Source organism: Sphingobacterium phlebotomi (assembly GCF_008180195.1).
In the GTDB taxonomy this organism is placed as follows: Bacteria; Bacteroidota; Bacteroidia; order Sphingobacteriales; family Sphingobacteriaceae; genus Sphingobacterium; species Sphingobacterium phlebotomi.
Genome location: NZ_VTAV01000002.1, coordinates 57,672 through 173,014, shown reverse-complemented (window position 1 = coordinate 173,014; position 115,343 = coordinate 57,672). Strand labels below are relative to the sequence as shown.

Annotated in this window: 85 protein-coding genes and 1 tRNA gene (2 of these 86 cut by a window edge); 38 read left to right on the top strand and 48 right to left on the bottom strand. The window is 39.9% G+C overall.

The window, feature by feature from the left end; all coding sequences use genetic code 11:
- The 13 genes from FXV77_RS04775 to dnaN all read right to left on the bottom strand — a co-directional run.
- Positions 1-137, bottom strand: the 5' portion of a protein-coding gene (locus FXV77_RS04775; RefSeq protein WP_148918070.1) for a phosphodiester glycosidase family protein. It extends 1,330 nt beyond the left edge of the window; 137 of the gene's 1,467 nt are visible here — the first part of the coding sequence; the start codon lies at positions 135-137; the stop codon falls past the left edge of the window.
- A gap of 19 nt (positions 138-156) precedes the next feature.
- On the bottom strand, positions 157-2,994 hold the full coding sequence (locus FXV77_RS04770) for a glycosyl hydrolase (RefSeq protein WP_148918069.1): 2,838 nt from the start codon (positions 2,992-2,994) through the stop codon (positions 157-159).
- Positions 2,995-3,023: 29 nt separating this feature from the next.
- Complete coding sequence (locus tag FXV77_RS04765) at positions 3,024-4,430, bottom strand: sialate O-acetylesterase (protein ID WP_148918068.1); 1,407 nt, start codon at positions 4,428-4,430, stop codon at positions 3,024-3,026.
- Positions 4,431-4,462: 32 nt separating this feature from the next.
- Entirely contained in the window at positions 4,463-6,367 is a 1,905-nt protein-coding gene (locus FXV77_RS04760; RefSeq protein ID WP_148918067.1) for a sialidase family protein, read from the bottom strand.
- Positions 6,368-6,435: 68 nt separating this feature from the next.
- Positions 6,436-7,980 carry a RagB/SusD family nutrient uptake outer membrane protein gene (locus FXV77_RS04755; protein WP_148918066.1) on the bottom strand — a complete coding sequence of 515 codons (1,545 nt, stop codon included), beginning with the start codon at positions 7,978-7,980 and terminating at the stop codon, positions 6,436-6,438.
- A gap of 15 nt (positions 7,981-7,995) precedes the next feature.
- Positions 7,996-10,752 carry a SusC/RagA family TonB-linked outer membrane protein gene (locus FXV77_RS04750; RefSeq protein WP_148918065.1) on the bottom strand — a complete coding sequence of 919 codons (2,757 nt, stop codon included), beginning with the start codon at positions 10,750-10,752 and terminating at the stop codon, positions 7,996-7,998.
- An 8-nt stretch (positions 10,753-10,760) separates the two neighbouring features.
- On the bottom strand, positions 10,761-12,236 hold the full coding sequence (locus FXV77_RS04745; RefSeq protein WP_223816279.1) for a fasciclin domain-containing protein: 1,476 nt from the start codon (positions 12,234-12,236) through the stop codon (positions 10,761-10,763).
- 26 nt (positions 12,237-12,262) lie between these two features.
- A complete protein-coding gene (locus FXV77_RS04740; RefSeq protein WP_246162274.1) occupies positions 12,263-13,798 on the bottom strand; it encodes a RagB/SusD family nutrient uptake outer membrane protein in 1,536 nt (511 codons plus the stop codon).
- Between the two features lie 7 nt (positions 13,799-13,805).
- Positions 13,806-17,060 (bottom strand): SusC/RagA family TonB-linked outer membrane protein, encoded by a 3,255-nt coding sequence (locus tag FXV77_RS04735; protein ID WP_148918062.1) that lies wholly within the window; start codon positions 17,058-17,060, stop codon positions 13,806-13,808.
- 18 nt (positions 17,061-17,078) lie between these two features.
- A complete protein-coding gene (locus FXV77_RS04730) occupies positions 17,079-19,034 on the bottom strand; it encodes a fasciclin domain-containing protein (protein WP_148918061.1) in 1,956 nt (651 codons plus the stop codon).
- Between the two features lie 461 nt (positions 19,035-19,495).
- On the bottom strand, positions 19,496-20,188 hold the full coding sequence (locus FXV77_RS04725; RefSeq protein WP_148918060.1) for a FadR/GntR family transcriptional regulator: 693 nt from the start codon (positions 20,186-20,188) through the stop codon (positions 19,496-19,498).
- Positions 20,189-20,408: 220 nt separating this feature from the next.
- Positions 20,409-21,077 carry a DedA family protein gene (locus FXV77_RS04720; protein WP_148918059.1) on the bottom strand — a complete coding sequence of 223 codons (669 nt, stop codon included), beginning with the start codon at positions 21,075-21,077 and terminating at the stop codon, positions 20,409-20,411.
- 10 nt (positions 21,078-21,087) lie between these two features.
- Complete coding sequence (gene dnaN / locus FXV77_RS04715; RefSeq protein WP_148918058.1) at positions 21,088-22,209, bottom strand: DNA polymerase III subunit beta; 1,122 nt, start codon at positions 22,207-22,209, stop codon at positions 21,088-21,090.
- Between the two features lie 123 nt (positions 22,210-22,332).
- Here dnaN and FXV77_RS04710 point away from each other — a divergent pair, with 123 nt between their 5' ends.
- The 5 genes from FXV77_RS04710 (at position 22,333) to FXV77_RS04690 (ending at position 26,977) form a co-directional block, all read left to right on the top strand.
- Positions 22,333-23,475: a DNA polymerase III subunit gene (locus tag FXV77_RS04710; protein WP_148918057.1), complete on the top strand. Its 1,143-nt coding sequence runs from the start codon at positions 22,333-22,335 to the stop codon at positions 23,473-23,475.
- An 11-nt stretch (positions 23,476-23,486) separates the two neighbouring features.
- Positions 23,487-24,821 carry a PSP1 domain-containing protein gene (locus tag FXV77_RS04705; RefSeq protein WP_187444006.1) on the top strand — a complete coding sequence of 445 codons (1,335 nt, stop codon included), beginning with the start codon at positions 23,487-23,489 and terminating at the stop codon, positions 24,819-24,821.
- A gap of 2 nt (positions 24,822-24,823) precedes the next feature.
- Positions 24,824-25,288, top strand: a complete 465-nt coding sequence (locus FXV77_RS04700) for a gliding motility lipoprotein GldH (protein ID WP_148918055.1) — start codon at positions 24,824-24,826, stop codon at positions 25,286-25,288.
- Entirely contained in the window at positions 25,288-26,319 is a 1,032-nt protein-coding gene (lpxK, locus tag FXV77_RS04695) for a tetraacyldisaccharide 4'-kinase (protein ID WP_148918054.1), read from the top strand. The genes FXV77_RS04700 and lpxK overlap by 1 nt, the downstream gene beginning before the upstream one ends.
- A gap of 241 nt (positions 26,320-26,560) precedes the next feature.
- Positions 26,561-26,977 carry a hypothetical protein gene (locus FXV77_RS04690; protein ID WP_148918053.1) on the top strand — a complete coding sequence of 139 codons (417 nt, stop codon included), beginning with the start codon at positions 26,561-26,563 and terminating at the stop codon, positions 26,975-26,977.
- A 97-nt stretch (positions 26,978-27,074) separates the two neighbouring features.
- Here FXV77_RS04690 and dnaA read toward each other — a convergent pair whose 3' ends face one another.
- Complete coding sequence (gene dnaA, locus FXV77_RS04685; RefSeq protein ID WP_148918052.1) at positions 27,075-28,502, bottom strand: chromosomal replication initiator protein DnaA; 1,428 nt, start codon at positions 28,500-28,502, stop codon at positions 27,075-27,077.
- Positions 28,503-28,876: 374 nt separating this feature from the next.
- Positions 28,877-30,805 carry a 1-deoxy-D-xylulose-5-phosphate synthase gene (gene dxs / locus FXV77_RS04680; protein WP_148918051.1) on the bottom strand — a complete coding sequence of 643 codons (1,929 nt, stop codon included), beginning with the start codon at positions 30,803-30,805 and terminating at the stop codon, positions 28,877-28,879.
- A 182-nt stretch (positions 30,806-30,987) separates the two neighbouring features.
- Here dxs and FXV77_RS04675 point away from each other — a divergent pair, with 182 nt between their 5' ends.
- Positions 30,988-31,761 carry a segregation and condensation protein A gene (locus FXV77_RS04675; protein ID WP_148918050.1) on the top strand — a complete coding sequence of 258 codons (774 nt, stop codon included), beginning with the start codon at positions 30,988-30,990 and terminating at the stop codon, positions 31,759-31,761.
- On the opposite strand, the gene FXV77_RS04670 is transcribed toward FXV77_RS04675, so the two are convergent.
- The 5 genes from FXV77_RS04670 to FXV77_RS04650 form a co-directional block, all read right to left on the bottom strand.
- Positions 31,758-32,906, bottom strand: a complete 1,149-nt coding sequence (locus tag FXV77_RS04670) for a glycerate kinase (protein ID WP_148918049.1) — start codon at positions 32,904-32,906, stop codon at positions 31,758-31,760. The two genes, FXV77_RS04675 and FXV77_RS04670, sit on opposite strands and share 4 nt — an antisense overlap.
- A 14-nt stretch (positions 32,907-32,920) precedes the next feature.
- The gene (locus FXV77_RS04665; protein ID WP_148918048.1) at positions 32,921-34,258 is read right to left on the bottom strand and encodes a GntP family permease; all 1,338 of its coding nucleotides are present in this window, start codon (positions 34,256-34,258) and stop codon (positions 32,921-32,923) included.
- Positions 34,259-34,282: 24 nt separating this feature from the next.
- Complete coding sequence (locus FXV77_RS04660; protein WP_148918047.1) at positions 34,283-35,029, bottom strand: enoyl-CoA hydratase/isomerase family protein; 747 nt, start codon at positions 35,027-35,029, stop codon at positions 34,283-34,285.
- Positions 35,030-35,142: 113 nt separating this feature from the next.
- Positions 35,143-35,997 carry a beta/alpha barrel domain-containing protein gene (locus FXV77_RS04655; RefSeq protein WP_148918046.1) on the bottom strand — a complete coding sequence of 285 codons (855 nt, stop codon included), beginning with the start codon at positions 35,995-35,997 and terminating at the stop codon, positions 35,143-35,145.
- Complete coding sequence (locus tag FXV77_RS04650) at positions 35,987-37,141, bottom strand: acyl-CoA dehydrogenase family protein (RefSeq protein WP_148918045.1); 1,155 nt, start codon at positions 37,139-37,141, stop codon at positions 35,987-35,989. Before FXV77_RS04650 ends, FXV77_RS04655 begins: the two co-directional genes overlap by 11 nt.
- A 168-nt stretch (positions 37,142-37,309) precedes the next feature.
- On the opposite strand from FXV77_RS04650, the gene FXV77_RS04645 reads away from it, so the two are divergent.
- Positions 37,310-38,917, top strand: coding sequence for an acyl-CoA carboxylase subunit beta (locus tag FXV77_RS04645; RefSeq protein ID WP_148918044.1), 1,608 nt, complete (start codon positions 37,310-37,312; stop codon positions 38,915-38,917).
- Here FXV77_RS04645 and FXV77_RS04640 read toward each other — a convergent pair.
- On the bottom strand, positions 38,914-40,827 hold the full coding sequence (locus FXV77_RS04640; RefSeq protein WP_148918043.1) for an acetoacetate--CoA ligase: 1,914 nt from the start codon (positions 40,825-40,827) through the stop codon (positions 38,914-38,916). The genes FXV77_RS04645 and FXV77_RS04640 overlap by 4 nt on opposite strands.
- 153 nt (positions 40,828-40,980) lie before the next feature.
- On the opposite strand from FXV77_RS04640, the gene FXV77_RS04635 reads away from it, so the two are divergent.
- Positions 40,981-42,744 (top strand): OmpA family protein, encoded by a 1,764-nt coding sequence (locus tag FXV77_RS04635; protein WP_148918042.1) that lies wholly within the window; start codon positions 40,981-40,983, stop codon positions 42,742-42,744.
- A 27-nt stretch (positions 42,745-42,771) separates the two neighbouring features.
- On the opposite strand, the gene thiL is transcribed toward FXV77_RS04635, so the two are convergent.
- Entirely contained in the window at positions 42,772-43,815 is a 1,044-nt protein-coding gene (gene thiL, locus FXV77_RS04630; protein ID WP_148918041.1) for a thiamine-phosphate kinase, read from the bottom strand.
- Positions 43,816-43,929: 114 nt separating this feature from the next.
- Here thiL and FXV77_RS04625 point away from each other — a divergent pair, with 114 nt between their 5' ends.
- Positions 43,930-45,105, top strand: a complete 1,176-nt coding sequence (locus FXV77_RS04625) for a retropepsin-like aspartic protease (protein WP_148918040.1) — start codon at positions 43,930-43,932, stop codon at positions 45,103-45,105.
- Here FXV77_RS04625 and nadA read toward each other — a convergent pair.
- Positions 45,100-46,098 (bottom strand): quinolinate synthase NadA, encoded by a 999-nt coding sequence (nadA, locus tag FXV77_RS04620; RefSeq protein ID WP_148918039.1) that lies wholly within the window; start codon positions 46,096-46,098, stop codon positions 45,100-45,102. The two genes, FXV77_RS04625 and nadA, sit on opposite strands and share 6 nt — an antisense overlap.
- Before the next feature lie 491 nt (positions 46,099-46,589).
- Between nadA and nadB the strand changes: the two genes are divergently transcribed.
- Together nadB and FXV77_RS04610 are read left to right on the top strand one after the other, a co-directional pair.
- Positions 46,590-48,182: an L-aspartate oxidase gene (gene nadB / locus FXV77_RS04615; RefSeq protein WP_148918038.1), complete on the top strand. Its 1,593-nt coding sequence runs from the start codon at positions 46,590-46,592 to the stop codon at positions 48,180-48,182.
- Positions 48,183-48,213: 31 nt separating this feature from the next.
- Positions 48,214-48,720, top strand: coding sequence for a gamma carbonic anhydrase family protein (locus tag FXV77_RS04610; RefSeq protein WP_148918037.1), 507 nt, complete (start codon positions 48,214-48,216; stop codon positions 48,718-48,720).
- A gap of 20 nt (positions 48,721-48,740) precedes the next feature.
- Here the strand turns inward: FXV77_RS04610 and FXV77_RS04605 are convergent, their stop codons facing one another.
- From FXV77_RS04605 to FXV77_RS04580, 6 genes are all read right to left on the bottom strand, one after another.
- On the bottom strand, positions 48,741-50,360 hold the full coding sequence (locus FXV77_RS04605) for an Ig-like domain-containing domain (protein ID WP_246162272.1): 1,620 nt from the start codon (positions 50,358-50,360) through the stop codon (positions 48,741-48,743).
- A 134-nt stretch (positions 50,361-50,494) separates the two neighbouring features.
- On the bottom strand, positions 50,495-52,354 hold the full coding sequence (gene mnmG / locus FXV77_RS04600) for a tRNA uridine-5-carboxymethylaminomethyl(34) synthesis enzyme MnmG (RefSeq protein WP_148918035.1): 1,860 nt from the start codon (positions 52,352-52,354) through the stop codon (positions 50,495-50,497).
- A 66-nt stretch (positions 52,355-52,420) separates the two neighbouring features.
- Entirely contained in the window at positions 52,421-54,286 is a 1,866-nt protein-coding gene (locus FXV77_RS04595; protein WP_148918034.1) for an ABC-F family ATP-binding cassette domain-containing protein, read from the bottom strand.
- A gap of 683 nt (positions 54,287-54,969) precedes the next feature.
- A complete protein-coding gene (gene apaG, locus FXV77_RS04590; RefSeq protein WP_148918033.1) occupies positions 54,970-55,356 on the bottom strand; it encodes a Co2+/Mg2+ efflux protein ApaG in 387 nt (128 codons plus the stop codon).
- Between the two features lie 73 nt (positions 55,357-55,429).
- A complete protein-coding gene (locus FXV77_RS04585; protein WP_148918032.1) occupies positions 55,430-56,464 on the bottom strand; it encodes an OmpA family protein in 1,035 nt (344 codons plus the stop codon).
- A gap of 50 nt (positions 56,465-56,514) precedes the next feature.
- Positions 56,515-57,459, bottom strand: coding sequence for a hypothetical protein (locus FXV77_RS04580; protein ID WP_148918031.1), 945 nt, complete (start codon positions 57,457-57,459; stop codon positions 56,515-56,517).
- Positions 57,460-57,615: 156 nt separating this feature from the next.
- Between FXV77_RS04580 and FXV77_RS04575 the strand changes: the two genes are divergently transcribed.
- The 9 genes from FXV77_RS04575 (at position 57,616) to FXV77_RS04535 (ending at position 66,711) form a co-directional block, all read left to right on the top strand.
- Positions 57,616-58,332: an SAM-dependent methyltransferase gene (locus FXV77_RS04575; protein ID WP_148918365.1), complete on the top strand. Its 717-nt coding sequence runs from the start codon at positions 57,616-57,618 to the stop codon at positions 58,330-58,332.
- Between the two features lie 23 nt (positions 58,333-58,355).
- Positions 58,356-58,832: a hypothetical protein gene (locus FXV77_RS04570; RefSeq protein WP_246162271.1), complete on the top strand. Its 477-nt coding sequence runs from the start codon at positions 58,356-58,358 to the stop codon at positions 58,830-58,832.
- The gene (locus tag FXV77_RS04565) at positions 58,822-59,919 is read left to right on the top strand and encodes a Nif3-like dinuclear metal center hexameric protein (protein WP_148918029.1); all 1,098 of its coding nucleotides are present in this window, start codon (positions 58,822-58,824) and stop codon (positions 59,917-59,919) included. The genes FXV77_RS04570 and FXV77_RS04565 overlap by 11 nt, the downstream gene beginning before the upstream one ends.
- Positions 59,920-59,921: 2 nt before the next feature.
- A complete protein-coding gene (locus tag FXV77_RS04560; protein WP_148918028.1) occupies positions 59,922-60,665 on the top strand; it encodes a zinc ribbon domain-containing protein in 744 nt (247 codons plus the stop codon).
- A gap of 151 nt (positions 60,666-60,816) precedes the next feature.
- Positions 60,817-64,113, top strand: a complete 3,297-nt coding sequence (locus FXV77_RS04555) for a S41 family peptidase (protein WP_148918027.1) — start codon at positions 60,817-60,819, stop codon at positions 64,111-64,113.
- Positions 64,114-64,134: 21 nt separating this feature from the next.
- The gene (locus tag FXV77_RS04550) at positions 64,135-65,058 is read left to right on the top strand and encodes a CPBP family intramembrane glutamic endopeptidase (protein ID WP_148918026.1); all 924 of its coding nucleotides are present in this window, start codon (positions 64,135-64,137) and stop codon (positions 65,056-65,058) included.
- Positions 65,039-65,257, top strand: coding sequence for a putative signal transducing protein (locus FXV77_RS04545; RefSeq protein ID WP_148918025.1), 219 nt, complete (start codon positions 65,039-65,041; stop codon positions 65,255-65,257). Before FXV77_RS04550 ends, FXV77_RS04545 begins: the two co-directional genes overlap by 20 nt.
- Positions 65,247-66,047: a phosphatidate cytidylyltransferase gene (locus FXV77_RS04540; protein ID WP_148918024.1), complete on the top strand. Its 801-nt coding sequence runs from the start codon at positions 65,247-65,249 to the stop codon at positions 66,045-66,047. The genes FXV77_RS04545 and FXV77_RS04540 overlap by 11 nt, the downstream gene beginning before the upstream one ends.
- A gap of 1 nt (position 66,048) precedes the next feature.
- Positions 66,049-66,711 (top strand): DUF2461 domain-containing protein, encoded by a 663-nt coding sequence (locus tag FXV77_RS04535; RefSeq protein ID WP_148918023.1) that lies wholly within the window; start codon positions 66,049-66,051, stop codon positions 66,709-66,711.
- Here the strand turns inward: FXV77_RS04535 and FXV77_RS04530 are convergent.
- Positions 66,705-67,901 (bottom strand): anhydro-N-acetylmuramic acid kinase, encoded by a 1,197-nt coding sequence (locus FXV77_RS04530; RefSeq protein WP_148918022.1) that lies wholly within the window; start codon positions 67,899-67,901, stop codon positions 66,705-66,707. The genes FXV77_RS04535 and FXV77_RS04530 overlap by 7 nt on opposite strands.
- 81 nt (positions 67,902-67,982) lie before the next feature.
- Here FXV77_RS04530 and gcvH point away from each other — a divergent pair, with 81 nt between their 5' ends.
- The gene (gcvH, locus tag FXV77_RS04525) at positions 67,983-68,363 is read left to right on the top strand and encodes a glycine cleavage system protein GcvH (RefSeq protein WP_148918021.1); all 381 of its coding nucleotides are present in this window, start codon (positions 67,983-67,985) and stop codon (positions 68,361-68,363) included.
- Positions 68,364-68,410: 47 nt separating this feature from the next.
- On the opposite strand, the gene FXV77_RS04520 is transcribed toward gcvH, so the two are convergent.
- The 3 genes from FXV77_RS04520 to FXV77_RS04510 form a co-directional block, all read right to left on the bottom strand.
- Positions 68,411-69,169, bottom strand: a complete 759-nt coding sequence (locus FXV77_RS04520; RefSeq protein WP_148918020.1) for a DUF6263 family protein — start codon at positions 69,167-69,169, stop codon at positions 68,411-68,413.
- Between the two features lie 118 nt (positions 69,170-69,287).
- Complete coding sequence (locus FXV77_RS04515; RefSeq protein ID WP_148918019.1) at positions 69,288-70,274, bottom strand: pyruvate dehydrogenase complex E1 component subunit beta; 987 nt, start codon at positions 70,272-70,274, stop codon at positions 69,288-69,290.
- Between the two features lie 130 nt (positions 70,275-70,404).
- Complete coding sequence (locus FXV77_RS04510) at positions 70,405-71,028, bottom strand: phosphorylase family protein (protein WP_148918018.1); 624 nt, start codon at positions 71,026-71,028, stop codon at positions 70,405-70,407.
- A 66-nt stretch (positions 71,029-71,094) separates the two neighbouring features.
- On the opposite strand from FXV77_RS04510, the gene FXV77_RS04505 reads away from it, so the two are divergent.
- From FXV77_RS04505 to FXV77_RS04470, 8 genes are all read left to right on the top strand, one after another.
- Positions 71,095-71,508 carry a 6-pyruvoyl trahydropterin synthase family protein gene (locus tag FXV77_RS04505; RefSeq protein WP_148918017.1) on the top strand — a complete coding sequence of 138 codons (414 nt, stop codon included), beginning with the start codon at positions 71,095-71,097 and terminating at the stop codon, positions 71,506-71,508.
- 26 nt (positions 71,509-71,534) lie between these two features.
- Positions 71,535-72,167 carry a GTP cyclohydrolase I FolE gene (gene folE, locus FXV77_RS04500; RefSeq protein ID WP_148918016.1) on the top strand — a complete coding sequence of 211 codons (633 nt, stop codon included), beginning with the start codon at positions 71,535-71,537 and terminating at the stop codon, positions 72,165-72,167.
- A gap of 133 nt (positions 72,168-72,300) precedes the next feature.
- Positions 72,301-72,936, top strand: coding sequence for an O-methyltransferase (locus tag FXV77_RS04495; protein WP_148918364.1), 636 nt, complete (start codon positions 72,301-72,303; stop codon positions 72,934-72,936).
- A gap of 22 nt (positions 72,937-72,958) precedes the next feature.
- The gene (locus FXV77_RS04490) at positions 72,959-73,705 is read left to right on the top strand and encodes a glucosaminidase domain-containing protein (protein WP_148918015.1); all 747 of its coding nucleotides are present in this window, start codon (positions 72,959-72,961) and stop codon (positions 73,703-73,705) included.
- A 6-nt stretch (positions 73,706-73,711) separates the two neighbouring features.
- Positions 73,712-74,551, top strand: a complete 840-nt coding sequence (locus FXV77_RS04485; protein WP_148918014.1) for a glucosaminidase domain-containing protein — start codon at positions 73,712-73,714, stop codon at positions 74,549-74,551.
- Between the two features lie 97 nt (positions 74,552-74,648).
- Entirely contained in the window at positions 74,649-75,401 is a 753-nt protein-coding gene (locus FXV77_RS04480; protein WP_246162269.1) for a hypothetical protein, read from the top strand.
- A gap of 6 nt (positions 75,402-75,407) precedes the next feature.
- A complete protein-coding gene (locus FXV77_RS04475) occupies positions 75,408-76,403 on the top strand; it encodes a DUF3078 domain-containing protein (protein WP_148918013.1) in 996 nt (331 codons plus the stop codon).
- An 11-nt stretch (positions 76,404-76,414) separates the two neighbouring features.
- Positions 76,415-77,338 (top strand): N-acetylmuramoyl-L-alanine amidase, encoded by a 924-nt coding sequence (locus tag FXV77_RS04470; RefSeq protein ID WP_246162267.1) that lies wholly within the window; start codon positions 76,415-76,417, stop codon positions 77,336-77,338.
- On the opposite strand, the gene FXV77_RS04465 is transcribed toward FXV77_RS04470, so the two are convergent.
- The 6 genes from FXV77_RS04465 to FXV77_RS04440 all read right to left on the bottom strand — a co-directional run bounded on the left by FXV77_RS04465 (position 77,318) and on the right by FXV77_RS04440 (position 83,287).
- Positions 77,318-79,015, bottom strand: coding sequence for a sodium:solute symporter (locus FXV77_RS04465; protein WP_148918012.1), 1,698 nt, complete (start codon positions 79,013-79,015; stop codon positions 77,318-77,320). The genes FXV77_RS04470 and FXV77_RS04465 overlap by 21 nt on opposite strands.
- 105 nt (positions 79,016-79,120) lie before the next feature.
- On the bottom strand, positions 79,121-79,318 hold the full coding sequence (locus FXV77_RS04460) for a hypothetical protein (RefSeq protein WP_148918011.1): 198 nt from the start codon (positions 79,316-79,318) through the stop codon (positions 79,121-79,123).
- 15 nt (positions 79,319-79,333) lie between these two features.
- Positions 79,334-81,784 (bottom strand): PIG-L family deacetylase, encoded by a 2,451-nt coding sequence (locus FXV77_RS04455; protein ID WP_148918010.1) that lies wholly within the window; start codon positions 81,782-81,784, stop codon positions 79,334-79,336.
- A 259-nt stretch (positions 81,785-82,043) separates the two neighbouring features.
- Positions 82,044-82,301 (bottom strand): DUF6952 family protein, encoded by a 258-nt coding sequence (locus FXV77_RS04450; RefSeq protein ID WP_148918009.1) that lies wholly within the window; start codon positions 82,299-82,301, stop codon positions 82,044-82,046.
- Positions 82,282-82,596 (bottom strand): thioredoxin family protein, encoded by a 315-nt coding sequence (locus tag FXV77_RS04445; RefSeq protein WP_148918008.1) that lies wholly within the window; start codon positions 82,594-82,596, stop codon positions 82,282-82,284. Before FXV77_RS04445 ends, FXV77_RS04450 begins: the two co-directional genes overlap by 20 nt.
- 58 nt (positions 82,597-82,654) lie before the next feature.
- The gene (locus FXV77_RS04440) at positions 82,655-83,287 is read right to left on the bottom strand and encodes a peroxiredoxin (RefSeq protein WP_148918007.1); all 633 of its coding nucleotides are present in this window, start codon (positions 83,285-83,287) and stop codon (positions 82,655-82,657) included.
- Between the two features lie 179 nt (positions 83,288-83,466).
- Here FXV77_RS04440 and FXV77_RS04435 point away from each other — a divergent pair.
- Positions 83,467-83,538: transfer RNA gene (locus tag FXV77_RS04435), tRNA-Arg, on the top strand.
- A 48-nt stretch (positions 83,539-83,586) separates the two neighbouring features.
- Here the strand turns inward: FXV77_RS04435 and FXV77_RS04430 are convergent.
- The 9 genes from FXV77_RS04430 to FXV77_RS04390 form a co-directional block, all read right to left on the bottom strand.
- The gene (locus FXV77_RS04430; RefSeq protein WP_246162266.1) at positions 83,587-85,617 is read right to left on the bottom strand and encodes an arylsulfatase; all 2,031 of its coding nucleotides are present in this window, start codon (positions 85,615-85,617) and stop codon (positions 83,587-83,589) included.
- A 125-nt stretch (positions 85,618-85,742) separates the two neighbouring features.
- Positions 85,743-87,200, bottom strand: a complete 1,458-nt coding sequence (locus FXV77_RS04425; protein ID WP_246162263.1) for a sulfatase-like hydrolase/transferase — start codon at positions 87,198-87,200, stop codon at positions 85,743-85,745.
- Positions 87,201-87,297: 97 nt separating this feature from the next.
- Positions 87,298-88,461: a hypothetical protein gene (locus tag FXV77_RS04420; protein ID WP_148918005.1), complete on the bottom strand. Its 1,164-nt coding sequence runs from the start codon at positions 88,459-88,461 to the stop codon at positions 87,298-87,300.
- A gap of 9 nt (positions 88,462-88,470) precedes the next feature.
- Positions 88,471-89,679 carry a family 43 glycosylhydrolase gene (locus FXV77_RS04415; protein WP_246162262.1) on the bottom strand — a complete coding sequence of 403 codons (1,209 nt, stop codon included), beginning with the start codon at positions 89,677-89,679 and terminating at the stop codon, positions 88,471-88,473.
- On the bottom strand, positions 89,679-90,734 hold the full coding sequence (locus FXV77_RS04410) for a glycoside hydrolase family 2 TIM barrel-domain containing protein (RefSeq protein ID WP_148918004.1): 1,056 nt from the start codon (positions 90,732-90,734) through the stop codon (positions 89,679-89,681). Before FXV77_RS04410 ends, FXV77_RS04415 begins: the two co-directional genes overlap by 1 nt.
- A 24-nt stretch (positions 90,735-90,758) precedes the next feature.
- The gene (locus tag FXV77_RS04405; RefSeq protein ID WP_148918003.1) at positions 90,759-92,246 is read right to left on the bottom strand and encodes a RagB/SusD family nutrient uptake outer membrane protein; all 1,488 of its coding nucleotides are present in this window, start codon (positions 92,244-92,246) and stop codon (positions 90,759-90,761) included.
- Positions 92,247-92,264: 18 nt separating this feature from the next.
- Entirely contained in the window at positions 92,265-95,348 is a 3,084-nt protein-coding gene (locus FXV77_RS04400; protein ID WP_246162260.1) for a SusC/RagA family TonB-linked outer membrane protein, read from the bottom strand.
- A gap of 43 nt (positions 95,349-95,391) precedes the next feature.
- On the bottom strand, positions 95,392-96,618 hold the full coding sequence (locus FXV77_RS04395; protein ID WP_148918001.1) for a hypothetical protein: 1,227 nt from the start codon (positions 96,616-96,618) through the stop codon (positions 95,392-95,394).
- A gap of 29 nt (positions 96,619-96,647) precedes the next feature.
- Complete coding sequence (locus FXV77_RS04390; protein ID WP_148918000.1) at positions 96,648-98,339, bottom strand: arylsulfatase; 1,692 nt, start codon at positions 98,337-98,339, stop codon at positions 96,648-96,650.
- Between the two features lie 170 nt (positions 98,340-98,509).
- Here FXV77_RS04390 and FXV77_RS04385 point away from each other — a divergent pair, with 170 nt between their 5' ends.
- From FXV77_RS04385 to FXV77_RS04350, 8 genes are all read left to right on the top strand, one after another.
- Positions 98,510-102,508 carry a hybrid sensor histidine kinase/response regulator transcription factor gene (locus FXV77_RS04385; protein ID WP_148917999.1) on the top strand — a complete coding sequence of 1,333 codons (3,999 nt, stop codon included), beginning with the start codon at positions 98,510-98,512 and terminating at the stop codon, positions 102,506-102,508.
- 61 nt (positions 102,509-102,569) lie between these two features.
- A complete protein-coding gene (gene acnA / locus FXV77_RS04380; protein WP_187444005.1) occupies positions 102,570-105,296 on the top strand; it encodes an aconitate hydratase AcnA in 2,727 nt (908 codons plus the stop codon).
- Between the two features lie 328 nt (positions 105,297-105,624).
- On the top strand, positions 105,625-108,846 hold the full coding sequence (locus FXV77_RS04375) for a SusC/RagA family TonB-linked outer membrane protein (RefSeq protein ID WP_148917997.1): 3,222 nt from the start codon (positions 105,625-105,627) through the stop codon (positions 108,844-108,846).
- 11 nt (positions 108,847-108,857) lie between these two features.
- Positions 108,858-110,717, top strand: coding sequence for a RagB/SusD family nutrient uptake outer membrane protein (locus FXV77_RS04370; RefSeq protein WP_148917996.1), 1,860 nt, complete (start codon positions 108,858-108,860; stop codon positions 110,715-110,717).
- Between the two features lie 30 nt (positions 110,718-110,747).
- The gene (locus FXV77_RS04365) at positions 110,748-112,421 is read left to right on the top strand and encodes a DUF4957 domain-containing protein (RefSeq protein ID WP_148917995.1); all 1,674 of its coding nucleotides are present in this window, start codon (positions 110,748-110,750) and stop codon (positions 112,419-112,421) included.
- Positions 112,422-112,490: 69 nt separating this feature from the next.
- Positions 112,491-114,197 carry a fibronectin type III domain-containing protein gene (locus FXV77_RS04360; RefSeq protein ID WP_148917994.1) on the top strand — a complete coding sequence of 569 codons (1,707 nt, stop codon included), beginning with the start codon at positions 112,491-112,493 and terminating at the stop codon, positions 114,195-114,197.
- A gap of 67 nt (positions 114,198-114,264) precedes the next feature.
- On the top strand, positions 114,265-114,711 hold the full coding sequence (locus FXV77_RS04355) for a PA2169 family four-helix-bundle protein (protein WP_148917993.1): 447 nt from the start codon (positions 114,265-114,267) through the stop codon (positions 114,709-114,711).
- Positions 114,712-114,875: 164 nt separating this feature from the next.
- A protein-coding gene (locus FXV77_RS04350; protein ID WP_148917992.1) for a glycoside hydrolase family 88/105 protein crosses the window boundary here: on the top strand, positions 114,876-115,343 show its start. It continues 693 nt past the right edge of the window; the window shows 468 of its 1,161 coding nt (coding positions 1-468); the start codon lies at positions 114,876-114,878; the stop codon falls past the right edge of the window.

Sequence of the window (115,343 nt, the reverse complement as noted above, 5' to 3'; positions counted from 1 at the left end):
TCAACGTCATTGCTTTTACAAGAGACTGCTAAAAACAAGATCGCTATACAAACCGGTAGCATACGAAAATAGTTTAATTTTATCCCCATAACATGGTTATTTCGTTTTAACATATAATTGATTTTAATTAATCTCATTGTTTTAAGCACATCGTATTTACATCAGATTGACAGGTCCAACAAGTCCCAGAGAATACAGTGGCTGTGGCTTGATATTCGTCCATTGTTGAGCAATAGCATTCTCTTTCAACGATTTAGCGTAATTTCCCAAGACCGTAGTAACCTTTATTTTAATTGTATTGTTGCCTGATTTTAACACCTCTTTTAAATCGTAAAAATGCTTTCCATACCATCTGAATCCGAGCGGCTGGCCATTTACCTCCAGTTCCGATATGCCAAATACCTTTCCAAGGTCGAGCGACTTGTAATTCTCCGGGTTATCAATATGGATTTGTTTTTCATAAAAAATAACACCGCCGAACGACTGGAGCTTCGGCTCTTCTTTAAAATCGATTAACTTCTGGAACTCTGTTTTAACGGGCTGTTCATACACTTTTTCGAGCGTTACATACCAAGGCCCTTCAATGGTGTAGGCTTGCATGTCTGCAACTCGTGGGAGAGAATACTCCTCGCCCGTGGTATCATTGGAAAAAACGATTAAAATGGACTGTGCAGGATCAAGACTGATTTCAAGGACATTCTTCGCGTCATTATACGGATATAGATATTTTTCACCTGTCTCAGGATTCCAAAGCCAGGCCGTTTTATTTCTAACATTAAAGGTCGCGGTAAATTTATGTGCCTTTTCCAGGTGATAGTTACAAATAAAAAAAATATCTACCTCATCGGTTTTATAGTGTACCTGACTTACATGAGAAACAGGTCTGTCGAATTTAACAAAAGGTATGAGATTATATTTAGCCTGAAGCTTTGCATACCAGTCTATGATTTTTTCATTTGGAGCCGGATAGAACGTAACATGACGAGGGAAATCTTTTTTCAAAGACTGAATTTCGAGATACACCTTTTGATCTCTATCTTTGGCATTCAGCTTCCCGAATGACTTAACAGGCTCTTTTCCGATAAAAATTAATTGCCCTCCTGCCGCTACAAATTTCCTAAGCAATGTCGGGGTTTCTGGGGCTATCGATTCCATCTCAGCCATTAATAGCGTTTTATAGCTTCTTGTATTGTAATGAAGTCCGCCGCCCGAAAAGCTGCACTTTTGCAAAATGTTTTCGTTTATGTAGTCACACCCACTCCCATTTTGATGGATAGATTCCCATATGTTGTTCGCATATTCTGGGTATACCATTTGAGGAACTTGCTGGTATTGAAGACCGACTTCCGACCACATGTCTGCTAATGGAAACATGATGGCTATATCTGATTGCATTTCCGAGTTTTGAAAAACGGCAGATAACCTAGCTTTGTAGTTGAGCCATGTCTTCAAGTATGGCCACCAGGTATTCTTTTCGCTAAAAAATGACCCATAACGTACCCAGCCCGGGAAAGGAGCTTCCGGAGGGCTATAATTGAACCCGTGCAAAATGGAATGCGTAACTCCCGAAAGATTGCTTTGATCGCCCACTATTTTTATCCTTTCCAATGTGTCGTTAAAAACGAGATCCGTATTGGTAATCTCCTCGCAACTTATCACACGTTTTCCGGTTAGTCTTGCCGCAGAAGAAACGAACTTATTAACAGGACGATATGCTCTCCCGGTTTTAAAGGTGTTCTCTGGCATATCGGCACCTACATCATCACGAATCCAAGTCTCACATTCGGGTATATCGACCAGCATAGCTGATTCTAACGTGTAATATTCGCGGCCATATGCCTGCACTCTTGATTTAACCTTATTTTTCTTGCACCAGTCTATAAAGGTCTGAAAAAACCGTTCATTAAAGAGTTCTAGACGTGTTGTTTCGAAATCGTATCTCACCCGGTTAATTTCGTCCTGTGCTGGAGAAGAAAGGGAGAGGATGTCCTCCATAGATTGCGTGCCGGTATGCGTGTTTTTTGTGCTTAATTTAAATAGAATAAAAGGCAAATAAGGCTCCAGCGAATATCCTCTTCGTTGCTTAAATTGCTCCAGCATATCATCACACCAATTTGAACCACGCAGTTCCAGACTATCTACAAATATGGATCGGAAGTGATCGCCTATATTACCAATTCTGGTGGTGATCGCATCAGACATTCTATCCAGGTAACGTTGGACGGCCGCTTTATTGTAGTGATTAAGAACAGGTCCCGATGCTCCAGGTGCTCCGTATTGTACAGATGAATAACCTGTTAATTTTGCAACAGCGTAAAGTATATGATCTCCAGCCGGTACATCAATAATGATATCCGAGTTCTTTATTTGCGAATTGAGGTTAATTCCCGGACTAAAAGAGTCGAGATGTGCCGCTGAAAGCCTCAATCCAAAAAGTTCCATGGATCCGGTTTTACGTTTCATTAGAAAAGCTGTTTCAGCTAATAGCTCTTCTTTCTTTATTATAAGTTGCTGCGGTCCCTTTAAATGCTTTGTTCCGAGAGCAAGTAACTGTAACTGCTCATCCTCTTTAAGGAATTCGCCACCAAAAGGCCAGCCCGAACCTACGATAATATCACAGGCTATTCCGCGGTCTTTAGCAGCAATTAATGTTGTCCTTAATGCTTCCAGCCATTCTTCTGTCAGCCAATGAAGGGCCTTATAATCCATCGGACTATTCCATTTAGGAAAAGCAATGGTATTAATTTCAACACCGGAAATTCCCATTTCTTTAAGGACATCCAGTTCACGTATCAGTTCCTTTTCCACAACTCTTCCACCATTCCACCACCAGCGGACAAAGGGTCTCGCTGCATCGGGTGGATTTTGAAAATTTTTATATAAGTCGGATACAGAATCTTCCGCAGCATTCCGTCTTTTTGTTGAAAAAGGAAAGCCGTACACTAAAGGTGTTAAGGCACCAATTCTGACAAAATTTCTTCTGGATATCTTCATTCTTTAATTATCTAATTCCGGTCACCAAATCACCAATTATCTGTTCTAAAGGAAGATACGGGCAATCCTTCATTATTAAACAAATCTCCCACCACCCAATCTTTAAATGCGTAGCGAACCGCAACAGGCATTTTTACGTTTTCGCTTTGTACAACAACGCCTGCTCCGGTAATCTTGGCCTTTGCGGGATGAAACACTTTATCCTCTCCTGCTATTTCAAAGGCAGACAGATTTTTTCCAAAAGAAGTAAGACCATTCTCCGCATGAGAAAAAGAAATGGTTACAGCATCTTTGTTTATTTTATGCGATTTGTATACAGGAGTCGCGAATGCCAAGCCTTTCATCCCATAGGTATTACCCATCGCCCAATACACCAACCTTTTACTTATGGTCGTTTTATCCGGCGGATGAATAAAATTTTCTGCGCCAACATCTATACTCACGACCATTCCAGCATTAGGAATTTGTGTACTTGCCTTCCATTGTGCTTCTCTTAAAAAAGCCGATTCATCTGTGCTATCGTATTTAAACGGAGCTATTTGAACATAATAGAATGGCCATTCACCAATATCCCAAGCTTTACGCCAACTTTTAACCATTGTCTCCATCAACTCATCATATTGCTCATAATTTGAACGGTTTGCTTCGCCTTGATACCAAAGCATTCCCTTGATTCCGTATCCAAGAAAAGGGTTTACCATCGCATTGTATAAAACCGATGGGTCATTTTTGGTAATTTTTGCTGTGTCAGCAATGTTCGGGATTTTAATATCAGGAAACGATTTAAGCGCATTTTCCGGCATCCATGCTTCAATCTTTGTTCCGCCCCAGGTCGACATAATCATCCCTATTGGAACTTTTAATTTACGCTGAAGTTCTTGTGCAAATTGGTAACCTACAGCACTAAATTCTTTTGTGCTTTGCGCGTCAGAAATTTGCCACGAAGTTGACTTACAATCGTATTGCGGCGTTCTTGAAAGCGCTTTATCATATCTAATGAGACGTATTTCTGGGTTATCTGCATCTAAAAGAATGTCTGCCGAATTAAGTGTTGGTTGATTACGAAACCCCTTAACTGGCATTTCCATATTAGACTGACCTGAACATAACCATACCTCACCTAATAATACATTATTCAACAGGACTTCTTCCCCATCACTAATTTTTATCTCATAAGGCCCGCCAGCCTTTGTAGACACGACGGATAACTTCCATGATCCATCAGCACCAGACATGGTTGTATACTTCTGATTATTCCAGGACGTGTGTACGATCACGTTAACATTTGCCTTGGCTTTACCCCATATGGAAACATTGGAGTTTTGTTGCAATACCATATTGTCACTGAAGATTGATGGTAATGATATTTTCGCAAATGCAGTAGAGAGCGTCAGATTTATAAGCAATAAAAGCAGATATTTTTTTAGTATTAACATATTATATTTTTAGTCTTGAATAATTTATACCTTTATTTCTTATAAATCACAATTCCCTCCGTAGGACTTTCTATTCCCCCTTCGCCGACAATAACAACCGTACCGTCGTCTAACACCACCGCATCCATAAATCCATAGGGCAATTTATAACCAAAATAGGTGGTTTTGGTATGTAATTCGCCTATTGAAGCGTAGCTATCACCATCATCTGTGCTCTTGTATGCAACGGGGCTAGTGGGATAGGGAACCGTGTTTTTAGTCTGCGTGTCCGTCTCTCTGTCGGTCGGCGTTACGACTAATATCTCTCCATCTTTTCCTTTCACCGCCACCCCAGGATAGAGATGTCCAAATTGACCAACATTCACAAAAGTCGAGCTAATATTGTTTACAGTACTCCAGGTTTGGCCGCCATCACTACTATAAGACCTTCTTCTATTTCTAGGTGTGGTAGCTGTGTGCCCCATAACTATCATTAATCTTCCATCAGCCAACTCCACAACGGATGGATATTTATAGGTAGAGCCATTCAGCTGATTACTAAGATTCCAGGTTTGCCCACCATCGTCAGAAATAGCTACCCTAACGGTGTTATTGCTGTAAGAGAGTGGCATGATTATCCGATTATTATACGTTGTTGATTTTAATTCTATTCCATGCCCCGAGCCATTTCGCACATAAGTATTAGCAACTTTCAACGGGGTAGAAATCTCCACAGGCGAACTCCAGGTTTGCCCGTTATCCGTTGATTCAATTTGAAAAATCTGTTGCGTATTCCCATTATAAGTATACGTATCCGTCACATCAAATGAACCTTCAATCTTCGTGTAATGCAATATAATCTTTCCATTTCCCAGACTTACTACCTGAGGAAAACAGTAAGTTGAACCATTATTATCACCCGCTAATACGACCAATTGATCACTCCAGGAGGTACCACCATCCGATGAGCGTTTCATGATGATATCGGTGTTGCCAACAGGCTGAAAGTTTTGAGCAACTCTTTCCCTCGCAGATATCGGATCAGTTCGTCCTTCAGCAAAAAGCAGCAAGTCACCATTATTAGCTTTTGCCAAAGCAGGAGATTGTATTTTGGTATATCCTTGTTCATATTCATGCATTGCATAGTTTAAAATATACATATCGTTGCTTTCGATATACAAATCATGAACCTTAACAAAGTTACGGTGAGGGCGGATTTGAGGAGTATAATAATATAACTGACCCGGTAGAAGATTAAACTGAAAAACCAACGTATTATTAACTCTCAAATAAAATATTCCTTCCGCAATCACAACTTCTAGTTCTGCCGGAACTCCCGGACTCATTACCTCATTTATCGTTGGCCAGCCATCATTGGGGTTTACATTCACAACTGTTCCATAATAATTAACGAAAAATGTTGGTTGTCCTGCATTTCCACCGTCAAGCCCCCATATTAACTCGTTGCCGGTTTCCGTATGCAGGCCTAACGGAATACCAGCAGCGGTAGCATTTAACGTTCCCAATGTGATTTTGGTATACATATAAAAGGTCTTACCCGGACCCATGGGAACAAAATATTTTGAAAATATCCGGTTTTTCTGATACGCGGTATTGTCACCGTTGAAATGATCCGCATTAGACAAAGGATAGAAATTATAATGGGGAAATTCTTCTAATGCACCCACGTTTCTTGCCCAGGAAATCGTGTCTCCTTTTGCTACATAGTCCGTATATCCTTTAATCAACACTTTGCTGTCATCCGGAACGCCATCTTTAATTAACCATTCTCCGGCTTGTTTATTTACATCAAATGGAAACGGAAGTGGATCGGGAATTCTCTGCTCTTCCGGAAATGGACCAGGGAAGTCGAAGTGCTCCTCCCTATAACAGCCTGATATCAGGAAACTAATTATTCCGATAAAAAAGATACAGGTCTTCATTTTATTAGTTTTCATATGTATATAATTACTTCGTGAGCTCGCAAGCTCGGTTATTCATTAATATGTGCTTTCAATAGAAAAATCTATCTCCACAATTTTGGATCAATCGGAATATACCAGTTGGCCTCATTTTCTAACCGCTCCTTAATGGTTGCCCTTTCTTCCAATGAGTACTTTTCCGCAACCACATCTGCAAGCATATTTCTTCCATTCATTTGCGATCGCAGCATTAAATCATACCAACGTCTTCCTTCGAAGGCAAACTCGCGTGCCCGTTCTGCAAAAATCATGTCTTCCATCAGTTCCTTATCGGTATAAGGAAACGTTAAATTATCCAGCTTTACCAAACCCCGGGCCTCCCTTACCTGATTGACGAAATTAAAAGCAGATGAATAATTATTTAACCTCAAATCTGCCAACGCTTTTATTAAATAAGCATCTGCACTTCGCAGTACAGGCCAGCTTGCATTGCTTTGATAAGGTGGTCGTCTGGATGAAACATTATCCAGCCCGATGTATTTCCAGATCACAGTATCCCCATCCAGTACTTTATAGCTGAATTGTTCTCTTATATCAGCATCAGTATCCGAATAATTATCTGTATATAAGGCATCAACTATGGCAGTTGCCGGTTTTAAATAATACTTGCCTCCGTCGCTGCGCGCGGATGATGTGAACTCCTGCAGCCTGTTTGTTTCAAATCCTTGATTGTATTCATATCCCAGCAAGAACATGGAATGATTAGCGGCACTAGTACTTGTAAATTGATTCATCCAGGTACCCGAAACACCTAAAGAGTATGCGGTGTTTCTGATTGGAAGATCACAAAAAGACGATGCACTTTGATAATCCCCCAACCATAAAGCTATTTCTCCCGCAAACAAGGCTGCCAGCACTTGAGAAACTCTTCCATACCGTTCTTTAGAAGAGAGCGATGCTCCACCATTCCACCGATAATTAATGGGAAGTAATCCTAATGCCGTTTGCGCATCACTAAATATGAGCGTCCATACTTCTTGTTTATCAGCAGGCATGCTCAATATACTTTCGATTTGTCCGGGAGTTAAGCTTAATGTGGATTCGGTAATCGTATCTCCTACAGCATTAACATACCTTATCTGTTCTGCATAATCCGAAGTAATGAGCGGGAATTCGTCAAAGGTACGCACTAATTGATAATAGCAAATAGCTCTTAAGAGTAAAGCTTCGGCATAAAAAGCCCCTGCATCCCTATCCGTTATATTCTTATCTAACTTATGGACATCATACACTTTCTCCATCTGGCGGTTACACCTCGCAATTGTCCTGTATATTCCGGCATAGCTCGTATAAGGGTTATTCGTACTTACATTATTAACCACAAATTCATTTATATATGGATCGGGTTCAAGCTGGCCCGTTGTTACCAAATCCGCTCTGGCATCTCCCCACAACAAAAATTTATGTGCTTCCTTTGCAAGTGATTCATACATTCCAATTGCTGATGCATTTAAATCTGCCTCGGTTTTATAAAAGTCATCCTCTTGAATTGAACTCTCTGGGGTAACTTCAAAAAAATCCGAGCATGATATGATACAAATACTCAGCAGTGCCGCTGTGATCATTAATTTTATTGGTTTCATCTTCATTTTCTTCAAATTTAATTAGAACGACATCTTCAGCCCGACTATATATGATCGAGAGAGCGGTGATGCTCCAAAATCAATTCCCCGGAGCATTGGGTCTGGCGTTGTTACAACTTCCGGATCTAAACCGCTGTACTTTGTAAAAGTCATCAGGTTCTCTGCTGTTACATATACATTAAGAGCCCGGAAGAATGCCATTCTCGTGGCGATTGGTACCTCATAACTAACTGTAATATTTTTCAATCGCAGATAACTGCCATCTTCCACCCATAGATCGGATGTAACTCCATTAGATGAAGGATCATCCAATGCCGCTCTGCTTAATCCGGTTCCGGGGCTGGATGGCGAAATATAGCGGCCTGCAACATCAGGAGACTGATTAGAATAATCAGCCATTAGATGCATTTGCTGATTAAAACTATTATAAATGTCGTTTCCTACAGCATAGGTAAATAGGGCGTTTAACGATACTTGTTTATAATTTAGAAAAGTCCCGAAATTTCCAAATACCTCTGGGAGAGCAGAACCAATTACCTGGCGGTCGAGATCATTAATTTTCGAATCATTATTTATGTCTTGGATAATATAGTCTCCGGCCTTAAAATTAGTACCGTCGGACTTTTGCAGATTTACTGCCTCATCTGAAGCAAAAACACCCAGCACCTTATAGCCATAAAAAGCTCCTATGGATTCATTTACGCTGGCTATTGTGCTAACTCCTCCTATTGATTTAACGATATCTTCATTTCTAAGTTCTTTTACTTTGTTCTTCAAGGTTGAAAAACTTCCAAAAACGGACCAAGATAACGCTGTCTGATTAATTAACGTCGCATTCAAATTTATTTCAATACCTTGAGAGGCCATCTTTCCATTGTTCTCAAACTGCGGGTCAAGTCCCAGTTCAATTGGCAACGTACGTTGTGTAATAAGATCGGATGTTGATTTGTAGTAATATCCTCCATTAAGTACAAGTTTTCTGTCAAATAAACCCAGCGTTATTCCTGCATCATACATATCGGTAACTTCAGGTTTGATCGATTCGTTTGCAATGTTTCCTAAATATGCACCGCCATAGCCATAATAATTAGCAGCTGAATAAAGATTGTAATGATAATAGCCTCGCAAATCATTATTTCCTGTTCTACCCCAGCCGGCGCGAAATGCCAACTGATTATGTTTGCTCCTGTCTAATAAATCTATTTCTGTATCTACTCCCGGATAAATTCCCCACCTTCCTTCTCTACCAAAATTAGATGAACCTTCGATATTCAAATTTGCACCTATGTTTATTTTGTTTAAAAGATCCACGTTTCCCCGCAAATACAATATTGCCAATCTTGAGTTATATTTCGAATTAGAAGCGGAATCTAATATCCCCTGGTCCAACGTTTCATAGTCATCGGTACCCGCGTTAATTTTACGCGCGAAAACGGCTTTTTCTTCATACGATTCTACAGACAACCCTGCTTTTCCAAAATACTTGTTTACCTTCCCAAATGATCCGTTTTTCTCAAACCAGGTATTCCATAAAATGGTAGCTTCACTGGAGTTTCGTTTTAAATTTTGTCTGGTTCTATTCAAATCCGGAACTATTCCATATGCGGGACGATATTGTTTTTCCGTCAGGTTCATGTAATTGAATACAAACGATGAGCGTAAATAGGTCCCAGGTTGCATTAGCCAGCTGGCAACAATATTTCCATCTACCCGGTTATCTTCATTGTTGTTATACATATTTTCAACCAGCGAAATCGGATTACTTTTTCCCAAAACATCCACATCGGCCAATCGATTTGATATCTCTCCTGATTCTGAGAATAAATAAGGGCTCATAAATGGGGCTTTGGTTACAGCATTAAACAAGGGACGTATGCTGTAATTAAATCCTTGTTCAGCATAATGTACTTTTGCATACGTATATGCGAGATGGTTTGCTATCTCAATTTTTGGTGAAAGCTTATAGTCTATATTGAACCTTAAATTAGCCTGATTCATATCAGACCCTTTAATGGTTCCTTCTCTATCGGCATAACCTACACTAAACATATAACGTGTATCGCCATCTCCACCTTTAAGCTTTATATGATAATCGGATATCCTTGCATTCCTTGTGATCATACCCAGCCAATCTGTATTGTGGTTATATAGCGGGGAGCTTGTGTCGAAAATTGGATTCTGATCTAGTTCTTCTTGGGTACTCCCGTTTTCAAGTAAATAATTACCGAGATAATTTTTAAACTGACTGGCATCCATTCGGTCGATATTGTAATCAGCACTCGCCACACCGAACTTTGCAGAGAAATCGATTTTAGTTCCTCCTAATTCGCCCCTATCCGTTTCTATATATATGGCTCCATTAGCACCTCTTCCTCCAATTTCTGAAAGTTCCTTTCCTTCTTTAACCACTTTTATATCCCGGATATCATAAGGATTGATAAAATTAAAACGTGACGGCTGAAAAACGGATAAGAACGATGGTAGCGAACGGGTATATCTAACAGGGATACCATCTACATATACAAACGGCGAGGCATTCATATTAATTGAACTCAAACCACGAATCATTAACTGAGATGCGTTACCAACGGTTCCAGACTGTATAACCTGAACTGCCGGTTCTTTAACTAAGAGTTCGCTGAATGTTGGAGCGGCAGTTTTAACATTAACGGTTATAACGGAATCTACAGCAGCGTCGCTAGTCTCTTGTGCAAATGCAGACATACCTATAATATTCAAAGCAAGGAACAAGCCTTTGGTTTTAAATCTTTTTTTCATATATCCTTTTAGTTTACTACTGGTATTAATTCAATTGCATCCATTAATATATCGCAACAATAATTACCTAGCTTGCCGGTGGCAAAACCTGTAAATGCGAACGTTATTGTCACATCAGACCGGTTTTGAACGTCAATTTCTCCACAATTGTTAACGATATAATAATTCCATACTTCCCAGTCGCCATCTTTCACCGCCAAATCAATATCCGCTTTAATTATTTTTTCATCGTAAATAGTAATAAACTTACCGCGTGTTCCGTTACGATGTACTAATCTGATGTTATACTTTCCTGCCGGTACTTCAGGAATGGTGAGGTAGAAATGATCCCCTACCTGTTGTGCATCAAATGCAACGATCCTTCCTTCCTTATTTTGATGATAGCTTTGTGTTCCGTCATTCATCACTATTCTCGCCGGCGATTCAGTAAATACATTCTGCGCACCGTACGGACTTCCGGGCGGATATAGGTTATATCGGATAAATGATGGCAGTGCCTCCACAATTTCCACAACAGTATCTATTGAATGATAGATTCCATTGGAACAGACCCGATCAATACCGTACTCTAGTGATTGGTTAAATTGGAATGTTTCATTCATGAAATAGTTATCCATATCATCCACCCGGAAGCTCAGCGATTCTTTTTTATATGCGGGATAGAACCGTCCATCATTTGTTAATTGATTTAAGAAATATCCCGAATCTGGAATAATATGATAACCGGCCCAGTCATCTAAGTCTGGAATGGCGCTTTTATCAAAATTATTATTCAATAAGACCTCATCACGCTCAATAATTAATGTAATGGTACTATCTTTTAAATACTTGATTAATCCGGTCTCTTCAAAGATGCCCAGCATGATCGTATACTTTCCCGTTTTTTGCAGCACGTCATAAATACTTTCTACAGGTGGTGAAAGCACCTCATCCGTTATATTTATATACCCATTAGTCATTTCAATATTTGACTGTGTAATGGTTACAAAATTGTTCAACTTGACAGAACTATATGAATCCCTGATATCGGCAATTAAATATTTATTATTTAAAACTGTGGGAGCAGGGAGCGGGCCCGGTATAAAAACATTCGTGTTTATTTTTCTGTCTAATAAATGATATGAAAAATAATTTAACCAGAATTCAGGAGATTTATCTTTGATAGAAGTCACCTGGTCACCCTCTGCCGACAATCTGGCAAACAATTTGTCAAAAGCCTGATTGGTCGGCGCAAAAAGTGTATAGGCTCCTGCGGTTTTTAAGAGGCCCCTCCGGTTTACATAATCAATTAATTCTTTGAAGGTAGTGAGTTCTGCCTCTTGGTCGACAAAATCCATTATCTGGAGTTCATCCGTATCATCATACCTCGCGTCTGAGAATCTCTTTTCGCAACCAGTGGCTACAAATAATATGATAAAAGCGAGCGGCATCAAACAACCGCCTATTATTTTTTCGCTTAAAAAGTAATATAAGTACTGTTTCATCTTCGTGCGTTTAATACAGTCTATAATTATTTATTTTTATAAAAATCTTTTTGTTGAAGCAATTGGTTCCTCTCCACTTCTGTTCGGTGATAAGGTAGGAACCAGCTTTCAGTATCCAATAGTCTGGCACGAATTACCTGATAGCTTCGCCCCATAGCATGATTTGTGGCTGCTTTTTCAATAAGGATATTCTCATATCCGGGCCTCCGGGATATACGCACAGCTGCAAACCACTCTTTGCCTTCAAACCCTAACTCAAATTCTCTCTCCATCAAAAGCCAGGAAAAGAATTCAATTCCCTGTCCGGCTTCTCCCGGAGTAAGGTCAGGCAGGTCGCAGTGTTTACGGATTATATTTATGATAGCTTCTGCTTTTTCATATTCATTATTCATGGCGTATGCTTCTGCTTTCATAAACATGATTTCGCGATAACGATAGAAGATATAATGCGCAACACGATCACTTTGATTCCTGTATGACCGCTGATAAGGCGCCTGTCCAAGAAATTTGTAAACTTCATATGCCGGTCTATACCCGTTAGAAGCTTCGGTAAGCGTAAATGCACTATAGTTTTTTAACCGGATCGTATCAGCGGAAAAATGTTCAGGTATGGCGGCGGAATAAAGAAGTTCCCCTGCATTTATTAGTATATTAGTTCTATTGGCAAGATAAATATCCCTGGTATTATCGTGATAGGCAAACCAACCGTATAATGGGGATGATGGTCCGTTCTCCATATATTGAAATTCAAAAATAGACTCAGGAGAGTTTCCAGGACTGAAAATAGTATACCAGGCAGACGGCTCTACCAATTTATCTGCGTAGGACGCATCGAGCATCTCGCAAAGATCAATACATGCATCATACTCATTTCGCCAAAGTTTAACATCCGCCATCATGGCCAATACAGCATTCTTTGTTACACGGCCAAATCGGTGAAAATTATTTGTAAATGTTTGGGGGGCTGCATCTAAGGCAAAGCTCAAATCTTCTTCAATGAAATCAAGAACCTCATTTTCAGATGAAGCTGCAACACTCAGGTTTTGCGTATCCGATTCATACGGCTCTTTTATAATCGGAACCTCCTTAAAAGCACGTACCAGATAGAAATAGTATAGCGCACGTAATGCATGTGCTTCACCCAGCATATTGTCTAATTCTTCTTTTTTAAAAGTAGGGTCATGTTGGAGCGCAGTAGGGGCATTTTTAATAAATGCATTTATCCATCCTATTGATCTGTATATATTTCCCCAATTCAGCAATGAGTTTTCAGTATATATATCATGCGATATGAATTGCGTATGAGTCGAAGTGGCCTGACTACCCGGCGCGTATAAACTGGACCGGATATCCCCCCAGGCCTGGAACAAATTAACACAGTTGTTAAATGACGTATATAATCCATTTAATGAGGATTGAACCTGATCCCTGTTCTGCCAAAATTCATCTTTAACCAAGTTGTCAGGCTGTCCTACCTCTAAAAACTTATCGCAGGCAGATATAAAAAGAATCAACCCTAACAACCCGCATTTAATCTTATTCGATATTTTCATTGTCTTCATGTTAAAATTAAAGTGTTGCTCTCAATCCGATTGTAAATTGTCTCGGAGGTGCTGTGGTATTATTATCTACCCCTGGCATGGTAATGTTTCCATTAATGGGAACTTCTGGGTCAACACCAAGGTATTTAGTCCATGTATAGAGATTGTAGGTTGTTAAGAATACACTTGCATTCTTAAGACCCAGCCTCATCACCGATCTCCGATCAAAATTATAAGATACTGAGACGGATTTTAAACGCAGGTAAGAAGCGTCTTCTACCCATCTGGTAGATGCTGCCTGATTCCATTCCGCTAACCTCTCCGCGCGGGGCATATCACTTATATCACCCTGTGTTCTCCAGCGGGCTGTAACGGACTGCGCTTGATTTCTCGAATCATGCATCTTCTCTACGTTTTTGCGACTCAGGTTTATTACATCATGACCATACTTGTATTCAAATTGCACTAATAACTGCAGATTTCGATAATCAAAGGTATTGTTCCAGCCTCCGAAAAATAGAGGGCTGCTGTTTCCTATTTGAACCTTATCCAACTCATTAATAATACCATCCCCGTTAATATCATCATATATCATATCTCCACCTCTAAACTGGTGACCTGAATTGGATCCGAAACGCATCTGTTTAGGTGTAACCCCATCTGCTTGAAAAATGATTTCTCCGTTGTTGTCCCTTAAAATAGCATCATCGTCTCTCGCGTAAACTCCCCGCGCACGATGGCCGTAAAATGCCCCGATCACATCACCGGCTTGTAGCTTTGATACAAAACCATCTCTTGTGCTTTGCCATGAAGCTGCATCAAGGTTGTCGGGAAGGCTCAGGATTCTATTCCGGTTGGTGGCGATATTGAATTGCGTGCGCCAGCTAATACCGGTTGCAGTTCGCTCTTTAATTACCCCGGTTATACCGAACTCTAGTCCGGAATTGCGAACGGAACCAAAATTAATCCATTGTTTGGTAAATCCCAGCGTCGAAGAGAGTGTCTCTTCTAATAGCAAATCATCCGTAGTCTTATTATAATAATCAACCGATGCTTCAATTCTGTTCTTAAACAGGTGGAAATCCAAACCATAGTTAAATTCCGTACTGGTTTCCGGTTTAATCTTATCGTAGGCCATTTTAGACGGATAGGTATAGGGATCGCCTAAATAACCTGTTCCGGTAGAATAGGCAACATCTGTCAAATTAACGAGTCTTCTTGGAAGGTTACCCGACACCCCGAAAGAAAAACGGGGCTTTAAATGATCGATCCATTTTGGTAAAGCAAGGAACTCCTCTTTAGCCATATCCCATGCCAATCCCAATGTAGGATAAATAATATAGGGGTTATCCTTTCCCTGTCTGGAATTGGCCTCAAGGTTTGCGGAAGTCGTTATGAAAACCCTATCGCGCCATCCATAATGCCCGTGTAATATAAATCCTACCTCTCTTTCATCCCCGAATTTACCTTCAGCCGAAGCAATTAAAGCCGAAGCATCCGAAGATCGCAAATGAGGCGATGATCCGTTATTATAACTCAATAAGGTTGAATTAAATGTTTCAGCTCTCACTTTAAAAATACCGGTCATCAACAATCGGTGATTGGTTTTATTAAGAGCGGCCCATGATAATCTGTTTGTATTGTTCAGTAACAGCTGCCCTCCCTCACCATGCAAGCCAGCATTATACAAAACTTCTCCTGGTAATGCAGCTGTTGCATATCCGGGCAGGAAATATTCGTCAGAAGATTCGCGGAAATCCACGGCTATCTGTGAACGAAAATCAAGGTTCTTAATAATATTATAGTCTATTGCGGTAGAAGCTTGAAATCGATTTGCTTTTGTAAGATTAGTAGAGTAATCAATTATCGCTAACGGGTTATAACGGGATGTGTAAGAGGCGGAAGCGGCTCTCTCGACAAAATAATCTAATCCATTTCGCGAATAAACGGGAAAAAATGCAGCCATCTCCCGTGCATAAGTGATCGGTGAAATTTCAGAATTTATATTGGTACTATTTCCTGCCTCTATTACGCCGCTTTCATTTATCGGGTGCCTCTGCCCTCTTTTATCGGTTAATGAATTTGTATATGATAGATCTGCCGTAATCTTTAACTTATTAGAAACTCTATAATCAATATTAAAAACGTTATTGAACCTGTCGTATCCTGTCCCTTTTGTCGTTCCGTATTGATTGGTATAGCCCAGTCCCCAATAGTATCTTACACGCTCCCCCCCGCCACTTAAATTGGCGTTGTATTGCTGATTATAACCGGTCCTGGTAATCACGTCCATCCAATCGGTATTATTATTATATTTCCATGCATCATCCCTGGTAAGATCACCGCGCAGCTCCCGCAGAAAACTTCCGTCATCAACACCCGACCTGTAACTTTCAAGAGAAAAAAGACGCTGTTCGTCTCCGGACATCATCGGAATTGTATTTGGCACCTGCGTGGTCGTAAATTTTGATGATAAACTAAAAATCGGTTTGCCCTGCTTACCTCGCTTCGTTTTAATGACAATTACTCCGTTTGATCCCCTTGAACCGTATAAAGCTGTAGCAGAGGCATCCTTTAATATGTCAATATGTTCTATATCAGAGGGGTCGATATCGCCAATCGGACTAAAACCAAAATCTGCTATACTCGAAACATTGAAGTCATTACCAATCACTTCTCTTCCATCAACAATCCATAGCGGATCATTTATACCGGAAATACTCGAAACTCCCCGAATACGCACCGTACCCGCGGCTCCGGGATCACCACTTGCAGCCGTAATTTGCAAACCAGCGGCATTACCCTGAATGAGTTGTTCTATATTCGTTACAGGAGCATTGCGCAAATCAGTTAGATCTATACTTGCAACAGCACTGCTGAGCTCCCTTTTATTTATCGATAGCATGCCCATGTCGGCCCCTTCATTTTCCCTAGCCATAATAACGACCTCCTCTAATTCGCTACTTGAGGGTAGCAGAACCACTTCGAAGCGATTCCGGCTGCTTATTGTAAATTCCTGCGGATTATATCCGATAAAAGTGAATTTTATTTTTGCGGCATCCGCATGTTTTTTAATCTGAAACTTACCCGATGCATCGGTTCTTACCGCATTTAATACTAGATCATTCCGATTTACCAGCATTACTGTTGCTTCCGGAAACACAACATCCTTGATTTCGTTATAAACGATACCTGTTATTACATCTGTTTGTGCAAAAACATCTTGACTTAAATGGTAAAATAACCCAGTAAGAATGCAAATATTTCGTAGTATTTTGTTCATTTCTTAATTATTTCTGCGTTAAAAAGTCTCGTTAACTTTGTGGACAACGCCATTGCTCCCTTGTACATTAGCAGCTGTAAGTGGCGTAGGTTTTATTGCTTTTTGCGAATAGGTCATACTAAAACTTTCCCAGGCACCGGAAAAAGATACCATCCCGCCATTCTTGTTAGGAATAAGCCCACCTTGTGTTACGCCGTCTGTAAACACGTATCGGTTAGGAATTACATAATTACCAACAAAAGCGCGCATTTGCTCGGGTGTCGAGGTGGCTACATTAATTCCTGCAGCTTGCATTGCTGTATTGGTTGGCGCAAAAATAGTATAGGTAAAGAAGCCGGTTAAATTTAATTCCGACTCAAGCCCCGCCTTGATAATTGCGTTTTTAAACTGAGCATATTCCGGATCTGCAGCAATTAAAGCAAAAACAGTCCGGGTTAAATCCGCCGGATCCATGGGATTTAAAAAACCATCAATTTCAAAAATAGCTCCATTGCCTTTTTCCCACACGGGGTTGGCTGACAACAACGAAACTGAGTTTCCGGTATAATCGAAAAACTTGTTATTGTCAAACAATATCCAGCCAAATTCTGTTGGATAATATCGTTTTCTAAATCCTCCATCCTTTCTGACATCAATATTAAAAATTCCGGTTCTACATTCCGTTCGTCTTATTTCACGGTCGGCAGCAGCCAAATCTTCCGCAGCAGGTCCTGTCCAAAATTCATCTGGTTGGACAAGGATGGTTTTATCAGCATGCTGATAATATAGCCCATCTGTCAGCCCATCTTCCAGATTAGTGCTTCTAAACATCTGTACCCACTGATTGTAAAACTTCTCCCTCATATAGACTCCACCCTCGACACTGTGTAATATGGGGGACTCAACTACTTTATTCACTTTATAAATAACACTATTGCTCGATAAAACAGAACCTACTATTGTTGGAGCAATTTTACTCACTTCCTGAGGGAAACCTCCCACTCTGATCTTCGGATTATCTCTTACAACATCACTTTTAAACCATGGCTCTGCGAGAAGAGCAGTTCTAATCACTTGTGTTCTTACAAATTCAGGAACTGAATCAAGCGTGCCAGGCGTGCCACCAAAATGCTGTGAATAAGGTGTAAAATATGCAAGCATCGCTTCGTCTGTGGGAGCAAATACGGTCGAAAGTACTGATTCGTCAGCAACATTCCGGACACTCGAATAGGCTCTAATCAAGGTTGTATCCACCCATCCGAATTGATCTCTCGGGCCTAGAATATAACTAACATGCCCTTCCAGCCATTTACTAAATGTCGATATTTCTCCATCCAGGGCAGCTGCGGCATCGGTTATCGGCAACTCTGGCAATGGTGATGTAAGTACATGAATTACGCCATTTGCCGCACTGATATCATATTTGATTTCGTGCACTTTAGCTGATTCTATTGTAAATCCACCGCCATCAATATTATAGATAGCTTTATAGTCATCTGCCTGCACATTAAAAAACGGCTGCGTGAAAATCCGGACTGATTTAGGGTTCACCAGAACACCTTCTGCCCGCGTGGTATAATACGTTGCTTTGGTTGCGGCCAGGCTCCCCTCCGCGGCATTACTATACCGCTTCTCGATATCATACTTATAATACATTCCGTTTATAAAATGAGCATTTACATATTGCCGAAGCAGTGATTCCGGAACTTCATCTATTGTTCGAAAACCATTTGCTTCAACAAAAACCTGAACGTGTTCATTAGTTGGTGCCAAACACGTATATATTGCAGCCTCTCCTAATGCTTTTCTAAGCCCTATTTTATCAATAATTTTGACAAAGTCTAACAATTCCGGATCTTCACCTAGCGTCTCAACAATGTTTTTATCGACCCTTGCTATGGGATTATAATGTTCATCAAACTTCTTTGAACAGGATACTCCAAGTATGGTCAGAAAGACGTATGACAGTATGAAATATTTATCTATTTGTTTCATGGCTGGCTTATTAATAATGGACAGTAATATGTTCCGAAGATTATCGGCTTATTAATAATTTTTGCGTTCATAGTTTATAACGAAAAGGTTTAATCTTAGTTAAGTAGTTATGTACTACATGTCAAATGTATAAGTTAATATTTATAAATCCAAATGTTTCATAATTTTTTCTTTTTATTTTTCCAGCTATCATTCAGACGGGTTTTTCATCCTCTTTCGGACCCTGAAATAAAATTTAAAAACAATGCCTATAGCGTTAATAAATAGCTATTTACCACCATCTGAAATCTTCGTGTTTGGATTTAAAATTGATTGGTTTCTAGTGGTTATATAACACAATATAAAAAGAGGGAAGTATCTTTTATATATCCAGATATTTTCAGAGTTGTTTTTTGTACGCTTAGCTAAACAAAAAAGCCTGCAAATTGCAAGCTTTTAGTAATTAATAGATCGTAAATCAATCAGACTTTCTTAAGTCTATCGAAATGCGGTTGTAAATGAGCTTGCATCCCGCTTTTAAACTCTTCGATCGTTCCCGTTTTTAAAATCTGAACGAGATCCATATGGTTTATTTTTCCTATCGTCGGCTTCTTTTCAAGCGTAACCACATAATCGAAAATGGGTAGCAACATAATCTGAAACCTTTTTAACGTATCATTTCCCGACATTTCATAAAGCTTGCCATGAAATGCAATTTCATTTTTAATTCTGAAAGAATTATCGTGGTTAATTTCTTTCTTCGCTATATTTTCTAATTCAATAATATCTTTATCGGTTTTTCTAATATAGATCAAATCAGCAAGACCCGTTTCCAATACCAGTCGAAGCTCAAAAATATCCTGAAGTGTTTCTTTATCTATAATAAGGGGATCCAATACCCGTTCGAAAGTTCCTAGTATATCTGGTCTAGCCAACACCATTCCCCGTTTTTTCTTGGTTTCTATCATGCCCAGCATACGCAATCTGCTCAGCGCTTCCCGCAATACATTTCTACTTACACCCAAAGCTTCAGCAAGTTCTATTTCCTTTGGTAAGGCGTCGCCAGGAACGAAGGATTTCTTTTTTAGGTATTCTCTTAATCTGACCTCAACAATATCTGCCATCGTATTTGACGCAATTGGAGCGAGGTCTTTAGTTAAATCGTCTACAGCCATAACTTAATAATTCTCCAAAAATAGGCTATTTTTTGTTAATATGTACTACAATATATGAAATTCATCAATTCTCTCCCAGATAATCAATCGTCTCATTAATAAAGCTGGGTTTTTCGGCACAAAGTTTCTGCAATGATTTAATCTTGATCCTTGCGAAGGAGAGAAGGGTCTTCGTCTGGCTAAAGCTTTTTGGAACTATTTTCAGTGAAAAAAGGAAGCCTTATGCTTCCTTTTTTAGTTTTTTGCTGCTTATCTTTTCTTTGACTACCTCAAAAATAATCGGTAGAACAGAAAGGAAAATAATGAGTAACACTACTTTCGAAAAGTTGTCCCGAATTATAGGAATATTACCTAAAAAATACCCAGCCAACGTGATACCTACGACCCATAAAAAGCCCCCAACGACATTATACGTTAAAAATGTGCCATAATGCATTCTCCCGATTCCCCCCACAAATGGCGCTAAGGTTCGTACAATGGGCACAAAACGAGCAATAACAATTGTTTTGCTGCCATATTTTTCATAAAAAGAATGCGTTTTTTCGATCTGTTCGTCTTTTACTACGCGTTTTCCAAACAACTTAAACTTCGTTATCTGCATACCAAAGCGCCTCCCGATAGAATAATTCATTGAATCTCCTGCAATAGCGGCAACCAAGAGAAGGGCTATCAGAATCCATACATTCAATTCATTGGGCTGTGCGGCCAACATACCGGCAGCAAACAAAAGGGAGTCTCCCGGTAAAAAAGGCATGACGACAATGCCTGTTTCTATAAAAATAATCAAGAATAGGATAAGGTAAGTCCAAGTCTGATAATCATTCACAATCTCCACAAGGTGCTTATCGATATGAAGCACAAAATCTATTAAAGAATATACTACTTCCAAAATGACGAGTTTAGATATTATTCAACATTACAGGCATCACCAACATCAAAATATCTTCATTGTCTTCTTTTATAGCAGGAATCAATAATCCGGCTCTGTTTGGCGTACTCATTTCAATAACGACTTCACTTGAATTTAAATTGCTTAACATTTCCACTAGGAACTTAGCATTAAATCCGATTTCCATATCCTCACCTTCAAATTGGCAATTTAAGCGTTCGTGTGCTTCATTCGAAAAGTCTAAGTCTTCTGCCGATATATGTAGTTCGCTTCCGGAAATCTTTAGCCTCACCTGATGCGTCGTTTTATTAGCGAAGATAACCACGCGACGCAACGTGTTCAAAAACAACAACCGGTCTACCGTTAGCTTGTTTGGATTAACTTGAGGAATTACGGCCTCGTAGTCTGGGTAGCGTTCATCAATAAGACGACATATCAAATGAATGTTCCCAAATTGGAAGAATGCGTTCGTGTTATTGTATTCTATAGAAACGATCGTATCATCTGATGGAAGCGAAGATTTTAATAGGGTTAACGCTTTTTTAGGTAAAATAAAGGCCGTCGGTTTTTCTGAGCTTACATCTGTACGGCGATAACGAACCAATTTATGTGCATCTGTAGACACAAAGGTGATGTTTTGTTCCCCCAATTGTACCAGCACACCGGACATTGCCGGGCGCAATTCATCATTGCTCACGGCAAAAAGCGTTTTGGTAATGGCTTCTGAAAGAATAGATGCATTTAGTGCCACGGTAGAGACGTTATCAACGACCGGAATTTTTGGAAAATCGTCTGCATTTTCTCCGCTCAACTTATATTTCCCGTCGCCGGCACTAATCTCGATAGCCAACGTATTGGTATCCACAGAAAATGCTACGGGTTGATCAGGAAGCGTTTTTAATGTTTCTATCAAGATTTTAGAGGGCATGGCCACTCGTCCTTCTTCCTTTGCTTCTATCTGCAAAGACGTAACCATACTCGTCTGCAAATCCGTAGCCGAAATAGTCAACAAGTTATCTTTAATTTCAAACAAAAAGTTTTCAAGAATAGGTAGCACCGTACTACTACTCGAAGCTCCGCTAATTGATTGTAGTTGTTTTAATAAAATTGACGTGGATACAATAAATCTCATTTCCTGATTTTTATAGATTTTTATATGCAATATTACACAAAAGAATCTATATTTTATAGACTGAATGCGTGTTAATTCTTATCGCAAATTAATTAATTAGTACCTTTGTATGGTTACAAAGACATGCAGTTTAAGGATATTATAGGTCATCACACCCTCAAAGCACATTTGGTTCAAACCGTAAAAGACAATCGGGTGAGCCATGCGCAGTTATTTCTCGGTCCAGAAGGGTCGGGAAGTTTAGCTTTGGCCATCGCTTATGCACAATACATCAATTGCGAACAAAAGTCTGAAAATGATAGCTGCGGTGCCTGTAGTTCCTGTCGGAAATATCAAAAACTGATTCACCCGGATTTGCATTTTTCCTATCCCTTCTTTGCCAGTGGTGAAAAAGACGTCGCTACGACTTATTTGGAAGAATGGCGCACCGCTTTCCTTGACAATCCCTATATGGGGCTGGATTATTGGCGCCACCAACTAGAAGCCGGCAACAAGCAGGCAAACATCAATATTGCAGAAGCACACGACATCATCAAAAAACTCAGTTTTAAAGCATTCGAAGCTGAATATAAGGTATTGGTCATGTGGCTTCCGGAATACCTCAATACACAGGGAAATGCGCTATTGAAATTGATTGAGGAACCGCCAGAAAAAACACTATTTCTTCTCGTATCGGAAAATCAAGACCGGATACTGAATACGATCATCTCGCGTACACAGCTAGTGAAAATACCGAAATTTTCACATGGTGATATTAAACAATATCTAATAGAAGAAAAAGCAATCCCAGAACAGCAAGCAAACGAAATTGCCTTTATAGCCGATGGAAACGTGCAAACAGCGGTAGACCTCATAGAGGAGGATACGAATCCTTATTTTAATTTGCTCATCCAATGGCTAAGATTCATCGTAACCGATTCGGGATTGAATATTATCCGTTTCTGTGAGGAGGATTTTCCGAGGCTAGGACGAGAAAACCAAAAAAATTTTTTACTTTACACCATTAATGTGTTCCGTCAGATTCTATTAACACAAGCGGGACTTTCACAATTGGTGCTTTTACAGGGGCAAGAGCTAGATTTTGTCCAGAAGTTCAGTGATAATTTTAAAGGTGAGCAATTGGAAGTCGCTATTAATTTACTAGAGAAAACACATTATAAAGTAGAACGTAATGCTAATCCTAAAATTTTATTTTTAGATTTATCTTTGCAATTAGTTTTAATATTTAAATATCAAACGTTCCCACAAGGGACTCAATATATATAAAAGGAAAGAATATGGGATGTGGCAGTTGCTCATCCGGAGGTGGGTGTGGTAGTGGTTCTACCGGAAAAACACCTGCAGGTTGCCAAAATAACGGCTCTTGCATGACCAGCGGATGTAATAAATTAGATGTATACGACTGGCTTTCCGACATGGATTTGCCAGCAAATTATAAACCATTCAATATTGTAGAAGTGCGATTCAAAGGATCGCGAAAGGATTTCTACATCAATGCGGACAACCTTTACCTTGAAATGGGTGAAATGGTCGTCGTTGAACCTTCCACGGGAGGCTATGATATTGGACATGTATCGCTAACCGGCGAATTAGTTCGCTTACAGTTGAAGAAAAACAACGTAAAGCCAGAAACGGTCGAAAAAAAAATATACCGGAAGCCCACAGAAGCGGACGTACAGAAATATAACGCAGCAAAGGAGCTGGAATGGGAAACCATGCACCGGGCAAGAAAGCTTGCCCTTGACCTCGGCTTGTCTATGAAGATTTCTGATGTCGACTATCAGGGAGACAAAACCAAAGCAACCTTCTACTACACAGCAGAGGGACGAGTGGATTTTCGGGAATTGATTAAACGTATGGCAGAAGCATTTCGTATCCGTATCGAAATGCGCCAGATTGGGATGCGTCAGGAGGCCAGTCGCTTGGGCGGTATAGGTTCATGTGGACGAGAGTTGTGCTGTTCCACCTGGCTAACAGATTTTAAAACCGTCTCTACAGCAGCAGCAAGGTACCAAAACCTCTCCTTGAATACCCTTAAGCTAGCCGGGCAATGCGGCAAATTAAAATGCTGCCTTAACTACGAGCTTGACAGCTATATGGATGCATTAAAGGATATTCCTAACCATGTCGACCGTTTGGATACCGAAGCTGGAACCGCTTTTTTACAGAAAACCGATATCTTCAAAAAAATCATGTGGTATTCCTATCCCGGGGCTGAAAGCTGGATTCCGTTGGACGTCAATATGGTGCGTGAATATGCAGAAATGAATAAAGAGGGGCGCAAATCACAAGATCTGAAGGTCCATCAAGAACCTATAGAACAAATAGAAAAACCCGTTTCCTACGATTACGAAAATGTGGTGGGACAAGACTCTTTAACACGCTTAGACGAGAAGAATAAGAAACGAAGAAAGAAGAAGCCGAGAAACAAAAAAGAGACAAACACGGGCGGAAACAAAATCGCAGAGTTGAAGAAAGTAGAAACGAAAGAAAAAAAGGTCGTAACTCCTGACGAAGAAAATGCCAACGGAAACAAACCCAAAAAACGGCTCCATCGGAATAAAAATAAAAACAGGAATAAAACACCAAATAACAATAAAGGCGATAGTTAGATATGAGTCTACGTAAATGGGTTGTCGGGTTTAGTCTGTTATTTTTCATGCTGGCTTGCGCCAACCAACCTTTTTATGACGTTTATAAATCGACCGCAAACAGACGATGGCATCATCATGAAAAGCAATCGTTCCAGGTGCATATAAATGAAAATAGCGCGCTATACGATATATGGGTCTATATAAGACATACCGGCGAATACGATTTTGCAAACTTGTTTTTTCTTTCCTATGAAACCGGACCACAGTTAAAGGATACATCCTACAGACATGAACTTAAACTGGCAACTCCCGATGGGCGCTGGACTGGAAAAAGCGCGGGTAACTTATATGAAAACAAACTTCTTCTAAAAGAAAACTATACTTTCCCCGATACGGGCATTTATACCTTTGAGATAGAACAAAATATGCAGGATAATCCGATACTGAATATTACGGATGTTGGTTTAAAAATTGTTATAAAGTAATGGTTAGGCTTATTCGTTGGTTGCTTTTTCCGTTTTCCATTTTATATGCGGCGGTAATCTTACTTCGGAACTGGGCTTATGACAACCAACTTTATAACAGTACTTCTTTTCATTTCCCCGTCGTGATTATCGGAAACCTGTCAGTGGGCGGCACCGGAAAAAGCCCGATGACAGAATACGTGCTTCGACTAATTAAGCCCCTCTTGAATGTCGCTGTTCTTAGTCGGGGATACGGACGAGAAACCAAAGGTTTCCGATATGTAAATGTACATGATTCGGCTAAACTCGTAGGAGATGAGCCGCTCCAAATAAAACGTAAATTTCCAGATGCTATCGTGGCTGTTTGTGAGGACCGCGTGCATGGCATTAAACAAATTCAAAATCAAATTGATGCCGTACTGCTTGATGATGCCTATCAACATCGTAAGCTCCGTCCAAGTTTTTCTATACTGCTGCTTGATTACGAATCATTACAGCACCTCATTATTCCATTACCTACAGGAAATTTCAGAGAACTGCTACATGGATGTAAACGTGCTAACGTAATTGTAATTACCAAATGTCCGGAAAAAATTCCCGCACAAGTGAAGTTTTCCATAGAATCGAGACTGCGTGAATATACCCTAGTGCCCATATTTTATACAAAAATAGCCTATCAGAAGCTACAAACGGCAAACGGTTTAATACTCGAAGACACACAACTTCATGATACCGTTGCGGTGGTCGTAACGGGTATTGCAAAACCGCAACCACTGCTATCCCATCTAAAACCACGGTTAAAAAAGATCCTCCATTTATCTTACCGTGATCATCATGCTTTTTCGCCGAATGACCTTGATAAAATAAGCCGGGCCTTTCAATATATCGACACTCCTCAAAAAGTTATTATCACGACAGAAAAAGATATGCAGCGATTGCCATCCTCGTTCATCGCACAACACCCCGTCTATTTTCTTCCTATAGAGCAAGAATTTTTATTTAACCAATCGAATACATTCAACGCTATCGTAAAGCGGGCGTTCTCTTGTTAATAGCATTTTTATTCATTATCACCACCTTTCAATAATACTTTCTAATTGTTTGAACAGTGATCGCCTATACAAGCCGGTGGAGGTTAATACGTGATTAACCTGTATTTATACTGGAATGCCGTTAAGAAATGTTAAATTGTAACACATTTGATACAAATGACACAACAAAATTGCGCTATAGTGAGTTCTATAGATAGAAATAAAACAATAAATAGTGGTTTAACAATTAAAATATAATGTCATGAAAAAATTATTTTTAACAGGTGTCAGTCTATTATTTGCACTGACATTAACATTTGCCCAGAGTGCGAACCCGGAAGATAAAGCGCGGGAAAAAGTAACAAAGTTAACGGAAAAATTAACATTAACAGATGAACAACAAACTTCTGTTTATGACATTGTCTTGGAGCATGCAAAAGCCAAACAGGCGTTAAAAGCAGACGCGACACAATCACCGGAAGCATTGGCTGAGGCGAAAAATAGATTGCAAGAGACAACGGATGCTCAAATCAAGGAAAAATTATCTGATGAGCAAAAAACATTATATGATAGGATCATCGCTGAACGTCCTAGGGAAGAAGCACCTGCACCTACACCGGTCACACCTCCAGTGCAGCCAGAGCAACCTATGGAACCACAGCAACCAATTGGTGAGTAAATAGAAAATTAATTTAATATCAAAAAAATGCGGAACCTTAATTGGCTTCGCATTTTTTTATATTCAAAAATAACCTTAAATAATAATGCCTTTTTTATTAAGACGATTTCAGCTTCTTCTGAATATCCTGAACATACGTTTTAAACTTCTTATCTGTTTCGATCAAATCTTCTACCGTCTGGCAAGCATAGATTACGGTAGAATGATCGCGTCCTCCAAAAAAATTTCCAATCGATTTCAATGATGATTTTGTATGATTCTTCGCTAAATACATGGAGATTTGGCGAGCTTGTACAATTTCCCGTTTACGGACTTTCGATTTTACCATTTCCACGGGCACCTCAAAATACTCACAAACCAGTTTTTGAATATACTCCATGGAGATTTCTTTGTGTGTGTTTTTCACAAAGTTTTTAAGCATGGATTTCGCCAAGTTCAGGTCAATTTCTTTTTTGTTCAACGTAGATTGGGCCAAAAGGGAAACCATGGCACCTTCTAACTCCCGTACACTGTTATCAATCTGCGTAGCAACAAATTCAACGACATTTTCTGGTAGTTCGATGCCATCAGAATACATTTTTTTCTTCAAGATAGCCATTCGGGTCTCTAAATCCGGAATCTGAATATCTGCAGATAACCCCCATTTGAAACGACTTAATAAACGTTCCTCTAGGCCGGACAAATCTTTAGGTGCTTTGTCCGACGTTAAGATAATTTGTTTGCCAGACTGATGTAAATGATTAAAAATATGGAAGAAGATATCCTGCGTTTTTTCTTTGCCCGAAAAATTGTGTACATCATCCATAATAATCACATCCATAGCTTGGTAAAAATTCACAAAGTCGTTAATCGTGTTATTTTTCAACGAGTCCACGAATTGCTGACAGAATTTTTCACAGGAAACATAGATGACCAACTTATCCGGCAAATTCTTCTTGATTTCGTTACCGATAGCTTGCGCCAAATGCGTTTTCCCTAAGCCAACATCGCCATAAAGCATCAAAGGATTGAAAGAAGTTCCTCCCGGCTTATTTGCTACAGCAAAACCAGCCGAACGTGCCAACCGATTACACTCTCCCTCAATAAAATTATCAAAGGTATAATGGGTATTTAATTGTGGATCCACCTGTAGTTTTTTTAATCCAGGAATAACGAACGGATTTTTAATATTCTTATTTAATGCTACAGGCACAGGAATAGATTGCTTTTTACCTTCAGCACCGTTTCCATTGGAAGGGATATTGGTCGTGTAAGGTGTATTAGCGGAAGATTTATCCACAATAATGTTGTATTCCAAACGGCCTTGTTCACCTAAGAACTTCTTAATCGTCTTACGCAGAATACCTACATAGTGTTCCTCCAACCACTCGTAAAAAAAGACCGAAGGTACTTGAATAGTCAAAACGTTCCCATTTAAACCTACTGCTTTAACAGGCTCAAACCAGGTCTTGAAACTTTGCGCAGGTATATTGTCTTTGATAATCTGAAGACAGCTATTCCAAACACTTGTACACGTTTTTTCCATTCTTAAATTGTTAATAACTTGAAAACCAATATTTGACAAAAAAATTGTTCAAAACTTTCTCTTAAGACGAAGATGACAAAAAAAAACGACCAAAAAAACTAAAATATTAAAAAAAACATAAAACGCTAAATATTAGACATTTAAATAAAAAATGCGCTCTTTTTTGCTGTCTAAATAAGCATTAAAAACATTTTTTCAACATATCGGAATTTAGCTTTTCAAAAAAGTTGTTCCCTTATTAAAATGACTTAGAATCTACATTAATGTGGAAAACTATTAGGCTTTTTCATCTATAAATATAGGAAATATTTAAAGACAAAAAAAAAGCAGAATTCATTAAATTCTGCCTTAACTCTTTCTATACTATCATAATACTACGATACCATCGTATCTGTCTTTATTCCTGCGGTCAATTTTTTTACTTGTGTAACAATAGAAGGCGCATCGTATCCACATATTTTCCAAAGCTCTGCTTGCTCGCCATGTTCAACGACTTCATCGGGAATCCCTAAGCGGACCAACTTCGCCTCATAGCCGTGATCTGCCATAAATTCTAGAACCGCAGACCCCACACCTCCCATAATACTGCCATCCTCAACCGTAATAACTTTATTAAATTTCTTAAATACCTCATGTAACAACTCCTCGTCCAAAGGCTTTGCAAACCGTAAATCATAATGTGCGGGGTAAATACCTTCTTCATTTAGGACTTGAACTGCTTTTACCGCTTCATTTCCAATGGTGCCGAAACTGAGAATAGCCACCTCTTCCCCATCATGCAATTTGCGTCCCTTTCCAATTTCGAGCTTGGTAAACGGGCGTTTCCAATCTACCATTACCCCGTTACCGCGTGGATAGCGAATAACAAACGGGCCAGTATCCGGTAATTGGGCCGTATACATGAGATTGCGAAGTTCTTCTTCGTTCATAGGAGCAGAAACTACTAAATTAGGAACACAGCGCATATATACGATATCGTATGCCCCGTGATGTGTAGGTCCATCTGCACCGACTAATCCTGCACGGTCCAAACAAAAGACAACATTCAATTTCTGCAATGCTACATCATGGATAACCTGATCATAAGCCCGCTGCATAAATGAAGAATAAATATTACAAAAAGGAATCAACCCCTGTGTAGCCAAACCGGCACTAAAGGTTACGGCGTGCTGCTCCGCTATGCCTACATCAAAGGCCCGATCGGGCATGGCTTTCATCATAATATTTAATGATGATCCAGAAGGCATTGCTGGCGTAATGCCCATAATTTTATCGTTGGCTTCTGCCAACTCTACTAAAGTATGTCCGAAAACATCTTGATATTTTGGGGGCTGTGGTTTATCTAAAACCGATTTTTTAATCTCTCCCGTGATTTTATCAAATAAACCTGGAGCATGCCATGTCGTTTGATCCTTCTCTGCTAAGGCATATCCTTTACCTTTCACCGTTACGGCATGCAATAACTTTGGTCCAGGAATATGTTTAAGATCTTCGATCGTTTTCGCCAATTTCGTTACATCATGCCCATCCACCGGCCCAAAATACCGGAAATTCAGCGATTCAAATAAATTGGCATTTTTCAACAATGTTCCTTTAATGCTTTGCTCCAATTTCTTCGCCCATCCATAAGCATCTGGTCCATTTTTTGAAATTTTGGCCAATACCGCAATTAAATCATCTCGAAATTTATTGTAGCTTCTGGATGTTGTAATACTCGTTAAGTATTCTTTCATCGCCCCCACATTGGGATCAATAGACATGCAGTTGTCGTTGAGTATAACCAACAAATTCGATTTTTCGATCCCCGCATGATTTAGGGCTTCGAATGCCATCCCGCCAGTTAATGCTCCGTCACCGATCACCGCCACATGTTGCCTATCTTTTTCCCCCTTATATTCAGAAGCAACAGCCATTCCCAACGCAGCTGAAATAGAAGTAGAAGAATGCCCTACTCCGAAAGCGTCATATTCGCTCTCGCTTCTTTTTGGAAAGCCCGATATTCCCCCCAGAATCCGATTCGTGTGAAAGGTCTCTTTTCTTCCGGTTAATATCTTATGCCCATATGCTTGATGCCCCACATCAAAAATGATTTGATCGTAAGGTGTATTCAACACGTAATGTAGGGCAACGGTTAATTCTACCACGCCCAAGCTGGCTGCAAAATGTCCTCCATTCACGGAAACAATATCAACAATGAATTGTCTCAATTCACGGCAGACCTCTTCCAATTCACTTGTTTTCAGCTTCCTAAGGTCTGATGGATAATTTATTTGTTGTAATAGTGGACCTGCCTCTACTTGCATGTTTTTAATTATATAAAATAAGTTACAAACTTAATAACTTATTCCCTAAACTACAGAACAATAAAAGCAAATAAAAGTTTAATCTCTATTTTTGGTACACGATCTAAACTGTTAATAGATTCCAAATTGTGGATAAAATATAAAATGCCTTTAGCGCTCAATTCTTTATTTTTGAGCAAGATATGCAAACAGTAGGTTACGAAATCAAACTAGAGCAATTTGAGGGTCCTTTTGACTTATTGCTTTTCTTTATCGAAAGGGATGAATTAAACATCCATGACATTCCCATCTCCAAAATAACAGATGATTTTTTGGACTATATCCAGAAAATGCAATCCTTGAATATAGAGCTCGCCAGTGAATTTATATTTGTCGCTTCTACGTTGATGCGTATTAAAGCCAAGATGCTTTTGCCTCGCCCAGAGTTGGATGACGCGGAAAACGAGATAGACCTAAAGAAAGAACTAACCCAAAAGCTTATTCTTTACAAGCAATTCAAAGAGATCTGCGAGGAGTTACGTGTGTTGGAGGAAAACCGAACACAACTACACGCCCGTGGGAATATAGCCAAGGACAATAAAGTCGCTAGGCATACCGATACCACAGAGGAAGAATTATCTTCTTTCAACCTATACAAGCTCTTGATGGTATACGAAAAATTAATGTTCAATTTTACCCACCGCGCTCAAGAAGCTACGCATACAGTCGTAAAATTCCCCTATACAATCGAACAGCAGAAAAAGGCAATTGCACAACTGATTGAAATGAACAAAAAGTTGGATTTCCAGCAAATCATAAAAAATTCAGAGAACAAAGTACAGCTTGTGTTCAATTTCTTGGCAATCTTGGAGATGCTTCAACAACGCTTATTGGAAATAGAAGTAGGATTAGGATTCAATAATTTTTCCATCGGTAAAAAAGAAGAACTTTGCTACGAATCCGAACATGTGGCCTAATTTCTTTTATTACTACAAGCCAGTACATTTCCTAGCGCCTGTGCCGTACGACGAAGATTCTGCTCTGTCTTTGTAAGTGCCTCTTCCAGCAACAGGGCTTCATGACTAATAGGCATAAGTGCATCAAACAGATTCAGTAGGCCAGACGAAGGTTCCAATGGTACTCTTCCTGCTATCCCGACAACCGGAATTCCATATTGCTTTGCTAGCGAAGCCACGCCTGCCGGAGCCTTGCCTGAGAGCGTCTGTTCATCAAGACTCCCCTCTCCCGTAATGAGCCAATCTGCCGTTTTTATTACTTCTTCAAAACCTGTCTTACTTAGAAAATAGGCTATTCCATTTACCAATTGTGCGTTTGCTAAAGCATACATACCGGCCGCTGCACCCCCGGCCGTACCGCCGGAAACAATATCCGCCATATTATTTCCCGTCGTTTGTAAAGCAACATCACTTAACTGGCGTAGAAAATTGTCCAATATTTTTACGTGGGTTGGAGATGCTCCCTTTTGAGGACCAAAAATATACGCCGCGCCGTCTTCTCCGAGAAGACGATTCTCCACATCACAAAGAATCCTAATGTTGCAGCCTAATACGCTTTTGTTCAATCTACTTGTGTCAATACGTTCCAAATGCTGCAATTGTTCGGGTATTGGATCAAGCGCCTTTCCTTTCTTATCCAGAAAACGTATACCAAGGGCATGAAGCATCCCGCATCCTCCATCCACCGTTGCAGAACCTCCCATCCCCAAAATAACTTGATCTACATTATGGTGATCAAGTGCATGCAGAATTAACTCACCTGTACCTTTACTACTCGCGCGAAGCGGATCTCGTTCTTCTGCTTTTATCAAACGGATACCCGATGCATCGGCCATTTCAATTATAGCTGTTTTTCCTTCATCTACTAGACTATATGAAGCCTCAACGGGTATTCCTAATGGGCCGGAAACAGTAATTGTAACTAACTCACCCTTCAGTTTTTCATGCAGAAGTTTACATGTACCGTCGCCTCCATCGCCAATGGGGAACAGCGTTGTACGACAGTCTAGGCGACTCTGTGAAAAACCTTCGTGTAATGCTTCTGCAACTTGACGGGCATCCAGACTATGTTTGAAAGCATTTGGAGCGATAAGAATATGTAACATGGTCGGCGTTTAAGTTAGAAAACCAAATATAACAAATAAATCAAGCCGATAGCTACCAGCCCCATGACCAACGTGGCAACCGTATAAACCCGTAGCATGACACTCATCCCCACACCAGAAAATCTGGAAATAACCCAAAAATAAGAATCGTTAGCATGGGAAACCATCATAGACCCTGCACCCATAGCTAATACGGCACAAACCTTACCCATTGTATGGTCGAGACCGAGGGAACCCAACATCGGCAATATCATCGTAGCTGTCGTAATAATAGCAACAGAAGAAGACCCTTGTGCTGTTTTAAGTAACGAGGCCACCATAAAAGGAAAAACCAACCCTAAACTGCTGACAATATTATTCCCTGATAGGTATTCTGCCATGTTGACTTGCGCGATAAGTGCGCCGAAAGCACCACCTGCTCCGATAATCAATAAAATATCCCCTGCTTTTTCAACGGCTTGGCGTAAAAGTGTATTAAAGTCCTTTCTTTTCCAATTTCGCTTTCCCAAAACTGCGAATAAAATTCCAATGCCTAGTGCGACTTCAGGAGCTCCAATTGCATACAATGATTTTAGCAAAAAAAGGGAGGATTCATCGATTGTTATAAATGATCGAATGCCAATTAACAATATGGGGATAACGATAGGCAACACCGCGATGCCAATCCGTGGAAGTTGTTGCCGTTTAGCCTGTTCCGTTTCTACATGGTGTTGTTTTGAAGGTCTCATGGCCAGCATATTTCGAGTAGCATATTTCGCCCAAAGGAAACCGCAACAAGCCGTTGGAATCGCCACGAGCATGCCATAAAGAACAACCAATCCAAAATCTGCGGACAATGTTGCGGTAGCAGCGGCGGCTCCGGGATGAGGGGGAATTAGGCAATGAACGGCATATAAACCCGACGCCAATGACGCTGCCATCAATACCATCGCTGTACCAGTACGGACAGCAATATTATTATTCAAGCTACTCAATACGATGTAACCCGAATCACAAAAAATGGGGAGACCTACCACATAGCCCGTTATATTCATCGCCCCTGCTGCACGCTGCTGACCTGTTAACTTAAGAATAGCATTTGCCAATACCACTGTAGCCCCCGTATGCTCCAAAAGAATCCCTAATGTCGTACCAAAAACAATAATGAAGCCCAGTGCACCGATAATATTCCCAAAACCCGTTTTTGTTGTTGTCAGTATATCAGCAAGGGAAAGCTCCAGTCCTAAACCAACAAATAAACATGCAGCTATTAAAGCAAAAAAAGCATGTATTTTGTATTTCGTCGTCAAAACGACGATCAATACAATGCCTGCCAACAGGACTATTATACTTTGAAGAAATGGGACGGTCATTAACGAAAATATAGGTAATGAAGTTTATTCTTTCTTAAAAATTCGATTTTTCACGTCTTCGGAAGACTTCAGTGCATCTAAACTTTTCAACAAAAAGTCATATCTTTTTTCAATAGCAATGGACGGGAGTTCTCTCGCTGCTTTAAATCCTGCGACAACCGCGGAAGAGCTAATGTCTTTAAATCTAGCTAAAAAGCCTTCTATATATACCTCTTCCAAAAATCCATCTACCAATCCGTATTCCATCGCTTTTTGGGCCGAAAAATAGTCGGTATGCAAACACAGTTGTAACATTCTTTTTTCAGGCATCACTTGCATCAAACTTGCCATAACCTGAAAAGGGAATATTCCTAAATTTAATTCTGGCAATCGGAATTGTACGTTTTTCGAGCAGAACACATAGGTACATCCCGCAATTATCAAAAACGCACCGGCAATAACTTTTCCTTCTACAATAGCCACCGATGGTTTCTGCAGGCTTGCAAATACTTCGCCTAAAGATATATTCTTATGCTCGAGTTGAGGATTCCGTATATCGAGATGCTCATTTTCGAAGGTTTTTAAATCCATTCCTGCGCAAAACACAGGTCCCTCGGCTTTCAATACAACAACCTTTACCGCATCATCATCATTAGCATTTTGAAAAACATGTGCTATTTCATTCACCATAGTAGGTGTAAACGCATTACGCTTTTCGGAACGTGCAAGCGTAACTTCCATACGGAAATCTATTTTATTCACCTTAATGTATCGGTACGTTATTCCTTGCATATATCAAAGATACCGTTTTCCATTCTTTATTTTTCATCCAAAAATCTATTTCCATTGGTGATGAAGCTTGAATGAGCTGGTTTATTCATATATTTTTTTGAGTGGTAGCTCATTCAGGTCTCCGTTACAATCAATTCTTGAAACTTCGCCAGCAAAGCCTGTATTTTATCTTCATTTGGATTTTTAAAGCGTCGCAATAATATTTCCATGGGAATATTGCCCACCAAATCATCTTGTGCAAAAGGACAGCCACCATATCCCATAATAGTGCCTTCAAAAATACGACAGCCGGCTTCATACGCCGCTTCGATTTTTAAAAGTGATTCTTCTGCTCTACTGTGCAGATGAATGCTAAACTGTAGCTCGGGAAACGTATGCTTTATCAATGTAAATAGCATTTTTATGTTATCGGGTGACGCTTCCGATGTCGTATCGGCAATAGAGAAACGGGATATTCCCAACGAGGAAAGTTTTTCTATCCATTTCAAGACCAAGTCCTTATTCCACAGATCGTTATAAGGGTTTCCAAATGCCATCGAGATATATACAACCAACTCTTTTTTACCCGAGGCCATGATATTTTTAATCTGCTCCACTCGCTGAAACGACTGTTCCACAGTAGAATTAGCATTTCGTTGCTGAAATGTCTCGGAGATTGAAAACGGATAACCCAAGAAATCAATTTTATCCAAAGGTTTCGCTATTTCAGCCCCCCTTTCATTGGCAATAATTGCTAATAATTTTGTGTCATTTCTTTTTGCTATTCCTTCTAAAACCTGTATTGTATCCGCCATTTGTGGTACAGCGTTGGGTGATACAAGGCTCCCAAAATCAATACAATAAAATAGGTTGCTATCAATCAATTGATTGATATATGTTATTTTTTTATCTGTGTAAATAAAATGTTTGATTCCCTGAATAGCATCTCGGGGACACTCTACCAATTGTATTGTTTCCTTATTGGACATCTTTTTTAATTTCTCTTGCTATGACCATCTTTTGTATGGCGCTGGTCCCCTCTCCGATCGTACATAATTTGGCATCCCTAAAGTATTTTTCCGCCGGATAATCTTTTGTGAAACCATAACCACCATGTACTTGTACACTATGATTGGATACTTCTACCGCCACTTCCGAAGCATAATATTTCGCCATGGCACTTTCTTTTGTAACTATCTGATCTGTATCTTTTAAATGACCAGCTCTTCGTATCAATAATTCCGCTGCATCGATTTTTGTAGCCATGTCTGCTATGGTAAAACCCACATCTTGAAAATCAAATATCTTCTGATTAAACTGTTCCCGCTCGTTCGCATACTGCAGCGCACACGCATACGCACCTCGGGCAATACCCAATGAAAGCGCAGCAATGGAAATACGTCCGCCATCCAACAGCTTTAACGCCTGAACAAATCCATCGCCTACTTCGCCAATGACCTGACTTTTATGTACCCGACAATTGTCAAAAAACAAACTCGCCGTTTCTGAAGCGCGCATGCCTAATTTATCTATTTTTTTTCCCGCCGTAAAACCTGGTGTGCCTTTTTCTATAATAAATGCTGTTACACCGTGTTTATCCCCCTTCTTACCTGTCCTTACCATTACAACTGCTACATCTCCACTAATCGCATGGGTAATAAAAGTCTTAGAGCCATTAATAATAAAATAATCCCCATCGCGCACCGCCGTAGTTGCCAAACCTCCCGCGTCAGAACCAGATCCCGTTTCGGTAAGCCCCCAGGCACCAATCCATTCTGCGGCAGCTAATCTGGGAAGATATTTTTCTTTCTGCTCTTCGTTTGCAAATGACAAAATATGATTCGTACACAAGGAATTATGTGCGGCTAAAGACAGCCCAATAGAACCACATACTTTAGATATTTCATCGAGGATTGTGATATATTCTTGATACCCTAGACCTGCCCCATTATATTTCTCCGGAACCAATACGCCCATAAAACCATATTCACCCATTTTTTTGAATAATTCCACCGGAAAATATTGTTTCTCATCCCACTCCATCACATAAGGATTAATAAATTCCTTGGCAAATTGTTGAGCACTATCTCGAACCAAAGCTAATTGTTCATTTTGTTGTTTTTGCGATATCATATTTTAGAAGCTTATACTCTTATTTGTTAAAAATATAAAAAATAAGCGATATTTTAAAATATTTATATTTTTCGTTATAAAAACAAGTATGTTATTAAAAAGTTTTAAATACCGTGCTTTAACAAAGCTAAGGTTTATTATCTTTGAGAAAAGGGGATAACGAATGCTATGGAAAACCTACTGAACACACTCAAAAGCAAATATGAAAAACTTCTTCTTGGAGGTGGATTAAACAAGATAGAAAGACATAAAGAAAAAGGGAAAATGACGGCATGGGAGAGGATTGTGTATCTTTTGGACGAAGATCGTCCGTATACAGAAATAGGTGCATTTGCAGGGGATGGTATGTATGAAGAACATGGAGGATGCCCCAATGGTGGAGTTGTCGTCGTCATGGGATATGTAAAAAACAGGTTGTGCATCATCGTGTCCAACGATGCCACCGTAAAAGCTGGTGCGTGGTTCCCTATTACCGGAAAAAAAAACTTAAGGGCCCAGGAAATTGCCATGGAAAACCATCTTCCTATTATTTACTTGGTGGATTCTGCGGGTGTATACCTGCCTCTGCAGGACGAAATCTTTCCGGATAAAGAACATTTTGGTCGAATCTTCCGAAACAACGCTAAAATATCTTCGATGGGTATTCCCCAAATTTCAGCCATCATGGGTTCCTGTGTGGCTGGGGGGGCATATTTACCTATCATGTCAGATTATGCGTTGATCGTAGAGGGTACAGGTTCTGTTTTTTTAGCCGGCTCGTATTTAGTAAAATCTTCCATTGGTGAGACCATAGACAATGAAACACTAGGTGGCGCTACTACACATTGCGAAATATCCGGTGTAACAGATAATAAATATTCCGACGATAGAAGTTGTCTCGATGCTATCAAAGGTATCATCGATAAATTTGGTGAAAACGATAAAAACCAATTCTCACATATTGCCAGCATTCAGCCTGAATTTCCGGCCACCCATATTTACAAAAATCTTCCGGAAGATCGTCTGAAACCGTATAACATGCTGGAAATACTAAAAACTATTGTAGACAATGGTTCGTTGGAAGAATATAAAAAAGATTATGGAAAAACATTGATTTGTGCTTTGGCGCGCGTTGATGGTTGGGCGGTAGGAATTATTGCCAATCAGCGGGAAATGGTTAAAGCTAAGAAACCAGGCAACGCCACAGAAATGCAAATGGGCGGCGTTATCTACTCAGATTCGGCAGATAAGGCGGCACGATTTATTATGAACTGTAATCAACAAAAAATACCGTTGGTGTTCTTCCAAGATGTCACAGGATTTATGGTAGGATCCCGATCAGAACATAGTGGCATTATCAAAGACGGCGCTAAAATGGTAAATGCAATGGCTAATTCTGTCGTACCTAAATTTACCTTTATCGTGGGCAACAGCTACGGAGCAGGAAATTACGCCATGTGTGGAAAAGCCTATGATCCTCGCCTAATATATGCCTGGCCTACTGCTCAAATGGCGGTCATGAGCGGAGCTTCCGCAGGGAAAACGTTGCTGCAGATACAGGAAGCAACACTCAAAGCAAAAGAAGTAGCTCTGTCAGAAGAAGAAAAGAAAAATCTACTTTCCAAAATCGAACAACAATATAATCAACAGCTTAGCCCTTATTATGCAGCTGCACGTCTTTGGGTGGATGGCGTCATAGACCCAAAAGATACACGGAAAATTATTTCAATGGGAATAGAAGCGGCTAACCACAATCCAACTGTGGACCGGTATAATGTCGGTGTGATACAGGTTTAGTTTACTTTTTCCCAAATCCTTACATAACAATCCAATGACTCGGGATTTCGCATAATATCTTTCGAAACAGCTTTTTTTAACGGATATCCCATGAAGATTTTCTTAATCGGTATTTCTAGTTTTTTACCGCTTAATGTATAGGGAATATCATCTACAGCGTAAAAGAAATCGGGTACATGTCGTGCACTATATTGTTTACGGAGTTCACTTTTGATAACGGGAACAATAGCTTCTAACACGGATCCTTCATACAATTGAATAAACAATAACATATTTGACTCACCCTTTTCATTGTCCGTCGCAATAACCAAACTATCCCTTACCCCCTGTACTTCATTTACCACATTATATATTTCCGCTGTGCCGATACGTATTCCACCTCGATTTAATGTAGCATCTGAACGCCCATACATCACAATACCACCATGATCTATAATGGAAATCCAATCGCCGTGACTCCATACACCTTTTCGCTCTGCAAAATAACTTTCTCTATATTTTTCATTATCATTGTCTTCCCAAAAATAAATAGGCATCGATGGCATCGGTTTTTTTATAACTAATTCGCCAACTTCGTTATAGACTTCCTCACCGTGATCATTTACGGCTACGATATCTGAACCCAATGTTCGGCATTGAATCTTCCCCGCGTACACAGGTAAATATGCACATCCAGATAAAAAAGCACTACATACGTCTGTTCCACCGCTTAACGATATAATATGTGTATCTGGAAATTTTTTCTGAAGGTTTTCAAAAGTAGCCGCGGGCAAGGGAGAGCCAGTTGAACCTATTACCTTTGGTTCATAATTTTCTATTTTCATATCATGGATAGTTGAAAAATACGCGGCCCCTCCCCCGAAATGATGCACATTCGCCTGTTTTACAAATTCCCAAAATGCCCGGTGACCATTATAATGGATAGCCCCATTAAACAAACAAAGCGTAGCGTCACAAAGCAAAGAGGACAAAGCATAATTCCACATCATCCATCCTGTGGTAGAATACCAGAGGAAATTCTCTCCTTTTTGTACGTTTTGATGGATAGCCAGCGCTTTATAGTGTTCTAACAGATTTCCCCCTGTACTATGCGTGATGGCTTTTGGTTTACCGGTTGTGCCTGACGAATACAAAATCCATATCGGGTGGGAAAATGGCACGCGCAAAAAGTATAATTCCTGCGGAGGATAGTTGGTAAATATCGCTTGCCAATCGTCTCCATAAACAGCAATTATTGTTTCAATAGACGGGATATGATTTTGTATGTAAGTCAATGTTTCTCTTTTAGAGAATGTTTTGCCGTTATACTGATAATCCAGCTCCATAAATAATATTTTAGGTGCTATTTGTATAAAGCGCTCGGTAATACTTTTATCTCCAAAATCTGGTGAGCAACAAGACCAAATTGCACCCAGGGAATTTACAGCCAGAAAAATAGCGGTCGTCTCCATTGTATTGTTTAATATACCAACTACCCTATCTCCTTTTTGAATACCTTTTTCTTTTAAAAATTGCTGTATCCCGGATACTTTTTCACGCAGCTCAAACCACGTAATATCTCGATAATTTCCCGTCTCATCTGTATATTTTATAGCCGGATAAGCACCTTTTTTTGCGCGAAAGATATGTTCTGCATAGCTCAAAGAAATACCTTCAAACCATCTTGCACCAATAAAATCGGTACCTGTATGCTCCCATTCTAGCACTCGGTTGTATTTTCCTGTATAATCTATTTTAAAATACAATAAAATAGCTTCCCAAAAACTTTCCGGTTGTTCTATTGACCACAGATAAAAAGCTGCATAATCCAGAAAACACCGATGATAGTGCCGCTCCACAAACTGTTGAAAACCATAAAGAACGGATGATTTAATATACTGCTCAGACGGCGTCCAGAGGGGTTTTTTCATTGCGCTTACAACTGATTAATAGGGTTAAAGATAATAAAAACATCTAAATTTTCTTACCAAAGGGGTAACAAATCCAAATCATACTTGATAAAAGGATAAGAAGTCTGGATCAAGAGCAGGTCAGACAAATTTTATCAATAAAATATAATTACTATGAAACGATTTTTACTTGCATTAATGTTACTAAGCATTACAATTTTAGCCATCGCACAACAGAAAGAAAAAGGCGATTTACAGATAGGCATCCAGGGTGGGGCGAGTTTACCTATCAGCACTTACAAATCCATTGGAGAAACGAAGATTGGGTATTATTCCGGATTCTTTGTTGATAAATATTTTTCGGGAAATAAATTTGGTTTGGGAGTAGATGCACGATATATCTATAACAGTATCAATCTCCAGGATACATTCCATTTTGAAAACGGATATATTTCCACAGACTATATCAATAAAAGTAGGTTTCAAGATTACTTATTTACTTTTGGTCCCAGTTATAAGTATGCAGTCGACCGATTCCATGTAGAGACATATATTCGAGGAGGATTGATGATGCAATATTTTCCAGAATATATACGATCTGTCACCTACGAGGAACGTGATCCAACAGGTGGCTCTCTAATACATACCCAAGATATCATGAGCACAGTCAATGATGCTTCCAATCGGGCAAACAGTTGGGCGGGGATAGGCGGACTCCGTTTTAACTACATGTTGAACAAACATTTTGCGCTCTTTGGCCATGTGGATTACGTACAGGCTTTTGGTGAAAAATTTGGAAGTAAATCCAGTCGATTTGCAATAGAACGCGTAGAAGAAACCAATCCGATAGGAGAAACAACGAATGTAAAAACTGTTTGGGATCACTATGGCGATGTTCGGGAAACAAAGCAAACACCACATAAAACTATTCAGGCAGGTATCGGTGTAAAATATATTTTTGGTAGCAAAAAATCTCCTGCTGTGAAAGAAGATAATAGGCCCAAATACGATGACGAAGTGAAAAAAATAGCATTAAAAGATCTTCAAATCGTTGTCAAAGATAAGCAGACCAACTTAGCACTTAGTGGCGTTACGGTATCTATCGAAGGTACGGATATCCATGATAGGTCTGTTACCGATGCCAGCGGACAGGCTTCTAAAGTATCCTCCATTAAACCGGGACAATATCAGATTGTTGGAGAGAAAAATGGTATCAAAACACCGATACTGACTTTGACAGAAACGGATTTCCAGACATCAAGTGCGGTTATCTTTAAAGAAATCTATCACGATGATCCGAGATTTACACTTATCGGTGAGACATTTGACTGTGCGACAGCTCAAAATTTAGCCGGCATTAATACGGTGCTGACACATACTGGCTCTAAAGTGAATGCTAGCCAGACGTCAGATGCGGAAGGTAAATTTATTTATCAACTCGATGCGCAAAGTGATTTCACGGTGATCGCTAATCAACAGGGTAGATATTCGCAAACCGAGATCGTTTCTACTAAAGGATTGGACCGCAGCCAAACATTATATGTAACCTTAAAATTAGGCGTTTGCGAACTAGTTGAAAATGGAGAATGGGTCTTGAAGAATATTCATTATGATTTTGATAGGAGTGATATCCGTCCAGATGCGGCGATTATACTTGACAACGTCGTTGCCGTTATGAAACAAAATCCGACATTGCGTATCGAACTTTCTTCGCACACGGATAGTAGAGGAAATGATAATTACAACCTAAAGTTGTCTCAGCGTAGAGCAGATTCGGCTGTAGATTATCTGGTAGCAAATGGTATCGCCAGAAATCGTTTAGTCGCTCGGGGATACGGCGAAACTAAATTGTTAAACAATTGCCGTAACGGCGTTAATTGTTCGGAACAGCAACATCAAGAAAACAGAAGAACCGAAATCAAAGTATTGGAGTATTAAAAAGATAGAGCGGGTTAAAAACCCGCTCTATCTTTCTTTAAAAGCATTCCAGCCTTGTGCTTTAATAGGATGTACATTTCCTGATTTGGAAATCATTTCGCAGCCGGCTGCTTCCTCTGTTATATAACCAATAATCGTAATATCCAACTGGTTCTTCACTTTATCGTATTGCTCTTGTGGAACAGTAAACAGCAACTCGTAATCTTCGCCGCCATTTAATGCACATACAGTAGGATCCAACCCGAATTCACGAGCGGTATCGTATGTCATTGGATCTATTGGTATTTTATCTTCATATAACTTACAGCCCACCTTGGAAGCATTACAGATGTGCAGTATTTCAGAAGCTAAACCATCAGACACATCAATCATCGCATGTGGTTGTATACTATACGTTTCAAATAATTCCACCACATCTTTACGTGCTTCCGGTTTCAGTTGCCGCTCCACAATATAATCTTTTCCTTCCAAATCCGGCTGAATCTGTGGATTCTCTAAAAAAATCTGCTTTTCACGTTCCAAAAGCTGTAATCCCACATAAGCACCGCCTAGATCGCCACTTATGCAAAGCAAATCACCTTCTTTCGCACCTGAACGATAAGCTATTTTATCGACTTCTGCATAACCAATACTTGTAACAGAAATAACTAGACCTTGTGCGGACGCAGATGTATCACCTCCTATAAGGTCTACATTATATTTTTTACAAGCTATCAGCGCTCCTTCATAGATTTCTTCCACCGCTTCCAACGGAAATTTAGAAGATAAACCTATAGAAAAAGTAATCTGTGACGCTTTGCCATTCATGGCATAAATATCACTCAAATTGACTTGTACTGCTTTATATCCCAGATGTTTTAGCGGAACATAACGTAAATCAAAATGAATGCCTTCAAGCAGCAAATCTGTAGATATCAGCGTTTTTTTATTAGAAAAATCCAATACAGCCGCGTCATCTCCAATTCCTTTTATAGTAGATGGTTCCGTGATCTCTACAGCCTTGGTTAGATGGGCAATCAAACCGAACTCACCTAGGTCGCTTATTTCCGTTTTATCTTTGTTATCAAACATTTTAAAGAGTTAAAATATACACCCAATTGGGAAATCAAAATTAAAAATAAAAGAAACCATTATACAATAAATTTTCATAACTTGACAAAGCATATATCATATTTCCAACTCTACATGACCAAAAATATCTACCTCATTCTCTTATTGCTGTTAGTATTTAGCAGTTGTAAAACAAAGAGATTCTATGAAAAAGGCACCGTTAATATTGAACACGAAACACAACAAATTAATATTAATTATAGTAGGAACCTACCGCTGGTGAATGTAACCATACAAGGTAAACCATATGTTTTTTTATTGGATACTGGTGCTCCAACCGTGATATCCACCAAAATTTATGAAGAACTGAATTTAACTCCTTATCTAAAAGGCAAAGTAACCGATTCGCAGAAAAACACGAGAAAACAAATAGCTACGATACTTCCTGAGATGCTTATAGATTCGGTTCAATTTCAGGATATAGGATGTTTGGTGATAGATTTTTCTGTAAAAGAACTTGCATGTCTTGATATCGCCGGTATCGTTGGCGCAAATCAGATGGCAAAACTTTTCTGGCAGATAGACTATGCCAATAATAGGGCTTTAGTCAGTAAAAATATAGCAAATATGGATGTCGATAATTTTGATATCCATATTCCTTTTAAACCAAAATTACAGAAAACCCCCACTATAAAAACATCGATTTTGGACAAAGAACGATTATTTACATTTGATTCGGGATCTGGGGGAAGCATAAGTCTTGTGGATGACAAAGGAGCCATTATAAAAGATATACCAGCAGAAGATAAAAGTGAAATCTATGGTATCAATTCCATGGGAATATACGGAGAAAGTAAAGCTACCACCAACTATTACTTTACATTGAAAAACGACTTACACCTTGGAAACGGAATCTTTAACAACGTCATATTCAACACCGGAAAAAGTAATCTAATCGGCAATAAATTTTTAGAAAACTTTATTTATGTGCTGGATTGGAAAGAAAATAGAATCTTACTTCAACAGATACAAGATTTTCCTAAAAATATTTCAAATTTTGGATTTAATTATAGATTCATTAACAATAAAGCCGAAGTTGTACTTTTGTTTACAGAAGTAAATAATCCTTTACAGATAGGCGACATTATTTTATCTATGAATAATATTGATTTAAGAAATTTAGATGACGCATCTTCCTGTGCATTTTTCATAAATGGAATTGCTGAAGAAGCAGATACCTTAGCTATAGAAGTGAAAAGGCAACAGGAAATTCTAAAATACACATTGACTAAGAAAGAAATATTTTTATAACCCCAATCTCTCGGATATTTCCAACATCCGTTCAATGGGTTTTCTCGCACGTTTTACGACATCCATCGGCAAATCTACTTCCGGAAGTTCATAATATAGACAATTATAAAGCTTTTCCAATGTATTTAGCTTCATGTGCGGACAATCATTACAGGCACAGACATTATTTGGTGGCGCAGGGATAAAAGTCTTCGTAGGACTAGCTTTCTGCATCTGGTGCAAAATTCCAGACTCCGTAGCAACAATATACTGTTGTGCACTATCTTCAATCGTGAATTTCAACATACCGGAAGTAGAACCAATATAATCCGCTTCTGCTAAAATATGATCTTCACATTCCGGATGTGCGATGAATTTAGCATTGGGGAACTGTGCTCTTAAATCGCTTATCTTATCCTGTGAAAAAATCTCATGTACCATACACGCACCATTCCATAACACTAAATCACGTCCTGTTTTCTTTTTCACATATTCTCCCAGATTACGGTCGGGACCGAAGATAATCTTTTGTTCTTTCGGTAAGCTTTCGACAATCTGTACCGCATTGCTTGATGTGCACACAATATCCGACAAAGCTTTCAATTCCGCAGTACAATTGACATACGTAATCACCATGTGGTCTGGATATTTTTCCTTAAATTTTGCGAATAAGTGTGGTGGGCAGCTGTCCGACAATGAGCAGCCCGCTTTCAAATCGGGTAATAATACTTTTTTCGAGGGAGATAAGATCTTAGCCGTTTCCGCCATAAAATGTACCCCGGCAAAAACGATAACATCCGCATCCGTCTTAGCAGCTTGTTGAGATAACCCCAGACTATCGCCAATGTAATCGGCAATATCTTGAATCTCAGCTTCTTGATAATAATGTGCTAAGATGACCGCATTCTTTTCTTTTTTAAGTCGCTGAATTTCAGTGACAATATCTATCGTAGGGTCGATCGGTTCATCAATATAGCCTTTCGCTTCCAAATCCCTTTCAAAAATAGTGTTCATGATTTCTCTCTCTATTTAGCTTCTTTAGTTTGACTAAACAACGATACAAAAGTAAAGAAAGAAAATCAAACGAAATCCACATTCCCTTTTTTCAATAAATGATAATATTTTTTTAAAGAAAGAATCTTATTGTTTATTAGCCTGTGGAAAATGGGGATAAGTGTATTCATTTTTATTTGGATAAATGTTTATTCTTTCGTTTTCCACAGGTTGTCCACATAGATAAATTTATTAAAGCTTGATTTTCAATAGAGTGATTTTTTAGTGTTTTCTTTTTCCATAATTTTTTGTTAAATGTTTATTGTTTACAATTTGTTAATATTGGGTTGATTTTACCTTAACTTTTATCTTCCTTTTGTGGGAACCTAGAGGCATTTGTGGAAAGTTTTAAAGTTTTCATTTTTAGTTCACCCTTTTTATACATGTTTTCCACATATTTTGTTAATTTGTTCTTTATATATAATTGAACAACGTTCCGCTTTATACACTTTATGATACATAGACACGTAGATTTTTTGGTAATTGGTTCTGGCATTGCTGGATTGAGTTTCGCACTTAAAGCAGCTGAATTGGGTAAAGTATTGATAGTCACCAAATCTAATGAAGACGAATCAAATACCAAATATGCGCAGGGAGGAGTAGCTGCCGTTGTGGATAAATCGGATAGCTTCGATAAGCATATAGCTGATACACAGATAGCTGGAGATGGTTTATGCCATGTGAATATTGTGGAAAACGTTGTTAAAGAGGCTCCAGAACGGATTAAAGAGCTTATTGATTATGGTACTAATTTCGATAAGGTCGATGAGGAGCATTATGATCTTGCTCGCGAGGGTGGACATTCTAATCATCGTATTCTTCATTACAAAGATATTACAGGTTATGAAATAGAGCGGGCGTTATTGGAGAAAGTGCATCAGCATCCCAATATTGAAATATTAACACATTATTTTGCCGTTGATTTGATTACACAACATCATCAAGGTATTCATGTGGATAGAAGTACGACAGACATCCGTTGTTTTGGTATCTATGCGCTGAATACGAAAAGTAATACCATAGAAACTTTTCTTAGTAAGGTGACATTAATGGCTTCCGGAGGGGCGGGACATGTATATGGTAGTACAACGAATCCGACTATTGCTACGGGTGATGGTATCGCGATGGTGTATCGCGCAAAGGGTAAGGTTAGAAACATGGAGTTTATACAGTTTCACCCGACCTCGCTGTATAATCCAAAAGAATCACCGTCTTTCCTTATTTCTGAGGCAGTACGTGGTTTTGGCGGTATATTAAGAAGAGTGACCGGGGAATCATTTATGGAGGAATATGACGAGCGTGCATCCTTAGCTCCCAGGGATATTGTTGCAAGAGCGATAGACAATGAAATGAAGAAATCAGGTCTTGATTTCGTTTATTTGGATATTACGCATCGTAAGAAAGCAGATATTATTGCACATTTTCCTAATATTTATGAGAAATGTCTTTCTGTAGGGTTAGATATGACGAAGGATTACATACCAGTAACGCCTGCCGCGCATTATTTATGTGGTGGTATTATGGTTGATGAAAATGGCAGGACTTCTATTCAAAATTTGTATGCTTGTGGGGAATGCTCTTCTACGGGACTTCACGGGGCCAATCGTTTGGCTTCAAATTCTTTGTTGGAAGCGGTGGTATACGCACATAGAATTTTTGAGGATGCTTCATCTGTATTACAGAGATTGGATTATGCAGATGGTATTCCGGTTTGGGATGAATCAAAAGTGCAGCTGATGAACGAAGAAATATTGGTTACGCATAATTTACGTGAAACGCAGAAATTAATGAGTGACTATGTAGGTATAGTGCGATCCGATTTTCGTTTGGATAGAGCCATCAGACGTTTGGGATTTTTATATGAAGAAACAGAGGATTTTTATAAAAATACGAAGTTATCGGTAAAGCTATGTGAATTGCGTAACGTGATACAAGTTTCTTATTTAATTGTTAAATCTGCTATGCAACGGAAAGAAAGCAGAGGGTTACATTATACCACTGATTTTGCTCGTAAGTCAGAAGAATTGGAAGATACCGTTTTATAATAGGAAGAGAGAATATTCAATTTTAAGAGAAATGCCTACTATTTTACCTGTAAAAAATAAATTTCCGCAGATTGATGAATCTGTTTTTATAGCCGAGAATGCCACTATAGTTGGCGATGTGTTTATTGGAGAACAATGCTCTATTTGGTTTAATGCAGTGGTCAGAGGAGATGTGAATTATATCCGTATTGGAAATTATACGAATATTCAAGACGGTGTAGTTATTCATTGTACATATCGGAAAAATGGCACCGATATAGGCAATTTCGTAAATGTAGGACACAACGCTATTGTGCATGGATGTGTAGTACACGATTATGTAGTTATTGGTATGGGGGCTATCGTAATGGATAGGGCAATTGTGGAATCAAACGTGATTATTGCCGCCGGAGCAGTTGTTTTAGAAGATATGGTCTGCGAGTCGGGTTATTTATATGCCGGAGTTCCCGCTAAAAAGATAAAACCGCTGACAAATGAGCAATTGGCCATGTTGAAGCAATTGCCACATAACTATGTTTTATATAGTTCTTGGTTTTGATACATTCATAGACGATAAACTTATTTTAAATTAATTGTTTCGTTCTGATCCCAGTTTGCTCGAATAGTAAATGTTTTGCCTAGATACCAGATATTTTCGGCTTGTTTTTTTGCATAAACGTCTGCCGGATCCCATCTGCCGTTATTGTTTCTGTCATAGATAATTCGTAACGAATACTTACCTCCCGGATAATTTATATAATTTATTTTAGGATTTGACGCACGAAGGGGTCTTTTATCGAAGACTTTTTCTTTCGACTCGTCAATGAGTTCTACTATGTAATTCATTGTAGAATCCAGTCCGTTTACGGTGAAATTTATATTACCATAGTTATCCGATTCATCTAATGTAAATCTTGTTTTGGATTCAAGATTGATGTCATCAAATGGCGTGCGCATGGCTCCTTCTTGGATAACGAGCTCATAATCTCTTTTAGGACGCCAATTGTAGCGTATATGATATAGATTTTTATTTACGGAATCTTGTTGTAACTGAAAGTTCCTTCTCGATACGGAATCTTCATGAATAAGGATTTTTGACTTATCGACATTTCCCAGGGGGCTAGCACTCGTGAGCGTGATATGGCGAACACGATCTACTTTGTTCGTAATACTTACTATAGGTTTGACTTCTCTATCGAATTTTGCATTCTTGTTTGTTCTGATAAGAATAGTATCCATTATTTCACTTCCATCACTTAATTCAATTTTTATCGAATCGAGTTCAATTTTTGGTATATAGATTTTGGCCGAGTCATAATTGAGACTGTATTTTTCTATTTTGTTTTCATCTAATTCTACAGGAAAAAGAATTTTTGTTTTTGGCTGTTCGAGCGGCTTAGTGAAGGTTAATAAGATATGACCAGTTGGTTCAAATTTCTTTTCTAACGTACGGAAATCTTTTGGATAGGCTTTTGTTATTTCAAGTTTTATGTCCTTTATATCTCTATCTAAATATATGCTATCTCCCAGGAAGCCAATCCATTCGTCATTTCCGTTAAAAATACGATCATTGTTTTGCTCTTTTAATGCATAAATTCGGTAAGTGTCTTCTCTAAGGTTATTGAATTTAAAATTGCCAGATGTATCGACGTTCGTGAATATGTTTGCTTTTCTTTTTCCAAATATAGAATCTTGCGCTGTTGGAATAAGAAGAATTTTTATATTTTCATCTTTCTTTTGATCAAATTCTCTCGTAAAGCCGTTAATGACGGAACCAGTAATAGAAAGAGAGTCCAATTCATCCCCCGTCGCAAATACATAATTGTAATCTATAAAAGGGTTGCTTTCATTGTAATCTACTAACCCTTTTCCAAAATTGATTGTATAGGTTGTGTTTTCTTCCAGCGAATCAGGCAAGGTAATAATAAGGTCTTTTTTTCGTACGCGATAGTCTACAATATCTTCAACGTCGGGGCTGATACTAAATTCTTTATATTGATTGTTTAATTTAATAAACTCATCAAATCGGAGCATAATTCTTTTTTCTGTGAAATTGGTACTGAAGTTAGGAATCGATACTTCCAATAAATTTGGTGGTATAGAGTCTTTTGGTCCTCCTGTTGGACGTTGCATGTTTGCACATCTAGTTAAACTAAGGAGCATTAGTAGCATAAAGCTGTAGATAGCAAAATTTTGCAATTTTATTATTTTAAGGCTGTTTGGCGAACTTTTATTTGTTTTGGACGTCTTACTCATAAAATTAAAAATAATCTCTTATATCGCTTTATTTTACTTTTATATAAAATATATTTAATACGCTGATTTATAATGTATTAACTCATATGTACCATTAAAACACTGATATCGGATGGTGAGACACCTGAAATTCGAGAAGCTTGGCCTAAAGTTCGTGGTTTTACTTTTAACAGTTTTTCACGTGCTTCAATAGAAAGAGATGTAAGTGAATTGTAATTGAAATTAGGATTGATTTCTTTATCTTCCATCTTTTTCATTTTATTTACTATTTCCATTTCTTTTGCAAAATAGCTATCATACTTCACTTTTATTTCTGTTTGTTCAAGGGTTTCTTCATCGTATTGATTTAGCAAGTTACTAAATTCTGGGTTTGCTTTTGCAATATGTGCAATATTGATTTGTGGTCTACTCAGTAGACTGAACATTCTAGTTTTTTGATTAAGTGTACTGGAGGCAACTTCTTCCAAAATAGGATTCATCTCATCAGGCGACACGCTATTTTGTTTCATGTAATCTACTAAGTAATCCGAATCTACTATTTTTTTATTCACTTTTTCTAAACGTTCGTCGTCTACCAAACCTAATTTGTGCGCGATGGGGGTAAGACGAATATCAGCGTTATCTTGACGAAGAAGAAGTCTGTGTTCCGCTCTGGAGGTGAACATACGATAAGGTTCTTCGGTGCCTTTGGTTACTAAGTCATCAATGAGTACACCAATATAGGACTCGGAGCGTTTCAGTATCAATTCGTGTAAATCGTTAATTCGCTGGTGGGCGTTGACGCCGGCAACAAATCCTTGTGCTGCTGCTTCTTCATAACCCGTAGTTCCATTAATTTGGCCGGCGAAGAATAGATGCTTAACTTTTAGCGTTTCCAAGGTAAGATCCAATTGCATAGGAGGAAAATAATCATACTCTATTGCATACCCTGGTCTGTACATTTTTGCATTTTCGAATCCGGGTATTAAACGTAGCGCTTTTAACTGTACATCTTCCGGGAGCGATGTTGAAAAACCATTCACATATATTTCTACTGTTTTAAAACCTTCTGGTTCTACAAAAATCTGATGTCTATCCCGTTCTGCAAATCGATTTATCTTATCTTCAATAGATGGACAGTATCGCGGACCTAATCCTTTGATCCGTCCAGTAAACATGGGTGATTTTTCGAATCCTGTTTTCAGGACTTCGTGTACTTTATCATTTGTGTAGGTAATCCAACAACAACGCTGTTCGGTTGGAATATTGACATTGGTGTAGGAAAATCTTCCTCTTTTTTCGTCGCCCCACTGTTCTTCCATTAAAGTGTAGTTTAGCGATCGTCCATCGACTCGAGGCGGGGTTCCGGTTTTCATTCTGCCAGATTCGAAACCTAAACTAACTAATTGTTCAGTGAGTCCGGTTGCTGCTTTTTCTCCTGTACGCCCCCCCCCTATTTTTTTTTCACCAATGTGTATAACCCCATTTAAGAATGTACCATTTGTTAAAATGACGGCATCTGCTCCAATACGGATACCAAGTGATGTAACCACACCCGCGGCACGCCCATTTTCAACGATTATTTCTTTTACTGTATCTTGCCACATATCTACATTTGGCAATGATTCGAGCGTAAGTCTCCATTCCTCTGCGAAGCGCATTCTGTCATTTTGAGAACGGGGACTCCACATAGCGGGACCTTTCGAACGATTCAGCATTCTAAATTGCAACGTAGATTTATCAGCGATAATACCAGTATATCCGCCCATGGCGTCAATCTCTCTTACGATTTGGCCTTTCGCCACACCTCCGATAGCGGGATTGCAGCTCATCTGTGCAATGACACCCATGTTCATTGTGATCAGTAAAACCGATGAACCAAGATTGGCCGCCGCCGCTGCTGCTTCACATCCTGCGTGACCCGCACCCACTACTATAACATTATATTTATTAAACATCTTAATTTATTCGCTAATGTTCCACGTGAAATTTAAATAATGTAGTCGCGTTTCACGTGAAACGAATTATATATATTCTGCTAATTCTAACCAACGCTCCGATTTATCATCGATTTCCTTTTGTAATTTTTCGATATCCAGCGCTATAGCCGCTAGCTCCTGATGATCTGAAATGGTGTTTAACATTTCAGTTTTTTGTGTAATTATATTTTCTATTTCGGTTATCTCGTTTTCCAAAGACTCATATTCAAGTTGCTCTTTATAGGAGCGTTTTTTCTTTTCCGATTTTGGAGTAGATAATGTTTTCTTTGGCTGTACATTTTTTACGCTATCTTTTTTCTCTCGTGCAAGTTGGTCTTGTTCCAGTTTGTAATCAGCGTAATTTCCATTATATATTTTGAGATTTCCTTTATCTTCGAAAATAAAAAGTTGTTCCGTTAATTTATCTATAAGATAACGATCGTGGGAAACCAAAACCAAAACACCAGTATAGTTTTCTAAAAATTCTTCTAAAACATTTAACGTATCAATGTCTAAATCGTTTGAAGGTTCATCGAGTATCAAGAAGTTTGGATTGGACATTAATACACGCATTAGCTGCAAACGTTTCTTTTCTCCTCCACTTAACCGACTTACTAAATTGTGTTGTTTTTCTGGTGGGAACAGAAAAAGTGTCAATAGTTGCGAAGCTGTAATGATATCGCCGTTTGCCATTTCAATATATTCCGCTACATTTTTAACAATGTTTATTACCCGATCGTCTTCGTTAAATGTAAGCCCACCCTGTTTGTAATATCCAAATTTGGTGGTTTCCCCTCTGATGATATTTCCATGATCCGGTTTGATGGCTTGTGTTATCAGATTGAGAAAGGTGGATTTTCCGCTCCCGTTTTTCCCTGCCAATCCAATTCTATCCCCTTTTTTAAAGGTATATGTAAAACCATCAATAACGGATTTTCCAGAAAAAGATTTTGAAATATTTTCCAGTTCCAATATTTTGGAACCTTGTCTGCTCATTTTTACAGAAAGTTGTACATTTTCTTTTTTTTGACCAGATTTCGATTTTTCTTCCAAATCATAGAAAGCATCAATACGGGCTTTTGATTTAGTACCTCGTGCCTGAGGTTGACGACGCATCCATTCCAATTCGCGTCTCAGTAAGTTCTGCGCCCTTTCTATTGCTACTGCATCTATAGCCTCGCGCTCCGCTTTCCTTTCTAGGAAGTATGTATAGTTGCCTTTATAAGTGTATAGATTTCCTCTATCTAGCTCTCGTATTTCTGTACAGACGTTATCTAAAAAATATCGATCGTGTGTAACTAAAAGAACAGTTTTATTTCCTGTTGTCAGTAACTTTTCTAACCATTCTATTGTTTCTACGTCCAGATGGTTGGTCGGTTCGTCCAGAATATAAACGTCGGGCTCATCAATTAACAATTTTGCCAAAGATAGACGTTTCTTCTGCCCTCCCGATAAACTATTTATTGTTTGATTGAAATCCGAAATCTGTAGTCGGTTTAAAATTGTTTTTATGTTATGCTCATATTCCCAAGCTTCCATCGCAGATAATTTGTCTGTAAGCTCTGCTAACACTTGTTGATCTATTTTATCGTTATTCAATAAGTTTTCATAAGCTTTTATTAATTGTTGCTGTTCGTTGTCTGAACTATAAATAAAATCATTTACAGTTTCCATTCCGCTGAAACTTGGCTCTTGGGATAAAAAGCCGATTTTAATACCTCGTTCTTTGACAACTTTTCCTTCTATTGGGACAATTTGTCCAGCAAGAATTTTTAGCAAAGTAGACTTACCCGTTCCATTTATCCCAACCAAAGCTACCCTGTCTCCTTTTTGCAAAGCGAAATGTAGATTGGTAAACAACCATCTGTCATGAAACGAATGGCTAACTTGTTCTGTTGCTAGAATGCTCACTCTTATATAATATTTTGATAATTAAATATTTAAGTATCTAAACCCATATGATACTACCTAACCGGATATAAATTTCCAAGCACAAAAATACGGAAATAATTTTCTTTTTCCTTTTGTAACGAGGGCTCACATAAAAAACACTTTCTATAACTCTTCCAAAATTAATGTTGTTCGAAAACTGTCCGACAACTGGTGGACGATGCAAAGGGAAAATCGCTTGTCTACAGGAACTATTTTGTAGATTAAAATTTCTTTAACATGTATTAATATCTATCTGAAAGAAAAATAGTTAATCGAAGTAAATTAAAAATGCGAAGTTTGAACGTGAAAATGGCGAATTTTGAAATGACCGCAGTTATTTTTTGAAATGAAAGCTTGTTTTTTACAACTCAAAGTTTGTTTTGGACAAATGACCGCGGGCACTTGACAAAAATAAACTTTGCTTTTATTAAAAGACCGTGGTCATTTTTGACTTTTTTTAGCAAAAAAATAAGCTGGCATCCAAATAGATACCAGCTTAGTATATAAGGGTTTATACGAGTAATTTTACTCGTTTTTCTTTAAAGTTAAATCATCGATATACATTTTTTCCTCTTTCATACCCCAAAACGACGCTATATTTTCTTAAATCGTTTGCTAATATAGTCATTTTTTTAACATTTTCATCCCCTTGTTTCATCTGCTTAGTTTAATTTAAATGATGCTATCAAATTAAATCGGGGAATTTCCACATGAAATAGGCCGCCGTCTACTTCTTTAATCATTTCATAATACCCTTCCATGTATCCTATCTCACTTTTTAAGTTGCATCCCGAAACATACTGATATAGGGCCCCAGGTGCTAAGATAGGTTGCTCTCCTACCACACCTTCCCCTTCGACTTGTTTAAATTCGCCGATAGAATCAAAAATATCCCAATGCCTATTGACAAGTTGTATGGTAACATCGCTTAGATTCTCTATTGTAATTTGATAGGAAAACATAAAATGCATCTTCGCCGGATTGGAATATTCGGGTTGATAGATGACATCTACAGATACTTTTACGCCGGATGTTATTTGTGTATTCATATGTAAATTCTATAATGAACACCTTAATCGTGAGCAAATTATCAATTATCTTTTTAAACATCAAATTTTATTGTTATTTCTTCACCAGTTCCACCCGGCGGTTCTTCGCTTTATTTTCTTCAGAATCATTGGCGACCAAAGGTTTTTCTGCTCCGAAACCTTGCGCACTTAACCGTGATTTATCAATTCCACCCGAAACTAAAGCGTTCATCACGGCTTTTGCCCGGTCATCGGATAATTTTTTGTTGTGTGCCGCGTCGCCGGTATTATCGGTATGCCCTTCGATAGCGATTTGCAATGAAGTTTCTTTTTTCAAAGCTTCCAAAATTTGGTCTACAACTTCTTTTCCATCGGGTTTGATGTCGGATTTATCGACGTCGAAGTTGATGTAAAGAATAGACTTTCCTTTCTCGTTCAGATCTTTGGCAATTTTATCCGCGGTAACTTTTTGTATCGTTTGTTCGAACGCTTTTTCTTGAACAATTTGTATAGACGTGGTATTTGATTTTCCTTTGTCCATGGCGATGTAAATATTGCCATCGTTGCGACGGATGACATATGTTGCAATCGGATTATTCCATATATCGATACTGCCATTGCTACCCGCATATGTACATAATTCTGCGTATTTATCACGACGTTCTTTTGTCAATTTACCTTCAAAAACTTTCACCCCGCCAGCTTTCGTGATGGCATCTTCAAAACTTCTGATGAGATAGCGACCACTGATTTCCCTGTCGCTTTTTCTGTCTTTATGGACATGAGCTCTAAACGTTTTCCCTTCAACTTCATAAATCTTGTTTGGCGTAACGAACACGATGAAATCAAAGTCAATAGGCTTTGCCCTATTAATATATTCAGCTCCTTCGGGCGCGGTAAAAAAGGGAAAATCACCGATGTCAGCGGTGGAAATAGGAATAGTATTTATATCAAAATCGACACTATCGTCTTGTTCCGATGTATATTCTTCTGTTTCCGCTACGGGGGGAGTATCTGTCGTTTCTTCCTGTACTTCTTCAGTCTCCTTATTAGATTGATTGGAGGAGTTACACCCTGTAAATAAAGCTATCGTAAATAACAGGAGATATGTAATAACATAATTTTTCATAATATCGTATATAGATTTACGTTAAAAATATAAAAAAACAGCAAAAAAGACTAATCCTCAAAAGTTGACCAACCACTCATGAATATCGCCAAAGATTTTATACCCCAATTGAAATCGTCTATTGTGTAAATAGGTTCAGTGTTTTGAATAGCTAGGTCGGTTTCGCTGATAGACCGTGGTGTAATCTTATGCGGACGCATTTCCAATGTCGGCTGTTCGCTGTCTTCGAGAAAAATGTCTACGCGTAATATCCCCCCGGCTTCCGGTACATAAAAAGGATGGGTGAAATTGATAGTATTGCTGAATAAAGGTGAAGTATATACCAATATTTTATGCATAACTACACCGGATGGCGAAGTCGACCCACTTTTCGGTGTGTATTCAGTTACATCGCAGGCATAACCTAAGATATTTTCGTTTTTACTCAGCGGTTTACGATCGAATAAATCAGCGTCAAAAGAGGAGTTGGGATTAGTTTCTTTTTGTGCAGATGGTGCATATTCTACATACAACTTACGGTCAGCTTCCGGTATTTCGAATACTTGAGCGTTTGTCTCCATATATATTTTTCCGACATCATTACCCTGATCGTGGAAATGATCGTATATATAGCCGAAGCCTTGCGCCTTACCAAGAACCGTTTCCCCTTTGATATAATAGTCACAGATGGAAGTATTAATTACCAATACAAGAGCTGCGAAAGGATTTTGTTCACCAATGGCTTGAAAATGGCTGATGAAATCTTGTTCTGATCCCCGTTCTTCAATTAAATTTTCCAATTGTTCACGGGTATCGTTTCTGCTGAAATCAATGTTTTTGATATAATAGCCAAGATCTATTCCATGGCTATACATGCCCATTTCCACTGTTCCCTCAATAAAAGGTTCAGTAACAACAGGACCAAGATCGCCGTCTTCTCGATTGTCCTTCGAGCAGGCTACAACTATAAAAAGAATACTTAGAGATAAATAGAGAATTTTTTTCTTCGTCATCATTTTCGTATTAATAAGTAATTAATATACATTATAACAAAAATAGTGGACTCTAAAACGATAAACAATACACGAAACCCAGTATTTTTTGGTTTGGGAAAACAATAGATAAAGTTACTCTCCGACACGAATAGTGAAAATATTTAGTAGTTTTGAATGATGTCTTTAGGAACGCTATACCTTATCCCAGTGCCGTTGGCTGAAAACGCGGAAAAACAATCGTACACGGTTTTCCATCAGGAACTTATCAACCATATTGATGAATATGTGGTTGAAAATGAGAAGACAGCGCGTCGGTTTCTCAAGCAGGCAGGGTTAAAAACACCACAAAGCGAACTGAAGATACACGATTATAGTAAACATGCCCGCGAAATAATAGATTATAATCGTATTTTTAAATCAGCCATGGATGGAAAGGATTTGGGGTTGATGTCGGAAGCGGGGTGTCCTGGTGTGGCGGATCCGGGTGCTGACATCGTTGCTGAAGCACATAAACGAGGAATAAAAGTCGTTCCGTTAGTTGGACCTAGTTCTATTTTGCTGGCATTGATGGCATCTGGATTTAACGGACAAAAATTTGCTTTTCACGGTTATCTTCCGATAGACAAAGGTGAACGGGCGAAAAAAATTAAGGATTTGGAGTTTCAATCACAAAAAGAGCGACAAACTCAAATATTTATCGAAACACCTTTCCGTAATACTGCCCTGTTTGATGATTTGCTCAAAAACTGCAAACCGAAAACGCAAATATGTGTGGCTTGTAACTTGACTGCGCCTGATGAACAAGTGCTGACTTTGTCCGCTTCCGAATGGAAAAACCGAAAACAGGATCTTCATAAGAAGCCTACGATATTTTTGATGTATGTTCAGAACTAAATTTTTTTTATACCATGTTTGATATGATGCCCGACAGTATAACCAATGATATGGCATTGTATATGCTTATCGGAGGAGTAATCCGAATTATCATCTGGATATTTTTTGCTTTGACCCTTTATCGCACCCTGAAACTTGTTAAAAAAGATAATCAGTGTATATTGCCCAGTCAAGCATGGTTTGTAGCCTTACCTATATTTAATATATATTGGAACTTTGAAGTCGTAAAGCGGTTGACAGATTCGCTCAATAATGAATTTTATGATCGAAAAGTAGAAGTAGAAGAAAAGCCCACGCAAAAATGGGGACTTATATTTGCATGGACTTTTTTGTTGACTAATATTCCATTGCCCCCGTTTGTCCTGATAATTATCAGCATTTTACATTTGGTCTATTTTATCACCTATTGGGTCAAGGTTAATGAATATAAAACGCTGCTGCGCATGCATGTTGAACATTATGGAAAAGATTTTATAGCGGAGAATAAAGATGAGAATTAGAGAGCTTACACAATATTTGGAACAGATAGCACCGCTGGCCTATCAAGAATCGTATGATAATTCTGGATTGATCGTCGGCCATCCGGATGACGAAATAGAGCAAGCATTGATAGCATTGGATTGTACGGAAGAAATAGTTGACGAAGCCATACAAAAAGGGTGTGATATTATTATTGCGCACCACCCAATTGTATTTACCGGATTAAAAAAACTGAACGGAAAGAACTACGTAGAGCGGGTGGTGATCAAAGCTATACGTCATGGTATTGCGCTTTATGCCATTCATACCAATCTAGATAATGTGTTGGGGGGAGTAAGCAGTAAAATTGCCGAAAAGTTAGGATTAGAATCACACGCAGTTTTACATCCTAAGCGAAATCTGCTTAAGAAACTGGTGGTTTTTGTACCACGCACACATGTGGAATCGGTTCGGGATGCATTGTTCGAAGCCGGAGCAGGGGCCATTGGCAATTATGACGAATGTAGCTATAATACGTTAGGATATGGAACTTTTCGACCATTGGATGGTGCTAACCCAACCCTTGGTAAAGTCCATGAACAGGAACGGGTTGAAGAAACGAAAATAGAGGTCATTTATCCGGAAAGATTGGAACGTTCGATCTTGGTGGCGATGTATGCTGCACACCCTTATGAAGAAGTGGCGCACGATATTTTTACTTTGGAAAATACACTACAAACCGTAGGTTCAGGTGCTATCGGTAACTTACCTTCTCCGATGAACGAAACGGAGTTTCTAGGATACATAAAAGAAAGATTGAATGTACAGGTTATCCGACACACGAAATTGCGAGATAAGCCGGTTTCCCGTGTTGCTGTTTGCGGCGGCGCCGGAGGATTTCTATTGAATAATGCAAAACGTTCGGGCGCAGATATCTTCATTTCGGCGGATTACAAATACCATGAGTTCTTTGATGCAGAGGGTGATATTGTTATTGCGGACATCGGACATTTTGAAAGTGAACAATTTACGCAGGAATTATTATTGGAAATTATTCAGAAAAAATTTGTTAACTTTGCTGTCCTATTGACAGGAATAGAGACAAATCCTATTAAATATTACGTTTGATAATGGAACAATCCGTAGAACAAAAGTTAAAAGCATTATGGGCGCTACAGTCCATCCATACGAAGATAGATAAGATTCGCCAAGTGCGTGGCGAATTGCCTATTGAGGTTGCCGATCTGGAAGATGAGATCGCAGGTCTTGATACCCGAATCGAAAAAATCAGAACGGATTTGGACGAATTGGAAGATTCGATCGTGAATCGCAGAAACATGATTAAGGAAGCACAAGCTGCGATTAAAAAATACGAAGGGCAACTTAACGAAGTAAAAAATAACCGTGAATACGATGCTATTACCAAAGAGATTGAAATTCAAGGGTTAGAAATTCAGGTCTGCGAAAAAAGAATTCGTGAAGCGGAATTTGAAATAAAAAATAAAACTGAACTTTACGACAGCACCCAAAAGAGCCTTGAGTATAGCAAAGGTGAATTGGATGTAAAAAAGCAAGAGCTTGAAACCATCACTGGCGAAACGCAAAAGGAAGAAGACACCTTGTTGGATAAAGTGACAAAGGCGGAAAAAAATATTGAAGACCGTTTGTTAAAAGTTTACAATAAACTTCGTGGAACGTTCAGAAATGGTTTAGCAGTTGTTTCTATTGAGCGTGATAGCTGTTCGGGCTGCTACAATAAGATTCCACCTCAATTGCAATCAGAGATCCGTCAACGCAAGAAAATCATTATTTGCGAACACTGCGGAAGAATCATAGTAGACGAAGGCATTGTTTTCGAAGAAGAACACGCTTAGTCTTATTTTACATAAAAGAAAGCCCTACATACAGATGCAGGGCTTTCTTTTTTTATCAATAAAGTAATCGACAATTGCAACATCTCTGATATGAATCCAGCTTAATAGATAAATTCCATTATTTTTGAACATGAATCACCCAATTATCCGTATGAAGACGAAAATTTTTAAAACATTATTAGCGTTCTTCTTTTCTACTTTTCTGCTTTTAGGAGCAAAAGCACAAGAAACCTGCCTTTTACGAAATCCTGATATAAGCGATAAACACATCACTTTTGTATACGCCGGAGACGTATGGATAGCCGATAAAAATGGCGAGAATCCTCGTCGTTTGACCGTAAATCCTGGAGTAGAGCAAAACCCTATGTTCTCACCAGATGGGCAACAGATTGCGTTTACAGGTAATTACGATGGTAATACGGATATCTATGTTATTTCCATACATGGCGGATCACCTAAACGGATTACTTTTCACCCTACGGCAGATGTGCTTCGAGGCTGGTTAAATAACAACGAAGTTTATTTTACAAGTACACGAGAATTTACATATTCTTTAGGTTCTCGTTTATACAAAACATCTTTGAACGGAGAATTGGCTTCTCCATTATTAATGCCGGAAGCCTATCAAGGAAGTCTCTCTCCTGATGGACGTTATTGGGCATATATTAAAAATACAGACCCAACAGAGCGGGATCGCGTGGCGTTCAAACGCTATCGTGGTGGCGGTATGCCGTCTATTTGGATATTTGATACGCAAACCAAAGAAGTGGAAATCATTCCGGGAGAAAAAAGCAACGATGTGAGGCCCATTTGGTTGAGCGATAAGGTTTATTTTCTTTCAGACCGAGACAAAATAGTCAATATTTTCAGCTATGATACAAAGACAAAAAAAGTAGAAAAGCTAACAAATTATAAAGACTACGATGTACGTACGCTGAGTGGACAGGGTAACGAGCTGACATTTGAATACGCCGGCCGTTTGCATATCCTCCATACCGCAACTAAAAAGATAAATAATTTAGCCATTAACGTGCACGCCGATGCAATGTATAAACGACAGCATTATATCGATGTAGGAAAGGACATCCGTTCCTATACCATTTCTCCAACAGGGCAGAGAATGCTGTTTGAGAATCGAGGCGAGATATTCACGGTACCTAAAGAAAAAGGAGATGCTCGGAATATTTCCAATGCACCTGCTTCGCATGAGCGTTTTCCAGCTTGGTCGCCCAATGGCAAATGGATTTCTTTTATTTCAGATAAAAAAGGCAAATATGAATTGGTGTTACGGGATCAAATGGCGAAAGATGAACCGATTTACATTTCTTTAGGGCAATCGAATTTTTATTTCCAGCCGACCTGGTCTCCCGATAGCAAAAAGCTTTTCTATAACGATGCGCATCTCAACCTCTATTACGTAGATATAGAAACGAAGAAAGTAACTTTAGTAGATAACGATCGCCTTAGTTCAACAACGGGTAGAGTTTCCAATCACTTCCAACCATCGTGGTCTTATGATTCCAATTGGATAGCTTATATAAAAAGTTTAGGAAATGGCGTCCGCACGCTCTTTATGTATAACCTGAAAACAAAGCAATCTACGCAGATTACAGATGGTATGAGTACGGTCAATCAACCGACTTTTAGTCGTGATGGAAAGTATCTTTTCTTTTCGGCAAGCACCAATACCGGGTTGACAAACTCCGGACTACACATGACGGCTTATGAAAGAAATGTAAACTACAATGTTTACGCGTTTATTCTTTCAAAGAATACGCCGTCCATATTTAAAAACGAAAGCGATGAAGAAGAAGTAGCAGAAGGCAAAAAGGAAAGTACCAAAAGAGAAGAAAAGTCGAACGATAAGAACAAGAAAGAAAAGGACGATAAAACGGAAGAAAAGCCGAAGGAAAACAAATCAGATAAGCCCGAGACAAAGGTTGATCTAGATGATATAAACTACCGTATCGTTGCTTTACCGTTGCCTCCTGGCCGTTATTGGTTAAACGGATCAACGGAGGATATGTTGACTTATATGCGTGGAAACACCATCCGTCTCTATGACTTAAAGAAACGGGAAGACAAGACGCTTGTAGAAAACGCTACCGGATTTGATATTAGCGCGGATGGAAAGAAAATGATGTATCGCAGCAATCAAGGCTTTTTCATTGTGAATGCCGGAAGAAAGCCAGCTCCTGGCGATGGTAAAATAGAAGTAAAAAATGTCAAGCAGTTGGTAGATCCCGAAGCCGAGTGGAAACAGATTTTCTACGAGGTATGGGCAATGCAAAAAGAATTTTTCTATGTAGAGAATATGCATGGTGTAGACTGGAATGCAATGAAGGCAAAATATGAAAAATTCTTACCGTATGTAGGACATCGATCAGATTTAGGGTATCTGTTGAATGAAATGATGGGGGAGATGGTCGTGGGGCACAATTACATTTATCCAGGGGATGAACCCTCAACGCCTGCTGTCAGTACAGGAACATTGGGAGCAGATTTTGAGGTGGCGGAAAATGGATATAAAATCAACAAGATATATACTACGTTAGATTGGAATCCATCGCTCAAAGCGCCATTGGCAGAACCGGGATTAAATATCAAGGAGGGAGAATATATCGTCGCGGTGAATGGCATCGCCTTAACGAAGTCTACTAACATATACCAATTGCTGGAAAATACCGTAGGTAAACAAGTAACATTGAAAATCAATGGTAATCCCTCGTTGGGTGGCGCTCGTGAAGTTGTCGTAAAACCCATCTCCTTTGTAGGAGAAACCAGTTTGCGTCGAATGGATTGGGTAGAGTCCAATCGTAAAAAAGTAGATAAGCGTAGCAAAGGACAAATCGCGTATGTCTACATGCCGAATACCGGACCGGAGGGGTATACTTATTTTAATCGTTATTATTTCTCTCAGATGGATAAGAAAGCGCTTTTACTGGATGAACGTAATAATGGTGGCGGTTGGGTTGCCGATTATGTCATCGACTTATTGTCAAGAGAGCTCATATCCGGTTGGCGGATTCGGGACGGAAAAAGCTTTACTACACCAGGAAATGGAATTTATGGTCCGAAAGCGATGATTATAAACGAGAACGCAGGGTCGGGCGGGGATATGATGCCCTATATGTTTCGCTTCAAAGGACTTGGGAAGCTTGTGGGAAGAACAACTATGGGAATTTTAGTTGGTATCTCTGGTTATCCACCCTTGCTAGATGGTGGACGTATCACTTCACCAAACTTTGGTATATTTGATTTGGAGGGTAATTATATCATCGAAAATGAGGGTGTCACACCGGATATTTTTGTAGAACAAATGCCGAAAGATTTGTTGGAAGGAAGAGATCCACAACTGGAGAAAACCATTGATATATTACTGGAAGAGATGCAGACTTATCCATACAAGGAATTAAAAGACCCCAACGATCCCGTCCGGGTAAAGTAACAAAACATCTATTTTTAGCCTATGAATACATCCGAGATACAACAAAAGAACGCATGGACGGATCTGCTTTTTTTGATCATGGTCATGTTTGCCTGTGTTTTCACCGTTTCCCTATTTTTCGGAGGATTGGGATATATTCTTTTTGGGAATATCGATTTCTTTACGGACGTATCAGGAGCTAGTCAGGCACAGAACTATTACGCTTATATGGTGTTGGGTGTTAGCTCTGCCGGTACGTTTATTTTACCAGCGTATATTTTCCAGCGCCGGAAAAAAGCGGAAGAATTGTTTCCTCGTCAACATCTCACTGATTGGAAAACCTATACTTTAGGTATACTGTTTCTTTTTGCCTTTGCACCTTGCATGTCGCTGATTTCGGAGTGGAATGCCAATATGCGTTTGCCGGAGATCTGGCGTGGTATAGAAGAATGGATGCGTGCGAAGGAAGACGAGATGACTTTACTGACCGAGAGCATTGTCATGACGACTGCTTGGGACAGATTGCTGCTAAATATTGTTGTCATGGCGATTTTACCCGGTATAGGCGAAGAGTTGTTCTTTAGGGGTGCGTTGCAACAGATCGGAACTCGGATTTTTAAAAACGAATATGTTGCCGTTTGGATTGTGGCGCTTGTTTTCAGTGCTATACATGTACAGTTTTACGGCTTCTTCCCTCGTTTATTACTGGGTGTGTTCTTTGGTTATCTCGTTGTCTGGACGAGAAATATATGGACGGCTGTCGTTGCCCATTTTGTTAACAACAGCATGGTGGTTATATTGGCGTTTTATTATGCTAAACAAGGCAGAAGCTATGTAGAGCTTATGGAAGGTGATTCTTATTCCATAATTGTGTATCTTGGTAGCTTCGTTTTTAGTATCATTATTGCTTTTATAATTTATCAGTATACAACAAAAATAAAGCTATATGGAAAAAGGGTGGATTAAAATACAGACCTATACCGATATCATTCGGGGAGAAATAGATAAACAGATGTTAGAAGAAAACGGAATTCCCGCGGTTCTGCTCAATAAGCAGGATTCATCCTTTATGTTTGGAAAAATAGACCTTTTCGTCAATGAAAAAGATTTTGGACAAGCCCAAAGATTAATACAAGAAAACGAGCCGGAAGAAAATGAAAACTAGGGCGATAACAGGATTCTTTTTTATTCTGGTTTTGATCGGGGCTGTATTGCTTGGTCCTTACGCTTTTGTCTCTCTTTTTTCGTTGCTAGCGATTTGTTGCGTATATGAGTTTTATCGTATGGTGCATACTGAAAATATACAGCCATTGCTTTTTTGGGGTGTAGGAGTTGCCGCTTTTGGATTGGTTCTGGTCGGTTCTATCCTTTTAGGTTTACTACCCTATTCCATGCTACCTTTTAGTATCGTAGCCGTTTTATTACTCTATATAGCTGCTCTTTTTCGAAAAACGGTACATCCTATTCAAGATGTCGCTTATTCGCTTTTTGGATTGATATATGCGGCTATACCGTTCATTTTCTTTATGAGCCTAGGCTTCGTGGAAGATACATATAACGCTTACATTCCGCTTGGTTTTTTGATTATTTTATGGACCAATGATACGGGAGCTTATCTTGCCGGGAGAAGTATGGGGCGCCATAAATTATTTGAACGCATTTCACCTAATAAAACCTGGGAGGGGTTTGTTGGAGGTGTTATATTGGCTGTGATTGCAGGATTTATACTTTCCCATTATTTTGGGTTTCTCCCATTGTGGAGCTGGGTATGTATGTCATTGATTGTTGGGATATTTGGAACATTGGGTGATTTAGTGGAATCTATGCTCAAACGTAATGTTGGCGTTAAGGATTCTGGCAACTTATTACCGGGACATGGTGGTTTACTTGATCGGTTTGACGGGCTTTTGATTGCGGCGCCGTTGGTATATTTGTTTTTGAAAAATATGCTTTAAGATGAAGATAGAAAAACAAACATTGGACTTTTTAAACCAACTTCGGGAAAACAATAACCGGGAATGGTTTCAGGAAAATAAGACGATATATGAAACAGTATTGGCGAATGTAAAGGATTATATTACACAGCTTATTGTTGAACTATCGGAGTTTGACCCTCATATCAATACAGATATACAAGCTTCGCGCTGTTTGTTTAGAATATATCGTGATACCCGGTTTTCAAAAGATAAAACGCCGTATAAGACGTGGTTTGCGGCGGGTATTTCGGTAGATGGACGGAAATTGGATGGCCCGGAGTACTACCTGCATATCGAGCCAGGTAAGCATTTTTTGGCAGCGGGATATTGGCGTCCCGAGAAGCATCATTTGAGTGCTATTCGACAAGAAATAGATTACAGTTATCAAGAGATGGTTGATGCACTGGCACAAGGAGATTGGACAGTAGCAGATCTATCCACCGAAGATAAGTTAAAAAGAGCTCCTGCAGGTTACAGTGAAGATGACCCCCACATCGAGGTGCTGAAGCTAAAGAGCTTTATCTTATACCAATCCTTTACCGACGCAGAAATAACAGGGACTAAATCTTTACAGAAGGTTGTCGATACAGCAAAACGGATTTTACCCTTTAAACGTTTTATCCACCAGGCTTTAGATCAATAAGGTAGGCTAATTTTACCCATGCATACGGCAGGGGAATCGTTAATCTGTTGCACATGAGACGGTGAACCTGCTATTGTTTCGTTGGCAAGAAGGGCAAAGAGACAGGCTTCCTTGACATCTGGATTTAATCCCAAAGAGCTGAAGGAGGATACAGACATCGACGGAAGGGCTTCGCGGATGTTTTTCATCAGTAAAGGGTTGTGCACACCTCCCCCACTAACATATATATGTACATTTTCAAGATCTTTCGACGTTCGTTTGATGCCATCTGTTATAGCTTGCGCAGCAAACTTGTTTAGCGTCGCCAAGATATCTTCCGGAGTAAGTGAAGATGTATTGGAAACAGACTGTGCATTTTTCAAATAGGCTAAATTAAACAGTTCCGGCCCGGTGGTTTTCGGAAACTCCGCACCTAAAAAAGAGGTTGTTAACAAAGCTTTTAAAAGAGCAGTATTCACCATGCCTTTTTTGGCAATTTGGGCATTTTGGTCCATTTCCAACCCAAATTGTTCGAACACAAATTGATTCATCATGGTATTCCCTGGTCCTAGGTCTGTAGCATAAGCTTTTAGGCTACTTCCCTGTTTAGGGAGGAAGGTAAAGTTAGAAATACCGCCTATATTAAGTAGAAATCTATTTTCCGTTTCCGCGGTAAAAAGAAGATGATCACCATAGGCAGCTAATGGCGCTCCCTCTCCCCCTGCCGCCACGTGTTTTTGTCGAAAATCCGATAGCGTTAATATCCCTGTTATGTGGGCAATATGATCGCCATCTCCAATTTGTAAGGTGCTATTGGGAAAATTTGTTTGCCCTGTCAGACGTTGAGGTGCGTGGTAAACGGTCTGACCATGACTGGCGATTAAATCCACATCTGATGGAAGGACATTCCATTGCTTCAATGCCTGGTTGATGAATGCTCCGTGTATTTTTCCGATATAGGCGTGTAAACCGCAAAGTACCTGTTGATCTATTTGACGTTTGGCGAATATTTCCCGAACGTGTTGACGAAAAATAGTATTATAGGGAATGGTGATAAAGTTTTCGAGAAATAATGTCGTTTCTTGACCACTATTACCTATACGGCACAATGCGATATCTAAGCCGTCCAATGATGTTCCAGACATTAGTCCGATAATACGTCGCTCTTTTTGTTGCGCTATATGATACAGTTTTTCAATTTGTGGATTCATATGGAACGAAGATAGTTAAGAAAGATATGAAATTTTGGTTATTTCGGTAGATAATTATATTTTTGGACAAATATTATACATATGAATTTTCCAGCAGAATTAAAATACACGAAAGATCACGAATGGATTCGTGTAGAAGGTGACGAAGCCGTTATTGGGATTACAGATTTCGCGCAACGCGAACTAGGCGACATTGTTTTTGTCGATATCAATACCGTAGGAGAAGAAGTTGCTGCGAATGAAGTGTTTGGTACAGTTGAAGCTGTTAAAACGGTTTCGGACTTGTTTATGCCCGTGAATGCAACGGTACTAGAAGTGAATGACGGGATTGATACTTCACCAGAATTGGTAAACACAGATCCATATGGTGAAGGTTGGATTATCCGTGTGAAACTGAGTGATCCGTCTGATGTGGATACCTTGTTATCAGCAGATGGATATAAAGAGGAAATAAATGCTTAAAATAGGTTAAAAAAGCCCCTTTCCAAAGAAAAGGGGCTTTTTTATCTCTATTCCACCGTCATTTCCACATCACTGATTATTTTAGTGCCTTGAACCTCTAGACTTGTTTTTATGGTACTATTTTTTGTAAAGTGAGTTTTCTTATCTAGGGTATAGTCTCCTGATATCGTTCCGATTTCATTGCCAGATGTATCCAGTATTTTGCCTTTAACATCAATAACATAACCGTCTTTGTTCTCTTCCCTATAGGTAGAAAACATCTCCATTTTTGAAATTAAGGGGTGCTCTTCCATTTCGGCTGTGCTGTCCCAAGATTCTCCGGGGGCTACAGCTTTATCAGGAAAAGAAGGGGAAATATTAGAGAAAGAATTTGCATCAAAACCTTGTGCCGCAATGCTCGAAGGTAAATCAATCTCCATTGTTTTGCCTTTCTCAGTAATCACCGATGAAATTTTCTGGTCAATTATTTTTGAGAATTCATCTCCTAACATTTTTGTTGTTTCGTCGGTAGAGGGAGTTTCTGAATCATATGACATCGTGTTCATCCCCGCGTTTATATCTACTTTGACAGCTTTGATTACATTTTCTAGGGTGAAATTTTCGTTTTCTTTTTTTGCCGGGAGCAATTCCATTTTCATTGTCATATCCATAATGACACTTTGTGGACCATCTACATCTGTTTTCATGAGCATATTAAACTGAAGAGGTTTTCCGACTTCGGGGTTGAGTTTAAAATCTACGGCTTCTTGAGCAAAAGTGAAGAAGCTTATGCATAAGGCAAGGCTTGTAATAAAGAATGTTTTCATTTGTGTATATTAATGGAGCGTGAATATAGGGAAAATTGAATAAAAGAGAGAAATAAAAAGGTCTTCCTATATTGTATATGGAAGACCTTTCTTATTATTAACCCTCAGAGAGGTATGATTACTTGGTAATATAAGACACTTCTTTTACCGCCTTCACCACTTTAGCTATGTTTGGTAAACTTGCTTCTACCAGCGTAGGGGCATAACCAAGAGGCACATCTGCGGATGTCACTCGGATAACCGGTGCATCAAGATAGTCGAAAGCATCTTTCTGAACCTTAAATGCGATTTCACCAGAAATAGACGCTAATGGCCAAGCCTCTTCTACGACCACTAAACGGTTGGTTTTTTTCACTGATTCTATGATCGCGTGATAATCAATAGGACGTACGGAACGTAAATCGATCAACTCTATGCTAATACCTTCTTTTGTCAATTCCTCTACAGCCGGGATAACCACACGAGGAACCATTTTACCAAAAGAGACCACGGTTACGTCTGTACCTTCTTGTATCGTGTGTGCTTTACCGATAGGTAAATAGTATTCTTCTTCCGGAACTTCCCCTTTATCGCCATACATTACCTCTGATTCCATAAAGATGACAGGATCTGGATCGAGGATGGATGTTTTCAACAACCCTTTCGCATCATAAGGATTGGAAGGAATAACAACTTTCAAGCCGGGCGTATTTGCATACCAGTTCTCGAAATTTTGTGAGTGCTGTGCACCCAACTGTCCGGCGTTACCTGTTGGTCCGCGGAAAACAATTGGACAAGAGAATTGTCCGCCACTCATCTGATGCAATTTTGCAGCTGAATTGATGACTTGGTCGATTGCAACCAAGGAGAAATTGAACGTCATAAATTCAATAATGGGTTTCAGGCCGTTCATTGCCGCACCGACACCGATACCTGCAAAACCAAGCTCCGCTATGGGTGTGTCGATAATACGTTTCGCTCCAAACTCATCCAGCATACCCTGGCTCACTTTATAAGCTCCATTGTATTCCGCGACTTCCTCGCCCATCAAGAATATTTTATCATCTTTACGCATCTCTTCGTTCATAGCTTCACGAAGCGCTTCTCTGAATTGTATTTCTCTCATCAGTTGTAAAATTGTGTCTTTTTTGAATATCGCAAAACTACTAAATAATTTGATATTTCGTAATGGATTATACGTAAAAAAGCGTGAACGCAATGGAAATATAGAATTGTTTTGACAATAGGGAAAAAGTTTATCCCCCTTGATTTAAAAACCCTAAAAGCTGCTGTAAAAAAACATTCAAGTTCTTGACAGCTAATCCAATTTCCCAGGCATCCCGATTTCTGGGCTCAATATAATTAGAAGTAGCCCGGAATTGCAGACAGTAAATTTTCTCCTGCTCGGCAACGAAGAACACCGCAGCACCCTCCATAGATTCAATCAAGAGCTTTTGATATTGCTGTTGTAGCCGAATGATGTTGTCTGGTGCACCATGCACGCGATTAACGGTAATACCTTGTGCTTTATCCACGTCGGGAAGCTGCATATTGGCAGGTGGATGCTGTGTATATATCCGTTTTCCGAAACCAAGTTCTTCTATTGGTACAAATGAGCCATTGTTGTCGGCCCCCAATCCAAATATTTCATCGGTAAGTATCTGGTATACCTCCCCCAGGCATGCTGACTGATCCAGTATCCCTCCGATTCCAACATGGAGAAGTAAATCAACTTTATGTTGTTGCAAATACTTGGTTAAGGCATAGGTCGTGGAAACCATGCCTACTCCCGTAATGAGATACGTTATACCGTTATCTTCCAAAAAAGAGAGAGAAGGTTCTATTTCTTCCATAGTGGCGGCTACAACTAAAATCGTCATGTGGATCAATCGCTTTAGAGGGTGAAGATACTAAGAATCTAGTTTTTATCCCCTATCTTTGTTCTTATGATTCATATCACGAGACGCGAACGGTTCAGCGCGGCACATAAGCTATATCGGGAAGATTGGTCTCAGGAGCAAAATGAGGCTGTATTTGGCAATTGTTCAAACCCTAACTGGCATGGTCACAACTATGAGCTTTTTGTGACGGTAAAAGGCGAGATAAACCCCGAGACAGGTTTCTTAATCGATCTCAAAAAGATGAAAAGCATCATTTTGAAGCATGTCATCAGTAAGTTGGATCATAAAAATGTGAACCTTGATGTTGATTTCATGAAAGGCAAGAAGGCCTCCACCGAAGTCATTGCCATGGAGATTTTCCATGTGTTAAAACCGTATTTTGATCAGGAAAATGTACAATTGCACGCTGTCAAGCTGTACGAAACAGAGAATAATTTTGTCGAATATTTTGGTGAATAAATAAGTGCCATTTTTAATTTAAACAAATGAGTAATCTAACATCCTTCGAAAGCGAAGAACAAGATGGTTATATCAAAATCGATCAGTATAATCAAAAACAAGTAGAAGAAATTGCAGGCTATTATCCTGCTATTTTACGGGCTATTGGTGAAAATCCGGAAAGGGAGGGATTGATTAAGACACCCGAGCGTGTCGCTAAAGCCTTGCAGTTTTTAACACATGGATACGATGTTGATGCAGCAGAAGTATTGCGGAGCGCCATGTTTGAAGAAGAGTATAGCCAGATGGTGGTGGTGAAAGATATCGAGATTTATTCGATGTGCGAACACCACATGCTTCCCTTTTTTGGAAAAGCGCATATTGCTTATATCCCTAACGGGCATATTGTAGGTTTGAGCAAGATCCCTCGTGTTGTGGATGCATTTGCGCGACGTCTACAAGTACAGGAACGATTGACAAATGAAATACGGGATTGTATACAACAAACGTTAAAGCCAGCAGGTGTTGCGGTAGTGATGGAATGTAAACACATGTGTATGGCAATGCGCGGTGTGCAGAAGCAAAATTCAGTTACGACCACCTCTGCCTTTACTGGAGCTTTCCAAAACGATGTTACACGATCGGAATTTCTAAGACTGATTACAGCCTCGCTGGATTAGTGGAATATTGTGCCAAAAAAAGCCCTTTTTGATATCAAAAAGGGCTTTTTTTAATTATTTTGGTTACACGACAGGAGCTTTAATTTATGTTAAAATTTTTTGTAATAGGGTGTTACTTCGTATTTTTGCGACTATGCTTGGAAATGAAGACGCATTAAATGCGTATTTAGAGAAGACATGTGATACAGAAAGTGAGCTTCTAAAGCGGATAGATAGGGAGACTTATTTGCGTGAAGCGATGCCACACATGTTATCTGGTCATTTTCAAGGAAGAGTTCTTTCTATGTTGGCTAAACTCGTGAAGCCCAAAAGAATATTGGAAATAGGTACGTTCACGGGGTATGCCACACTGTGTTTGGCAGAGGGGCTTGATGAAGAGGGGATGCTGCATACCATCGACATCAATGAAGAATTGGAAGAACGTGTACAAGGTTATTTTGATACTTCGTCTTTTCGGGAGCAAATAAAATATCATATTGGAGATGCCGCCGAAATTATTCCCACAATAGAAGGGAATTTTGATTTGGTGTTTATTGATGCCGACAAAAAGAGAAACCTTTATTATTTTGAAACGCTTATTGATCGCGTTTCCAGTGGAGGATTGATCTTAATAGATAATGTGCTATGGAAAGGGAAGGTTTTGACGGATAATCCGGATAACCAAACAAGAAAAGTAATTGAACTAAATGAAACCTTGGCAAAAGACAGCCGTGTAGAAAAGCTGATTTTGCCCATTAGAGATGGACTTTTTGTATTACGCAAAAAGTAATGGTTGGACAAAAATAAATGATATGCAAAAAACAAGTATTGGTAAGTATGTAACGATACTACTAATGTTTGTGTTTACGGTCACTACGACCATTGCACAAAAATTTTCACCAAGTAGTTATATTGCAGAGCATAAAGACTTAGCTCAACAATTGATGAACGAAACAGGAGTGCCAGCTTCTGTTATTTTAGCGGTAGCTTTTCACGAGAGTGCTTATGGCAACAGCCGCGTAGCGAAACATCTTAATAATCATTTCGGAATCAAAGGAAAAAATAACAGTAAAGCCATTCGCTCGGCGTATAAAGGATATGGATCTGCCGAAGAATCCTATCGCGACTTTGTGGGGCTAATGCAACGCCGAAAAGCAAACAGGGTACTTTTTGATAAGTATGATTCAGACGATTATGAGGGTTGGGTCAAAGGTATTTTCCGGGCCGGCTATACGAGTTTAAGCAGCTGGACACCTAAAGTATTGGCGACTATTAGACGCTATAATCTGGATAAATATGATCAAAAAGAACAGCAACCCGTTGCAAAAGGAATGTTAGCCAAAAGTGGTGCAGCAAAAATTCAACAGGACATATTGCTGAGTTCTATGGAAGCTAATGACACGTCTGCAGGTTTTACATCGGGTGAATCCCATGTCGTAACAAAAGGAGACACACTTACGGAATTGGCAACACGTTACAATACATCTGTAGAAGCGTTAAAAAGACGAAATAATTTGCAATCGTCGAACCTATCAATAGGTCAGCGTTTGTTGTTATAATCAAAAATGAAGAACAAGGCCTTATTTCTACTGCTCGTTACTGTCATACTGGTATTCGGTTCTTGCGCTTCACGTAAAACAACATTACAACATCCGAATTACGGAAAAAATAAGACAGACCAAGGTCGGACTCCGGTAACTACGTCAACATCTGGACTAACGTATATCGAGCAATATAAGGATATTGCTATTGCCGAAATGAACCAATACGGTATTCCTGCCAGCATAAAGTTGGCACAAGCGCTATTGGAATCGGGAAATGGAAATAGCTATCTAGCGCGAGAGGCCAATAATCACTTTGGAATAAAATGTGGGGGTGTATGGCAAGGAAAATCAGTTACACGCCCAGATGACCACGTGCGGGATTGTTTTCGTGTATATAATAACCCAGAACATTCGTTTCGGGATCATAGCCAGTTTCTATTGAGAAAACGCTATGAAAAACTTTTTACATTGGATAAGAACGACTACAAAGGTTGGGCAAAAGGATTGAAAGAAGCGGGATACGCTACAAATCCTCGCTATCCCGAATTGCTTATCAATTTGATAGAGCGGTATCAGCTTTATCAATACGATAGACCGGAAGTATCCTATGCTACTAAAGAGAAGCGGGAAGAGCAAGTAGAGGATATCATCCATGAAAGGGAGATCAAAGAACCGGAGGCCACCATGAATACCGAAGTGATTAAAAATGCAGTAGCGATGGTCATTTATGAAGTAAAAGCAACAGATACACTCTACAGTATTAGCCAACGTCATGGTGTGAGTATGGACCAAATCAAACAACTAAATGGCTTATCTTCTGATGATCTGTCTGTTGGTCAATTATTGGTTATCACGAAATAACGTAACAACAGTTAAAATGCAGCGCTGTTACGGGCTAAAAAATGTTAAAATTTCGTATTATAAGCTACTTTTCCCTTAGTTTTATAAAGTGGAAACCTTGAAGCATATACTCTTATTTTATTTGTTTTTCTATATGCCCATTGGAGTGGTAGCGCAGACCAAAACGGTGCAGGGAATCGTATTTGACAAAGGTACCAATCAACGGGTAGGAAAGGCTTTTATCAAAAACGACGACACAAAAGAAAATACATTCAATAATGCACGTGGTGAATTTGAAATCGGGGTTTCTTTAGGAAATTTAATTATTACATCGAAAGAGGGATATTTAGCTGATACGATAAAATATACCGGACAGCAGGTGCTGATGGTATACTTAGATCGTACCTCCATTTATATCCCCGAAGTACAGGTGGTCGCGCGGCGCTCGCCGGAAGACGTTTTACAGCAACGGAGAGAAGATTTTAATAAAGCGTACAAGCTTGCTGATCCCGGGTCCATATTTAGTGTCGGACAGACTGGGGCTGGACTAAGTATTGGATCCATATACAATATGCTAAGTCAGGAAGGAAAAAATGCACGTCGCCTGACGCGTTTTATTCAGCGAGAATATGAGGAAGATGTAATTGATTCCAAATTTACACGTGATCTCGTTAGTAATGTTACAGGGTTAACAGGTGAGACTCTCACTATTTTTATGAGTAATTATAGACCGACCTATTATTTTGCTTCTGTTTCCTCGCCTTATGAATTGACAACTTATATCAGAAGCAAGTATGAAATATTTAAATTAAATCCTAACTTGCGCTTTTTACCGAAATTACCGGAAATTGATTTAGAAGTAAATAATTAAAACGTCATGCTTAAAAAAATAAACCTTCTGTTCGTTGTTTTTTTGCTCGTCATGAGTCAGGTAAGTGTTGCACAGGTCGACCTTAAAGGATTAAGGGCAAAACCAGATACCAATATTGTGGAGAAGCCACAAGCACCCGTGACTAATCTGCAAGAGGTGATGGTCCCCATTCCAAAGTTGGACTTGGAGGTCAATTATTGGAAACACTGGACGAAGTTCGGTGTTAACATGAATCAAGCTTCGTTCAGCGAAAACTGGAGTGCAGGAGGGGTAAACTCTATTGCAATAGGTTTACTCGGTTGGCATAAATCAGAATACAATAAAAATAACTTTCAGTATGTGACGGAAATTGACTTGAGATATGGCAAGATTAGAAATAAAGACCAACTGGCGAAAAAGAATAACGACCGAATTTTTTGGGATCATAAAATAGCACATAAACTTTCTCAAAATTGGGCGATCTATTTCTCGGTAACATTCGAATCCCAGTTTGATGCGGGTTATAAATATGGAAAGGATTCTGAAACTAATGATGAGATTATTACAGATACTATTTCTAGGTTTATGGCTCCTGGCTATTTTACTGAATCTTTCGGTTTGGAATACAAGCCAGATAATACCTTCTCTTTGCGTTTAGGTACAGGTACAGCAAGACAGACATTGGTTCTAGACGACCGGATTTCGCAAAAAGCAAACGAAAAGGATCGATTTGGTGTTGATCAAGGTGCTCGGTTCAGGAATGATTTGGCTTTTCAAATAACAGCTAACTTAGACAGGAATCTGTCAAAGAACCTCAATATCAAGGCACGATATAATATGTTTGCGGACTATAAAGAACTTAGTGACCCAGATCATCGTTTGGATGCAGTTTTAACAGCTAAAGTTACTAATCTGGTCAATGTATCGTTAACCGGTATTATGGTTTATAATTCGGACGAAGATGTGAAGGTACAATATAGCCAAGCTTTGGCATTAGGTTTGACTTATACATTACCTAGATAGTATTATATAGATTGAGTGAGAAAGTATTGTTGCGCGTGAGAGGTTTTTGTTATTTCATTTTCGTTTTATGGCTGTTTGCATCCTGTGGCACACCAAAACAGCGGGTGTTGCGTAATGGAAACGCACCCGTGCTCCGCGCAGATACGATTAGAGTCGATCCGGATTCTATAAAACTGCCATCAATATCGGAGTCGTTAGCGGAAAAGCAAGTTATGGCGTTACCGGTAGCAATCACCACAGAAGATAAAATCAAGATGTTGATGCGTGAGGGTATTAATAAGAATGCCGACTGGTCGGAAGCTGCCCATTACGATATTAGAAAGCCAAATTTTGTTATTATTCACCATACGGCACAACATAGCATAGCGCAAACGATACGTACATTTCAGTTGGAGCATACCAAGGTCTCTGCGCATTATGTAATCGGTAAAGATGGTCGTGTTGTGCAGATGTTGAACGATTATCTGCGTTCCTGGCACGCCGGTCGATCGAAATGGGGAAATATTACAGATATGAACTCTGTATCTTTAGGTATTGAGTTGGACAATAATGGAAGAGAACCCTTTCCGGATGCCCAGATAAATGCACTCTTGACATTATTAGATACGCTAAAAGCCAAATATCAAATACCGTTCACCAATTTTCTAGGGCATGCCGATGTGGCGCCGGCACGTAAGAATGATCCTAGCGTATTTTTTCCTTGGAAACGGTTGGCAGACCGTGGTTTCGGGGTCTGGTATGACGAAAGTAACCTCGTTCCTCCCGCAGACAACTTTAATTATGTCGACGCGCTCCGTATCATTGGCTATGATGTTAGTAACCTCCATGCGGCTATCGTTGCATTTAAGCGCAAATTTATTGTTACTGATGTCGGTAAAGAATTGACAGACTACGACAGACGGGTTTTGTATAATCTATACCGACGGTACTTTTGATTTGAACATTGTTTGTAAAATCAACCCGAAGACAATCACACAGACGCAACCAACCAAGTTTAGCCAAAGGTAGGCCATAATATCGGCTTTCCAGATACCGAAAATAACCACTTCAGAAAGTACTGCAGCCCAAAATACAGCCTTTCCTCCAATACGTTTCACATAAAAAGCGACAAGGAAAATACCGAGTATGGTACCGTAGAAAAGCGAACCTAAAATATTGACGGCTTCTAAAAGGTTGCCGAGCTGGCTGGCATAGAGTGCCACCGCAAGCGTAATGATACCCCACACCAATGTAAATAATCTCGACGCATTGAGGTATCTCCTATCCGATCCTTTTTTGTTGATAAAGCGTTTATAGATGTCTACGACAGTGGTGGAGGACAGCGAGTTTATAGCGCTGGCTGTTGCTCCCATAGACGCAAGGAAGATAATGGCAATCAATAACCCGATAAGTCCTTTTGGAAAGGTGCTTGTTACGAACGAAAGGAAAATATAATTGTTATCATTAAGCTCCGCATCGGGATTATTTTTTTGCAATAGATCCTCCACCTCTTTTCGTAATACCTGATCTTGCTGATTCTTCTCCTGTAAGGCCTGACGGGAAGCATCAATCGTTTTGGAGTCATCGGCTTTAATGGCCGTGACTAATTTTTCTACCCACTCTTTCTTTTCTTCACCTATAGCCTCGTGACGTTGTATTATAGCGGCATATTCATCACTATATTGGCTATTTTCGATTTTAGCAACTTCTACATTATTAAAAAATAAAGGTGGCGTATGGAACTGGTAGTAAGCAAATACGAGAATACCAATCAATAAAATACAAAACTGCATCGGCACTTTTAGGAGACCATTCAGGAGAAGTCCCAACCTCGAATCCCGGATAGACGACCCCGTTAAGTATCGTCCTACTTGGCTTTGGTCTGTGCCGAAATAAGAAAGTTGCAGGAAGAATCCGCCAATGAGTCCAGTCCATACCGTATATTGGTTGTTGAGATCGAAACTCCAGTCTATCGCGTTGGTCTTGCCCGATTTTCCTGCGATATGTAACGCTTCGTTAAAGCCGATATCCGCAGGCAGGTAATGTACAACCATAACCCCGGCAGCCAATAAGGCCGTAAAAATGATGCCCATTTGTAGCAGCTGGGAATAAGAAACCGCTTTCGTTCCGCCCCAAACGGTGTAGAAGATGACCATCGTCCCAATAATCAGCGTGGTATACGTCACATCAAGATGTAAAATACTGGAGAGTATGATGGAGGGAGCGAAGATGGTGATACCTGTGGAGACACCCCTCTGGATGAGAAAAAGCAGCGCGGTGAGTACCCGTGTGTTTACGTCAAATCTTTTTTCTAGGAATTCGTAGGCGGTATAGACCCTTAATCGATGAAAGATGGGCACAAAAGTGATACACAGGACAATCATGGCCAATGGCAAGCCAAAATAGAACTGGGCAAAACTCATTCCAGAGGAATAAGCGAGGCCAGGAGCCGACAGAAACGTGATGGCACTGGCCTGTGTCGCCATCACGGAAAACCCTACGTTGTACCACGGTAGTTCGCGATCACCGACAATGTAGCCATCGATGTTTCTGATTCCCCTGCTCTTATAGATGCCGTAGACGACAATGAGCAGGAGCGTAAAAAAGAGTACTATCCAGTCAATAGTACTCATGAATAATATTTAGTGAACCCATACATGAGTAAGATGCATGCCGCAAGCCATATACAAACGAGTATATAGAACTGTCGCCAGCTTTTTACAAATGGTGGAAGGCCCTTATCTGTCACTTGGTTTATGTGGAAGGATTACGTTGATGAAGAAGACCGCCAACGCGAATCCAATCACCAAACCGCCGATAAAACCTAAAAAAGTACCCTTTACGATGATCGAAATCAATGCACCGAATATTGTTCCAAGCAATAGGATAATGCCTTTTACGTTTAGGTTTGCGTTGTTTTCTACTTGATTTTCCATTATACTATATTGTTTCTATTTCTCTTTTGCTAACAAATTTACAAATAATCTATTAGCTCCGGCAACTCCGGCGGGCAATTGTCTGAAAAAAGATAGGGAAGTATAAACAAATTTACCTTTTCCCATTCGATATATGAGTAAAGAACCATGGTGTTGTGGTTCATTTTTGTCGCCCATAGCAAGCGGTGTGCGATAATGTGAATCTATGTTTTCTGCAAAATAAAGCCCTCGTTCCTGCACCCAGCCGTCGAAGTCTTCCGCGGTGATGTTGTTCGGATAGTTCAACACCGGATCTTTAGGATCGGTAAACGTTACTTTCGCGTCCTCTTCTGTTACTCTGGCGCGGGTAATGGTGAAGGGTGCAGGTTTAGGTGAAAAGTGTTCTTCTTGTAATCTAGAATTTACGTTATATTGCATTAAAACGACACCACCCTCCTGTATGTAATGATAAATCAAGGGTAATTTTTGCGTAATACGTGCATGGATGTTTAAGGCGCGTACGCCAAATACAATAGCATCGTACTGCTGTAGTACATTTGAACTGATTTTAGTTACATCTAGTATATCAACTGCGGTGCCGATGTTTCGTAAAGCTTCCGGAACAAGGTCTCCTGCCCCCATGATATAACCAACTCTTTTTACAGGATTAACCAATTTAATAGGTCTTAGTTTTGCTTCGGCGTCGGGGAACCATGTTTGCCGGGGGATATGATTGTAGGTAATTTCACGGATGTCTTTCATCTTTTTCCCGTTGACCGCCAAGCTCAATATAGCTTCCTTTTGTCCGGCATCGACGTTGGTTATCTCCATGGTCTTTGAGAGGATATCTTGTCCGTTTGGAAAGGATAACGTCAATTTTTCGGGGGCTATTTTCCATCCTGTAGAAGAAAGGTTTATAGCGACTTGTATGTCTTTGTTTGTTTCAACATGCTTTTGGAATGTAACCTGTAAAGTTTTCCGTTCACCTTGTTGAACAAGTAAGTTATTGATGTCGAAAGTGGCGGTAACGGCTGGTGCAATTTCTACATATTCGTGCACCTCTCCCCTTACAGGATCGACATAGCGGTATCGTATAGGCGTTTGTATATGTATGGGAACGCCAGCCAAATTAAAATGAATATGGGCGGTGGGTAAATCAGGGTTCATCGGATAACCAAAGTTCTGCGGATCGACGCTAAATTTACCCTGTGTGTGGGGTTTGCGCAACCAGTAAGGCTGGGTGATGGCTGTCGGAAGGAGAACCTGTTCAAAGGTCGTCACTTCATTTGTCGGGAGTGTTTGTCCAATTTTATTTTCGTTGATGCCCAAAAGTTCCACGTGGACATCGGGATTGCGCACGACGATTTCCGTTTGAAAGTTGATCGGCTGTTGCTCAACCAAGCGTAATCTGGGCGTAAGACTTTCGACTTTTATCCCGGCACAAGCGAGCATAATAGTTTCCACCTCTTTGCTCTTTCTTTCTTTCCAGTAGCCATCTTCCAGTTTTTGGATTTCATGCCATATTGCGGCGAGCTGCGGAATAGAGCGCTGCGGTTTGTTTGCAATGAAAGACGACAAGAGCTTTTGGATTCCCAATTGGATGGGTTCGCTGTGGGGAAGGCGGTTCCAAGACAGATCAATATCGTCGAAAAGATCTTCAGTCGCCTTCGTGCCGGCCACGTTTTCAAATGTTTCGAGTGATATACCATTGGTACTTGCCGAACCAAAGCCTTGGCTTTTGTGCTGTGAACGGCTGATGGCAGACAATTCACCATATGATTTGCCCAATAAAGGGTTGTATTGACCGATATCGATGCGCAGTCGATTCGAATCATCTCCTTGGAGACGCATAAAACTAGCGGTATTCCAGAGCAAGCGTTTAGCCTGCCAGGGTTTTACTTCATTGAGCTGCTCCGGAAACATTTTGGGATCGGCCGCAGCTATAAAAGCTTCATGCGCGAGTATGGCAGAAGCTTGGTGATGGCCATGTCCGCCACGTTCATCTGGCGGAAAGCGCGTAATAATCACATCGGGTTGCAGCTTTCGGATAAGCCATACAGCCTCTCGTAAGACTTCTTGTTTTTGCCAAAAACTAAAGGTCTCGTCGTAGGTTTTGGAAAAGCCAAAATCGAATGCGGAAGAAAAGTACTGCTCTCCCCCATCCACTTTTCGTGCTTGTAAAAGCTCCTGTGTGCGTATCAACCCTAATTCTATTCCTTGTTCGGTACCGATTAAGTTTTGACCGCCGTCGCCGCGTGTCAGCGAAAGGTAAGCTGTGCGAACCTTACGTTCAGCAGCAAGGTATGATATCAGCTTCGTGTTTTCATCATCGGGATGCGCGGCAAAATATAAAGCAGAACCCAGAACATTCAATCTTTCCATCTGTAACTGAATGGCTGATGAGCTGCTGGAAAATGCCGATTGTGCTAAAGAAAAATGAACAGCAAAAAAGAATGCAAAGAAAATGCAGATGATATGTTGTCTCATAATGCCTAAAATAGGAAATATTTAAAAAAATAAAAGGAATCAGATGATTTCTGATTCCTTTTACCAACAATTAAAAATCTTTTGTCTAAAACTTCCAATTCAACCCAACGAATTTTGAAAAACCAAACGGGAACAGTCGATAGTTTTAAAATAGTAACCTTATAGTGATAGTAAAAATAGGATTAATAAATAGGAATTGTTCTCTTGTTGGCAAAAAACTTTTCCACAAAGGCGAAGTTATGAACAGGCTGTGTGCGTCCTATTTGTCGATAGAGCCGAGAACCCGCTGCATAAAGCCGTTTAATGCTTCTTTTTTAGGAGTACCTTCTTTAATGAGTTTGTCGACTTCTATTGCGCCATACATATTGGAAATCAATTCGCCGATTACATCAAGTTCCTCATCTTTTAATGAAGAAACCTCCGTCAGTGCCTCTAGCGTTTCGATAGTTTCTAACACAAAATCTGCGTCGTTCTGCTCTATAAACTCTATAAGATGTTTAATTACTGGTAACTTCATTTAATAACTCGATTAATCCGTCAATTTTATTTGTTTGTACTTGATTTACTAACTTTCCTCCTTTATATGCAGCAAATGTTGGCAAGTTGTTTACGTTTGCAAGCTTTCTGGATTCTGGAAATTTCTCTGCGTCAACGATTACGAATGCTACGCCGTCATTTTCTGAAGCTAATTTTTTAAATTTTGGTTTCATAATACGGCAGTTTCCACACCAGGATGCCGAAAACTGTACCATTACGGTATTGTTGTTGTCTACAACTTCTTGTAGAGCGTCTTTGTCTAATTCTTTTAACATAAAATTTTGATTTTTAAGAAAGGAGAGAGGACCTCTCCTTTCGATTTGCATATTTTAACTAGTTTGCGGATAGGTAAGTAGCAACGCCTTCACGTGTAGCGTTCATGGCTTCTTTACCCTCTTCCCAGTTCGCAGGACAAACTTCTCCGTGTTTTTGAACGTGCGTATAGGCATCAATCAAACGAATGTATTCTTTTACGTTACGGCCTAATGGCATATCATTTACGGATTCGTGGAATACTTTTCCCGTCTCATCGATAAGATAAGTTGCACGATAGGAAACAGCAGAACCTTCTACCAAGGTTCCGTATTCTGGGTGCTCTACTTCTTTCATTTCTAAAATACCCAATACGCTTGATAAGTTGCGGTTGGTGTCAGCAATAAGTGGATATTCTACACCTTCGATACCACCGTTGTCTTTTGCTGTGTTTAACCAGGCAAAGTGAACCTCTGCGGAGTCGCAAGAAGCTCCGATCACAATTGTATTTCTTTTCCCAAATTCTTCCGCAAGTTCTTGGAAAGCATGCAATTCTGTGGGACATACAAAGGTGAAATCTTTTGGATACCAGAACAACAATACTTTTTTGTTTTCTGCTTTCGCTTTCTCGAATACGTTAACAGTGAAGTTGTCACCTAAATAATCAATTGCATCAACTGCAATATTTGGAAAATTTTTACCTGTAAAACTCATAATACTTATATTTATTTTGTTCTTTCTTTTTGCACCACAAAAGTAGGCTTTTTATTGTCAAAAAAACATCAAAAATCTTTATATGATATTGTCAAAATCTATAAGGCTGTTCGGTTAGATATAATTAATGGTTATGGCATAAGTTAAGAAAAAAAACTATTTTTGTAACCATCTATGTCGGCCCCGTAGTTCAACGGATAGAATAGATGTTTCCTAAACATTTGATAGCAGTTCGATTCTGCTCGGGGCTACTATTTTTTTATATGCTGTGGGTTGCATATAATAAACGATGCATTAGATTATTTTTTTACAGCTAGAATTTCTACATCATCAATCCAGAGTTTGTCTCCCCCTTGAAGCATCCCCATATCTATAGACAAGCGGTAGCTACCATCCCGAGGTAATTTTATAGAACGAAAAGAATTTTTTCCGGATCTAGTGGAAGCGACTAGTTCACTATCCATCATTTTTTTAAGCTCTTTTTTGGGATCAGAATTTTCTAATCGAATAAAAACAACGGTTTCACGGCTAGCTACAGAATTAATCTTTATATCAAACTGTTCGCCTTTTTTCGCCTGGAAACTCCAGAACATAGTAAATGCAGAAGATTTATCGACGGACTCTTCCATCTGAATAAATGCCGACTTCTTGCCTGTGAGTTTGTATGTAGTATCTATACAAACTGTAGCCTGTACGCCCTCTGTTTTTCTAATCTCCCATCCACCTAAATTATCATCAAAATTGCCATTTATCTTTCTTCTATAAAGCTGTGCCCTAACATTGTAATTTCGTGTATCTAATGGAAAAACTCCAATCTCATTTCCCCAATTTATCCATTCATGGTACATTTCTTTTACTTTATCCGGATATCTGGCAGATAAATTGTTCATTTCTGTAGGGTCCGTATCCATATCATACAGAGACAGGTTTTTTTCATCCAATTGAGCGTCTTGTCGCGTTTTCGTCACTAATTTCCATTTTCCGTCGCGTACGGCAATGTTGGCTTCATGTTCCCAAAATATCTTTCCCCGATTGTTGTTATTTCCATTAAAATGAGGTTTTAAACTTTTCCCGACTAGAGAATGAATATTTTTTCCTTTATATGTGACAGGATAGCTTGTTTGCGAAACGTCCACACAAGTTGCCATAATATCACTGATGTGACCATAATTTGTTACAAAAGAATTATAAAGATTTTCATCAATACCTTTTGGCCAATGAATTATTAATGGAGTAGCGATGCCTCCTTCATTTGTATAATGTTTATATTCTCTGAAAGGTGTACTACTGACATTTGCCCAATTTACACGATAACTTTCAAACGTATCCTCTTTCCCATCCACCTCTTTTCGCTTTCCGCTACTTATGAATTCGGCACAGGCGCCATTATCACTTAAGAAAAATATTAACGTGTTGTCTAATTGGTTTTCTGCTTTTAACGCCTCTAGAATGCGTCCAACTCCTTGATCCATATTATCAATTTGTGCCGCATAAATAGCCATGCGCATAGCCATTTCGTTTTTCTTTTCATTTGATAAACTTTTCCAGTCTTTTATCACCGTATCTCTCGGAGAGAGGGTCGTATAACTGGAAAATAAGCCTATCTGCTGTTGTTTTTCGAAACGGTTTTTGCGAACGACATCCCATCCTACTTTATAAAACTCTTTGTATTTATCTATGTCGTTTTGCAAAGCATGCAACGGCCAATGGGGAGCGGTATAAGCAACATACATAAACATGGGGCTATCCGCATTTTTATTGAAATGCTGATGAATATATTTCACTGTTGAATCACTAATAGCATCTGTCAGGAAAAAATTATCAGGGGCTTTATATTGGTGATTGTCGGTATAAATTACGGGTGTGAAATAATTAGCGCCTCCCGGGATAATTCCAAAATAATGGTCAAATCCTCTTTGCTTTGGCCAGTTATCAATTACCATCCCGTCTATTTTGCGTTCATTTGTCACATGCCATTTACCTGTCATGTAAGTACCGTAGCCAGCAGCTTTCAATACTTCGGCAATGGTTACCGAATTGTCGCTGAGATTTCCTTGGTACGCGGGGGTACCTAAATCCGCAGCAGCCATCCACCCCATTCCTGCTTGATGGGGGTAAAGCCCTGTTAACAAAGACGCCCTTGTAGGGCAACATCTCGCCGCATTGTAAAATTGCTTATATCGGAGACCTTCTTGGGCAAGCCTGTCTAGATTTGGTGTTTCTATTTCTCCACCATAACAACCAAGATCAGAATATCCTAAATCATCGGCCATAATCAATACAATGTTTGGTCGTTTATCCTCCTTTCCTTGCTGTGCCTTTAATGACATATTACAAAGCGACCCTATCATTAACAATAAAAATAAACTTTTCTGAAGCAAATTCATATTTAACATATTACGTGGTATTAATAATTCTTTTCAGAGCTTGTTTTTTTATTATTATATAACGGTGTTTACATGCCTTTTATTCTATTTAACTCCTTTGCCAGCTCTTTAACCTTTTCAGGGTACTTCGCAGAAAGATCATTCATTTCTTCCGGATCTTCTTTAAGATTGTAAAGTTGGGGAGCGCTACTTAAACCTGTTTCGATGGTTTTATTTGCTAGCCAGTCAGGTACTTCTTTTGATAAAGGCTCTATATATTTCCACGCTCCAGATCTTATAGACATCGTAAAAGATTCCTGAAGCATACTTTTTCTTCCATCACTAGAATTCCCAAGTAATACTTGAGACATGTCCTTACTGTCGGGAGCATTTTTATTGTCCACTTGCTGACCCGTTAATGTCGCTAAGGAAGCAAATAAATCTACTTGGTTAAATAACGCATCACTTCGTCCAGGTTTGATTACATCTGGCCAATAAGTAATGGTGGGCATACGCGTACCTCCTTCGTAGGCGCTATACTTGCCCCCTCTATATATACCTGAAGGTTGATGCTCTCCTATTAATTCCACCGCATTATCGGCGTAACCATCATCAAGTACAGGACCGTTATCACTACTAAATATGACCAATGTATTTTTATCGATGCCTAAATCACGAAGATTTTTCATTATCTCACCTACCATCCAATCCATTTGTACGATATCATCACCTCTAGGTCCCATTTCCGTGGCTCCTACAAACTTTGCATTTGGAGATCTTGGAACATGAATGCTAGGTAACGAGTAATACATAAAAAATGGCTTATCTTTATGTTTTGTAATAAACGCCTTAGCTTTTTGGGACAAAACCGTGGCAAATTCTTCGTCTTTCCAATGGGCGCTACTACCCCCACTCATAAATCCTATTCTACTAATTCCGTTAATTATCGTACCGCTGTGCTGTGTATCAGCTTTCATTTTTAGCTGTTCAGGATGTTCCAAACCCGTTGGGAGTGTACCGATTTTGTGGTCATAACTAACTTCTATAGGATTTTCTTTTTCTAAGTTTACGACACGTTGGTTTTCTACAAATACGGTAGGTACCCTGTCTGCCGTGGCAGGAATAAGAAAGCTATAATCAAAGCCAATCTCTTTCGGCCCCGGTTTGATTTCTATGTTCCAATCAGGCTCTCCGTTCCCTAGACCTAAATGCCATTTGCCAATTACGCCGGTTATATAGCCGGCTTTTTTTAACATATCGGCAATAGTTACACGTTCGGGATCTATAATTAAAGGCGCATCTCCGGGTAATATAGCGGCGTTGTTTCTAAAGGCGTAACTACCGGTTAGCAAGGAGTATCTGGAAGGTGTACAGGTTGATGCAGATGAATGCGCATCCGTAAAAAGTAGCCCATTATTCGCCAGTTCATCAATGTGCGGTGTTTTCACAGCTTTTGCGCCGTAACAGCTTAAATCTCCATAACCTAAATCGTCCACATAAATAATCAAGATATTAGGTTTTTGACGGGGCTGCATTTGTTTAGGCATACATGTGACTAATAAAACAAAGGTAATAGCGGCACTCAGAAGTGTTAATTTTTTCAATTTCATCAATTTAATGCTGGACGTCATTATCTTATCTGCTCTATTGTTTTTCCAAAAGTTTCGTAAAATCCGGATGCGATAATGGATTGGTGTAATATTCACCAAAAGGATCGAGATTATATGATTTTTGAAGAAATAATGGATTTAAAAACCAGGAATCCGAAGAGGCTTTAACGTCTTTTGTATATCCCTGCTGAAATAACGGATAAGTCGCCAATACGACGTTGTATGCCTTGAAATAACGATAATAAGTATGAAGGTAATTTGGAACATACCAATCCTGAGAAAGGAACATCTCTTCCCATTGCTGATAAGGTATTTTGCCTGTATTGACCAACGTTAGCCATTCATGAATTTTGATGTGAGTAGGAAGTTGGTATTTCTGAACAAAAGCTAGGCCTTTCGCATTGCCTGCGATGCTATCACCAAAATGTTTATTATATAATCTAAACAACGAAAATTCCGGAACGATAATCGGCTTGTCCGGCATCAAAGTTCTCACGAAATCTAAGGCCTGCGGTATCTGTAATGTATCTGCAATATGCAGGTGTACAGCTAGACCCTTTACCTCTGCCCGGCTTTGTGCAAATTTAATTAGCTCGTATACACCGGGTGTCTGTTGTTGTTTTTTTTCAAAAAGCGCAGGCAAGGATCCGGCATAAATCTCCGGTAACGTCCATGTGGGATGATTTTTATAGTATGCTATAATATGATTCATTAAACGCTCCGTAAATACAATTAGTGGGACTTTTCCCTTATCATTATATTCTAGGTCGCTGTCAATTGTCTCCAGATTAGGTTCGTTTGCAAGCTTAAAGATGTCGACGTAAGCTCCCACTCTATCCATTATCTTATCTACCGTTTTGAAATAGGCTGCTTCGCTCGCAGATCCTGGTTCCGGCAAAGTTAGATTTCGCCGCTTAAAGTCCCATCTAAAACCAAAAGCAATACGATAGCCTATCTTCCCTGCTTCCACTATTTTTTGTAAGGACGTGTCGGTTTCAGCGACTAACATTCCATCAACATAGTCGAGAATACGGGGTGTAGCACGAATCCATTCCACATTAATTTTTTTTACATATTTAAAATCGATGTTTTCCGGATTATGATTAAAATTCAACCCTAATTGTTGAGAAAACGCAGGGATAAAACTAAAGCCACAGGCCAATAATGCAGCGAAAATATATTTTAAGGAATTCATCATATCTTGAATTTAGTTATAAGAAGAATAAAATTTATTTGCTCTTTCGGAATCGGGCATTAGTTTCCCGTTTTCCCATTTAACCGGAACGACGGCAGGCCGACAAGTAACAGGATAGCGGGTGCCCATTGTTCCCCGTGGATTAAAGAATGTGGAAGACCACAGATCGCCATTACCATCGGTAAAGATATTATTATGGCCTCCCTCGATAATCGCCGGGTAGCGGGGTCCGTAGGGACCATATATATTATCCGATTCAGCTACGACCACATCATAACTATGCAATGATTTTAAATCTTTTCGATCGTCTCTGACGTAGGTATAATCGCCATCAGGCTTCAATACCGACCAGACAGTTTGTAATAACTGATATTTGCCGTCATGTTTAGTCATATACACTCCCTCGATATACGGTTCGGGGTCATAGGGCATTTCGATAAATTTACGGTAGGGTTCGGCAATATCACTTAAATCGGGTTTCATTTTCGCAATATAGTGGTTGTGCGCAACGACATATACCTCACCGTTATCATCTTCAAATAAGCTGGCGTCAATATTTTCGTAAATAGGTTTGGCCGCATTTCCTTCAATATTTACATAGGGTCCTTGTGGCAATCCAGAGATACTTTCCAGAATGAAAGAGCCTCCTCCTCCATTTAAGCAAGCAATGATCATCCACTTTTTCTGGCTGGCTATGTAATGCAGTTCCGGAGCCCAGACCGCTCTATACAAAGAGTCGAGTGGATCGTTGTTGGGTGAAACAGCACCTGCTTTTAATGGTTTTCCTTTTTTTTGCCAATCTGCAGCATCTGCATCAAAACTCCAGATAAGACCCATAGATTCCCAATTTTTCATATCCTTTGATTTCCACATATATAGCCCGTCGTTATAATCCCAACAATGTACCTTCCCCTCGGGGAACACACGATCTGGCGACGCTGTTGTACCTGTTAGATAATAGTTTCCATCAGGACCATACATGATGAACGCATCTCGCATCCACACATCCAAAATGGGACTAACCACCTCTGGAACAGTTAATGTTTTATTCCCAATAGGCGCTGAAGGATCACTGAAGACTGTTTCAGCATCCGAATCATTATTTTTTTGTGACCCGCATGCTGTTACGGAAAGTACAAGCAATAGGAAACCGGTAAATATTTTGAGTTTGTGAAGACTATTAATGAACATAAGTTGTATCGTGCTTGATATAATAAACATTAGTTTTTTCCTGTTACTTGTTTAATTGTCTGAATTTCTGTTTCGCTGAAAGGTGTACCATCTTTTCTTAAGATATCGTGAAACCATAATTCTGGTTCTTTTCCCGATGGAATAGGTGTGTCCCAGGCGAAAATGGTATTGGTTTTACCTGCCACGAAGCCCCAGTTGATAGCTCCTACATTTTCTTTTTTAAGAAGCGGCATAATATTTCCAAAAAGACTTCCGTTTCTTCTTGCCATATATTCCGTACAGATAAGCGGACGATTATATTTTTTCAGTTCTATAATTTCCCGTGCATGATTATCTATATAGGAATAGTTATGGTAGGTAATAATGTCTGAATTTTTTAATTGAAATTCATTTAACGCCTTAAAGCGGTCATTATTGTTCCATACGCCGGCTGTGATAGGTTGAATAGTTTTTACCGTTCTGGCCCAGGCAAAAGCGGCTTTCAGTAGGGGAAAGCTCTTCTCGACACTTTTTTGATTTCCAGGTTCATTATATAAATCCCACATTAAAATGCGTTCGTCATTTTTGAAGGTATTCATGATATCTTTTACATAGGCTTCCAATACCTTCAAAGTATCCGGGTTCGTATAAATCATCGTTCCGGGGTCTCTGACCCATCCGCTATTATGGATCCCCGGTTTTGGAGCCGGTTGTTTTCCAGCAGTGTATACGTCGTTCCAGCAATCATCAAAAAACACTAAAATGGTTTTTATACCGTGTTTACTAGATATATTTAAATAGTCATCAAGTCTTTCTTTAAAACCCTCTTTATCAGATGTCCATAAAATGTGGTGTAGATATACTCGCATCACGTTGAAACCTATATCTTTTGCCCAACCTAGCTCCCTATCAATTGTTGTTGAATCGTATGTGTCTTTTTGGAACATCTCCAATTGATTTATGGCTGTACTTGGTTGAAAATTGCAACCGCTAATCCACGGTTGCTTTTTATACCATTCGTTTGCTTTTTCCACTGTCCATACGCCGTTCTGAGCGTTTAAAGTGATGGATAAAAGCAGTAAAAATCCTGTTAAAATCTTGTTCATCTTCTAAATTGTTTGTGTTCTTTCTTAGTTATATCCGGGATTTTGAGTACAAAGTTTATTTGCCTCGATTTCGGATTGTGGAATAGGAAACAGGAGTTTATCGGTTGTGGCCAGATCGGATGAAACACCCCGTGCGATCGCCGACGAGACAAATGTTCCTTGACGGATCAAGTCCTCCCGACGTTTTCCTTCCGAAATAAATTCCCAGCCTCTTTCTCTAAAAATCGCTTCTCGGAAACTTTCTTTTGTAGGCGTATCCGTTAAGCTTAAGTTGGGAAGGCCTGCCCTTGTTCGCACTTGATTAATTAAAGAAAAACATTCTACAGGAGGTGTGCCAGCAGCTAATTCATTTAATGCTTCCGCTCGGGATAACAGGATATCAGCATATCGGATAATTGGAACATCGTTTCCACTATTATTTCCCACCGTATTATTATCCCAATATTTAAAACTTCGCGCATTATCGCCGTTCAAAAGATTTACTGTTGCATTGCTATTATTAATGTAGCTGGTGCAGATTAACGAACGTCTTTTATCGTTTGCTGCAAGGCTGTTTACAAAGTCCGTTCTTAAACGGTATTGCGTCGCAAAGTTTGCCATGGTAGATTGGTAAACGAAGTCAGGAACTTGTGGTGTACTTTTAAAGCCGGCAGGCAAGGCCCCGGCCATAAACCAATTACCAAAGTCGACTTCATTTCGACAAGGCAATACGAGCAGCATCTCCCGGTTGTCAATGCCTTTGTTTTCTACTTTAAAAAGGTCCTTAAATTCATGCTGTGTAGTGGTGTAGTAATTTAAGTCCATGACAGCTTTACAAGCGTCGGCGGCTTTTTGCCATTGCTTTGTGTTTAATAAAAACTTTGCTAAAATACCTGTTGCATTTCCCTTGTTAAGGCGTCCAAACGTCTCCTCCCGCCCCGGATTGGGTAGATCTGGGATGGACTCCATAATTTCAGTTTCAACGAATATCTTCATTTCGTCATCGGTGGCTCGGGCTAAATCTCCTGGCTGTGAAGTTGAGGTTCTTAACGGAACAGGACCAAACCAATTGTATAAAATGGCATAAGCCTGTGCCCGTAATACGCGAGCCTCTGCTTTTATTTTTTTCTTTGTTTCTTCATTTGCATTAAGCTGATCAACATTGGCAACAACATCGTTGGCATCTCTTATACACCGATAGTTCGGCGCCCAAACGTCACCCTGAAAGCTTAAAACACCGGTATCCCAGGTAAAATTCATAATATGTATCAATTGACCATTTTCTGCACCACCTGAATTCAGTGCCATATCTGTGCACACCTCGGAGTTGTTAATCACAAACCGGGAGTTCTGCTGCGTTTGTTGGTGTGCATAAGCAGAAAAAAGTAACGTTGTTATCCCTTTTTCCGACGTTAGGACATTACCCGGAGCAAACTCTGAGTTTGGTGTTACATCAAGCAATCTTTCGCAGGAGCTAAAACCTAGTGATAGGGCTATTGCTACAACGCTTATATATCGATATATCTTTTTCATCTCTTTAATTTTTGAATCTTAGAATTGAACATTTATTCCTCCAGTAAAAATTCTGGTTAGCGGATACGAATTATAATCTACTCGTAGCACATTATCTCCTATAGCGTTTACGGCAGGGTCGACACCCGAATATTTCGTGAACGTATGAAGGTTCTGACCGTTAACAAATACGGTTACATTGTTGATAAATTTATTTTTTGGTAAGGGTAATTTATAGGCTAGCCTAACAGATTGTATTCGTAAATAGGACGCGTCTTCCACGGTCTTGTTCGTTACATTTTTATTCCCTTGTGGATCACCTGGGATAAAGGATGGGTATTCATTCGTTGGGTTTGATGGTGTCCAGCGGCTTAAATATAAATCTGCTAATTTGTTTCTTCTGAAATCAACCGGATAATAGGAGTCTACCAGGCTACTATTTAACATTTTTGCACCATGTGAGCCTTCCAGAAATATAGCAAGCGACAAGCCTTTGTAACTTACAGAGGTATTGAATCCATAATAGAAGTCAGGTAGTGAGCTACCCAGTACCATCCTGTCGTTGGTATTAATGAGATTATCTCCATCGATATCTTTGTATTTTAGATCCCCCGGTCTAACCCCCGGTTGTGCCGTAGAAAAATCGTCGTCGGTTTGCCATACACCTTCGACAATATAGCCGTAAAAAGAGCCGATAGATTCTCCGGGTTTTAGTATGCTGTATTGTCCGATATTTCCCGGTCCCTCGCCGATAAACTGCTCTACACTACCCAAACTTAGCACTTTATTTTTCAGTGTTGTGATATTAAAACCGGCATCCCATTTCAAATCGCTTTTATCCAATAGTATACCGTTTACAGCTGCCTCAATCCCGGTGTTTCGCATGCTTCCTACGTTTTCAGTTCGAGCCGCGAAGCCAGTGCTTAACGGTTGAGGAACACTGTAAAGAAGGTTATATGTTCTTCTATTGTAATAATCTACGCTACCCGTAATTCTGGATTTCCATAATCCAAAATCTAAACCAATATCCACTTGTTGAGCAGACTCCCATTGCAATGCCGGATTTGGGCTTCGTGACGGGGCCAAGGTACTTACCCGTTGTCCGTTGAAAATTGCATCTCTACCGCCAGAATAGGTCGAGAAATATAAATAATTTACATTGGGTTGATTCCCGATGGCACCATAGCTTGCTCTGATCTTAAGCTCGTCTACTGCGGAAACATCCGCAAGGAAATTTTCCTGCTTCATTTTCCATGCTAGCGCCAAGGAAGGGAAATATCCAAATCGGTTATCTGGCCCAAATCTGGCCGAACCATCTGCTCTTATAGAAGCTGTAACCAAGTATTTGTCCATTAATGCATAGTTAACTCTTCCCAAATATGAAAGTAGGATGTTTTCCTGTGCGCCATTTCCTACACCGTTTAAGGTAGCTTCCCCAGATGCCAAGGCATAATAGGTTAGATCTGGTAACGCAAAATTTCGGGCATTTGCGATAAGTGTACTGGATGTATAGCGTTCATAGGTAGAACCAGCGACGGCATTAATGCTATGTACACCAAAAACTTTATTGTAATTTAATGTTCCTTCTAACAGGTAATATCCTCTTTTCCCGTCCCTTACATCAGCGTAACCGCCATAAGATGCACCGGTCAACGTAGAAGGGTCGATCCAGAAAGATCGTTTTGAATTGTTTAAATCCACTCCTACCCGCGCTTTAGCCGATAAAGATGGGATAAAGAAATATTCGGCAAACATGTTTCCAAAGGTGCGGTACGTATCCCCGACAGAATATTGTCCATGGATTACAGCCAATGGGTTGTCCATTGGCGCCATTAGGGGAGAACGGAAATACGACAAATCAGTGTCTAAAGCGGGAGATGTTGGATCATAATTCTGTGCCATATATAATGCACTGGCATTGTCATTGATTCCGGTTCCATTTGCATTGTAGTTGTCACTAATATAGGATGTAGAGAGGCTTATTCCTATGTTATATTTAGAAGGTAGGCCGGTTTCTAAGTTTACGGAAGCATTATATCTAGTTGTTCCTGAGTTTAACATTACACCGTCCTGGTCGAAATAACCAGCGGATATATAGTACTTTGTATTACTGCTCCCCCCACTAAAAGAAATATCATGCGACTGAATCGGAGCATTTTTCAACAATAACTTTTGCCAGTCTGTATTGTAATTTGTGCCTGTAACAGGTATATAGCTACTGGTATTTAAATTACCGTCTGCTATAATACCATTTAGTGCAGAAGTATATTCGTCGCCGTTCATATAACGCTGTGTATTAGCAACCTGCTGTTGACCAAAAGTTGCGTTATAATTAACCGTTGTTGCACCTTCCCGTCCCTTTTTCGTCGTAATCAACACAACACCATTGGCGCCGCGGGAACCATAAATTGCCGTTGCAGAAGCATCTTTCAAAATCTCTATAGAAGCAATGTCTGCCGGATTTAATGTATTTAACGGTGATCTATTGTTCGGGTTGTTTGTCGCCCCTCCAACACCGGGAGCCCCGATTGCAGCAGCATCGTTAATCGGCATACCATCAATCACATATAGAGGTGCGTTATTCCCGGTGATAGACGTTATTCCCCTGATTTGCACACTCATCGCCGCACCCGGTTCTCCACTTTTTTGATATATCTGCACGCCGGGAACCCTTCCCTGCAATGCCTGTTGCATATTGATATTTGATCCTTTGGTAAGATCTTCTGCTTTTATGGAAGCAACCGAGCCGGTTAGGTCACTTTTTCGTAATGAACCATATCCAATAACAACAACTTCACTCAAGGTTTTATCTTCCGGTTCTAATGTAACATCTAAGGTGGTTCGACCGTTCAGCGGAATTTCTTGTGTGGCATAACCGATATATTTAAAAATCAATACCGCACCTGAGGTGGATAAATTTAGCGTATAGTTCCCGTTTCCATCTGTCGCGGCCGTATGGGTTGTGTTTTTTACGGAAACGCTAACACCTTCAAGTGAGGTTCCATTGGTACTCGAAACGTTGCCTTTTACATGACTTTGCTGTGCATGTAAAGCTCCCGAAAAGGCAATCATTAACAATGCAATAAGATACTTTAGCCTATTGCGCAGCGATGGGATCATCATGTGGTCCATTTTAGTTTAATTTTAGTGTATATTGGTCTGGTAATTAATTACAGGGATTTTCTTCATTCGCCATGCGAACAAACTGATCAAAATAGCTGTAGGATTTTTGGCTTCTCCCGTTTAATAGCTCTACCGAACGGTTCATGAACAAACCGTTTAACACCCAAGGATCTGTATTTACCGTAAAATCTGTGTTTAAAGGGTACGATTGTCGCAACGCATAGAACGTCAGAAATACGTTTCCGTCAGACTTAAAAAGATTGTACGCGGCACACAAATAATTCCTCCGGTTAAATAAATAAGGGGTGTTTTCCCAGAAAGCATACCATTCTTCGGCAGGTCGTGGATTTTTTAATGCATAGTCGATGTATTGAAAATTCTTCGTCACACCTGTTGGTGGTGGAAAAATTTTATCCGTAGTACTTTCATTTGCTTTTGCCAAAAACGCCGCAGAGATATCACCATTGTTATTATTTCGCCAATGGCGCATGAGGGAAAACTCGGTCACCAAGATTTTTTGATCTTCCCGTATTTTTCCCTTAACGAAATTAAGGGCAGTCGTGATCTCCTCTGTTGCAGAATGGTGGATGTGAATGTCTACACCCTGTAGGTAGTCCGTAGATTTGATAAAAGCCAGCATAGCATTATGGCCCGCGTCATTTTGATTGGCCGTGCCAAACAACTCAACCATAGCGCCCAGAAAGATCGGCTTTTGTATATTATTCAACTTGAAATAATTATTGGTTCGCTCACAAGCGGCTTTATAAAAAGTATTCAACGGTTCATTCCAATCTGCTCTTTCTGCTTCAATAAATGGCTCATTTCCAACAATCAGCACATCGGTATAAGGCATTACTTTAGCCAAAAGAGGTTGTATAAAGTTCAGATAATTGGTCCAATCGGCGCTATTCACTGCCGGGAATCCATGTTTTTTGAAATTGAACTTTAGACTTAATACGGTTTTATACCCTTTTGATTTCAATTCATTAAAGGCTACAATTTTAGGGTCTGTATCCAATGTTCCAGCTTTATAGATATCCAGCACCTCAATAAAACACCTTACCCATTCTGTCTCGGTATCCGCTAAATCCTGATAATCGGTGACATCTACCTGTTCATTTAAATTTATACCCATTTTATAGGTGTAGTCTATTTCTACGGGTTGATCCAGTTCGGGATCTTTCACGGTCATTGTGGCATGCTCTTCTTTACAAGAAATAGCCAAGAAAGCAATACATAAAAGCTTCCATCTGAAATTTAATGTTATCATTTTTTAAAGTTTATAATTTGGGATTTTTATTATTGTGCAGCAGGCTTTGGAAACACCTGATACTGGTTTGCTAATTGATGCCACTTTTCTTTCATTTGACTTACCCGGGCGGGGAATTTCTTAGCCAGATTATTTGTCTCTGTGCGGTCTACAGCCAAGTTGTATAATTCCCAATCAGCCTTCCCCCCTAGCCTCACAATTTTCCAGTTACCCTGTCGAAGAGCTGCAGCACCATTATGTTCCCAAAAAAGTTCATCATGAAGCTGTTTTGTTATCTTTCTGTTTAAAACGGGCATTAAACTCTTTCCGGGTGAAGGCGTAATTGTATTACCCTCGAAAGTATGGGGATAGGATGCACCAGAAACCTCGATACAGGTTGCCATCAGATCGATAATATGGGCTGGAACTCGGTTAAATTTATTTGTGCTGTTGATTCCTTGTGGCCAATAGGCAATAAATGGTGTATTTATTCCGCCCTCGTACTCCTTCGCTTTCCAATACCGGAAAGGTGTATTGATAGCATTTGCCCATTGTTGGCCAATACCCATATGTGTTGTTTGCGGCCCAGGCAATACATCTTTATTTACAGAGAAGCTCACTTTTTCTCCATTTCTGGTTGTCCCTGACCGATCGTATCCGGGACCAAATTCTTCCGGCCGTTCAGGGCTGGCTCCGTTGTCTGAAAGAAACATAATGAAGGTATTTTCCAGCTCACCAGATTTTTTTAATTGGTCGATAAGCTTTCCGATGTTTTGATCCAAGCAGTCCACCATGGCAGCATGTACAGCCATGGCTCGGGCATCCCAAATGGAGTCTGGATTGTTTTCCCAGGTTTTTCCATCATGCATAAAATCAGATAACGGTACCTGTTTGGGGTTGATCATTCCCAGTTTAATCATTTTTTGATACCGCTGCATTCTAATATGCTCCCACCCTTTTTTATAGGTGTCTTCATACTTTTGAATATCTTTTTCCAATGCCTGGAGTGGCCAATGCGGAGCGGTGAAGGCTACATATATGAAAAAAGGATCTTCATTTTTTGTGAAATAATCGATATAGGCTACGGCGGAATCGCCGAGGGCATTCGTATAATAAAAGTCCGCTGGAACATTTTTTACCTGGGTAGTGCCGTTGACTAAGGCAAAAGGGTCAAAAAAATCAACTACACCCCATATATTTCCGTAATATTTCTGAAAACCTCTGTGCGTGGGGTAAGACAAGGTATCCGCAAAGGCTTTATCTTGAATTTGATGATCTAACCATTGTAATTGTTGTTCGTTGTCTGGAAAAGGTTTCGTTTCCGATACATGCCATTTTCCCACCATGCCGGTTTGATATCCTGCATCCTTTAAAACTTGTGCGATAGTGACCGTATTGGATGTGAGTTGTCCTCGATATCCAGGAGCCTTTTGATCTGTTGTCATGTTCCCTATTCCGGCAGTGTGCGGGTATAGACCGGTAAGCAAAGAAGCCCTTGTTGGGCAACATCTGCTCGCATTGTAGAAGCTTGTGGACCGAACACCTCGGCTAGCCAGCCAGTCTAGGTTGGGAGTGTTAATTTCCCCACCGTAACAACCTAAATCAGAATAGCCTAAATCGTCCGCTAAGATGACAATAATATTAGGCCTTTTTGGTGAAGCCTTAGGTTGAGCAAAAGTAGATCCTATTATGGAGCATACGAAAAGCAGTATACTTGATACCTTAAGAGTTATTGTTTTCATGTGTGATTTATAATAGTTTACAGAAGCAATGTTAGCACAAAAATATTTTTGCGAATAGCACACAGGTTAAAATATTGAGGATTGTTGTTTATAAATATGCTGTTCACATATACGATATGTAGGATTACGGATTTTAATTTAGAAATTAGCCTAAACTAATTGATAAAACGATGAAGTACGCTAGCCTTATTGTTTTTTTGCTGCTTTGTATTGCTACCCATGTATTTGGTCAGGATATCCATTTTAGAAAAATTACCGCTAATCACGGATTGTCTCATAATACCGTCTATGCCATTACGCAGGATGAAAATGGGTTTATTTGGTTTGGTACCCGGGAAGGTCTTAACCGGTATGATAGTTATCAAATAAAGAATTATTACATAGAAAGCTCGAAGATTGGTGGGTCGGCCAATAGGATAAGTTCATTATACAGCTATAAATCTTTCCTATATGTGGGAACAGATGATGGTCTTTATATCTATGACTCGCATACAGATCAACTCCAAAAAAGTGAGCTTATTCCATCTCCATTAAATATATTATTTGTGTTCGGGGAAAAGGAAGATATATATGTTGGTACAGCACGGGGACTATATAAACTCCGAAATAATAAATCCGAACTTTTAAGTGGTCATCATATGGCGAAAGCGATGTGTGCTATCGCTGAAAACCGATTTTTATTGGCTATTGGTAACTCCTTAACAATTATCGATAGAAACGGTACTGTTCAAAAAACGTTTACACGCACTTCTTTAGCAGAGTTGGCACAGGATAGCTATATTTTCAATATCTATAAAGATAAAAATGAACATATTTGGTTGGCCACCAATCGGGGATTATTTACCTATGACATTAAAAATCAAGAATTTTCCAAATTAAAGTTTTCCTATTCGGAAACACCGGAGAACAATACAGTGCGATCCGTATCGGGAAATAAAAAAGATATGCTTTATATAGGTACAGAAGAGGGATTATATATTTACAATCTAAAAACCGGGCATGCAGAAAATTATCAGCAATCCTTCCATAACGATCCTAAAAAGCTAAGTGATAACGCGATTTATTCGACCTATTTCGCAAAAGATGGTTCCGTTTGGCTAGGAACCTATTTTGGTGGGGTAAATTATATGCCATCAAATACCTATGGATTTAGAAGTATTCGGGCTAACGACAGAGAACAGGGACTCACCGGAAAAGCCGTAAGTCAAATGATGGAAGACAGTGAACGGAAAATATGGATTGGTACGGAAGATGGTGGAATAACAATTTATGACCCTGCAGATGAAACGTATCAAACCATAAATAAACAGAGCTCTCCTTTTTATTTAACGACCAACAATGTACACGCTATTCATGACGATGGATATGGGAATATTTGGGTGGGAACATTTCTGGGAGGCTTACACCAGTTTGATATACAGAAAAATACCACCACTGTATATCTAAAAAAACAAGGAGATCCCAATTCCTTATCCAATGACCAAGTGTATGCTATTTATCGTGATAGTCGCGGAAAATTGTGGATAGCCACACAAAACGGGCTGAATCTGTTTGATTACCAAACAAAGAAGTTTAGCTTATTTAAGCCCGAGATCATGCAGAACATATTCATTTATGATATCATCGAAGATAAAAATAACGACTTATGGTTTTGTACGAGGCAAAGTGGCATTTATAGGTATCGTCCTTCCACTGATGATCTCATTCGTTATACAACGACATCTAATGAGCCGGCAATACGGAGCAACCAAATTATCAGTGTTTACCAAGACCGTAAACAACAGTTATGGTTCGGCACGCTAGATGGAGGTGTATGTCTTTATAATCCGGAACAAAATGAATTTAGAAGTTATACAATTGAAGACGGTTTGCCGAACAACAACGTATATGGAATATTGGAGGACAAGGAGGGTATTATTTGGCTTACGACAAATCGTGGAATTTCCAGGCTAGATCCCAAGACCAACAAATTCACAAATTACGATAGTAAACATGGGTTGCCATCCAATCAGTTTAATTTTAAATCCTATTTAAAAAGTAGCGCCGACATATTGTATTTCGGAAGTATAAATGGCTTATGCTTTTTTGATCCGTCGACCGTCGAGAATAATCATGCATCACTACCACTCATGTTTACCGACTTTCAGTTGTTTAATAAAAGTATCGTTCCGCAGGAATCCGCCATCCTAAAAAATCAGATAAACGATACCAAAAGAATAAAACTGGCCTACAATCAGAATGTATTTACGATAAGTTACGCAGCCATAAATTATGCTAATCCGGGTAGCACTGACTATGCGTATTACCTAGAAGGGTTTGAAGATAAATGGAACCATGTAGGAAACAAAAATAGTGTTACCTATACGAATTTGTCGCCGGGAAACTATGTATTTCACATTAAAGCTTTAAACGCCGCTGGTCGTGCCCGTAGCGCAGAAAGGACGATGGAAATTTATGTAGCCCCTCCATTCTATCGGAGCCATTTCGCCTATTTTGTATACTTCTTATTGGTTGTGGCTGTAATATGGATGTATACGAAGTTTGTTAAATTTCTTGACCATAAAAAATTAGAGATCCAACTGGAACGCGTTGAAAAGGAAAAAATGAAGGAGCTGACCCAGCATCGACTTAACTTTTTCACCTTTATTTCGCATGAATTTAAAACACCGCTAACCCTCATCCTGGCGTCCATTGATAAATTTCTGGAGAATACAAGTTCAGATTTTAAAAAAAGTACCGAATTATCTACGGTCAAAAACAATGCTTCTATCCTATTTAAACTTATCCAGCAGTTGATGGAGTTTAGAAAAATAGAATCCGACCATGCGTCTATTAATCTTTCAAAATCAGATGTGGTTGATTTTATTAGAAAAGCCACCCATCATTTCGAAACGATAGCTGTTAAAAAGAACATTGATTTAACTTTCGTTTCCACTAAACCATTGTTGGAATGCTACTTTGATCAAGATAAAATGGAGAAGATATTGTTCAATATTCTTTCTAATGCGATGAAAAATACATTAACAGGAAGTATTGACGTCGCCCTTGATTTTGGTGAGCGAAACGATGTTCAGCAATTAGTTACCATACGTGTAAATGATACCGGAAGAGGTATGTCAACAACAGAACTTAAAAATATTTTTAACCCTTTTTATAAATCGGGGGCTAATAAAACAGATGCGGAAAGCAGCGGTATTGGGCTTGCCCTTGTTGACAGCCTTGTAAAGTATCTTAACGGAGAAATTCATGTTAAAAGTGTACAAGATATGGGAACCTCCGTAAAAATAACGATGCCTGTTCTCATACGCCTGGATCATGTTCCAAAAACCGAACAGATCTCCGAGCTCCCCGAAAAGACTGTGCTTATTAAACAAGAAAGGCTATTGGATGGGGCATCAATAAGCAAGGATGCAAAAACGAAATATACATTACTTATCGTAGAGGATAACAGAGAGTTAATGACATTTTTATCGAAGCATTTTTCTCGTCATTACGAAGTAGTAAACGCCTCAAACGGATTGCTCGCGATAAAGAAAATTAATAAAATACCTCCTGATATTATTATAAGTGACGTGAAAATGCCTAAAATGGATGGGATTGAACTTTGCAATTGGTTGAAAAGCGACGAAAGATTCAACTATATTCCCATAATTCTGCTTTCAGATAGCAGTATAGAAAATATTAAAATTGATGGATTGGATGTGGGTGCTGATGCGTATGTAAGTAAACCATTTAATCTGAAAGAACTGGAATTGTTGGTCAATAACATGGTTAAATCAAGGGTTAAGCTGCGGGAACATGTTATTAGTTTAGGCGCTTTTAAAGACGACACACTCCCGAGTAACAACAAAGATCAGGCGTTTTTGTCAAGACTAAGTGAGATCCTCGAAAAGGAATTTGCTAATCCAACGCTAACTATTGAAGATATTGCAAATGAATTGAATACAAGCAGAACATCCCTACATTTAAACCTTAAACGGGTTTTGGATAAAAATGCAACCGAGCTTTTAAATGAGTACCGTCTTAAAAAAGCTATTATTATGCTCGAAAATGATATGCCCATTAGCGAGGTTGCTTATCATTGTGGGTATAGCGACCCCAATTATTTTGGCAGGGTATTTAAAAAGTATTATGGGCAGACGCCATTGCGCTACAAAAGAAAGGAGTAAGATCTAAACAATATTTGTTAAATTGGGTTTTATCCCATAAGAGAGAAATAACCCATAAATCATGACACACAAAATAGCTTCGCTTAAACAACTTCAAGAAAATGGCAAGAATATCCATAGGCTTCCATTTTCTATTCGGATACTGCTAGAAAACGTTTTACGAAACCATGACGGCTTCGCTATTACGGATGATCACCTTGACACGCTTATTAACTGGAATGCCTCGGGTACAGACAAAGATATTCCTTTTAAGCCGGCAAGGGTGTTGATGCAAGATTTTACGGGCGTACCAGCAGTCGTTGATATCACCTCCATCCGGGCGGAATTTGTCAGAAAAGGTGGGGATGGAGCTAAAATCAATCCGGCTATCCCAGTCGATCTTGTCATCGACCATTCTGTGCAGGTAGACTATTTTGGAACGGATTATTCCTATCAGGAAAATGTGAAGTTGGAATATGAGCGAAATGCGGAACGATACCAGTTACTGAAATGGGCGCAACAAGGGTTGGCAAACTTAACCGTTGTTCCGCCGGGAATGGGAATCTGTCACCAAGTCAATCTAGAGTATCTGGCAAAAGGTGTCGTGGAACGAGATGGCTGTGCTTTTCCCGATACGTTGGTTGGAACCGATTCGCACACGCCCATGGTGAATGGAATTGGTGTTCTCGGTTGGGGTGTTGGAGGAATTGAAGCAGAGGCTGCGATGTTAGGTCAGCCGGTATATTTTACATGTCCACAAGTTATTGGTCTTAAGCTTACAGGAGAGATTCCTCCGGGGTGTACCGCTACCGACATGGTTCTTTCGATAACTAAAATATTAAGAGATACAGGAGTAGTCGGCAAATTTGTTGAGGTTTTTGGCGATGGTCTCAATAAGCTGACCGTTACCGATCGGGCAACGATCTCAAACATGTCGCCGGAATTTGGTTGTACGGTCACGTATTTTCCGATAGATGATCAGACACTCGACTACATGGAGCGTACAAACCGATCGCCGGAGCAGATTAATTTAGTACGGGAATACTGTCAGGAAAATATGCTCTGGCGTACGGGAGACGAGGAGATCGAGTACTCCAAGGTTGTAGAACTGGACTTAAACACATTGGAACCTACGGTTGCGGGACCTAAACGTCCGCAGGATAAGATTCTTGTTAAGGAGCTTAACTCGAGATTTAGCACAATTCTGAACAAAGACTTCCAACGAAATTATGTGCCGTTTGATGATCGGAGAGAACATGCATGGTTGAATGAGGGAGGATCAGGCACACAGTTTGTTAAGGAGGCAACCGAAGAACATAAGGAAACTTTAGCGATAGAAACCGCCGATTTACGGAGCGTGAAAGTCAAATTAAAAAATGGCGAATATCGGTTAAGTGATGGTAGCATCGTTATTGCGGCAATAACCAGTTGTACAAATACATCAAACCCCAGTGTGATGATAGGGGCGGGTCTAGTTGCAAAGAAAGCCGTGGAAAAGGGGCTTCGGACAAGATCATGGGTGAAAACAAGTTTAGCGCCCGGATCGAAGGTGGTCACAAGATATCTTGATAGATCTGGCTTATCCACTGATTTAGAGGCATTGCGATTCCATACCGTGGGTTATGGTTGCACGTCGTGCATCGGTAATAGTGGTCCCTTACCCACGCACATTGCGGAAGCCGTCGATAGTAGTGAAATGGTGGTAGCATCTGTTCTGTCTGGAAACAGGAACTTTGAAGCGCGGGTACACCCCCAAGTGAAGATGAATTTCTTAATGTCTCCGATGTTGGTTGTCGCCTATGCCCTTATCGGCCGTGTCGATGTGAATCTTATGGAAGAACCTTTATCCTACGATCCAAATGGGAACCCTGTTTATCTAAAGGATATTTGGCCAACACAGGATGAAATAAACGATACGATTGCAACGGCGATGCGTAAAGGAGACTTCAAAGAAGTATATGACGTCATTTTTGACGGAGAGGAGGAGTGGAAAAAGCTCGAGGCACCCGAAGGAAGCGAGTTTATGTGGGACAACGACTCTACTTATATTCGGGAAGTTCCCTTTTTTAAGAACATATCAGTAGAGCCTTCGCCATTGACGGAGATAGAAAACGCAAGGATTCTTCTTTATCTGGGGGATTCTGTAACGACAGATCATATTTCTCCGGCGGGTTCTTTTAATGAAGACAGTGCGGCGGGAAGATACCTGCTAAGTCAAGGTGTAGATCGCAAGGATTTCAACTCATATGGGTCGCGTCGAGGGAACCACGAAGTTATGATGCGAGGAACTTTTGCCAATGTACGCATCAAAAACAAAATTACAAATAGAGAAGGGGGATACTCGGTGTACTTTCCCAAAAAGGAGACCTTGACGGTATTTGATACCGCAATGAAGTACAAGGCGGACAATACACCGTTGATTGTGCTGGCAGGCAAGGACTATGGAAGCGGATCATCAAGAGACTGGGCGGCAAAAGGATCGAGCCTGCTGGGGATTCGAGCAGTGATTGCGGAGAGCTTTGAAAGAATCCATAGAAGCAATTTAGTCGGTATGGGTGTCCTCCCTATAGAATTTCCTGCGGGAGAAAGTGCAGAGTCGCTGGATTTGACAGGGGAAGAAGAAATTACAATCACCGGTATTGCGAGCGATTTGAAGCCGTTTAAAACGGTAAAAGTACGTGCCATAAAAGCATCTGGTGATACGATTGAATTCGATGCTACCGCGCGGCTCGACTCAGCTATTGATGTGGAATACTTTAAACACGGAGGTATCCTTCAATATGTTTTAAGAAGTTATTTAAACCGGTAGGACGAGCGCTTATCGGTTTTACCATTCCAAGCAATGCAACCGGTTGTGTTACGTTTGACTGTCCTGTGCTGTCCTGCAATCGTTGCCGGCAACGATTGCGTTGTTTTTTACTATATTTCTTTAGGTATTAACCTATCCAATATGCTATTATTGTATTAGATAACACAATTCATAAACCATATACACCTCTAGGAGGAGGTATGTTGTTTAACCAATAGGAATCTGTTAAAAACACAACATTAAAAAAGTAATTATAGTCGTAGGATGGACTGTCGTTCTTATCGCTATTTATTGTATGCAACCAATTTAATCATTTATTAAAACTATCATGAGGATACTAAAAGCTTTATTGTTTGTGCTCTTCATTATTCAGAGTGCTTTTGCGCAAGAGCGAACAATTACAGGTACGGTGCTAGCACCGGACAGGGCTCCGCTGTCGGGAACCACCGTAAAAGTTAAAGGTACTGCCAGACAGACCAGCACGCAAAACGACGGAAGATACAGCATTACCGTTTCGCCGAGAGACGTCTTGGTGTTTACATCTGTAGGCTATGTAGAACAAGAGAGGGTGGTCTCGTCAGAAGACAAAACAATCAATATTGTTTTGGAGGAGGGGTCTTCCGATTTAGAAGAAGTTGTTGTCATCGGGTATGGTACCGTAGCACGAAGAGATTTAACGGGGTCGGTATCCTCTGTTGGCGCTAAGCAGCTTAAGGACATTCCGTTAAGTTCTGCTGCAGAAGCACTTACTGGGCGCCTTGCAGGTGTGTCCGTCGTCACAACCGAAGGAGCGCCAGGTGCTGACGTGATGATTAGAGTACGTGGAGGCGGATCTATTACGCAAGACAATTCGCCCTTGTATATTGTGGATGGTATTCAAGTGGAGAATGCGTTGTCTATACTTTCGCCCCAAGAAATCCAATCTATCGATGTGTTGAAAGATGCATCAGCTACTGCTATTTATGGAGCAAGGGGTGCCAATGGTGTTATTATCATTACCACAAAAGGGGGAATGAACATGAAAACCCAGGTAACCTATAACGGTTTTGGAGGCGTACGGAAAATTACCAATCAGTTGGATGTGATGGAACCGTATGACTATGTGATGTATCAGTATCAAGCATATAATCTGAATACCGATGAGCAAACAAGAAATACATTCCGTGACAGATACGGAAGATGGGAAGATCTGGAGCTTTACCGCGATATGCCGTTCGTCAATTGGCAAGATGCTATTTTTGGCAGAAATGCCAGAAGCCAAACCCATATATTGGGTATGGTCGGCGGTACGGAAAGAACATCGGTAAATTTTAATTTGACGCATACCGATGAGGAGGGCATTATGATCCGTTCGGGGTTCCAGCGGACATTGGCTTCATTAAAGTTAGATCATAAAATTAATGATCGTTTTAAAGCCGGTTTTAGTGCTCGCTATAGCAGACAACGCGTAGATGGTGTAGGAACGTCTAATACGGGGTCGCAGAGTAATAACCGTTTGCGAAATTCTGTGCGCTATATGCCATTTGTAGCACCGGGCATGGAAAGTATGGTGGATGAGTTTGACCCGGATTTTACAAACCAGACAAACTTAGTGAACCCCATGGTACTCGCGATGGATGAGACCCGAAATAACTACAGAAACGATATCATTTTTAATGGAAATGCTAGTTACGAGCTCATCAAGGGACTGTCGTTGCGAACGGTCTTCGGTATTAATGCAACCGACCGGAAAGACAATCGCTTTCAAGGAATATCGACAGGGATTGCACGCCAGAACAATAATCAACCAGTCGTCAACCTCACGAACGGTGAAACCTTATCGATGACCAATACCAATACGTTGTCCTATCGAAAGAAAATAAATGATCATGCATTTGATGGGGTAATTGGACATGAGATTTATCAAACGAATATTAAGAACCAGTCGATGGAAGTGAAATGGCTTCCGGTGGATATTACGGATGAGGAAGCATTTGCCGGTATCCAAAAAGCAACACCACCAGACGGTATGTTGCAAACACCACCTTCGACCAACTGGTCGGAAAGTCGTTTGTGGTCATATTTTGGACGGGCAAATTATAGCTATAAAGACCGTTATATGGTCACAGCGTCCGTTAGACGAGATGGTTCCTCTCTTTTTGCTAAAGAGAATAGATGGGGTACCTTCCCATCCATGGCATTAGCATGGCGTGTTTCGGAAGAAGATTTTATGGAAAGCACCCGTGACTGGTTGCCAGAGTTGAAAATGCGTTTTAGTTACGGTGCTGTCGGTAACAACCGTATCGGAATCGATCTGTACAAAACTATGTACGGTGTGCACAGCAACTACTCCTATGCTTATGGCGAAGCGATAACACCGGGTTTTGCACCGCTTTCACTCGCTAACTCCGCCTTAAAATGGGAGACGACTGTATCTAGGAATTTAGGATTGGACTTCGGGATTTTGAATAATAGAATCAGTGGTTCGGTAGATTTCTATATGAACAATACCAAAGATCTCCTACTGGATGCTCGTGTACCGGCCACCAGTGGATATGCAACGCAGTTGAAGAACATAGGCGAAACGCAAAATAAAGGGATTGAAATCCAACTGACAGGTACGGTTGTGCAAAACCGTAACTTCATGTATCAAGCCCAGTTCAATATGTCGTTCAATCGGAACAAGATTGTAAGCTTAGGCTTGAATTCGGATGGGCAGCCACTTAATTCATACCTGGAACGGGCAGGTTGGGTAAGCAGTCAGTTTGAAGACTTTATTGTCGGTGTAGGTGGTCCTGTCGGACAATTTTATGGATACGTTACGGATGGTTTCTATACAATTGATGACTTCGATTACAACGCCTCGACAAGAGCGTATACATTAAAAGAAGGTGTTCCTAATTCGAGTGCCATAGCTTTGGGAAATAGAAACCCACAGCCGGGAGATTTGAAATTGAAAAAATTAAGTGACGACGGAGATGCCATGATCAATGCCAATGACCGTACGATCTTAGGAAATGCGCAACCTAAATTCATTGGCGGTATGAACCATCAGTTTGTTTATAAGAACTTCGATCTCAGCGTGTTTATGAACTGGTCGGTTGGGAATAAGGTGTACAATGCGAATAAATTGGAGTTTACCACACAGTATCTGTACAGGGATAATAATATGTTGACCAGTATGAACGACCGTTTCAAATGGTATGATGGCAGCGGTGTAAGAGTAACTGATCCGGAAACATTAAGGGCAATGAATGCCGATGCCACGATGTGGACTCCTCCAGGGGGAGCGTATTTCTTACACTCCTATGCGATTGAAGATGGCTCGTTTCTACGGATAAGTAATGTGACCTTAGGTTACTCCTTGCCGGAGAACCTGATTCGTCGTTCCCGTGTTTTCTCGAACTTACGTGTCTATGCGACAGTAAACAACCTGTTGACGATTACAAACTATACAGGATATGATCCGGAAGCCAATACACGGCGGAATAATCCGTTAACACCTGCAGTGGATTATGCTGCATATCCGAGAAGCCGCTACATTTTGGCGGGTATAAATGTCACATTTTAATCCTTAAGAAAATGAAGAACGTGAAGAATATATATAGGATGGGCGTTGTATCGATGGCTGCTGTAGCCTTGCTGTTCACTTCATCCTGCGAAAAGTATCTGGAAGTCGAAAACCCATCTAACCTAACTCAGGATGATGTGTTTGGGAGCGTTTCCTATACCGGTTCGGCGATTACCGGAATTTATAACCGCTTGATGGGAGATGATGGATATGGCAGTCGGTTAGCGATTATTTACCCACAATCTGCAGATGACTTTAAAACCTCGGGATCCTATAGTCCCCTGGATAGAAGGGGCATTAGTGAATATGGCGTGGCACCGCAAAATACGGAGCTGAACAATCCTTTTCGTCAGTTATACGAAGGAATAGAGCGAGCGAATATCTGTATTAAGTTTATTCCCTTGTCCGAGCCCTTTAATAACGGAAGTGAAAGTGAAAAAGCACAGATGCGGAAGTTTTTGGGAGAAGCGCTCGCCTTGCGGGCATGGTTTTTCCATGAGGTCATCCGAAACTGGGGAGATGTGCCGGCTTCTTTTATACCCTCTGCAGATCAGCCAGATCTTTATCTGGAGAAAACAGATCGGGACGAAATCTATGACCAGATATTGGCTGATCTAGAACAAGCTATTACGCTTTTACCTTGGCAAACAGAATCCAACGACCCTCCGACCCGTATCACGAAAGCGGCAGCAAAAGGTATACGGGCACGTATTGCTTTGGCGCGTGGAGGTTACTCTCTCCGTCGGGATACTCGGAAGATGGAGCGCCGGTCAGACTATCAACAATACTATGAGATTGCACGTCAAGAATGTTTGGACATCATCGAAAAAGGAGACAACGGACTTAACGCCAGTTTCGAAAACGTGTTTAAGTCGCTGCATGGACAGTCTTCTTTAGATGCGAGTCGGGAGATGGTCTTTAAAGTAGGTGCTTATGGAGGTAACGCTCGCACGGACAGCAAGCTGGGGTATGGTAATGGTTTGCGTCAGAACACCAGTTCCAGCTGGGGATACGCAAATGGTGGCGTTCGAGCTATTCCAACATACTTTTACGAGTTTGGTATCGGCGATACGCGCCGGGATGTGACCTTGGGTTTATTTGAGATTAATGCACAAGACAACAAGCAGGTGATGACGTCTGTTAATATGACGGATGCCAAGTTTCGTAGATATTGGACCAATTCGCACGACCAATCCCAATCTTTGGGTATCGATTGGCCATTGCTTCGCTATTCCGATATCCTTTTGTTATTCGCGGAAGCGGATAATGAATTGAATGGAGGCCCTTCTGCACAGGCCATACAAGCGTTGAAAGATGTTCGTGTCCGTGCTTATGGGGGCGATGAGGCAAATGTTGGAACGATCCCGGCAGATAAAGAAGGCTTCTTTGACGTTATTGTGAAGGAGCGGTTGTTGGAGTTTGGCGGCGAAGGTATACGCAAGTATGATCTGTTGCGCTGGAATTTGTTGGAGACAGTACTGGATAATACCCGTATAAAGCTTCGTGAATTTAGGTTAGGCGAAGGTATATATGAACAAGTACCGAATCGGATATTCTATAAACTGACGCCATTCATCAATAGTAGCGCGGGGGGGGAAGTAGCAGATATAGACTTTGCCGGAGGGGCTTTGGATGAGATCTTCTTTAAACCGACTCCAGGTGGAGATCGAGCCGCTCCACCGGAGGGGTATACCTCTATCAATTGGCGTGAAGCGGTAACCAACGGATATATTTTTGGTGTAAACGATTCGGGTGCCCCCGACGGAAGTGGTTATGCTTTGCATTTCAAGTCCGGACAGAGCGAGCTGCTACCTATATACAGTGAGATTGTGTCGGAAAATTATCGACTGGATCAAGATTATGGTTATTAACGACAGGATATAACGAATAATAATACAAAGATGAAGACATTACATAAATATAGTATCCACTGGCTTCTGGCATCATGCTGTGTCCTTTTGTCTATAGCTTGCGATAAAAATAGCGAACTTTTTAAAGAGTTCCATCCCGACCGCATGTTTATGCCGAGTAAAGTGGTTGGTGCTGAAAGTGGCGAAACAGAAGTAAAGCTGACATGGGGGGATGCGCTGAATACGGAAAAAGCGACATATATTGTTGAAATTTCCAAAGATACGTTGTTTGCCGACGGACCGTTGTTTTCCTTGAATACAGACACAGCTGGCGTCACATTAACAGATCAGCAAATCGAGGTGCGTACCAAATATTTCGCGCGGGTACGCACTGTCGGAACTGGGCAATCGGACAATTCGCATTGGTTGCATAGCAACGGATTTATGATACGAGGCAAACAATTATTCAATTTGCTGGATGAGCAGGTGGATTTACAAGACAAATCGGTGCGTTTGACTTGGAGACCGGATGAAACGGCAAGTCGGATTGTAATTGGAAAGCTTACTGGAGAAACAAATGAAGAAAATGGTGGAGAGAGATACGATATTGTACAACAGATAACCTTGACGGCAGAAGAAATTGAAGCCGGCGAACGCATAATCGAAGATCTTGAATCAGAAACACAATATTTAGCGTTACTTTTTGCCGATGAAGTACAAATCGGTCGTTTAGGTTTCACCACCAAAGTGACCAGCAATTTCACGATAGAGGTGGGTCCAGAAGATGATTTGGCACAAGTGATTGCAGATGCGGAAAATCAGGCTGTTATCGGACTGCGTCCAGGGGTTTACGACCTAACGGAAAATGTGATACGAATTGAAAATAAGCATATTACCTTGGGTTCGGTATCGGGTAATCCTATTAATACGATTATAAATCCAAGAGGTTTTGAGCTGCGTGGTGATGGTGCAGGAATCCATCTGTATGATCTTACCGTGGATATGTTGAATACACCGGATCTCTATTTGGTGGATTTGCCAACAGGAGCTGCCACATTTACGTCTATCCATATACAGGGTTGTCGTATACAGGGCCTCGGTAGAGCGCTTGTGCGTGGTAGCCGTGCCGGAAACAGAGAGCACCGCATCGACTACATCCGTGTTGAAAACAGTATTGTACAGGACAACGATCAGGATTATGCGTTATTCGAATTGCAGAAACTACAGATGAACCGCTTTGAGCTAGTGAACTCTACGTTTAATAGGTTGAGTACGAATATTCTACGCTATGATGTCAATATTGGTACACCTGGAGCGAGTATCCTCATTGATCATTGTACCATTAACGCTTTTGGTAATACAGGAGGCAGACGGCCGCTGATGGATGTCAATACACCAGCCAGTATTGTTGTGAGCAACAGTATTTTAGCAAATACGGGTTGGATTTCGCCGCGGTTCACCTCTTTAACGATGAATAATGATTTGTTAAGGGCAGCAAACGGAGCTACAGCACAAATATCGAATACGAACGTGTTTAATTTATTGAATTCTGCTACGCCACGGGCTAAACTTAATATTCCAAGTGCGGTGATCGTCACGAATGTACAGGAAGAAACGCTTTCGTGGGATTTTAATACGAATGATTTCACATTACCGGCTAATTCACCATTGCGTACAGCGAGCAGTAGTGCGGGACCTATCGGAGACCCACGCTGGGCGCGTTAAAGATAAGGGCAAAACATGTTTTGCCCTTACTATTATAAAATAATTATAAACAAGACTACCAAAATGCAGATGAAAAAGACATTCTCCGTCATCGTTGGTTTATGCACGCTAGTACTAGTTGCCTGTAGCAAGGATGTGCAGGACGAGACGAGCAGCACGTTACCCCCACCAGAGAGTTTTACCATAACGACAGAAAGTAAATCAGCAACGTTCGAATGGGATGCGGTCGATAAAGCGGATGGTTATTTTCTGGAAATCGGTACCAACAGTTCGTTTTCGGAGATTGTCGCTAAAACTGATACCACGCAGCAAACCAAAGTGCAATTCAGCGGATTAATGCCGTCAACAGGCTACTATGCCCGTTTGCGTGCCATCCACAAAACCAATCCCTCTTTTACGTCTAATAGATTAGTAGAAGCGTTTACCACGAAAGAAGAAGAGCAGCCCGAACTGGCGCTCGCTTTCCCAGGAGCGGATGGTTATGGCAAGACGACAACAGGCGGGCGCGGCGGTAGGGTTATTAAAGTGACCAACTTAAACGATGCGGGTGCAGGGAGCTTACGTACAGCTATTGAGCAGTCCGGTCCACGGATTATTGTTTTTGAAGTTTCGGGAAATATTAAGCTGAGTAACAGGTTACGTATCAGCAATGGGGATGTCACAATTGCCGGACAGACGGCCCCCGGCGATGGTATCTGTATACAGGATCATGAAATGGTCATTGCAGCGGATAATGTGATCCTTCGATTTTTACGTTTTCGGATGGGTGATCTTACCCAAAATGAACAAGATGCCTTATGGGGACGCTATCAGCAAAATATTGTCATCGATCACTGCTCCATGAGTTGGTCTATTGATGAATGCTCGTCTTTCTATGCCAATAAAGATTTTACAATGCAATGGTGTATCCTAGCGGAAAGCTTAAACAAATCGTTTCACGAAAAAGACGACCACGGTTACGGTGGAATATGGGGAGGTCATCAAGCCTCTTTTCATCATAATCTGTTGGCGCATCATAATAGCCGTAATCCCCGCTTTGATGGTGGAAATCGCTCGGGGACAGGAGGATTAAGCCCCGTGGGTGCTGATAAAGTAGATTACCGTAATAATGTTATCTACAACTGGCGTGGAAACTCTGCTTATGGGGGAGAAAACGGCGAATATAATATCGTGAACAACTATTACAAACCAGGTCCCGCAACACCCTCCAGTCGTAGCGCGCGGATTATGCAGATATCAAAAGAAGACAATGTTGACCCCAATCTTCTAGGTTATGGTGTATTCTTTATCGACGGCAATTATGTGTTCGGCAATGGCGGTGTCACAATGAATAATTGGGCAGGAGGCGTCGATTTTGACGCAGGCGTTTCCGCCGCGCAAGCACAAAGAACGACACCATTCCCTTTTGAAACGTTGAGCACGCAGCATACGGCCGAACAAGCTTACGAACAGGTTTTGGAGAAAGCCGGGGCGGCCTATAAACGTGATGCGATAGATCAACGCGTGGTGAACGAAGTGAGAAATGGAATGACTACCTACAACGGTTCAAAAACCGATTACCCGGGTATTATCGATTCACAAACAGATGTTGGCGGTTGGCCGGTTTTGGTACAAACGACGCCTTTAGTCGATACCGATGGAGATGGTATGCCCGATGCGTGGGAAACGGCTAACAACCTCGATCCGAATACGCCGAATGCAAACGGTCGGGATTTAAGTGAGGTGTATGATAATATCGAGATGTATTTCAATTCTTTAGTGGAAGGATTGTATTAAAAATAGATATCGGAAACTATTACTCTTCTAAACCGTTCTTATCGTATAGTCACAAAACAAAAATATTATGAAAGCGATAAAGCACTTAAAGAATTTAATAGAGATCAATAATGATCGTACATTGGGATTTAGAAAAGCATTAGAAGATCTAGAACCTGTAAACGCTGATCTGAACGTCATCTTCACAGAAGCAGCAGCAGAAAGCGAACGTTTTTCCCAAGAACTTAATGCATTAGCTGAACAATATGGAGCAGAAGTGGACGAAGACGATGAAAGCGTGGCAGGAGCTATACATCGCGCTTGGATCGACGTAAAAGCCCTGTTTGGCGGTAAAGATCGAAAAAGTATCTTGGAGGAAGCAGAACGCGGTGAGGATGCTATCAAGGCGGCATATAAAAAGGTAATGGACAGCGGAGAGGTGGCCGGACAGGCATTGGAAACCGTGCTTGACCAAGCTGCACAGATCAGAGTCTCCCATGATAGGATTAAAGCTTTACGCGATAGCGCTAAATAGCTTTCAAAAAACAAAAAATAATTCCCAAGGGGGATTGAAACAGTGCAAACGTTGCCGGCAACGTTTGCACTGTTTTTTTATGCTATTTTGTATGTATTAACCTATCAAATACTTATTGTTGTAAAGCATATAATAAACCGAATATAAATATAAACCTCATTCAGATGAAGAAGTTAATCATAGTGGTATTTTCTGTTTTTTCCGCTTTACAAACTTTCGGACAAAAGAATTATGTTCAGATGACCGACTCGGAGATGAAGCGTAATCCAGAAGCGTGGATGCTTGATTTTTCAAAAACGTTGAAATGGAACTATTGCCACGGTCTGGTGATGCAGTCTATATTACAAGTTTATGATAAAACGGACAACCCAAAATATTATAACTATGTGTATGATTATGCAGATACCATGGTGAATGTCGACGGAACGATTAAGACCTATAAACCTTTGGAGTATAACATCGATCGCGTCAATACCGGCAAAATCCTTTTCCCTATTTTGGCAAAAACGAAAGAAGAGCGATTCAAGATAGCACTGGATCATCAACGGGAACAGATGCGTACGCACCCTCGTACAAAAGACGGGAGTTTTTGGCACAAAAAAGTTTATCCGCATCAAGTATGGTTGGATGGA

What these genes read in the sequence shown, in the direction of transcription:
- FXV77_RS04770 (WP_148918069.1), bottom strand. Translation starts at nt 2,994, where the DNA reads ATGAAGATATCCAGAAGAAATTTTGTCAGAATTGGTGCCTTAACACCT.
- FXV77_RS04765 (WP_148918068.1), bottom strand. Translation starts at nt 4,430, where the DNA reads ATGTTAATACTAAAAAAATATCTGCTTTTATTGCTTATAAATCTGACG.
- FXV77_RS04760 (WP_148918067.1), bottom strand. Translation starts at nt 6,367, where the DNA reads ATGAAAACTAATAAAATGAAGACCTGTATCTTTTTTATCGGAATAATT.
- FXV77_RS04755 (WP_148918066.1), bottom strand. Translation starts at nt 7,980, where the DNA reads ATGAAGATGAAACCAATAAAATTAATGATCACAGCGGCACTGCTGAGT.
- FXV77_RS04750 (WP_148918065.1), bottom strand. Translation starts at nt 10,752, where the DNA reads ATGAAAAAAAGATTTAAAACCAAAGGCTTGTTCCTTGCTTTGAATATT.
- FXV77_RS04745 (WP_223816279.1), bottom strand. Translation starts at nt 12,236, where the DNA reads ATGAAACAGTACTTATATTACTTTTTAAGCGAAAAAATAATAGGCGGT.
- FXV77_RS04740 (WP_246162274.1), bottom strand. Translation starts at nt 13,798, where the DNA reads ATGAAGACAATGAAAATATCGAATAAGATTAAATGCGGGTTGTTAGGG.
- FXV77_RS04735 (WP_148918062.1), bottom strand. Translation starts at nt 17,060, where the DNA reads ATGAACAAAATACTACGAAATATTTGCATTCTTACTGGGTTATTTTAC.
- FXV77_RS04730 (WP_148918061.1), bottom strand. Translation starts at nt 19,034, where the DNA reads ATGAAACAAATAGATAAATATTTCATACTGTCATACGTCTTTCTGACC.
- FXV77_RS04725 (WP_148918060.1), bottom strand. Translation starts at nt 20,188, where the DNA reads ATGGCTGTAGACGATTTAACTAAAGACCTCGCTCCAATTGCGTCAAAT.
- dnaN (WP_148918058.1), bottom strand. Translation starts at nt 22,209, where the DNA reads ATGAGATTTATTGTATCCACGTCAATTTTATTAAAACAACTACAATCA.
- FXV77_RS04710 (WP_148918057.1), top strand. Translation starts at nt 22,333, where the DNA reads ATGCAGTTTAAGGATATTATAGGTCATCACACCCTCAAAGCACATTTG.
- FXV77_RS04705 (WP_187444006.1), top strand. Translation starts at nt 23,487, where the DNA reads ATGGGATGTGGCAGTTGCTCATCCGGAGGTGGGTGTGGTAGTGGTTCT.
- FXV77_RS04700 (WP_148918055.1), top strand. Translation starts at nt 24,824, where the DNA reads ATGAGTCTACGTAAATGGGTTGTCGGGTTTAGTCTGTTATTTTTCATG.
- lpxK (WP_148918054.1), top strand. Translation starts at nt 25,288, where the DNA reads ATGGTTAGGCTTATTCGTTGGTTGCTTTTTCCGTTTTCCATTTTATAT.
- FXV77_RS04690 (WP_148918053.1), top strand. Translation starts at nt 26,561, where the DNA reads ATGAAAAAATTATTTTTAACAGGTGTCAGTCTATTATTTGCACTGACA.
- dnaA (WP_148918052.1), bottom strand. Translation starts at nt 28,502, where the DNA reads ATGGAAAAAACGTGTACAAGTGTTTGGAATAGCTGTCTTCAGATTATC.
- dxs (WP_148918051.1), bottom strand. Translation starts at nt 30,805, where the DNA reads ATGCAAGTAGAGGCAGGTCCACTATTACAACAAATAAATTATCCATCA.
- FXV77_RS04675 (WP_148918050.1), top strand. Translation starts at nt 30,988, where the DNA reads ATGCAAACAGTAGGTTACGAAATCAAACTAGAGCAATTTGAGGGTCCT.
- FXV77_RS04670 (WP_148918049.1), bottom strand. Translation starts at nt 32,906, where the DNA reads ATGTTACATATTCTTATCGCTCCAAATGCTTTCAAACATAGTCTGGAT.
- FXV77_RS04665 (WP_148918048.1), bottom strand. Translation starts at nt 34,258, where the DNA reads ATGACCGTCCCATTTCTTCAAAGTATAATAGTCCTGTTGGCAGGCATT.
- FXV77_RS04660 (WP_148918047.1), bottom strand. Translation starts at nt 35,029, where the DNA reads ATGCAAGGAATAACGTACCGATACATTAAGGTGAATAAAATAGATTTC.
- FXV77_RS04655 (WP_148918046.1), bottom strand. Translation starts at nt 35,997, where the DNA reads ATGTCCAATAAGGAAACAATACAATTGGTAGAGTGTCCCCGAGATGCT.
- FXV77_RS04650 (WP_148918045.1), bottom strand. Translation starts at nt 37,141, where the DNA reads ATGATATCGCAAAAACAACAAAATGAACAATTAGCTTTGGTTCGAGAT.
- FXV77_RS04645 (WP_148918044.1), top strand. Translation starts at nt 37,310, where the DNA reads ATGGAAAACCTACTGAACACACTCAAAAGCAAATATGAAAAACTTCTT.
- FXV77_RS04640 (WP_148918043.1), bottom strand. Translation starts at nt 40,827, where the DNA reads ATGAAAAAACCCCTCTGGACGCCGTCTGAGCAGTATATTAAATCATCC.
- FXV77_RS04635 (WP_148918042.1), top strand. Translation starts at nt 40,981, where the DNA reads ATGAAACGATTTTTACTTGCATTAATGTTACTAAGCATTACAATTTTA.
- thiL (WP_148918041.1), bottom strand. Translation starts at nt 43,815, where the DNA reads ATGTTTGATAACAAAGATAAAACGGAAATAAGCGACCTAGGTGAGTTC.
- FXV77_RS04625 (WP_148918040.1), top strand. Translation starts at nt 43,930, where the DNA reads ATGACCAAAAATATCTACCTCATTCTCTTATTGCTGTTAGTATTTAGC.
- nadA (WP_148918039.1), bottom strand. Translation starts at nt 46,098, where the DNA reads ATGAACACTATTTTTGAAAGGGATTTGGAAGCGAAAGGCTATATTGAT.
- nadB (WP_148918038.1), top strand. Translation starts at nt 46,590, where the DNA reads ATGATACATAGACACGTAGATTTTTTGGTAATTGGTTCTGGCATTGCT.
- FXV77_RS04610 (WP_148918037.1), top strand. Translation starts at nt 48,214, where the DNA reads ATGCCTACTATTTTACCTGTAAAAAATAAATTTCCGCAGATTGATGAA.
- mnmG (WP_148918035.1), bottom strand. Translation starts at nt 52,354, where the DNA reads ATGTTTAATAAATATAATGTTATAGTAGTGGGTGCGGGTCACGCAGGA.
- apaG (WP_148918033.1), bottom strand. Translation starts at nt 55,356, where the DNA reads ATGAATACACAAATAACATCCGGCGTAAAAGTATCTGTAGATGTCATC.
- FXV77_RS04585 (WP_148918032.1), bottom strand. Translation starts at nt 56,464, where the DNA reads ATGAAAAATTATGTTATTACATATCTCCTGTTATTTACGATAGCTTTA.
- FXV77_RS04580 (WP_148918031.1), bottom strand. Translation starts at nt 57,459, where the DNA reads ATGATGACGAAGAAAAAAATTCTCTATTTATCTCTAAGTATTCTTTTT.
- FXV77_RS04575 (WP_148918365.1), top strand. Translation starts at nt 57,616, where the DNA reads ATGTCTTTAGGAACGCTATACCTTATCCCAGTGCCGTTGGCTGAAAAC.
- FXV77_RS04570 (WP_246162271.1), top strand. Translation starts at nt 58,356, where the DNA reads ATGATGCCCGACAGTATAACCAATGATATGGCATTGTATATGCTTATC.
- FXV77_RS04565 (WP_148918029.1), top strand. Translation starts at nt 58,822, where the DNA reads ATGAGAATTAGAGAGCTTACACAATATTTGGAACAGATAGCACCGCTG.
- FXV77_RS04560 (WP_148918028.1), top strand. Translation starts at nt 59,922, where the DNA reads ATGGAACAATCCGTAGAACAAAAGTTAAAAGCATTATGGGCGCTACAG.
- FXV77_RS04555 (WP_148918027.1), top strand. Translation starts at nt 60,817, where the DNA reads ATGAAGACGAAAATTTTTAAAACATTATTAGCGTTCTTCTTTTCTACT.
- FXV77_RS04550 (WP_148918026.1), top strand. Translation starts at nt 64,135, where the DNA reads ATGAATACATCCGAGATACAACAAAAGAACGCATGGACGGATCTGCTT.
- FXV77_RS04545 (WP_148918025.1), top strand. Translation starts at nt 65,039, where the DNA reads ATGGAAAAAGGGTGGATTAAAATACAGACCTATACCGATATCATTCGG.
- FXV77_RS04540 (WP_148918024.1), top strand. Translation starts at nt 65,247, where the DNA reads ATGAAAACTAGGGCGATAACAGGATTCTTTTTTATTCTGGTTTTGATC.
- FXV77_RS04535 (WP_148918023.1), top strand. Translation starts at nt 66,049, where the DNA reads ATGAAGATAGAAAAACAAACATTGGACTTTTTAAACCAACTTCGGGAA.
- FXV77_RS04530 (WP_148918022.1), bottom strand. Translation starts at nt 67,901, where the DNA reads ATGAATCCACAAATTGAAAAACTGTATCATATAGCGCAACAAAAAGAG.
- gcvH (WP_148918021.1), top strand. Translation starts at nt 67,983, where the DNA reads ATGAATTTTCCAGCAGAATTAAAATACACGAAAGATCACGAATGGATT.
- FXV77_RS04520 (WP_148918020.1), bottom strand. Translation starts at nt 69,169, where the DNA reads ATGAAAACATTCTTTATTACAAGCCTTGCCTTATGCATAAGCTTCTTC.
- FXV77_RS04515 (WP_148918019.1), bottom strand. Translation starts at nt 70,274, where the DNA reads ATGAGAGAAATACAATTCAGAGAAGCGCTTCGTGAAGCTATGAACGAA.
- FXV77_RS04510 (WP_148918018.1), bottom strand. Translation starts at nt 71,028, where the DNA reads ATGACGATTTTAGTTGTAGCCGCCACTATGGAAGAAATAGAACCTTCT.
- FXV77_RS04505 (WP_148918017.1), top strand. Translation starts at nt 71,095, where the DNA reads ATGATTCATATCACGAGACGCGAACGGTTCAGCGCGGCACATAAGCTA.
- folE (WP_148918016.1), top strand. Translation starts at nt 71,535, where the DNA reads ATGAGTAATCTAACATCCTTCGAAAGCGAAGAACAAGATGGTTATATC.
- FXV77_RS04495 (WP_148918364.1), top strand. Translation starts at nt 72,301, where the DNA reads ATGCTTGGAAATGAAGACGCATTAAATGCGTATTTAGAGAAGACATGT.
- FXV77_RS04490 (WP_148918015.1), top strand. Translation starts at nt 72,959, where the DNA reads ATGCAAAAAACAAGTATTGGTAAGTATGTAACGATACTACTAATGTTT.
- FXV77_RS04485 (WP_148918014.1), top strand. Translation starts at nt 73,712, where the DNA reads ATGAAGAACAAGGCCTTATTTCTACTGCTCGTTACTGTCATACTGGTA.
- FXV77_RS04475 (WP_148918013.1), top strand. Translation starts at nt 75,408, where the DNA reads ATGCTTAAAAAAATAAACCTTCTGTTCGTTGTTTTTTTGCTCGTCATG.
- FXV77_RS04465 (WP_148918012.1), bottom strand. Translation starts at nt 79,015, where the DNA reads ATGAGTACTATTGACTGGATAGTACTCTTTTTTACGCTCCTGCTCATT.
- FXV77_RS04460 (WP_148918011.1), bottom strand. Translation starts at nt 79,318, where the DNA reads ATGGAAAATCAAGTAGAAAACAACGCAAACCTAAACGTAAAAGGCATT.
- FXV77_RS04455 (WP_148918010.1), bottom strand. Translation starts at nt 81,784, where the DNA reads ATGAGACAACATATCATCTGCATTTTCTTTGCATTCTTTTTTGCTGTT.
- FXV77_RS04450 (WP_148918009.1), bottom strand. Translation starts at nt 82,301, where the DNA reads ATGAAGTTACCAGTAATTAAACATCTTATAGAGTTTATAGAGCAGAAC.
- FXV77_RS04445 (WP_148918008.1), bottom strand. Translation starts at nt 82,596, where the DNA reads ATGTTAAAAGAATTAGACAAAGACGCTCTACAAGAAGTTGTAGACAAC.
- FXV77_RS04440 (WP_148918007.1), bottom strand. Translation starts at nt 83,287, where the DNA reads ATGAGTTTTACAGGTAAAAATTTTCCAAATATTGCAGTTGATGCAATT.
- FXV77_RS04430 (WP_246162266.1), bottom strand. Translation starts at nt 85,617, where the DNA reads ATGTCATTAAAGGCACAGCAAGGAAAGGAGGATAAACGACCAAACATT.
- FXV77_RS04425 (WP_246162263.1), bottom strand. Translation starts at nt 87,200, where the DNA reads ATGCCTAAACAAATGCAGCCCCGTCAAAAACCTAATATCTTGATTATT.
- FXV77_RS04420 (WP_148918005.1), bottom strand. Translation starts at nt 88,461, where the DNA reads ATGATGAATTCCTTAAAATATATTTTCGCTGCATTATTGGCCTGTGGC.
- FXV77_RS04415 (WP_246162262.1), bottom strand. Translation starts at nt 89,679, where the DNA reads ATGTTTATTATATCAAGCACGATACAACTTATGTTCATTAATAGTCTT.
- FXV77_RS04410 (WP_148918004.1), bottom strand. Translation starts at nt 90,734, where the DNA reads ATGAACAAGATTTTAACAGGATTTTTACTGCTTTTATCCATCACTTTA.
- FXV77_RS04405 (WP_148918003.1), bottom strand. Translation starts at nt 92,246, where the DNA reads ATGAAAAAGATATATCGATATATAAGCGTTGTAGCAATAGCCCTATCA.
- FXV77_RS04400 (WP_246162260.1), bottom strand. Translation starts at nt 95,348, where the DNA reads ATGATGATCCCATCGCTGCGCAATAGGCTAAAGTATCTTATTGCATTG.
- FXV77_RS04395 (WP_148918001.1), bottom strand. Translation starts at nt 96,618, where the DNA reads ATGATAACATTAAATTTCAGATGGAAGCTTTTATGTATTGCTTTCTTG.
- FXV77_RS04390 (WP_148918000.1), bottom strand. Translation starts at nt 98,339, where the DNA reads ATGAAAACAATAACTCTTAAGGTATCAAGTATACTGCTTTTCGTATGC.
- FXV77_RS04385 (WP_148917999.1), top strand. Translation starts at nt 98,510, where the DNA reads ATGAAGTACGCTAGCCTTATTGTTTTTTTGCTGCTTTGTATTGCTACC.
- acnA (WP_187444005.1), top strand. Translation starts at nt 102,570, where the DNA reads ATGACACACAAAATAGCTTCGCTTAAACAACTTCAAGAAAATGGCAAG.
- FXV77_RS04375 (WP_148917997.1), top strand. Translation starts at nt 105,625, where the DNA reads ATGAGGATACTAAAAGCTTTATTGTTTGTGCTCTTCATTATTCAGAGT.
- FXV77_RS04370 (WP_148917996.1), top strand. Translation starts at nt 108,858, where the DNA reads ATGAAGAACGTGAAGAATATATATAGGATGGGCGTTGTATCGATGGCT.
- FXV77_RS04365 (WP_148917995.1), top strand. Translation starts at nt 110,748, where the DNA reads ATGAAGACATTACATAAATATAGTATCCACTGGCTTCTGGCATCATGC.
- FXV77_RS04360 (WP_148917994.1), top strand. Translation starts at nt 112,491, where the DNA reads ATGAAAAAGACATTCTCCGTCATCGTTGGTTTATGCACGCTAGTACTA.
- FXV77_RS04355 (WP_148917993.1), top strand. Translation starts at nt 114,265, where the DNA reads ATGAAAGCGATAAAGCACTTAAAGAATTTAATAGAGATCAATAATGAT.